The sequence below is a fragment of the Pseudomonas sp. YH-1 genome (assembly GCF_051990045.1).
Lineage (GTDB): Bacteria > Pseudomonadota > Gammaproteobacteria > Pseudomonadales > Pseudomonadaceae > Pseudomonas > Pseudomonas nicosulfuronedens.
Genome location: NZ_CP178184.1, coordinates 4,653,104 through 4,768,446 on the forward strand (window position 1 = coordinate 4,653,104; position 115,343 = coordinate 4,768,446).

86 protein-coding genes, 1 pseudogene and 1 riboswitch (2 of these 88 running past the window's edge) are annotated in these 115,343 nt (G+C 66.0%); of the genes and pseudogenes, 53 read left to right on the forward strand and 34 right to left on the reverse strand.

What is annotated here, in order from left to right; genetic code table 11:
- From ACKI1H_RS21350 to nuoN, 19 genes are all read left to right on the forward strand, one after another.
- On the forward strand, nucleotides 1–420 hold the 3' portion of the coding sequence (locus tag ACKI1H_RS21350) for a ribosomal protein uL16 3-hydroxylase (RefSeq protein WP_440466237.1). 756 nt of this gene lie to the left of the window's left edge; the window shows 420 of its 1,176 coding nt (coding positions 757–1,176); its start codon lies off the left edge, out of view; its stop codon occupies nucleotides 418–420.
- The gene (locus ACKI1H_RS21355) at nucleotides 413–841 is read left to right on the forward strand and encodes a GNAT family N-acetyltransferase (RefSeq protein ID WP_017517103.1); all 429 of its coding nucleotides are present in this window, start codon (nucleotides 413–415) and stop codon (nucleotides 839–841) included. Before ACKI1H_RS21350 ends, ACKI1H_RS21355 begins: the two co-directional genes overlap by 8 nt.
- A 22-nt stretch (nucleotides 842–863) precedes the next feature.
- On the forward strand, nucleotides 864–1,490 hold the full coding sequence (locus ACKI1H_RS21360) for a histone acetyltransferase HPA2 (RefSeq protein ID WP_440466238.1): 627 nt from the start codon (nucleotides 864–866) through the stop codon (nucleotides 1,488–1,490).
- Nucleotides 1,487–2,302: a secretin N-terminal domain-containing protein gene (locus ACKI1H_RS21365; RefSeq protein WP_440466239.1), complete on the forward strand. Its 816-nt coding sequence runs from the start codon at nucleotides 1,487–1,489 to the stop codon at nucleotides 2,300–2,302. Before ACKI1H_RS21360 ends, ACKI1H_RS21365 begins: the two co-directional genes overlap by 4 nt.
- Nucleotides 2,303–2,812: 510 nt before the next feature.
- Nucleotides 2,813–4,408 carry an isocitrate lyase gene (locus tag ACKI1H_RS21370; RefSeq protein WP_138526512.1) on the forward strand — a complete coding sequence of 532 codons (1,596 nt, stop codon included), beginning with the start codon at nucleotides 2,813–2,815 and terminating at the stop codon, nucleotides 4,406–4,408.
- Nucleotides 4,409–4,594: 186 nt separating this feature from the next.
- Nucleotides 4,595–5,086 carry a DUF4442 domain-containing protein gene (locus ACKI1H_RS21375; RefSeq protein WP_440468898.1) on the forward strand — a complete coding sequence of 164 codons (492 nt, stop codon included), beginning with the start codon at nucleotides 4,595–4,597 and terminating at the stop codon, nucleotides 5,084–5,086.
- A 441-nt stretch (nucleotides 5,087–5,527) separates the two neighbouring features.
- Complete coding sequence (locus ACKI1H_RS21380) at nucleotides 5,528–5,941, forward strand: NADH-quinone oxidoreductase subunit A (protein WP_017517108.1); 414 nt, start codon at nucleotides 5,528–5,530, stop codon at nucleotides 5,939–5,941.
- A gap of 10 nt (nucleotides 5,942–5,951) precedes the next feature.
- Nucleotides 5,952–6,629: a NuoB/complex I 20 kDa subunit family protein gene (locus tag ACKI1H_RS21385; RefSeq protein ID WP_045214755.1), complete on the forward strand. Its 678-nt coding sequence runs from the start codon at nucleotides 5,952–5,954 to the stop codon at nucleotides 6,627–6,629.
- A gap of 59 nt (nucleotides 6,630–6,688) precedes the next feature.
- Nucleotides 6,689–8,470, forward strand: coding sequence for an NADH-quinone oxidoreductase subunit C/D (nuoC, locus tag ACKI1H_RS21390; protein ID WP_045214752.1), 1,782 nt, complete (start codon nucleotides 6,689–6,691; stop codon nucleotides 8,468–8,470).
- On the forward strand, nucleotides 8,467–8,967 hold the full coding sequence (gene nuoE / locus ACKI1H_RS21395) for an NADH-quinone oxidoreductase subunit NuoE (RefSeq protein WP_169887231.1): 501 nt from the start codon (nucleotides 8,467–8,469) through the stop codon (nucleotides 8,965–8,967). Before nuoC ends, nuoE begins: the two co-directional genes overlap by 4 nt.
- The gene (gene nuoF, locus ACKI1H_RS21400; protein WP_081520490.1) at nucleotides 8,964–10,313 is read left to right on the forward strand and encodes an NADH-quinone oxidoreductase subunit NuoF; all 1,350 of its coding nucleotides are present in this window, start codon (nucleotides 8,964–8,966) and stop codon (nucleotides 10,311–10,313) included. The genes nuoE and nuoF overlap by 4 nt, the downstream gene beginning before the upstream one ends.
- Before the next feature lie 128 nt (nucleotides 10,314–10,441).
- Nucleotides 10,442–13,156, forward strand: coding sequence for an NADH-quinone oxidoreductase subunit NuoG (nuoG, locus tag ACKI1H_RS21405; RefSeq protein ID WP_440466240.1), 2,715 nt, complete (start codon nucleotides 10,442–10,444; stop codon nucleotides 13,154–13,156).
- Entirely contained in the window at nucleotides 13,153–14,142 is a 990-nt protein-coding gene (nuoH, locus tag ACKI1H_RS21410) for an NADH-quinone oxidoreductase subunit NuoH (RefSeq protein ID WP_138526509.1), read from the forward strand. The genes nuoG and nuoH overlap by 4 nt, the downstream gene beginning before the upstream one ends.
- A gap of 11 nt (nucleotides 14,143–14,153) precedes the next feature.
- Nucleotides 14,154–14,702, forward strand: coding sequence for an NADH-quinone oxidoreductase subunit NuoI (gene nuoI, locus ACKI1H_RS21415; protein ID WP_138526508.1), 549 nt, complete (start codon nucleotides 14,154–14,156; stop codon nucleotides 14,700–14,702).
- Between the two features lie 11 nt (nucleotides 14,703–14,713).
- Complete coding sequence (nuoJ, locus tag ACKI1H_RS21420) at nucleotides 14,714–15,214, forward strand: NADH-quinone oxidoreductase subunit J (RefSeq protein WP_017517115.1); 501 nt, start codon at nucleotides 14,714–14,716, stop codon at nucleotides 15,212–15,214.
- Nucleotides 15,215–15,218: 4 nt separating this feature from the next.
- A complete protein-coding gene (gene nuoK, locus ACKI1H_RS21425; RefSeq protein WP_017517116.1) occupies nucleotides 15,219–15,527 on the forward strand; it encodes an NADH-quinone oxidoreductase subunit NuoK in 309 nt (102 codons plus the stop codon).
- Nucleotides 15,524–17,371, forward strand: a complete 1,848-nt coding sequence (gene nuoL, locus ACKI1H_RS21430) for an NADH-quinone oxidoreductase subunit L (protein WP_054909447.1) — start codon at nucleotides 15,524–15,526, stop codon at nucleotides 17,369–17,371. Before nuoK ends, nuoL begins: the two co-directional genes overlap by 4 nt.
- Before the next feature lie 28 nt (nucleotides 17,372–17,399).
- The gene (gene nuoM, locus ACKI1H_RS21435; protein ID WP_138526506.1) at nucleotides 17,400–18,929 is read left to right on the forward strand and encodes an NADH-quinone oxidoreductase subunit M; all 1,530 of its coding nucleotides are present in this window, start codon (nucleotides 17,400–17,402) and stop codon (nucleotides 18,927–18,929) included.
- Between the two features lie 7 nt (nucleotides 18,930–18,936).
- Nucleotides 18,937–20,400, forward strand: coding sequence for an NADH-quinone oxidoreductase subunit NuoN (nuoN, locus tag ACKI1H_RS21440; RefSeq protein WP_138526505.1), 1,464 nt, complete (start codon nucleotides 18,937–18,939; stop codon nucleotides 20,398–20,400).
- Nucleotides 20,401–20,567: 167 nt separating this feature from the next.
- Here nuoN and ACKI1H_RS21445 read toward each other — a convergent pair whose 3' ends face one another.
- Together ACKI1H_RS21445 and ACKI1H_RS21450 are read right to left on the reverse strand one after the other, a co-directional pair.
- A complete protein-coding gene (locus ACKI1H_RS21445) occupies nucleotides 20,568–21,635 on the reverse strand; it encodes an AI-2E family transporter (protein WP_440466241.1) in 1,068 nt (355 codons plus the stop codon).
- A 90-nt stretch (nucleotides 21,636–21,725) separates the two neighbouring features.
- Nucleotides 21,726–23,045, reverse strand: coding sequence for a Na+/H+ antiporter family protein (locus tag ACKI1H_RS21450; protein ID WP_440466242.1), 1,320 nt, complete (start codon nucleotides 23,043–23,045; stop codon nucleotides 21,726–21,728).
- A gap of 292 nt (nucleotides 23,046–23,337) precedes the next feature.
- On the opposite strand from ACKI1H_RS21450, the gene ACKI1H_RS21455 reads away from it, so the two are divergent.
- Entirely contained in the window at nucleotides 23,338–25,482 is a 2,145-nt protein-coding gene (locus tag ACKI1H_RS21455) for a methyl-accepting chemotaxis protein (protein ID WP_440466243.1), read from the forward strand.
- Nucleotides 25,483–25,953: 471 nt separating this feature from the next.
- Here the strand turns inward: ACKI1H_RS21455 and ACKI1H_RS21460 are convergent, their stop codons facing one another.
- From ACKI1H_RS21460 to ACKI1H_RS21475, 4 genes are read right to left on the reverse strand one after another with little or no spacing between them, the layout of a single operon-like run.
- Nucleotides 25,954–27,279, reverse strand: a complete 1,326-nt coding sequence (locus ACKI1H_RS21460) for an ATP-binding protein (RefSeq protein ID WP_440466244.1) — start codon at nucleotides 27,277–27,279, stop codon at nucleotides 25,954–25,956.
- Nucleotides 27,276–27,950 (reverse strand): response regulator transcription factor, encoded by a 675-nt coding sequence (locus ACKI1H_RS21465; protein ID WP_138520864.1) that lies wholly within the window; start codon nucleotides 27,948–27,950, stop codon nucleotides 27,276–27,278. The genes ACKI1H_RS21460 and ACKI1H_RS21465 overlap by 4 nt, the downstream gene beginning before the upstream one ends.
- Nucleotides 27,950–28,264, reverse strand: coding sequence for a PepSY domain-containing protein (locus ACKI1H_RS21470; protein ID WP_138520865.1), 315 nt, complete (start codon nucleotides 28,262–28,264; stop codon nucleotides 27,950–27,952). Before ACKI1H_RS21470 ends, ACKI1H_RS21465 begins: the two co-directional genes overlap by 1 nt.
- Entirely contained in the window at nucleotides 28,264–28,572 is a 309-nt protein-coding gene (locus ACKI1H_RS21475) for a PepSY domain-containing protein (protein ID WP_138520866.1), read from the reverse strand. Before ACKI1H_RS21475 ends, ACKI1H_RS21470 begins: the two co-directional genes overlap by 1 nt.
- Nucleotides 28,573–28,719: 147 nt before the next feature.
- Between ACKI1H_RS21475 and ACKI1H_RS21480 the strand changes: the two genes are divergently transcribed.
- Nucleotides 28,720–29,802: a patatin-like phospholipase family protein gene (locus ACKI1H_RS21480; RefSeq protein WP_440466245.1), complete on the forward strand. Its 1,083-nt coding sequence runs from the start codon at nucleotides 28,720–28,722 to the stop codon at nucleotides 29,800–29,802.
- Nucleotides 29,803–29,835: 33 nt separating this feature from the next.
- Complete coding sequence (locus ACKI1H_RS21485; RefSeq protein ID WP_440466246.1) at nucleotides 29,836–30,207, forward strand: DUF5329 domain-containing protein; 372 nt, start codon at nucleotides 29,836–29,838, stop codon at nucleotides 30,205–30,207.
- A 91-nt stretch (nucleotides 30,208–30,298) separates the two neighbouring features.
- Here ACKI1H_RS21485 and ACKI1H_RS21490 read toward each other — a convergent pair whose 3' ends face one another.
- Genes ACKI1H_RS21490 through hmpA form a run of 3 tightly spaced genes read right to left on the reverse strand, consistent with a single transcriptional unit; the run spans nucleotide 30,299 to nucleotide 32,965 of the window.
- A complete protein-coding gene (locus ACKI1H_RS21490; protein ID WP_440466247.1) occupies nucleotides 30,299–31,489 on the reverse strand; it encodes an NnrS family protein in 1,191 nt (396 codons plus the stop codon).
- A complete protein-coding gene (locus ACKI1H_RS21495; RefSeq protein ID WP_138520869.1) occupies nucleotides 31,476–31,733 on the reverse strand; it encodes a transmembrane sensor/regulator PpyR in 258 nt (85 codons plus the stop codon). The genes ACKI1H_RS21490 and ACKI1H_RS21495 overlap by 14 nt, the downstream gene beginning before the upstream one ends.
- 50 nt (nucleotides 31,734–31,783) lie before the next feature.
- Nucleotides 31,784–32,965 carry an NO-inducible flavohemoprotein gene (hmpA, locus tag ACKI1H_RS21500; RefSeq protein ID WP_138520870.1) on the reverse strand — a complete coding sequence of 394 codons (1,182 nt, stop codon included), beginning with the start codon at nucleotides 32,963–32,965 and terminating at the stop codon, nucleotides 31,784–31,786.
- A gap of 171 nt (nucleotides 32,966–33,136) precedes the next feature.
- On the opposite strand from hmpA, the gene norR reads away from it, so the two are divergent.
- Nucleotides 33,137–34,696 carry a nitric oxide reductase transcriptional regulator NorR gene (norR, locus tag ACKI1H_RS21505; RefSeq protein WP_440466248.1) on the forward strand — a complete coding sequence of 520 codons (1,560 nt, stop codon included), beginning with the start codon at nucleotides 33,137–33,139 and terminating at the stop codon, nucleotides 34,694–34,696.
- Between the two features lie 107 nt (nucleotides 34,697–34,803).
- A complete protein-coding gene (gene queD, locus ACKI1H_RS21510) occupies nucleotides 34,804–35,160 on the forward strand; it encodes a 6-carboxytetrahydropterin synthase QueD (protein ID WP_017516521.1) in 357 nt (118 codons plus the stop codon).
- Nucleotides 35,161–35,204: 44 nt separating this feature from the next.
- On the opposite strand, the gene ACKI1H_RS21515 is transcribed toward queD, so the two are convergent.
- Nucleotides 35,205–37,565, reverse strand: a complete 2,361-nt coding sequence (locus tag ACKI1H_RS21515; protein WP_440466249.1) for a DNA polymerase II — start codon at nucleotides 37,563–37,565, stop codon at nucleotides 35,205–35,207.
- Between the two features lie 151 nt (nucleotides 37,566–37,716).
- On the opposite strand from ACKI1H_RS21515, the gene mltA reads away from it, so the two are divergent.
- Together mltA and ACKI1H_RS21525 are read left to right on the forward strand one after the other, a co-directional pair.
- Nucleotides 37,717–38,868: a murein transglycosylase A gene (gene mltA / locus ACKI1H_RS21520; protein ID WP_440466250.1), complete on the forward strand. Its 1,152-nt coding sequence runs from the start codon at nucleotides 37,717–37,719 to the stop codon at nucleotides 38,866–38,868.
- A 144-nt stretch (nucleotides 38,869–39,012) separates the two neighbouring features.
- Nucleotides 39,013–39,252 (forward strand): hypothetical protein, encoded by a 240-nt coding sequence (locus ACKI1H_RS21525; protein WP_440466251.1) that lies wholly within the window; start codon nucleotides 39,013–39,015, stop codon nucleotides 39,250–39,252.
- A gap of 5 nt (nucleotides 39,253–39,257) precedes the next feature.
- Here ACKI1H_RS21525 and qhpR read toward each other — a convergent pair whose 3' ends face one another.
- Nucleotides 39,258–40,214 carry an AraC-like transcriptional regulator QhpR gene (gene qhpR, locus ACKI1H_RS21530; protein WP_440466252.1) on the reverse strand — a complete coding sequence of 319 codons (957 nt, stop codon included), beginning with the start codon at nucleotides 40,212–40,214 and terminating at the stop codon, nucleotides 39,258–39,260.
- Nucleotides 40,215–40,404: 190 nt separating this feature from the next.
- On the opposite strand from qhpR, the gene ACKI1H_RS21535 reads away from it, so the two are divergent.
- The 14 genes from ACKI1H_RS21535 (at nucleotide 40,405) to ACKI1H_RS21600 (ending at nucleotide 54,209) form a co-directional block, all read left to right on the forward strand.
- Nucleotides 40,405–41,316, forward strand: a complete 912-nt coding sequence (locus ACKI1H_RS21535; protein ID WP_138520876.1) for a bile acid:sodium symporter family protein — start codon at nucleotides 40,405–40,407, stop codon at nucleotides 41,314–41,316.
- Entirely contained in the window at nucleotides 41,313–42,056 is a 744-nt protein-coding gene (locus tag ACKI1H_RS21540) for a sulfite exporter TauE/SafE family protein (RefSeq protein WP_138520877.1), read from the forward strand. Before ACKI1H_RS21535 ends, ACKI1H_RS21540 begins: the two co-directional genes overlap by 4 nt.
- Nucleotides 42,053–43,846: an N-acyl-D-amino-acid deacylase family protein gene (locus tag ACKI1H_RS21545; RefSeq protein WP_440466253.1), complete on the forward strand. Its 1,794-nt coding sequence runs from the start codon at nucleotides 42,053–42,055 to the stop codon at nucleotides 43,844–43,846. Before ACKI1H_RS21540 ends, ACKI1H_RS21545 begins: the two co-directional genes overlap by 4 nt.
- A gap of 492 nt (nucleotides 43,847–44,338) precedes the next feature.
- Entirely contained in the window at nucleotides 44,339–45,508 is a 1,170-nt protein-coding gene (locus ACKI1H_RS21550) for an MFS transporter (protein WP_440466254.1), read from the forward strand.
- Nucleotides 45,509–45,731: 223 nt separating this feature from the next.
- Nucleotides 45,732–45,834, forward strand: a riboswitch (guanidine-I (ykkC/yxkD leader).
- A 44-nt stretch (nucleotides 45,835–45,878) separates the two neighbouring features.
- The gene (locus ACKI1H_RS21555) at nucleotides 45,879–46,886 is read left to right on the forward strand and encodes an ABC transporter substrate-binding protein (protein WP_440466255.1); all 1,008 of its coding nucleotides are present in this window, start codon (nucleotides 45,879–45,881) and stop codon (nucleotides 46,884–46,886) included.
- Between the two features lie 53 nt (nucleotides 46,887–46,939).
- A complete protein-coding gene (locus ACKI1H_RS21560) occupies nucleotides 46,940–47,962 on the forward strand; it encodes a fatty acid desaturase family protein (RefSeq protein WP_440466256.1) in 1,023 nt (340 codons plus the stop codon).
- 2 nt (nucleotides 47,963–47,964) lie between these two features.
- Entirely contained in the window at nucleotides 47,965–48,738 is a 774-nt protein-coding gene (locus ACKI1H_RS21565) for an SDR family NAD(P)-dependent oxidoreductase (protein ID WP_440466257.1), read from the forward strand.
- Nucleotides 48,738–49,487 (forward strand): SDR family NAD(P)-dependent oxidoreductase, encoded by a 750-nt coding sequence (locus ACKI1H_RS21570; RefSeq protein ID WP_440466258.1) that lies wholly within the window; start codon nucleotides 48,738–48,740, stop codon nucleotides 49,485–49,487. Before ACKI1H_RS21565 ends, ACKI1H_RS21570 begins: the two co-directional genes overlap by 1 nt.
- A complete protein-coding gene (locus tag ACKI1H_RS21575) occupies nucleotides 49,487–50,362 on the forward strand; it encodes a DMT family transporter (protein WP_138520883.1) in 876 nt (291 codons plus the stop codon). The genes ACKI1H_RS21570 and ACKI1H_RS21575 overlap by 1 nt, the downstream gene beginning before the upstream one ends.
- Entirely contained in the window at nucleotides 50,359–51,123 is a 765-nt protein-coding gene (locus ACKI1H_RS21580) for a creatininase (RefSeq protein ID WP_440466259.1), read from the forward strand. Before ACKI1H_RS21575 ends, ACKI1H_RS21580 begins: the two co-directional genes overlap by 4 nt.
- Entirely contained in the window at nucleotides 51,120–51,758 is a 639-nt protein-coding gene (locus tag ACKI1H_RS21585) for a cysteine hydrolase family protein (protein ID WP_280055865.1), read from the forward strand. The genes ACKI1H_RS21580 and ACKI1H_RS21585 overlap by 4 nt, the downstream gene beginning before the upstream one ends.
- Entirely contained in the window at nucleotides 51,746–52,513 is a 768-nt protein-coding gene (locus tag ACKI1H_RS21590; RefSeq protein ID WP_440466260.1) for a hypothetical protein, read from the forward strand. The genes ACKI1H_RS21585 and ACKI1H_RS21590 overlap by 13 nt, the downstream gene beginning before the upstream one ends.
- Nucleotides 52,510–53,340, forward strand: coding sequence for an ABC transporter permease (locus tag ACKI1H_RS21595; RefSeq protein WP_440466261.1), 831 nt, complete (start codon nucleotides 52,510–52,512; stop codon nucleotides 53,338–53,340). Before ACKI1H_RS21590 ends, ACKI1H_RS21595 begins: the two co-directional genes overlap by 4 nt.
- Nucleotides 53,341–53,345: 5 nt before the next feature.
- Nucleotides 53,346–54,209 (forward strand): ABC transporter ATP-binding protein, encoded by an 864-nt coding sequence (locus ACKI1H_RS21600; protein WP_440466262.1) that lies wholly within the window; start codon nucleotides 53,346–53,348, stop codon nucleotides 54,207–54,209.
- A gap of 60 nt (nucleotides 54,210–54,269) precedes the next feature.
- Here ACKI1H_RS21600 and ACKI1H_RS21605 read toward each other — a convergent pair whose 3' ends face one another.
- The 6 genes and pseudogenes from ACKI1H_RS21605 to ACKI1H_RS21630 form a co-directional block, all read right to left on the reverse strand.
- Nucleotides 54,270–54,800, reverse strand: coding sequence for a hypothetical protein (locus tag ACKI1H_RS21605; RefSeq protein ID WP_138520891.1), 531 nt, complete (start codon nucleotides 54,798–54,800; stop codon nucleotides 54,270–54,272).
- Between the two features lie 96 nt (nucleotides 54,801–54,896).
- A complete protein-coding gene (locus ACKI1H_RS21610; protein ID WP_440466263.1) occupies nucleotides 54,897–55,952 on the reverse strand; it encodes a c-type cytochrome in 1,056 nt (351 codons plus the stop codon).
- Between the two features lie 9 nt (nucleotides 55,953–55,961).
- Nucleotides 55,962–56,342: a c-type cytochrome gene (locus ACKI1H_RS21615; protein ID WP_440468899.1), complete on the reverse strand. Its 381-nt coding sequence runs from the start codon at nucleotides 56,340–56,342 to the stop codon at nucleotides 55,962–55,964.
- A pseudogene (locus tag ACKI1H_RS21620) lies at nucleotides 56,343–56,552 on the reverse strand (c-type cytochrome); the annotation flags it as partial. It lies immediately after the preceding gene.
- A gap of 455 nt (nucleotides 56,553–57,007) precedes the next feature.
- Entirely contained in the window at nucleotides 57,008–60,946 is a 3,939-nt protein-coding gene (gene putA, locus ACKI1H_RS21625) for a trifunctional transcriptional regulator/proline dehydrogenase/L-glutamate gamma-semialdehyde dehydrogenase (protein ID WP_440466264.1), read from the reverse strand.
- A 406-nt stretch (nucleotides 60,947–61,352) separates the two neighbouring features.
- Nucleotides 61,353–61,676 carry a winged helix-turn-helix transcriptional regulator gene (locus ACKI1H_RS21630; RefSeq protein WP_440466265.1) on the reverse strand — a complete coding sequence of 108 codons (324 nt, stop codon included), beginning with the start codon at nucleotides 61,674–61,676 and terminating at the stop codon, nucleotides 61,353–61,355.
- A 109-nt stretch (nucleotides 61,677–61,785) separates the two neighbouring features.
- Here ACKI1H_RS21630 and gstA point away from each other — a divergent pair, with 109 nt between their 5' ends.
- Both gstA and ACKI1H_RS21640 read left to right on the forward strand, forming a co-directional pair.
- Complete coding sequence (gene gstA / locus ACKI1H_RS21635; RefSeq protein WP_440466266.1) at nucleotides 61,786–62,403, forward strand: glutathione transferase GstA; 618 nt, start codon at nucleotides 61,786–61,788, stop codon at nucleotides 62,401–62,403.
- 131 nt (nucleotides 62,404–62,534) lie between these two features.
- Nucleotides 62,535–62,945 carry a hypothetical protein gene (locus tag ACKI1H_RS21640; RefSeq protein ID WP_440466267.1) on the forward strand — a complete coding sequence of 137 codons (411 nt, stop codon included), beginning with the start codon at nucleotides 62,535–62,537 and terminating at the stop codon, nucleotides 62,943–62,945.
- Between the two features lie 38 nt (nucleotides 62,946–62,983).
- Here the strand turns inward: ACKI1H_RS21640 and ACKI1H_RS21645 are convergent, their stop codons facing one another.
- Both ACKI1H_RS21645 and ACKI1H_RS21650 read right to left on the reverse strand, forming a co-directional pair.
- The gene (locus ACKI1H_RS21645; RefSeq protein WP_341785691.1) at nucleotides 62,984–63,304 is read right to left on the reverse strand and encodes a DUF2388 domain-containing protein; all 321 of its coding nucleotides are present in this window, start codon (nucleotides 63,302–63,304) and stop codon (nucleotides 62,984–62,986) included.
- Entirely contained in the window at nucleotides 63,295–63,744 is a 450-nt protein-coding gene (locus ACKI1H_RS21650; protein ID WP_138521089.1) for an N-acetyltransferase, read from the reverse strand. Before ACKI1H_RS21650 ends, ACKI1H_RS21645 begins: the two co-directional genes overlap by 10 nt.
- 361 nt (nucleotides 63,745–64,105) lie before the next feature.
- Here ACKI1H_RS21650 and ACKI1H_RS21655 point away from each other — a divergent pair, with 361 nt between their 5' ends.
- Nucleotides 64,106–64,420: a DUF883 family protein gene (locus ACKI1H_RS21655; protein WP_138520897.1), complete on the forward strand. Its 315-nt coding sequence runs from the start codon at nucleotides 64,106–64,108 to the stop codon at nucleotides 64,418–64,420.
- Nucleotides 64,421–64,456: 36 nt separating this feature from the next.
- Here the strand turns inward: ACKI1H_RS21655 and ACKI1H_RS21660 are convergent, their stop codons facing one another.
- Entirely contained in the window at nucleotides 64,457–64,684 is a 228-nt protein-coding gene (locus ACKI1H_RS21660) for a hypothetical protein (protein ID WP_081520531.1), read from the reverse strand.
- 415 nt (nucleotides 64,685–65,099) lie between these two features.
- Between ACKI1H_RS21660 and ACKI1H_RS21665 the strand changes: the two genes are divergently transcribed.
- Together ACKI1H_RS21665 and ACKI1H_RS21670 are read left to right on the forward strand one after the other, a co-directional pair.
- Complete coding sequence (locus tag ACKI1H_RS21665) at nucleotides 65,100–65,477, forward strand: DUF3509 domain-containing protein (protein ID WP_440466268.1); 378 nt, start codon at nucleotides 65,100–65,102, stop codon at nucleotides 65,475–65,477.
- A 2-nt stretch (nucleotides 65,478–65,479) separates the two neighbouring features.
- Entirely contained in the window at nucleotides 65,480–65,632 is a 153-nt protein-coding gene (locus ACKI1H_RS21670; RefSeq protein ID WP_440466269.1) for a hypothetical protein, read from the forward strand.
- Between the two features lie 178 nt (nucleotides 65,633–65,810).
- On the opposite strand, the gene ACKI1H_RS21675 is transcribed toward ACKI1H_RS21670, so the two are convergent.
- From ACKI1H_RS21675 to ACKI1H_RS21685, 3 genes are all read right to left on the reverse strand, one after another.
- Nucleotides 65,811–67,421: an arylsulfatase gene (locus ACKI1H_RS21675; RefSeq protein ID WP_440466270.1), complete on the reverse strand. Its 1,611-nt coding sequence runs from the start codon at nucleotides 67,419–67,421 to the stop codon at nucleotides 65,811–65,813.
- A 118-nt stretch (nucleotides 67,422–67,539) separates the two neighbouring features.
- The gene (locus ACKI1H_RS21680) at nucleotides 67,540–68,367 is read right to left on the reverse strand and encodes an ABC transporter ATP-binding protein (protein WP_440466271.1); all 828 of its coding nucleotides are present in this window, start codon (nucleotides 68,365–68,367) and stop codon (nucleotides 67,540–67,542) included.
- Complete coding sequence (locus tag ACKI1H_RS21685; protein WP_440466272.1) at nucleotides 68,364–69,965, reverse strand: ABC transporter permease; 1,602 nt, start codon at nucleotides 69,963–69,965, stop codon at nucleotides 68,364–68,366. Before ACKI1H_RS21685 ends, ACKI1H_RS21680 begins: the two co-directional genes overlap by 4 nt.
- Before the next feature lie 256 nt (nucleotides 69,966–70,221).
- On the opposite strand from ACKI1H_RS21685, the gene ACKI1H_RS21690 reads away from it, so the two are divergent.
- The gene (locus tag ACKI1H_RS21690; protein WP_440466273.1) at nucleotides 70,222–71,283 is read left to right on the forward strand and encodes an ABC transporter substrate-binding protein; all 1,062 of its coding nucleotides are present in this window, start codon (nucleotides 70,222–70,224) and stop codon (nucleotides 71,281–71,283) included.
- Nucleotides 71,284–71,419: 136 nt separating this feature from the next.
- On the opposite strand, the gene ACKI1H_RS21695 is transcribed toward ACKI1H_RS21690, so the two are convergent.
- From ACKI1H_RS21695 to ACKI1H_RS21720, 6 genes are all read right to left on the reverse strand, one after another.
- Nucleotides 71,420–72,382: an alpha/beta hydrolase gene (locus ACKI1H_RS21695; protein WP_138520903.1), complete on the reverse strand. Its 963-nt coding sequence runs from the start codon at nucleotides 72,380–72,382 to the stop codon at nucleotides 71,420–71,422.
- Nucleotides 72,379–80,307 (reverse strand): amino acid adenylation domain-containing protein, encoded by a 7,929-nt coding sequence (locus tag ACKI1H_RS21700; protein ID WP_440466274.1) that lies wholly within the window; start codon nucleotides 80,305–80,307, stop codon nucleotides 72,379–72,381. The genes ACKI1H_RS21695 and ACKI1H_RS21700 overlap by 4 nt, the downstream gene beginning before the upstream one ends.
- Nucleotides 80,307–93,092 (reverse strand): non-ribosomal peptide synthase/polyketide synthase, encoded by a 12,786-nt coding sequence (locus ACKI1H_RS21705; protein ID WP_440466275.1) that lies wholly within the window; start codon nucleotides 93,090–93,092, stop codon nucleotides 80,307–80,309. The genes ACKI1H_RS21700 and ACKI1H_RS21705 overlap by 1 nt, the downstream gene beginning before the upstream one ends.
- 244 nt (nucleotides 93,093–93,336) lie before the next feature.
- Nucleotides 93,337–94,323: a TauD/TfdA family dioxygenase gene (locus tag ACKI1H_RS21710; protein ID WP_440466276.1), complete on the reverse strand. Its 987-nt coding sequence runs from the start codon at nucleotides 94,321–94,323 to the stop codon at nucleotides 93,337–93,339.
- Between the two features lie 21 nt (nucleotides 94,324–94,344).
- Nucleotides 94,345–95,067: a thioesterase II family protein gene (locus ACKI1H_RS21715; protein WP_440466277.1), complete on the reverse strand. Its 723-nt coding sequence runs from the start codon at nucleotides 95,065–95,067 to the stop codon at nucleotides 94,345–94,347.
- A 3-nt stretch (nucleotides 95,068–95,070) separates the two neighbouring features.
- A complete protein-coding gene (locus ACKI1H_RS21720) occupies nucleotides 95,071–95,280 on the reverse strand; it encodes an MbtH family protein (protein ID WP_138520908.1) in 210 nt (69 codons plus the stop codon).
- Between the two features lie 347 nt (nucleotides 95,281–95,627).
- Here ACKI1H_RS21720 and ACKI1H_RS21725 point away from each other — a divergent pair, with 347 nt between their 5' ends.
- A complete protein-coding gene (locus tag ACKI1H_RS21725) occupies nucleotides 95,628–96,164 on the forward strand; it encodes an RNA polymerase factor sigma-70 (RefSeq protein WP_138520909.1) in 537 nt (178 codons plus the stop codon).
- Between the two features lie 3 nt (nucleotides 96,165–96,167).
- Here ACKI1H_RS21725 and ACKI1H_RS21730 read toward each other — a convergent pair whose 3' ends face one another.
- Nucleotides 96,168–96,965 (reverse strand): AraC family transcriptional regulator, encoded by a 798-nt coding sequence (locus tag ACKI1H_RS21730; RefSeq protein ID WP_138520910.1) that lies wholly within the window; start codon nucleotides 96,963–96,965, stop codon nucleotides 96,168–96,170.
- 94 nt (nucleotides 96,966–97,059) lie between these two features.
- Here ACKI1H_RS21730 and ACKI1H_RS21735 point away from each other — a divergent pair, with 94 nt between their 5' ends.
- The gene (locus tag ACKI1H_RS21735; protein ID WP_440466278.1) at nucleotides 97,060–97,953 is read left to right on the forward strand and encodes a DMT family transporter; all 894 of its coding nucleotides are present in this window, start codon (nucleotides 97,060–97,062) and stop codon (nucleotides 97,951–97,953) included.
- Between the two features lie 100 nt (nucleotides 97,954–98,053).
- Here the strand turns inward: ACKI1H_RS21735 and ACKI1H_RS21740 are convergent, their stop codons facing one another.
- The gene (locus ACKI1H_RS21740) at nucleotides 98,054–99,112 is read right to left on the reverse strand and encodes an NAD(P)H-dependent flavin oxidoreductase (protein WP_440466279.1); all 1,059 of its coding nucleotides are present in this window, start codon (nucleotides 99,110–99,112) and stop codon (nucleotides 98,054–98,056) included.
- Nucleotides 99,113–99,205: 93 nt separating this feature from the next.
- On the opposite strand from ACKI1H_RS21740, the gene ACKI1H_RS21745 reads away from it, so the two are divergent.
- Nucleotides 99,206–100,078 (forward strand): LysR family transcriptional regulator, encoded by an 873-nt coding sequence (locus ACKI1H_RS21745; protein WP_440466280.1) that lies wholly within the window; start codon nucleotides 99,206–99,208, stop codon nucleotides 100,076–100,078.
- On the forward strand, nucleotides 100,075–101,241 hold the full coding sequence (locus ACKI1H_RS21750; RefSeq protein ID WP_440466281.1) for a YbfB/YjiJ family MFS transporter: 1,167 nt from the start codon (nucleotides 100,075–100,077) through the stop codon (nucleotides 101,239–101,241). The genes ACKI1H_RS21745 and ACKI1H_RS21750 overlap by 4 nt, the downstream gene beginning before the upstream one ends.
- A gap of 76 nt (nucleotides 101,242–101,317) precedes the next feature.
- On the opposite strand, the gene ACKI1H_RS21755 is transcribed toward ACKI1H_RS21750, so the two are convergent.
- Nucleotides 101,318–101,758 (reverse strand): carboxymuconolactone decarboxylase family protein, encoded by a 441-nt coding sequence (locus tag ACKI1H_RS21755; protein ID WP_440466282.1) that lies wholly within the window; start codon nucleotides 101,756–101,758, stop codon nucleotides 101,318–101,320.
- 147 nt (nucleotides 101,759–101,905) lie between these two features.
- Here ACKI1H_RS21755 and pdxR point away from each other — a divergent pair, with 147 nt between their 5' ends.
- Together pdxR and ACKI1H_RS21765 are read left to right on the forward strand one after the other, a co-directional pair.
- Nucleotides 101,906–103,339, forward strand: a complete 1,434-nt coding sequence (gene pdxR / locus ACKI1H_RS21760) for a MocR-like pyridoxine biosynthesis transcription factor PdxR (protein ID WP_138520916.1) — start codon at nucleotides 101,906–101,908, stop codon at nucleotides 103,337–103,339.
- Nucleotides 103,340–103,628: 289 nt separating this feature from the next.
- Complete coding sequence (locus ACKI1H_RS21765; protein ID WP_138520917.1) at nucleotides 103,629–103,919, forward strand: putative quinol monooxygenase; 291 nt, start codon at nucleotides 103,629–103,631, stop codon at nucleotides 103,917–103,919.
- A gap of 1 nt (nucleotide 103,920) precedes the next feature.
- Here the strand turns inward: ACKI1H_RS21765 and ACKI1H_RS21770 are convergent, their stop codons facing one another.
- Entirely contained in the window at nucleotides 103,921–104,709 is a 789-nt protein-coding gene (locus ACKI1H_RS21770; RefSeq protein WP_440466283.1) for an SDR family NAD(P)-dependent oxidoreductase, read from the reverse strand.
- Nucleotides 104,710–104,796: 87 nt separating this feature from the next.
- Nucleotides 104,797–106,425, reverse strand: a complete 1,629-nt coding sequence (locus ACKI1H_RS21775; RefSeq protein WP_440466284.1) for a mechanosensitive ion channel family protein — start codon at nucleotides 106,423–106,425, stop codon at nucleotides 104,797–104,799.
- 311 nt (nucleotides 106,426–106,736) lie between these two features.
- Between ACKI1H_RS21775 and ACKI1H_RS21780 the strand changes: the two genes are divergently transcribed.
- A protein-coding gene (locus tag ACKI1H_RS21780; RefSeq protein WP_440466285.1) for a VCBS domain-containing protein crosses the window boundary here: on the forward strand, nucleotides 106,737–115,343 show its 5' portion. 2,061 nt of this gene lie beyond the right edge of the window; 8,607 of the gene's 10,668 nt are visible here — the first part of the coding sequence; its start codon is at nucleotides 106,737–106,739; its stop codon lies beyond the right edge, outside the window.

The following is a 115,343-nucleotide window of genomic DNA, read 5'->3' on the forward strand; positions in this document are numbered from 1 at the left end:
CACCAGATCCAGCGCGACGCCCTCGATCGCCTGAAGAACCTGCTGCAGGAGCACATGAGCGACGAACGCCTGCTGCTCACCTGGTTCGGCCAGTTCATGACCGAGCCACGCTACCCGGAACTCGTGGCTGGCGAGGAGATCGAGGAAGACGATCTGACAGCCGCCATCGAAGACGGCGAAGTACTGATCCGCAATCCCAGCGCCCGCATGGCCTGGAGCGAAGTGGACGTCGGCCTGCTGCTGTTCGCCAGCGGCCAGACCGTGGTGCTGCCGGAAAAACTGCGCGACCTGCTCAAGCTGGTTTGCTCGGCAGAGTCGCTACACGAAGGGAATCTCGGCCAATGGCTGGCCGACGACGATGGGCGTAAGCTCATCGGAGAACTGATCAAACAGGGCAGTCTGGAGTTTGCCGATGAGTAGCAAGATCAGGGTTCGTGTCGCGGACTGGCAGAAGGATAATGCCGATCTGCGGCGCATTCGCGAGGCGGTTTTCATCGCCGAGCAATCGGTCCCGCCGGAACTCGAATGGGACGCCGAGGATGTCGAAGCCGTGCACTTCCTGGCCTTCGAAGGCGACTACGCCATCGGCACCGCCCGACTCCTGCCGGACGGGCACATTGGCCGGGTGTCGGTCCTCAAGGACTGGCGCGGCCTGAAGGTCGGCGACCTGCTGATGCGCGCCGCCATCGAACAGGCGGAAAGCCAGGGCCTGCAGCGCCAGTTGCTGACAGCCCAGGTCTACGCCATTCCGTTCTACGAACGACTAGGCTTCCAGGTAGCCAGCGGCGAATTCCTCGACGCCGGCCTTCCCCACGTGGACATGGTGCGCGAAAGCGCCTGAGTAGCGACGAGCAAGGAGCGACATGGATAACGCCCCGGACCAAGACGACCTTCCGGTAGAACTGCCGGATATCGAGTTTCAGTCACCGGGGCGTTTTACTGTCCATAACCCGCCCAGCGAAGCGCTGCCGCCTGAAGTTCTGGAGCCCGCACCATTCAAGCTCGGCGAAGGCGACCAACTACAGCGTTTCAACAAGCCCGAACAGGCCCGCGCCCATGCGCTCGCACTGATCCAGCAGGCGCGCCGCACGCTCTATCTCTATACCCCCGACCTTGAGCCCTGGCTGTATCATCACAGCAGCATCCAGGAGGCCTGCACCCAATTGCTGCTGGGCAATCCGCGCAACCGCCTGATGATCCTGGTGCGCGACAGCACCCGTGCGGTGAAGGAAGGCCATCGCCTGCTCAACCTCAGCCGTCGCCTGTCCAGCTACTGCCAGATTCGCCGGATCAACCCTGACTATCCGAGCGAGGAGCACGCCTTCCTCCTCGCCGACGATTGCGGCCTGCTGCTGCGCCCTGAGCCTGGCGAATACGCTGGCTACGCGCACTACAACAACGCCGGGCGCGTCCGTCAGCTGATCGCGCAATTCGAACAGACCTGGAACACCAGCGTCCTCGACCCGAACCTGCGGAGCTTTCTGATTTGAGCCGACACTCACTCGCCTTGATTTTCGCCTGCGCGTTCAGCTTGTCCGCCGTCGCGGCGCCTCGCACCGAGATCATTCCGCTCAACTACCGCACCGCCGAAGATGTACTGCCGGTGGCACAGCAGGTGCTGGGCAACGAAGGCCGGGTTACCGCCTATGGAAACCAACTGGTGGTGAACGCCGAACTGGCGAAGATCCGCGAACTGCAGCAGGTTCTCGAGCAGCTGGATACGCGCCCGCATCAACTACTGATCAGCGTCGATACGCTCGATGGCAACCAGGGTAGCCAGAGCGGCTACTCGGTGAACGGCTCGGTCAGCGCCGGCAATGTGGACATCCAGGCTGGCCGCGGGGAAGTCAACGGCCGCGACCAGGTGCGCATCATCAATCGATCCACCAACAGTCGCGGCGGCGGCACACAGCAGGTGCGCACCACCGAAGGCTCCCCCGCCTTCATCCAGGTCGGCCAGAGCCAGCCAGTGACCAACGCCGGCATCGGCCCCTACGGCCAGGTCTACAGCCAGACCGAGTACCATGATGCCAACCAGGGCATGTATGTGACCGCCAGTATCACCGGCAATCTGGTGCACATCACTCTGAGCACGCGCAACGACCGCTTCAACGGCAATTACCAGGGCTCGATGAATACCAGCTCGGCGGACACCAGCATCAGCGGGCCCATTGGCCAGTGGATCGAGATCGGTGGCGTCAGCCAGAGCAACCAGAGCACCCAGAACGGCTATACCCGCCAGTACAGTACCCAGGGACGTAGCGACAGCAGCCTGCGGGTGAAGGTCGAAGTGCTCGACTAATCCTTCCGGAGGTGACTTGCCAGTCCTCGTTAGACCTTCGTGTAGTAGTCCAAAAAAAACACTACAAAACGTTTGACGAACGCTCGTTTGAAAGTGCATGATGGCCTCGCTCCCGCTAACCAGAGGGCCTCAAAGCCCTTCGGACCGAGCCAGTGGCCCACCCGCCATGCAGGTCCGTGTTGTTAAGCCCACAAGGCGGATCGACGAGGTTGCGACTGGCAAGAGGTTGTCCTGAGGGACGGGGAAGCAAGCCTTAGCAACAGCACGAAGTGACGGATTCAGCCGTCCACCATTGCCCAACGGCTGCCACGAGCCGGCAAGCGATTCTGGATGTCACCGCTGCAGTCACCCGTCTGTACGCCGCTCTACCCCACTCCTCCAGCGTCATTCCTTCTTTCGGTCGCCCCTTCGCCATCCCGCGGCGAGCAACCCGCAGCCAATACCGTTTCGATACAGGTCTTGAGTGGGTAAGTCGGTGCTCAACCAAACACATACTTTGAAGGATTGACCATGTCCGCTTATCAAAACGACATCAAAGCCGTTGCCGCTCTGAAAGAGAAAACCGGTAACAGCTGGAGCGCTATCAACCCCGAGTCGGTTGCCCGCATGCGCGCTCAGAACCGCTTCAAGACTGGTCTCGACATCGCCAAGTACACTGCGGCCATCATGCGCAAGGACATGGCCGAGTATGACGCCGACACCTCCGTCTACACCCAATCCCTGGGTTGCTGGCATGGCTTCATCGGTCAGCAGAAGCTGATCTCGATCAAGAAGCACCTGAAGACCACCAACAAGCGCTACCTCTACCTGTCCGGCTGGATGGTTGCCGCGCTGCGTTCCGACTTCGGCCCGCTGCCCGACCAATCCATGCACGAGAAAACCGCCGTTTCCGGCCTGATCGAAGAGCTGTACACCTTCCTGCGCCAGGCTGACGCCCGCGAACTGGACCTGCTCTTCACCGCCCTGGACAGCGCTCGCGCCGCCGGCGACAAAGTCAAGCAGGACGAAATCCAGGCCCAGATCGACGGCTACGAAACCCACGTAGTACCGATCATCGCCGACATCGACGCCGGCTTCGGCAACCCGGAAGCGACCTACCTGCTGGCCAAGAAAATGATCGAAGCCGGTGCCTGCTGCATCCAGATCGAGAACCAGGTTTCCGACGAGAAGCAGTGCGGCCACCAAGATGGCAAAGTGACCGTTCCGCACGAAGACTTCCTCGCCAAGATCAACGCCGTTCGCTACGCGTTCCTCGAGCTGGGTGTTGACGATGGCGTGATCGTTGCCCGCACCGACTCCCTGGGCGCCGGCCTGACCAAGCAAATCGCCGTGACCAAAGAGCCCGGCGACCTGGGCGACCAGTACAACTCCTTCCTGGATTGCGAAGAAGTCTCCGCTGCCGAACTGCAGAACGGCGACGTGGTGATCAACCGTGGCGGCAAGCTGCTGCGTCCCAAGCGCCTGGCTTCCAACCTGTTCCAGTTCCGCAAGGGCACCGGCGAAGACCGCTGCGTCCTGGACTGCATCACCTCGCTGCAGAACGGCGCCGACCTGCTGTGGATCGAAACCGAGAAGCCGCACGTTGGCCAGATCAAGGGCATGGTTGACCGCATCCGCGAAGTCATCCCGAACGCCAAGCTGGTTTACAACAACAGCCCGTCGTTCAACTGGACCCTGAACTTCCGTCAGCAGGTGTTCGATGCATTCGTCGCCGAAGGCAAGGATGTTTCCGCCTACGACCGCGCCAAGCTGATGAGCGTCGAGTACGACGAGACCGAACTGGCCCAGGTTGCTGACGAGAAGATCCGTACCTTCCAGCGCGATGGCTCTGCCCACGCCGGCATCTTCCACCACCTGATCACCCTGCCGACCTACCACACCGCCGCTCTGTCGACCGACAACCTGGCCAAAGGCTACTTCGCCGACCAGGGCATGCTGGCCTACGTGAAAGGCGTTCAGCGTCAGGAACTGCGTCAGGGCATCGCCTGCGTCAAGCACCAGAACATGGCTGGCTCGGACATCGGCGACAACCACAAAGAGTACTTCGCTGGCGAAGCCGCTCTGAAAGCCTCGGGTAAAGACAACACCATGAACCAGTTCCACTAAGAACTGGCTCACCAGCCCCTCGGGGCTGGCAGGCTCCACGAAACCCCGGCCTCGGCCGGGGTTTTGCTTTTTTGTGCTTGGCCGAACCGCCAGACGTCTTCTCCCCGCCCGCCAAGGGCAGGCTCGCCTCGACCTGCCAGCCTCGCGCTTCCTTTATATGAATGGAAACGCCCCTCCATGAAAGGCATGCCCAAGCGCAACCGCCTCGCACTCGCCGCCCATCTCATCCAGCGCCTCCCGCGCTGTCTTCACGAGCCGCTGCTCAGCCGACTGTTCTGCTCCCAGGTGCGCTTCGCCGGCACGGCTGGCGTACGCATCCAGAAGCTCCTCGACAGCGAAGTGCGCATGAGCCTGGCCAACCACCGCCGCGCCCGTAATCACATCGGCGGTGTTCACGCTGCTGCCATGGCGCTGCTGGCCGAATCCGCCAGCGGCTGCATCGTTGGCATGAACCTGCCGGATCACAAGCTGCCGCTGATCAAGACCCTCAAGGTGGACTACCTACGCCGGGCTAGCGGCAGCCTGCGCGCCATCGCCACGCTGACACCGGAACAGCGCCGCGCAATGCAGGAAGAAGATCGAGGCGAAGCACTGGTCCAGGTCACCCTTCTCGACGACTCCGGGGCCGAACCGGTGCGCTGCGAGATGCGCTGGGCATGGGTCCGGAAAGGAAATTGAACCACCCGCAAGCCTGGACGACCAACGAATTCACAGAGGAATAATCCGAAGTCGGATACCAGGCGAAATAAAAGCCCCGGCGCTTATATGTAGTAAAGTTACGGATATACGACACTGCAAATGATAATATTTATCATTTATAGAATGCCGATTTATTGCGGGCAAATACCTCGAAAGTACTATTCGACCAAAGCCGAAGTGCCGCCACACTAGGCATCCAGAGTCGCGCAAACAGGGCGCTACGGGAAATGCAAAAGCCTTTTGCCCGAAATAGAAGCATCTGTTTGTGTTGGAAAAATTTACTTGCTGAAGGCTTTGGGCATAAAATTGGAAAGATGACCTGAACCCTTAGCTCACTATCCTTGAGTTGTCGGGTTCGCAGTAGTCAGGCGTTGCGCCTGGAACCCAAGACAATCGTTATTTGTAGGAAGGAGTATCGGCATGCCCAATCCAGCTGAACTTGCAGCTCAACACTGGGGACTCGCCGCCTTCCTTTTAGGAGTGCTGGGCCTGCTCGCCTTCATGCTAGGGGTTTCCAGCCTGCTTGGCAGTAAGGCATTTGGTCGCAGCAAGAACGAACCGTTCGAATCGGGGATCGTTCCTACCGGCAGCGCCCGCCTGCGCCTGTCGGCAAAATTCTATCTGGTCGCGATGCTCTTCGTGATCTTCGACGTCGAAGCCCTCTTCCTTTTCGCCTGGTCAGTGTCCGTCCGTGAAAGCGGCTGGGCCGGTCTGATCGAGGCAACCATTTTCATAGCAATTCTGTTGGCAGGTCTTGTCTACCTGTGGCGTATCGGCGCGCTCGATTGGGCGCCGGCGGCACGTCGCGCACGGCAGGCGAAGCTAAAACAATGAGGCTTTGGCGATGCAATACAAACTTACCCGGATCGATCCGGATGCGCCCAACGATCAGTACCCGATCGGCGAACGCGAAACGGTAGAAGACCCGCTCATCGAAGGGCAGGTCCACAAGAACATCTTCATGGGCAAGCTCGAGGATGTTCTCAACGGTGCGGTGAACTGGGGTCGCAAGAACTCCCTGTGGCCGTACAACTTCGGGCTGTCCTGCTGCTACGTGGAGATGACCACGGCGTTCACCGCGCCACACGACATCGCCCGTTTCGGCGCCGAAGTGATCCGTGCATCGCCGCGCCAGGCTGACTTCATGGTCATCGCCGGCACCTGCTTCATCAAGATGGCCCCGGTCATCCAGCGCCTGTACGAGCAGATGCTGGAACCCAAGTGGGTGATCTCGATGGGGTCGTGCGCCAACTCCGGCGGCATGTACGACATCTACTCGGTCGTTCAGGGGGTCGACAAGTTCCTCCCCGTGGACGTGTACATCCCTGGCTGCCCGCCCCGTCCGGAGGCGTTCCTGCAAGGCCTGATGCTGCTGCAGGAATCCATCGGCCAGGAGCGTCGCCCGTTGTCCTGGGTTGTAGGCGATCAAGGCGTCTATCGCGCCGACATGCCTGCCCAGAAGGATCTCAAGCGCGAACAGCGCATTGCGGTCACCAACCTGCGCAGCCCCGACGAAGTGTGATCCGGCCCTCCACGAGAGGCCCGTTTTCACTCCACCGTTGACCGAGTGACTTAAAGACTATGAATGCAGACTCCGCTCTGTACATCCCGCCTTACAAGGCAGACGACCAAGACATCGTCGTCGAACTGAATTCCCGCTTTGGCGCCGAGACCTTCACCGTCCAGGCCACCCGCACCGGCATGCCGGTGCTCTGGGTTGCCCGTGAGCGCCTGATCGACGTCCTCACCTTCCTGCGCAATGTGCCCAAGCCGTATGTCATGCTCTATGACCTGCACGGTGTCGACGAGCGCCTGCGCACCCACCGTCGCGGCCTGCCGGGTGCCGACTTCAGCGTGTTCTACCACCTGATGTCGCTCGAGCGTAATAGTGACGTGATGATCAAGGTGGCCTTGTCCGAAGGCGACCTCAACGTACCCACCGCCACCCGTATCTGGCCGAACGCCAACTGGTACGAGCGCGAGGTCTGGGACATGTACGGGATCACCTTCAATGGTCACCCGCACCTGACCCGCATGCTGATGCCGCCGACCTGGGAAGGTCATCCGCTGCGCAAGGACTACCCGGCGCGCGCCACCGAGTTCGATCCCTACGCGCTGTCCGCCGCCAAGCAGGACCTCGAGCAGGAAGCCCTGCGCTTCAAGCCCGAAGACTGGGGCATGAAGCGCCACGGCGAGAACGAGGACTTCATGTTCCTCAACCTGGGCCCGAACCACCCTTCCGCGCACGGTGCGTTCCGCATCATCCTGCAGCTGGACGGTGAAGAGATCCTCGACTGCGTTCCGGAGATCGGCTACCACCATCGTGGCGCCGAGAAGATGGCCGAGCGCCAGTCCTGGCACAGCTTCATTCCCTACACCGACCGTATCGACTACCTCGGCGGCGTTATGAACAACCTGCCGTATGTGCTCTCGGTCGAGAAGCTCGCCGGCATCAAGGTGCCGCAGCGCGTCGACGTCATCCGCATCATGATGTCGGAGTTCTTCCGCATCCTGAACCACCTTCTGTACCTGGGTACCTACATCCAGGACGTGGGTGCGATGACCCCGGTGTTCTTCACCTTCACCGACCGTCAGCGCGCCTACAAGGTCGTCGAAGCCATCACCGGCTTCCGCCTGCACCCGGCCTGGTACCGCATCGGCGGCGTCGCCCACGACCTGCCGCGTGGCTGGGACAAGCTGGTTCGCGAATTCCTCGACTGGATGCCCAAGCGTCTGGACGAGTACGAAACCGCCGCCCTGAAGAACAGCATCCTGCGTGGCCGTACCATCGGCGTTGCCCAGTACAACACCAAGGAAGCGCTGGAGTGGGGCACCACCGGCGCCGGCCTGCGCGCCACCGGCTGCGACTTCGACCTGCGCAAGGCCCGCCCCTACTCCGGCTACGAGAACTTCGAGTTCGAAGTACCGCTGGCGGCCAACGGCGACGCCTACGACCGCTGCATGGTCAAGATGGGCGAGATGCGCCAGAGCCTGCGCATCATCGAGCAGTGCCTGAAGAATATGCCCGAGGGCCCGTACAAGGCGGATCACCCGCTGACCACGCCGCCGCCCAAAGAGCGCACGCTGCAGCACATCGAGACCCTGATCACCCACTTCCTGCAGGTTTCCTGGGGCCCGGTCATGCCGGCCAACGAAGCCTTCCAGATGGTGGAAGCGACCAAGGGCATCAACAGCTACTACCTGACGAGCGATGGCAGCACCATGAGCTACCGGACCCGCATCCGGACGCCCAGCTTCCCGCACCTGCAGCAGATTCCGTCGGTGATCAACGGCAGCATGATCGCTGACCTGATCGCCTATCTGGGCAGTATCGACTTCGTTATGGCCGACGTGGACCGCTGATCATGAGTACCCTTATCCAGACTGATCGTTTCGAACTCAGCGAAACCGAGCGCTCGGCCATCGAGCACGAAATGCATCACTACGAGGACTCCCGCGCGGCGTCCATCGAAGCCCTGAAGATCGTCCAGAAGCAGCGCGGCTGGGTGCCGGACGGCGCCATTCCGGCCATCGCCGACATCCTCGGCATCCCGGACAGCGACGTCGAAGGCGTGGCTACCTTCTATAGCCAGATCTTCCGCCAGCCGGTCGGCCGCCACATCATCCGCGTCTGCGACAGCATGGTCTGCTACATCGGCGGCCACGAGTCCGTGGTTGGCGAGATCCAGAAGCAGCTGGGCATCGGCCTCGGCCAGACTACTGCCGACGGCCGCTTCACCCTGCTGCCGGTGTGCTGCCTGGGCAACTGCGACAAGGCCCCGGCGATGATGATCGACGACGACACCTTCGGCGACCTGCGTCCCGACGGCGTCGCCAAACTGCTGGAGGCCTACGCATGAGTCGCCTCACCTCCTACGGCACGCCCAACCGCACCGCGCGCGCGGCCGAAACCCATCCGCTGACCTGGCGCCTGCGTGACGACGGCGCCCCGGTCTGGCTGGAGGAATACCAGTCGAAGAATGGCTATGCCGCCGCGCGCAAGGCGCTGGCGCAGATGGCCACCGACGACATCGTCCAGACCGTCAAGGACTCCGGCCTCAAGGGCCGCGGCGGTGCGGGCTTCCCCACCGGCGTGAAGTGGGGCCTGATGCCCAAGGACGAATCCCTCAACATCCGCTACCTGCTGTGCAACGCGGACGAGATGGAGCCCAACACCTGGAAGGACCGCATGCTCATGGAGCAGTTGCCGCACCTGCTGGTGGAAGGCATGCTGATCTCCGCGCGCGCCCTCAAGGCCTACCGCGGCTACATCTTCCTGCGCGGCGAGTACGTCGACGCGGCCCGTAACCTGAACCGCGCCATCGATGAAGCCAAGGCCGCCGGCCTGCTGGGCAAGAACATCCTCGGCAGCGGCTTCGATTTCGAGCTGTTCGTCCACACCGGCGCCGGTCGCTACATCTGTGGCGAAGAGACTGCACTGATCAACTCGCTGGAAGGCCGCCGCGCCAACCCGCGCTCCAAGCCGCCCTTCCCCGCCGCCGTTGGCGTGTGGGGCAAGCCGACCTGCGTGAACAACGTCGAGACCCTGTGCAACGTGCCGGCGATCGTCGAGCACGGCGTCGACTGGTACAAGGGCCTCGCCCGTCCGGGCAGCGAAGACATGGGCACCAAGCTCATGGGCTTCTCCGGCAAGGTGAAGAACCCCGGTATCTGGGAACTGCCCTTCGGCCTTCCGGCCCGCGAGCTGTTCGAGGACTACGCCGGCGGCATGCGCGACGGCTACAAGCTCAAGGCCTGGCAGCCGGGCGGCGCCGGCACCGGCTTCCTCCTGCCGGAGCACCTGGACGCGCTGTTCTACGCCGGCGGCGTCGCCAAGGTCGGCACCCGTATGGGCACCGGTCTGGCCATGGCAGTGGACGACAGCGTCAACATGGTTTCCCTGCTGCGCAACATGGAAGAGTTCTTCGCCCGCGAATCGTGCGGCTGGTGCACGCCGTGCCGTGACGGCCTGCCGTGGAGCGTGAAGGTACTGCGCGCGCTGGAAAAAGGCGAAGGCGCCCAGGGCGACCTGGAAACCCTCGAGCAGCTTGTCAACTTCCTCGGCCCAGGCAAGACCTTCTGTGCCCACGCACCGGGTGCCGTCGAGCCGCTGGGCAGCGCACTGAAGTATTTCCGTCCCGAGTTCGAAGCGGGCATTTCCCGCCAGGCTCAGGCCGTACAAGCACCGCAGACTGTCGGCGCTTGATGCTTTGATCGCCGGGCACTGCGCCCGGCGTTGTTTCGTTGCAGTGCCGCGGCGTGCCGCCGGCCCGATGAAACCGTGATTTCTATTAGCCACGCCCGCTGACAACGGGCCAACGAAGACTTAGACCCATGGCCACGATCCACGTAGACGGCAAGACGTTAGAAGTCGACGGAGCGGACAACCTGTTGCAGGCCTGTCTCTCCCTCGGTCTCGACATCCCCTACTTCTGCTGGCACCCGGCGCTCGGAAGCGTCGGCGCATGCCGCCAGTGCGCGGTCAAGCAGTACACCGACGAGAACGACAAACGCGGTCGTCTCGTCATGTCCTGCATGACTCCCGCCACCGACAACACCTGGATTTCCATCGAGGACGAAGAGGCCAAGCAGTTCCGCGCCAGCGTCGTCGAATGGCTGATGACCAACCACCCGCACGACTGCCCGGTCTGCGAGGAAGGCGGTCACTGCCACCTGCAGGACATGACGGTGATGACCGGCCACAACCAGCGCCGGTACCGCTTCACCAAGCGCACCCACCAGAACCAGGAGCTCGGCCCGTTCATCGCCCACGAGATGAACCGCTGCATCGCCTGCTACCGTTGCGTCCGTTACTACAAGGACTATGCCGGCGGCACCGACCTGGGCGTCTACGGCGCGCACGACAACGTCTACTTCGGCCGTATCGAGGACGGTGTACTGGAGAGCGAATTCTCCGGCAACCTGACCGAGGTCTGCCCGACCGGCGTGTTCACCGACAAGACCCACTCCGAGCGCTACAACCGCAAGTGGGACATGCAGTTCGCCCCGAGCATCTGCCATGGCTGCTCCAGCGGCTGCAATATCAGCCCCGGTGAGCGTTACGGTGAAATCCGCCGCATCGAGAACCGCTACAACGGCTCGGTGAACCACTACTTCCTCTGCGACCGCGGCCGCTTCGGCTACGGCTACGTCAACCGCGAAGACCGCCCGCGCCAACCGCAGCTGATGCTGAGCAAGCAGAAGCTCTCGCTGGATGGCGCCCTCGACCAGACCGCTGCCCTGCTCAAGGGCCGCAAGGTCATCGGTATCGGTTCGCCGCGTGCCAGCCTGGAAAGCAACTACGCCCTGGCCGAACTGGTCGGCGCGCAGCACTTCTACAGCGGCATCTCCGCTGACGAGCTGCAACGCCTTCAACTGGTGCTGAAAGTGATGCAGGACGGCCCGCTGCCGGTGCCGACCATCCGCGACATCGAAGACCACGACGCAGTGTTCGTGCTCGGCGAAGACCTGACCCAGACCGCTGCCCGTATCGCCCTGGCCCTGCGCCAGTCGGTGAAAGGCAAGGGCGAGGACATGGCCGCCGCGATGAAGATCCAGCCGTGGCTCGACGCCGCAGTGAAGACCATCGCCCAGCACGAGATGAACCCGCTGTTCATCGCCAGCCTGGATGAAACCCGCCTGGACGACGTGGCCGCCGAGTGCGTGCACGCCGCCACCGAAGACCTGGCCCGCCTGGGCTTCGCTGTGGCCCACGCCATCGACCCGAGCGCTCCGGCCGTCGTCGGCCTCGACACCGAAGCCGCCGCCCTGGCCCAGCGCATCGCCGATGCCCTAGTTGCCGCCAAGCGTCCGCTGGTGGTTTCCGGCACCTCGCTGGGCAGCAACGCCCTGATCGAAGCCGCCGCCAACATCGCCAGCGCACTGAAGAACCGCGAGAAGAACGGCTCCCTGAGCCTGGTGGTTCCGGAAGCCAACAGCCTGGGCCTCGCCCTCTTCGGCGGTGACTCCATCGAAGCCGCTCTCGAGCAGCTGACCTCCGGCGCCGCCGATGCCGTGGTGATCCTGGAGAACGACCTGTACCGCCGCGCCGACGCTGCCGCTGTCGATGCTGCACTGGCCACCGCGAAGATCGTCGTCGTCGCCGACCACCAGCAGACCGCCACCAGCGCCAAGGCCACCGTCCTGCTGCCGGCCGCCAGCTTCGCCGAAGGCGATGGCACCCTGGTCAGCCAGGAAGGCCGCGCCCAGCGCTTCTTCCAGGTCTACGACCCGACCTACTACAACGCCGACAACCTGGTCCGCGAAGGCTGGCGCTGGCTGCACGCGCTGCACAGCACCCTGGAAGGCAAGCGTGTCGACTGGACCCAGCTGGACCACGTGATCGACGCCGTCGTCGCTGCCAAGCCGCAACTGGCTGGCATCCGCGAAGCCGCGCCGAACGCCGCGTTCCGCATCAAGGGCCTGAAGCTGGCGCGCGAGCCGCACCGCTACTCCGGCCGTACCTCGATGCGCGCCAACATCAACGTGAGCGAGCCGCGCCAACCGCAGGACATCGACTCCGCGTTCGCCTTCTCCATGGAAGGTTACGCCGGCAGCACCGAACCGCGTCAGCAGATTCCGTTCGCCTGGTCCCCAGGCTGGAACTCACCGCAGGCCTGGAACAAGTTCCAGGACGAAGTGGGTGGTCATCTGCGCGCCGGCGATCCGGGCGTGCGCCTGATCGAGGCCAAGGGCGAAGCCCTGTGGTTCAGCGAGATTCCCGCACCGTTCCACACCGCCGCCAGCCAGTTCAAGGTGGTGCCCTTCTATCACCTGTTCGGCAGCGAGGAGAACTCCTCGAAAGCCGCCCCTGTACAGGAGCGCATCCCGCAGACCTACGTCACCCTGGCCAAGGCCGAGGCTGACCGTCTGGGCGTCAACGAAGGCGCGATCATCCGCCTGACCGTCAAGGGCCAGGAACTGCGTCTGCCGCTGCGTGTGAGCGAAGAGCTGGGCGCTGGCCTGGTCGCCCTGCCGATCGGTCTGCAAGGCATTCCCGCCGGTGTCATCGGCGCCGTCGCTGAAGGTCTGCAGGAGGCTGCGCAATGAGCTGGCTGACACCCGCCATCGTCGACATCCTGATCGAGGTCATCAAGGCCATCGTCATCCTGCTCGCCGTGGTCGTCTGCGGCGCGCTGCTCAGCTGGGTCGAGCGTCGTCTGCTCGGCCTCTGGCAGGACCGCTACGGTCCGAACCGGGTCGGCCCCTTCGGTGCCTTCCAGCTTGGCGCCGACATGCTGAAGATGTTCTTCAAGGAAGACTGGACCCCGCCGTTCGCCGACAAGATGATCTTCACCCTCGCGCCCATGATCGCCATGGGTGCGCTGCTGGTGGCCTTCGCAGTCATCCCGATCACCCCGACCTGGGGCGTCGCGGACCTGAACATCGGCATCCTGTTCTTCTTCGCCATGGCCGGCCTGACCGTTTACGCGGTGCTGTTCGCCGGCTGGTCGAGCAATAACAAGTTCGCCCTCCTCGGCAGCCTGCGCGCCTCGGCCCAGACCATCTCCTACGAGGTGTTCCTGGCCCTGTCGCTGATGGGCATCGTCGCCCAGGTCGGCTCGTTCAGCCTGCGCGACATCGTCGATTACCAGGCCGAGCACATGTGGTTCATCATCCCCCAGTTCTTCGGCTTCATGACCTTCTTCGTCGCCGGCGTCGCCGTGACCCACCGTCACCCGTTCGACCAGCCCGAAGCCGAGCAGGAACTGGCCGACGGTTACCACATCGAGTACGCCGGCATGAAATGGGGCATGTTCTTCGTCGGCGAGTACATCGGCATCGTGCTGGTGTCCGCGCTGCTGGCGACCCTGTTCTTCGGCGGCTGGCACGGTCCCTTCGGCATCCTGCCGCAGATCCCGTTCTTCTGGTTCGCCCTGAAAACCGGCTTCTTCATCATGATGTTCATTCTGCTGCGGGCTTCTATCCCACGCCCGCGCTATGACCAGGTGATGGCCTTCAGCTGGAAGTTCTGCCTCCCGCTGACCCTGATCAACCTGCTGGTGACCGGCGCTGTCGTGCTGGCGACCCAGTAAGGAGTACGACCATGATCAAGTACATTTTCGACGTGGTGCACGGCACCTACACCCAGCTGCGCAGCCTGGTGATGATCTTCGGTCACGCCTTCCGCAAGCGTGACACCCTGCAGTATCCGGAAGAGCCCGTGTACCTGCCGCCGCGCTACCGTGGCCGCATCGTGCTCACTCGCGACCCCGACGGTGAGGAGCGCTGCGTTGCGTGCAACCTGTGCGCCGTGGCCTGCCCGGTCGGCTGCATCTCCCTGCAGAAGGCCGAGATGGACGATGGCCGTTGGTACCCCGAATTCTTCCGCATCAACTTCTCTCGCTGCATCTTCTGCGGCCTGTGCGAAGAAGCCTGCCCGACCACCGCGATCCAGCTGACACCGGATTTCGAGATGGGCGAGTTCAAGCGCCAGGACCTGGTCTACGAGAAGGAAGACCTGCTGATCTCCGGCCCCGGCAAGAACCCGGACTACAACTTCTACCGCGTTGCCGGCATGGCCATCGCCGGCAAGCCGAAAGGCGCCGCGCAGAACGAGGCCGAACCGATCAACGTCAAGAGCCTGCTGCCGTAAGGAGACGTCGCGTGGAATTCGCTTTCTACTTCGCCGCCGGCGTCGCCGTGCTGGCAACCTTCCGGGTCATCACCAACAGCAACCCGGTGCATGCCCTGCTCTACCTCATCATTTCGCTGCTGGCGGTATCGATGACCTTCTTCAGCCTCGGCGCCCCGTTCGCCGGTGCCCTGGAGATCATCGTCTACGCCGGCGCGATCATGGTGCTGTTCGTGTTCGTGGTCATGATGCTCAACCTCGGTCCGGCGATTGCCGAGCAGGAGCGCAAGTGGCTCAAGCCCGGTGTCTGGATTGGCCCCGGCGCCCTGGCTGCCGTGCTGCTCGTCGAGTTGCTGTGGATGCTCTCGCGCACCCCGAGCGGTATCGGCATCGGCCACACCACCGTGGACGCCAAGGCCGTGGGCATCAGCCTGTTCGGCCCGTACCTGCTGGTCGTCGAACTGGCCTCGATGCTGCTGCTGGCGGCACTGGTCGCCGCCTACCACCTCGGCCGCCACGAAGCGAAGGACTAACACCATGAATGCAATCCCTCTCGAACACGGACTGGCACTCGCCGGTGTGCTGTTCTGCTTCGGCCTGGTGGGCCTGATGGTACGACGCAACATCCTGTTCGTACTGATGAGCCTGGAAGTGATGATGAACGCCGCCGCCCTGGCCTTCGTGGTCGGTGGCGCCCGCTGGGGCCAGCCTGACGGCCAGGTGATGTTCATCCTGGTGCTCAGCCTGGCTGCGGCCGAGGCCAGCATTGGCCTGGCGATCCTGCTCCAGCTGTATCGCCGCTTCCATACCCTCGATATCGACGCTGCCAGCGAGATGCGCGGATGAACCTGCTGCCCCTTACTTTCCTGTTCCCCCTGGTCGGCTTCCTGCTGCTCTCGTTCTCGCGCGGCAAGTGGTCGGAAAATCTCTCGGCACTGGTCGGTGTCGGCTCCGTGGGCCTGGCGGCCCTCTCCGCCTTCTGGGCGATCTGGAGCTTCCACAGCAACCCGCCCGAAGGTGGCGCCTACAGCCTGGTGCTGTGGCAATGGATGAGCGTTGGCGACTTCAAGACCAACTTCACCCTGTACCTGGACGGCCTCTCGGTCACCATGCTCGGCGTGGTCACCGGCGTCGGCTTCCTGATCCACCTGTTCGCCTCCTGGTACATGCGCGGTGAAACTGGCTATTCGCGGTTCTTCGCGTACACCAACCTGTTCATCGCCAGCATGCTGTTCCTGGTACTGGGCGATAACCTGCTGTTCATGTACTTCGGCTGGGAAGGCGTGGGCCTCTGCTCCTACCTGCTGATCGGTTTCTATTACAACCACGTACCGAACGGCAACGCAGCGCTGAAGGCCTTCATCGTGACCCGCGTGGGTGACGTGTTCTTCGCCATCGGCATGTTCATCCTGTTCCAGCACCTGGGCACGCTGAACATCCAGGAGCTGCTGGTCCTGGCTCCGCAGCACTTTGCCAAGGGCGACCTGTGGATCAACCTGGCCACCCTGATGCTGCTCGGCGGCGCCGTCGGCAAATCCGCTCAGCTGCCGCTGCAGACCTGGCTGGCCGACGCGATGGCCGGTCCGACTCCGGTCTCCGCGCTGATCCACGCCGCCACCATGGTGACCGCGGGCGTCTACCTGATCGCCCGCTGCCACGGTCTGTTCGAGCTGGCTCCGAACGTTCTGGAGCTGGTTGGCATCATCGGCGCCGTGACCCTGGTGCTGGCGGGCTTCGCCGCCCTGGTGCAGACCGACATCAAGCGTATCCTCGCCTACTCGACCATGAGCCAGATCGGCTACATGTTCCTGGCCCTGGGCGTTGGCGCCTGGGGTGGCGCGATCTTCCACCTGATGACCCACGCCTTCTTCAAGGCCCTGCTGTTCCTTGCTTCGGGTGCGGTGATCGTCGCCTGCCACCACGAGCAGAACATCTTCAAGATGGGTGGCCTGTGGAAGAAGCTGCCGCTGGCCTACGCCAGCTTCGTGGTCGGTGGCGCGGCGCTGTCTGCCCTGCCCTTCCTGACCGCCGGCTTCTACTCCAAGGACGAGATCCTCTGGGAAGCCTTTGCCAGCGGTCACCAGAACCTGCTGATCGCCGGTCTGGTTGGCGCGTTCATGACGTCGCTGTACACCTTCCGCCTGATCTTCATCGCCTTCCACGGCGAAGCGAAGACCGAAGCGCACGCCGGCCATGGCATCAGCCACTGGCTGCCGCTGGGTGTCCTGATCGTGCTCTCCACCTTCATCGGCGCGTTGATCACTCCGCCGCTGGCCGGCGTCCTGCCGGAAAGCGCCGGTCACGCCGGGGGTGAAGCCAAGCACAGCCTGGAAATCGCCTCGGGCGCCATCGCCATCGCCGGTATCCTGCTGGCGGGCCTGCTGTTCCTCGGCAAGCGCCGCTTCGTCAGCGCCGTCGCCCAGAGCGCACCGGGCCGCTTCTTCGGCACCTGGTGGTACCACGCCTGGGGCTTCGACTGGCTGTACGACAAGCTGTTCGTGAAACCCTACCTGCTGATCTGCCGCCTGCTGGCCGCGGACCCGATCGACAAGACCCTGGTCCTGGTCCCGCTCACCGCCCGCGGTGGCAACAAACTCCTCAGCCTCACCGAGAACGGCCGCCTGCGTTGGTACGCCGCTTCCCTGGTGGGTGGCGCCGCGCTGCTCCTCGGCGCGCTGCTGCTGGCTTAATGAATTCACGAAAGAGATTGAGCCCGACATGATTCTGCCCTGGCTAATCCTGATCCCCTTCATCGGCGGCTTCCTTTGCTGGATCGCCGAGTACACCAGCAAGACCCTGCCCCGCTGGGTCGCCCTGGGATCGATGGTCCTCACCCTGGCCCTGAGCCTGTGGGTGTGGCACACCGGCGACTTCCAGCTAGCCCCGGCGCCGGGTGGCGAGCCGCAGTGGACCCTGCAGTTCCAGGTACCCTGGATCGAGCGTTTCGGCATCAGCGTGCACCTGGCAATGGACGGCCTGTCCCTGCTGATGGTCGCGCTGACCGGCCTGCTCGGCGTGCTGTCCGTCCTCTGCTCGTGGAACGAGATCCAGCGCCGCATCGGCTTCTTCCACCTGAACCTGCTGTGGATCCTGGGCGGCGTGATCGGCGTGTTCCTCGCCGTCGACCTGTTCCTGTTCTTCTTCTTCTGGGAAATGATGCTGGTGCCGATGTACTTCCTCATCGCGCTCTGGGGTCATAGCTCGGACGATGGCAAGAAGACCCGCATCTACGCCGCCACCAAGTTCTTCATCTTCACCCAGGCCAGCGGCCTGGTGATGCTGGTGGCGATCCTGGGCCTGGTGTTCGTGCACTACAACAGCACCGGCGTGTTGACCTTCAACTACGCCGACCTGCTGAAGACCCAGCTGCCGCCGCACACCGAGTGGATCCTGATGCTCGGCTTCTTCGTCGCCTTCGCGGTGAAGATGCCGGTAGTGCCGGTGCACTCCTGGCTGCCCGACGCCCACGCCCAGGCGCCGACTGCCGGCTCCGTGGACCTGGCCGGCATCCTGCTGAAGACCGCGGCCTACGGCCTGATCCGCTTTGCCCTGCCGCTGTTCCCCAACGCCTCGGCCGAGTTCGCCCCGATCGCCATGACCCTGGGTCTGATCGGCATCTTCTACGGCGCCTTCCTGTCGTTCGCACAGACCGACATCAAGCGCCTGGTGGCCTACTCCTCGGTGTCGCACATGGGCTTCGTGATGATCGGCATCTACTCCGGCAGCCCGCAGGCGCTGCAGGGTGTAGTGGTGCAAATGATCGCCCACGGCCTCTCCGCCGCCGCGCTGTTCATCCTGTGTGGCCAGCTGTACGAGCGCCTGCACACCCGTGACATGCGCAAGATGGGCGGCCTGTGGTCGCGCATCCCGTACCTGCCGGCCGTGGCCCTGTTCTTCGCCACCGCGTCGTTGGGCCTGCCGGGCACCGGCAACTTCGTCGGCGAATTCCTGATCCTGCTGGGCAGCTTCAAGGTCGTTCCGGTGATCACCGTGATCGCCACCTTCGGCCTGGTGTTCGGCTCGGTCTACTCGCTGATCATGATCCACCGCGCATACTTCGGCCCGGCCAAGTCCGACACCGCCATCGCCGGCCTGAACGCCCGCGAGCTCTCCATGGTGCTCGGCCTGGCGGTGCTGCTGATCGTGCTCGGCGTCTACCCGCAGCCGGTCCTCGACACCTCCGCGGCAACCATGCACGGCGTCCAGCAATGGCTGGGTTCCGCCCTCTCCACTCTGGCAGCACGGTAAGCGCGAAATGACCTTCACGATTCAACACTTCATCGCGCTCCTGCCACTGCTCATCACCAGCGCCACCCTGGTGGTGGTGATGCTCGCGGTAGCCTGGAAGCGTAACCACTCGATGACCGCCACCCTCTCGGTGATCGGTCTGAACCTGGCCCTGCTGTCGATCATCCCGGTGCTGAAAGTCACCCCGATCGAAGTCACCCCGCTCATGGTGGTCGACAACTTCGCCTGCTTCTACATGGCCCTGATCCTGATCGGCGCCCTGGCCTGCACCACCCTCGCCCACGCCTACATGGAAAGCTTCCCGGGCAACCGCGAGGAGTTGTACCTGCTCCTGCTGCTGTCCACCGCGGGCGGCCTGGTACTGGTCAGCGCGCAGAACCTGGCCGGCCTGTTCATTGGCCTGGAACTGCTGTCGGTGCCCGTCTACGGCATGGTGGCCTACGCCTTCTTCAACAAACGCACCCTGGAAGCGGGCATCAAGTACACCGTGCTGTCCGCCGCCGGCTCTGCTTTCCTGCTGTTCGGCATGGCCCTACTCTACGCCGAGTCCGGCAACCTGGGCTTCTCCGCCTTGGGCGCCTCGCTGGCAGAGGGCACCAGCCATGGCCCGCTGCTGGCCATTGGCGTCGGCATGATGGTCGTCGGTCTGGGCTTCAAGCTGTCCCTGGCACCGTTCCACCTGTGGACCCCGGATGTCTACGAAGGCGCCCCGGCCCCGGTTGCCACCTTCCTGGCCACTACCGCCAAGGTCGCCGTGTTCGCCGTGCTGCTGCGCCTGTTCCAGATCGCTCCGGCGGCCCTGAACAACGGCCTGCTGCATGACGCCATCGCGGTCATCGCCATCGCCTCGATCCTGATCGGCAACCTGCTGGCGCTGACCCAGAGCAACATCAAGCGCCTGCTGGGCTACTCGTCCATCGCCCACTTCGGCTACCTGCTGATCGCCCTGGTGGCGAGCAAGGGCCTGGCCGTGGAAGCAGTCGGCGTCTACCTGACCACCTACGTCGTTACCACCCTGGGCGCCTTCGGCGTGGTCACCCTGATGTCCACTCCGTACAGCGGTCGCGATGCCGACGCGCTGTTCGAGTACCGCGGCCTGTTCTGGCGCCGTCCGGTGCTGACCGCGGTAATGACCGTGATGATGCTGTCCCTGGCCGGCATCCCGCTGACCGCCGGCTTCATCGGCAAGTTCTACATCGTCGCCACCGGCGTCGAGTCGCAGCACTGGTGGCTGGTCGGCGCCCTGGTACTGGGCAGCGCCATCGGCCTGTTCTACTACCTGCGTGTCATGGTGACCATGTTCCTGGTCGAACCGAACATGAAGCGCCACGACGCTCCCCTGGACTGGGCCCAGCGCGCCGGCGGCATCATGCTGGTAGCCATCGCCCTGCTCGCCTTCTTCCTCGGCGTCTACCCGCAACCGCTGCTGGACATCCTCCAGCACAGCGGCCTGGTAGCCGTCGCCGGCTAAGGTCTACAGGCAACAAAAAACCCCGCTTCGGCGGGGTTTTTTGTTGGGCGGGAATCAGGAGATACCGGCTTTTCGTAGGATGGGTGGAGCGCAGCGATACCCATGCTGCTGGCGCACGTCATTGATGGGTATCGCTTCGCTCCACGCCATCCTACAAGGTTCGCGCCCTACTCTACCGGGTTGGGTGCTTCCTCTACTCGGCCGGTGAACAGGTCCCAGGATGCCATGAACAGCGCCGCGATCAGCGGGCCGATGACGAAGCCATTGAGGCCGAACAGCGACATGCCGCCGAGGGTGGAGATCAGCACTACATAGTCGGGCATCTTGGTGTCCTTGCCGACCAGGATCGGACGCAGGATGTTGTCCACCAGACCGATCACCACCACGCAGAACAGCGTCAGCACCACACCCTGCCAGATCGCCCCGGTGAGCAGGAAGTAAGCCGCCACCGGCACCCAGATCAGCCCCGCGCCGATGGCCGGCAGCAACGAGAGGAAGGCCATCAGCGTGCCCCAGAGCAACGAGCCCTGGATGCCGAGGAACCAGAAGATCAGGCCGCCCAACGCACCCTGAGTCGCGGCGACGGCGATGTTGCCCTTTACCGTGGCACGGATCACCGTGGTGAACTTGGCGAACAGATGCTGCTTGTGCTCCCCGCTCAGCGGCACCGCCTGCTTGATCCGCTTGCCCAGTGTCGGGCCATCACGCAGGAGGAAGAACAGCAGGTACAGCATGATGCCGAAGCTGATGACGAACTCGAAGGTGTTCTGGCCGATGCTGAAGGCCTTGGTGGCCACCAGTTGGCTGGCCTGCATCGCGCCCGCCGAAAGCTTTTCCTGCAGGCTGGACAGGTCCGCCAGGTCGAAGCGCTCCAGCAACTGGTGCGCCCAGCCTGGCAACGCGGCGACTGCCTGCTGGTAGTAGGTGATGAAGTTCAGCTCGCCCGACTTCAACCGCTGGTAGACGGTCGCGCCCTCTTGTACCAGCGCACCGGCAATGAAGGTCACCGGCAGGATCACGATCAGAAAGCAGACGGCGAGGGAAATCAGCGCAGCGAGGTTGTTGCGCCCGTTGAGTTTCACCCGCAGGCGGCGCTGCAACGGGGCAAAGATGATCGCCAGGATGGTGCCCCAGAAGACTGCCCCGTAGAACGGCAGCAGGATCCAGCCGAAGGCCAGTGTGACGACCAGCAGCAGGGCGAGGAACGTCCGGTATTCCAGTTTCGATTCGAACATGAGCGGGTCCGTGGGTGGGAAACCTGCTCATTAGTCAGCAGTTGGCCTGCCGAGTGCAACTTTCCGTGCGCGATGGCCCGTTACAGAGCCCTACAACACCATCGCTGCGACCCAGCCGAAGACCAGCAGCGGCAGGTTGTAGTGCAGGAAGGTCGGCACCACGGTGTCCCAGATGTGATTGTGCTGGCCGTCCACATTCAGGCCGGAGGTTGGGCCCAGGGTGGAATCCGAGGCCGGCGAACCCGCGTCACCCAACGCGCCTGCCGTGCCAACGATGCTGACAATGGCCAGTGGACTGAAGCCCAGGTGCACCGCCAGCGGCACGAAGATCGCCGCGATGATCGGTACCGTGGAGAAGGACGAGCCAATCCCCATGGTCACCAGCAGGCCCACCAGCAGCATCATGAAGGCGCCCAGCGCCTTGCTGCTGCCGATCCAACCGGCAGCGCTGTCCACCAGGCTGGAAACCTGTCCGGTAGCAGTCATCACTGCCGCAAAGCCCTGCGCAGCGATCATGATGAAGCCGATCATGGCCATCATCTTCATGCCTTCGGTGAACAGGTCGTCCGCTTCCTTCCAGCGCACCACGCCGGACAGCGAGAACACCAGGAAACCCACCAACGCACCGAGGATCATCGAATCCAGCAACAGTTGCACGGCAAAGGCCGCCGCAACCGCGACGCCGGCCACCAGCAGACTCATCTTGCTGTAGGGCGTGTCGACTCGCTCGGCCTGCTCGATACGCTCCAGATCGTACTCGCGCTTGCGCCGGTAGCTGAAGAGCACCGCGATCAGCAGGCCGCAAACCATGCCCAGCGCCGGGATCAGCATGGCTTGGGTGACGTTGATGCCGCTGACGTCCACGCCCGCGCGTTGCACGTTGGCCAGCAGGATCTGATTCAGGAAGATGTTGCCGAAGCCCACCGGCAGGAACATGTAGGGGGTGATCAGGCCGAAGGTGATGACGCAGGCGATCAGCCGACGGTCGATCTGCAGGCGCGTGAGCACATAGAGCAACGGTGGCACCAGCAGTGGGATGAACGCGATGTGGATCGGCAGGATGTTCTGCGAGGAGATCGCCACCACCAGCAGCAGGGCGACCATCATCCACTTGAAGCCATTGGAGCCGTTCGCCTCGTGCCGGCCAAGCATGGCCAGGGCACGGTCAGCGAGCGCGTGCGCCATTCCGGAGCGCGCGATGGCTACGGCGAAGGCACCCAGCATGGCGTAGGACAGCGCCACGGTCGCACCGGCACCCAGCCCGTCGTTGAATGCCTTGAGCGTACCGTCCATGCCCAGGCCGCCCAGCAAACCACCCGCTACTGCTCCGGCGATCAGTGCGACCACCACGTGCACGCGACACAGGCTCAGCACCAGCATCAGGCCAATGGCGATCAGCACCGCATTCATTTTCACCACTCCTCTCACGGATCGCCGCGCCAGCGCGCGGGCAAAAGGCGCGCACTCTGCCAAACCCCTGTCGGGCTGTCAAAACCCTTGTCGAATCAAGACGTTTCCAGAATAGCCCGGCGGGATTTTCACCGTAGTGCGCACGTTTTTTGCCTGAAAGTCGCCACTCGTCGTAACGGCACACCAGAATCGCCTGTTTTCCGGCGTTTCGCCCCGTCACGGGTCAAGAAGCTGCGGGAAAGGCCGATATACAGGGCATTCCCAGGCTTAGTTCAAACAAGGATTCCCCTCCATGCTCCTGCGCCGTCTCTCCATCCAGTGGAAGATCACGTTGCTTGCCGGGCTCTGCCTTCTCGGCGTCGTCTCGCTGCTCTCCGGCTTGTCCGTCTATCGCACGCAACACAGCACCTCGCTGGTCAAGCAATCGAGCACTGAAATGCTCAACGAGGCAGCGCAGGCCCGCCTGCAATCGCGCGGCGAAGTCCAGGCCATGCGCATCCAGCGCTACATCATGGATGCCTACCAATACGGCAAGGGCTTCTCGCGGCAGGTCCTGTTCCTGCGCGACCAGGCGCAGAAGCGCTTCCTCGACGCCTACGACCTGCGCGAGGACCTGACCCGCCAGGTGAAGACCGCACTGGAAGGCAACCCCGAGCTGCTGGGCCTCTATGTCGCCTTCGAGCCGGACGCGCTGGACGGCAAGGACAAGCTCTTCGCCGGCCAGGGCGAACTGGGCGGCAACGACGCCGGGCGCTTCTCCATCTACTGGTCGCAGGCTACGCCGGGCCATCTGGAGTCCGAAGCCATGGCCGAGTCGCTGCTGCAGGACACCAGCCCCGGCCCGAGCGGCAGCGCTTACAACGCCTGGTTCACCTGCCCCAAGACCACCGGCCAGCCGTGCGTGCTCGACCCGTACTTCGACGACGTCGGCAACAAGAAGATGCTGATGACCAGCATCGCCTTCCCGCTGGAGCTGGACGGCAAGGTCATCGGCGTCATGGGCCTGGACATCAGCATGGAGAAGCTGCAGGAAATCGCCGTGGAAGGCAGCCAGGAACTCTACGAAGGCCAGGGCCGAGTCAGCATCGTCAGCGCCGCCGGCCTGCTGGCCGGCCACAGCGCAGACGCCAGCAAGCTGAGCAAGAAGCTTCAGGAGGTCTACCCGAACCAGGGCACCGACCTGTTGCAGGCAATCGCCGCCAACCATGAGCAGGTCTTCCACCAGGACGATCAACTGCGCGTCGTCGAGCCACTGCAACCAATCCCCGGCTCCAAGCCCTGGGGCGTGCTGCTGGAGGTTCCGCAGAACGTCCTGCTCGGCCCGGCCATCGAACTGCAGAACGAACTGGATAACCAGAGCGTGCAGGGTACCGTCTCACAACTCGGCTTCGGCTTGGTCGCCATCCTGATCGGCCTGTTCGCCATGTGGCTCACCGCCCGTGGCGTAACCCGCCCGATCCTCAACGTTGCTGCCATGCTGCGCAACATCGCCAGCGGCGAGGGCGACCTGACCAAGCGCCTGGACTACAGCGGCAAGGACGAGCTGGGCGAGCTGGCTGGCTGGTTCAACCGCTTCCTCGACAAGCTGCAGCCGATCATCCGCGACGTGAAATCCTCGGTGCAGGACGCCCGCGCCACGGCCGACCAGTCCTCGGAGATCGCCAGCCAGACCAGCGCCGGCATGCAGCAGCAATTCCGCGAAGTCGACCAGGTCGCCACCGCCTCGCAAGAGATGAGCGCCACCGCCCACGACGTCGCCAACAGTGCTGCCATGGCCGCCGACGCCGCCCGTGGCGCCGACGGGGCAACCCGCGATGGCCTCAATGTCATCGACAACACCACCCGCCTGATCGATGAGCTCGCCAGTGACATGAGCAGCGCCATGAGCCAGGTCGAAGGGTTGGCGGCGAGCAGTGAACAGATCGGTTCGGTGCTGGAAGTGATCCGCGGCATCGCCGAGCAGACCAACCTGCTGGCCCTCAACGCCGCCATCGAAGCGGCCCGCGCCGGTGAAGCCGGCCGCGGCTTCGCGGTGGTCGCCGACGAGGTACGCAACCTTGCCAAGCGCACTCAGGATTCGGTGGAGGAAATCCGCCAGGTCATCGAGGGCCTGCAGAACGGCACCCGTGACGTGGTTGGCGCGATGAGCAACAGCCATCGCCAGGCGCAGGACAGCGTGTCCCAGGTCGAGCAGGCCGTGGCCGCGCTGAAACGCATCGGCGATGCGGTGGGTGTGATCACCGACATGAACCTGCAGATTGCCAGCGCCGCCGAGGAGCAAAGTGCGGTGGCCGAGGAGATCAACCGCAACGTGGCGGGGATTCGTGATGTGACCGAATCGCTGTCGAGCCAGGCGCAGGAGTCGGCGCAGGTCAGCCAGTCGCTGAACAAGCTGGCCAACCATCAGCAGGGGTTGATGGATCAATTCAGGGTCTAGAGGTCTTCCCAAGGCGTGTCAGAGACTCGTCTTCACTTCGGGGAAGATCCCGTTCGCGGGGAGCCAGCCCCATGAGACAGAATTCCTGCACCATTTGTCTCCTGCGGGCGCGGGTCTCGGTAGATGCCGGAGAGGGAACTTCGGTTTCTGCGCGATAATGCGACTGCAAGCAGGCATCGGCTTCGGCGCCCGATAGAGTCTGCGCGGAATGTCTGATTGCTGCGCAGATGGCAATGACTGAGATCACGAGCAGTAACAGCGCTCCTGCCCAGTTCATGGGCAGCTCCTCGCGCGGGAGTGAACAAGCACATCGAGAACCATTGCATTCCCTCGATACCGATGGCCAATCGCACAGAAGCTGGCCGTTTCAGAAGGGGGGCAATGTTCCTCTCCGGGTCTCAGTACCTCTATCGGCCGGAAGCGATCAAGTAGTCAGAGGGTTCCGATAATAGGCGCTCCGATACAGCAGTTTCATTGCGCGATCGATTTACGGGGCAACTCCACGTCAATCCTCAGCCCACCCAACTCGCTGGCCTCCAACTTCAGGCTACCGCCACAGGCCGCTGCGATATCCCGCGCGATGCCCAGGCCCAGGCCATGCCCGGCCACCTGCTCATCCAGCCGCGTACCACGCTCCAGGACACTGTCACGCTGGTCCTCGGCAATGCCGGGACCATCGTCGTCCACGCACAACCGATAGGCGTCAGCGCCCTTCTCCACCGTCAGCCGCACCTGGGCATCGGCCCATTTGCAGGCGTTGTCCAGCAGGTTGCCGAGCATCTCCAGCAGGTCCTCCCGGTCATACGGCAGGCGCGTAGCGGGCGGTGCCTGCCAGTCGATGGCCAGGTGGTCGCCGTGAATGAGCTTGAGCATGTCGCACAGGCTCGGCAGCTCGGCATCGCAATCGAAGTGGGCACCGGGCAAGGCTTCGCCCACCAGCCGCGCACGCCCCAGCTCGCGGGCCAGGCGCTGCTCGATCTGCTCCAGTTGCTCCTGCAACACGCGGCGTAACCCTGGGTGATCGCGCAATTCCTCGCGGTCGGCAAGGCTGATCAGCACGGCCAGCGGCGTTTTCAGCGCATGGCCGAGGTTGCCCAGCGCATTGCGCGAGCGACGCAGGGTGTCCTCGGTGTGCTGCAGCAGGTGGTTGGTCTGCTCCACCAGCGGCTCCAGTTCGCGTGGCACCTGGCGATCCAACTGGCTGCGCTGGCCCTCCTGCAACTGCGCAATCTGCTGGCGCACCCGCTCCAGCGGGCGCAGGGCACGGCGCACGGTGAAGCCCTGGAATATCAGGATCAACAACAAGGCCAGCGCACCAGCACCCAGACCAATATTGCGCAAGCGGTTGAAGCTCTTGAGGACGGGCGTGTAGTCCTGCGCAACCACGATGCTGAGCTTCTTGCCGTAGCGTTTGTAGTCACCGCGATAGACCAGCAGGCGCTGACCTTCCGGACCTTTCTCCAGCGCCTTGGCCAGCCCCTTGTGCGAGGGCAATTTCAGCTCGTTGTCCCACAGCGACCGCGAACGCCAGGTCTGGTCATCGAAGCGGATGACAAAGTAACGCCCGGAGAACAGCCGCTCATAGGTCGCGTCGACACGCTGACCATCCAGCTGCAGCCCTGCAGGGCCGCGGGTAATCCCTACCAGCAGGCTTTCCGCTTCGTCCTGCAGCCCGTTCACCAGATAGCGCCGCAACCCCTGGTCGAACAGCCAGAGGCCTGCCTGCGCCAGCGCCAGGCCGACCACCACCAGCACCACGCCGAGCCCGATTCCGAGCCGGCGCTGGATCGATATCAACGGGCGGCTCCATTGCCGGTGAAACGGTAGCCCTGGCCACGGCGGGTCTCGATGATTTCGCGGCCCAGCTTGCGGCGCAGGTGGTTGATATGCACCTCGATGACGTTGGAATCGCGCTCGGTCTCGCCGTCATACAGGTGCTCGGCCAGGTGCGATTTCGACAGCAGCTGGCCGGGGTGCAGCATGAAGTAACGCAGCAGACGGAACTCGGCGGACGTCAGGTCGACCTCCTTGCCGCCCTGCTGTACGCATTGGCGTGACTCGTCCAGGCTCAGGCCGGCCACTTCCAGCTGGCTCTGGTTGGCCAGCCCGCGGGCACGGCGCAGCAGCGCCTGGATGCGCAGCAAAAGTTCTTCGGGATGGAATGGCTTGGTCAGGTAGTCATCGGCGCCGGCCTTCAGGCCATCGATGCGCTCGGCCCAGGAGCCCCGCGCGGTAAGGATCAGCACCGGGACCGAAAGCCCCATGCTGCGCCACTCCTGAAGCACTTCCAGGCCAGGGCGGCCCGGCAGCCCGAGGTCGAGGATCACCAGGTCATAAGGCTCACTGGCGCCCTGCACGGCGGCGTCGCGGCCGTCGGCGAGCCAGTCCACCGCATAGCCCTGGCGGGTCAGGGTCGCCATCAGCTCATCGGCCAGGGGTACGTGGTCTTCCACCAGCAGCAGGCGCATCAGTCGTCTTCCTTATCCTTGAGGATGCGGCCATCGCGGGCATCCAGTTCCAGTTCGCGCACCACACCGTCAACGGTCAGCAACTCCACTTCGTAAATGTAGTTGCCGTGCTCCTTCTCCAGTTCAGCTTCCAGCAGGCGAGAGCCAGGGTAGCGGCTCAGCGCGGCGGGGAGGATTTCCTCGAAGGGGCGGATCACCCCTTCCTTGCTCAGGCGCAGGGCTTCGTCCTGGCTCAGGTCATGGGCCTGCGCAACGCCGGCAATGGCGGCGAGCGCCAGGCCGAGCAGCGCTGCGCGCGGCAGAACGGTCTTCATCAGTCATCCTGGTGATCGGTGAGGACTTCGCCGGTGACCGCATCCAGCTCGACATCCCATTTGACGCCCTGGGCGTCCTTGATGTCGACCTTGTACAGGTAGCGGCCATGCTCCAGCTCAAGTTCGCTATCGTACACCGAACCGCCGGCATGCTTGATCAGCGCCGTACGGTTGAGCTCCTCGAAGTGGCGGATAGTGCCGGCATCGCGCAGACGCAGCGCCTCGTCGGGGCCAATGTCGTGGGCCGTGGCGACGCCCGCTCCTAACAGCAGGGCTGTCAGAGCGGTCAGGGTCAGCAGCCATTTCATGTGCTTATCTCCGTAGGAATTTCACGACTGTCAGACTAAGACGAGGGACTTAATTCAAGCTGAATCTGAAAGACACATTCACCCCCTGAAGTATCCTTGTTCCCCCCTCCAGGCTCTATAATCGCGGCCTGCCACAGCGAGGCCCGCATGACCGCCATCCAGATCAAGTCCCCCGCCCTCACCCTCAAGGCCGGTAGCCGCGCACTCCAGCGCATCCGCGAACAGGGACTCAGCCCCGACGATGTCGGCATCCTGCCTGGCGCCGCCGGAGGTCCGAAGGCGTTAGGCATCCAGGGCCTGGACCTCGCCCTGTTCGGTGAATGGCTGCCGCGCGCACCGCGCGAGCGCTCGCTGATCGGTGCCTCCATCGGCTCCTGGCGCTTCGCCAGCGCCTGCCTGCCCGATCCCGCCGCAGGCATCCGTCGCCTGGGCGAGCTCTATACCCAGCAGCGTTTCGCCCGCAACGCGAGCATCAGTGACGTGTCGAAGAGTTGCGCGAAGATGCTCGACGACCTGCTCGATGGCCACGACACCAGTGTGCTGGACAACCCCTGGTACCGCCTCAACGTGGTGGTGGTGAAGAGCCACGGCCGCCTCGCGCAGGACGGCAAGGCCAACCTCGGCCTGGGCCTGGGCGCGGTGATCCGCGACAACCTGGTCGGCCGCCGACACCTGCACCGGCACTTCGAACGATTGATCATCCACGACGCCCGCCGCGCGCCACCGCTGGAAGCGCTATCGGACTTTCCCTCGCGCTACCTGCACCTGGACCTGGCCAACCTGCGCCACGCCCTGCTCGCCTCCGGCTCCATCCCCATGGTCATGGAAGGCGTGCGCGACATCCCCGGCGCCGGTCCCGGTACCTACCGCGACGGCGGCCTGCTGGACTACCACCTGGACCTGCCCTACCAGCCCGAAGGCGTGGTGCTCTACCCGCACTTCACCGACAAGGTCATCCCCGGCTGGTTCGACAAGGGTCTGCCCTGGCGCCGCGGCGACGCCGGCCGCCTGCAGGACGTACTGTTGCTGGCGCCGTCGAAGGAATACCTGGCACAGCTGCCGCACAACAAGCTGCCGGACCGCAAGGACTTCCACCGTTACATTGGCGATGACGCAGGCCGCGAGCGCTACTGGCGCAAGGCGATGGACGAGAGCCGGCGGATGGGCGACGAGTTCCTTGAACTGGTAGACAGCGGCCGTCTCGGCGAACGCCTGCAGCCGCTGACATAATCGACGGCTTCATGCATCCGGCAAGGAATCGCCATGTCTCACTCTCGGAAGCTCCCCTCGCTGCTGGTATCCCTCCTGTTCATCGGCACGGGAGCGCAAGCCGCCATCGACGCCAAGGCGCAGCAGGAAATCAACCAGTTGCTGGGCTTCGTCGAACACAGCGGCTGCCAGTTCATTCGCAACGGCAGCGAGTACCCGGCTGCCGAGGCGCGCAAGCACCTGCAGAAGAAGCTGGACTACCTGGAAAACAAGGATCTGGTGAGCAGCGCGGAAGACTTCATCGAGCGTGCCGCGACCAAGAGCAGCATGAGTGGCCAGCGTTACCAGGTGGATTGCCCGACGGGCAAACAGGACGCCAGCACCTGGCTGGGTGACGAGCTCAAACGGCTGCGTGAAGGGCAGTAAGGCGAGGCCTGAATCGCGGACAAGCGCTCCTGCTGGAGCTAGCCATGCCCGCGATCAGCCTCCATCTGGCGGCTTCACAGGGATACGCTGATCAGCCCGGCTGTCCATCCACCCGCGGCTTCCAGAACATCGGCCCGTAATGCCAGGCGAACATCAGGAAAGCCACCACCCAGCAGGCGGCCGCGATGCTCAGGCCTTCCAGCGGCCACCACATCACCAGCAGCACCCGTGCGACAACACCCAGGTTGAGCAGCGCGAAGGCCCAGGACATTACCTTCGGCGGTTGCAGCGGCCGACCGGTATGGCCAAGGCTCACCCGCGCGACCATCGCCAGGATCAGCCCGCCGACGCCACCGACGGTGAGCGCGTGGATCGCCAGGCTGACGTTGAAGCTCGGCCAGAAGTTCCACAGCGCCATGCCTGCCGGGGCCAGCAGCATCCACAAGTAGGCCAGGTGCAGCGACCAGAGCAGCGGCACGCCCCAGTAATCCTTGTCGTACCAGCGCCACAGGCGGATCAGGTGGCCTACGGCGAGCGCGGCAAACAGCAAACCCGCCAGCGGGTGCGGAGTCAGGCCGATGCCGGCGGCGCTCAGTACCGCCACCAGCATCGTGCCGCCCAGCAGGGCATTGTCCAGCCAGTTCCAGGCCGGCACCTGAGCAGTGCGGCCCAGCCCACGCTGGGTGAAGAAGGGAATCACGCGACCGCCGATCAGGCCCATCAGCGCCGCCACCAGCCACAACGCCCCCAGCGCACCGCCACGTTGCCAGGCATCGTTGCCGGCCCAGATGCCAGCCATCACCAGCGCATCGGCGAGTGTCAGCAGGCTCAGCACCGCGATGATCGGGTAGTTACGCTTCTGCCGCACCTGCCATAGGCTGCGGCCGATGAAGAAGGCCAGCGCCGGCATGAACGCCAGCTCCAGCACGGTGACCAGCCACAGCGGCGCCCCCACGAGCCAACCAATCCGCGCCGCCAGCCAGACCAGTGACAGCACCATCAGCGGCTTGCCGCTGACGCCAGGGCGACCGGTCCAGGTCTGCACCGCGGTCAGCAGGAATCCGGCGATGATCGCCGCCGCGAAGCCGAACAGCATTTCATGGCGGTGCCAGGCCAGCCAGCCACCCAATGGTTGCCACGCGGGCAACAGGCCAAGAAGCACAGCCGCCCAGGCTGCGATGGCGATCAGCGCGAACACCGCGCCACCCAGGAAGAACGGACGGAAGCCCAGGCGCCACAGGGGCGCAATGGTCAGCAGAGCCTTTCGATCAACCAGTAACACAGCAAGCCTCCCAGCCTTCCTTGCGCATCTGATGTTGGGCCACCAGCCGCAGCACGTAGCCCAGCTTCAATAATGTCGGGCCGAGGATGGTGAAGGCATGCGCTGCGACAACGCTTTGCAGGTTCAGATGCCCATCGACGAAATAGGCTCCCACGATTCCCAGCAGCAGTAAGACGAGCCCGCCGGTCAGCAGCGACCAGGACATCGACAGATTACGTTGCGGGCAAGCGAAAAGACTTTCCATCACACACCTCCTCGGGTTGCGCCGACCCGCCATCGGGCCGGCGTTCAGGTTCAGGCCTCCAGCGCGCTGGCCGGGCCGAAGAACTCGTAGTGGGATTGCTGCTCGGGCACGCCGATCTCGCGCAGGTGGCGTTTCACCTGAGACATGAACGGTTTGGGACCGAGGAAGTAGGCGTCCAGGTCGCGGTCCTTTGGCAGCCAGTCAGCCAGCAGCTCGCGGCTGAGGAAGCCCTCGACGTGGGAAGCATCCTGCGCGCGCGGCTCGCTGTAGCAGAAGTAGTGCTTGAGCTGCGGATGTACGTCGGATTGCGCCTCGACCCACTCGCGGAATGCGTGCACACCGCCGTGGCGGGCACAGTGGATGAAGTGGACCTCACGACCGGATTCCAGCGCCGGCTTCAGCATGGCCAGTGCCGGGGTGATGCCGACACCGGCGGTGATCAGGGCCAGGGGCTTGTCGCCACCGCGCAGGACGAAATCGCCAGCCGGCGGGAACAGGTCCAGCTCATCGCCCACCTGCAGGTGATCGTGCAGGTAGTTGGAAACCTTGCCTTCGGGCTCGCGCTTCACGCTGATGCGGTACTCACGGCCATTGGGCGCGTCGGACAGGGAGTAAGTGCGGCGCACCTCTTCCCCATCGATGTCGAGAGACAGGCCGATGTACTGGCCGGGCTGGAAGTCCAGCAGCGGCTCGCCATCCAGAGGCTGGAAGTAGAAGGAGGTGATTTCCTCGCTCTCAGCTTCCTTACGCACGATGCGGAAGCGCCGGGCGCCACGCCAACCGCCGAGTTGCTCGGCGTTCTGCTGGTAAACGGACTCCTCGGCGCCGATCAGGATATCGGCCAGTTGGCCGTAGGCGGCGGCCCAGGCATCGATCACTTCCTGGGTAGCGATTTCCTCGCCCAGTACTTCACGGATCGCACGCAGCAGGCAGCTGCCGACGATCGGGTAGTGTTCCGGCTGGATCTGCAGGGCGACGTGCTTGTTGACGATCTTCGCCACCAGCGGGCCGAGCTGTTCCAGCTCATCGATGTGGCGGGCGTACATCAGCACACCGTTGGCCAGCGCGCGAGGCTGGTCGCCGGAGGCCTGGTGCGCCTGGTTGAACAGCGGACGAACTTCCGGGTACTCGCTGAGCATCATCTTGTAGAAGTGCTGGGTCAGGGTCTCTCCGCCGGTCTCCAGCAGCGGGACGGTGGCCTTGACCAGGGTACGGTGTTCGTTGGACAGCATCTGGATCTCCTCAGGTTGGCCAGGCGGTGAATGGGGTCGCCTGTGCTCTCTGCCTCAGGTATTTCAGGAAGCGTGCCAACCCTGCAGCCCAGTAATCACGGGATCTTTAATGGGAAAAGAGTCATAATGACCGCCACTGATCAGCGTCATAATGACAACATAGAGGTCAAAATGACTCGAAACCCACTACTTGCCACCCTGCTCCCGCTGGTTGCCGACCTATCCCGCGAGCTGCCGGAAAGTGAACGCTATCGCCGCCTGCTGGAAGCCCTGCGCGGCCTGCTGCCGTGCGACGCCACCGCCTTGCTGCGCCTGGAAGGCGACCAACTGGTGCCGCTGGCAGTCGATGGCTTGAGCCAGGACACCCTCGGCCGTCGCTTCAAGATCAGCGAGCACCCACGCCTGCGTGCCCTCATCGAGCATCCCGGTCCAACGCATTTCGCCGCCGACTGCGGCCTGCCCGACCCCTATGACGGGCTGGTGGAGGGTTTGCACGGCCATCTGGAGGTTCATGACTGCCTGGGCTGCCCGCTGCTGGTCGACGAACAGCCCTGGGGCCTGCTGACCCTGGACGCGCTGGACCCGGAACGCTTCTCCACCAGCGACCTGGACAACCTCGAAGCCTTCGCCAGCCTGGCCGCCGCCACGGTGAAGGCCAACCAGCGCATGACCGACCTGGCCCAGCGCGCCGATCACGAGCAGCAGCGCGCCGACGCCTACCAGCGCGCCTCCGGCGACCAGCCCAGGGAGCTGATCGGCCAGAGCAGGTCGCACCAGGCGCTGATGAAAGAAATCCAGGTGGTGGCCGGCAGCGACCTGAGCGTGCTGATCACCGGCGAAACCGGCGTCGGCAAGGAACTGGTCGCCCAATCCATCCACGCCAATTCGCTGCGGCGCACCCAGCCGCTGATCAGCCTGAACTGTGCGGCGCTGCCGGAAACCCTGGTGGAAAGCGAGCTCTTCGGCCACGTCCGTGGCGCCTTCTCCGGCGCGGTGGGCGAACGACACGGCAAGTTCGAACTGGCCGACAGCGGCACCCTGTTCCTCGACGAAGTGGGCGAACTGCCACTGGCGATCCAGGCCAAGTTGCTGCGCGTGCTGCAGAGCGGTCAATTGCAGCGTCTGGGCTCGGACCGCGAACACCATGTGGATGTGCGCCTGATCGCCGCCACCAACCGTGACCTCGCCGAGGAAGTCCGTGCCGGTCGCTTCCGCGCCGACCTCTACCACCGTCTGAGCGTCTACCCGCTGCGCGTTCCGCCCCTGCGCGAGCGCAGCAACGATGTGTTGCTGCTGGCCGGCTACTTCCTCGAACAGAACCGCCCGCGCCTGGGTCTGCGCAGCCTGCGCCTGACCCGCGAAGCCCAGGCCGCGCTGGTCGACTACGCCTGGCCGGGCAACGTGCGCGAGCTGGAGCACCTGATCGGCCGGGCTTCCCTCAAGGCGCTGGCAAACCACTCGCAGCGCTCGCGCATCCTCAGCCTGGGCGTCGATGATCTCACCCTGAACGCCCTGCACAAGGGCGCGCCCGATGCCGAAGCGAGCCCAGCCGACAACGGCGCCGATGCTGAACTGGCCGGCGAACTGCGCCCGGCGGTGGACGCCTTCCAGCGCCGGATGATCAGCCAGAGCCTGGAGCGCCACGAAGGCAACTGGGCAGCCGTGGCCCGTGAGATGGGCCTGGACCGCGCCAACCTCAATCGCCTGGCAAGACGCCTGGCGATCAAGTGAGCCGCTGGCCGGATCGGCCGGTCCGGCGGGTGCGATGGTGATAGACTATGCGCCCATTTTCCGGCCGGCCCGTTCCAGGGCCGGCGATCGTCACAGAGCACGCTACTTTGGAATTGTTCAAGGAATTCACCTTCGAGTCGGCCCACCGCCTGCCCCATGTTCCCGCCGGGCACCAGTGCGGGCGCCTGCATGGCCACTCCTTCCGGGCCGCCATCTACATCGAGGGCGAGGTCGATCCGCATACCGGCTGGATTCGTGATTTCGCCGAGATCAAGCAGATCTTCAAGCCGATCTACGACCAGCTCGACCACAACTACCTGAACGACATTCCCGGCCTGGAAAACCCCACCAGCGAGAACCTCTGCCGCTGGATCTGGCAACAGCTCAAGCCGCTGCTGCCGGAGCTGTCCAAGGTCCGCGTGCACGAGACCTGCACCAGCGGCTGCGAATACCGTGGCGACTGATGTGCAATGAAACAAAAAAGCCGGCTGATGCCGGCTTTTTTGTTTCAGAACAACCCCATCTGCCGGTCGACCAGCGCGCTGAAGTCATCGTCCACGAAGGGCAGGATGGCGTCAGCAATCGGCTGCAGCTGTCGGCTGACGTAGTGATCGTAATCGATCGGTGAACCCAGCGTTTCCAGCGGTTCCGGGCCGTTGACCGTGATGACGTAGCTGATCCAGCCGCCGCGCTGGTATTGGCGCGGGCGGCCCTGGCGTTCGTTGTAGTCGTCGGCAATGCGCGCGGCGCGCACGTGGGGCGGCACGTTGCGTTCATAGTCGCCGAGCTGGCGGCGTAGACGTTTACGGAAGATCAGCAGGTCATCCTGCTCGCCGGCCAACGTGCGGTTTACATAGTCGCGTACGTAATCCCGGTACGGCTGGCGCTGGAAGATGCGCAGGTACAGCTCCTGCTGGAACTGCTGGGCCAGCGGCGACCAGTCGGTGCGCACGGTTTCCAGGCCCTTGAAGACCATTTCGTCACTGCCGTCGGCGCGCCGCACCAGGCCCGCGTAGCGCTTCTTGCTGCCCTCTTCTGCCCCTCGGATGGTCGGCATCAGGAAACGCCGGAAGTGCCGCTCGAACTGGATCTCCAGTGCGCTCTCCAGCCCGTATTCCTCGCGCAGGTGTTCGCCCCACCACCGGTTGACGTGGCTGACCAGCGCACGACCGATTCCCGCCGCCTCTTCCTCGTCGTGGGCACGCCCCAGCCAGACGAAGGTGGAATCGGTGTCGCCGTAGATCACCCGGTGCCCCTGCCCTTCGATCAGCTCGCGGGTGCGCCGCATGATCTCGTGGCCGCGCATGGTGATGGACGAGGCCAGGCGCGGATCGAAGAAGCGGCAGCCGCTGGAACCCAGCACGCCGTAGAAGGCGTTCATGATGATCTTCAGGGCCTGGGACAGCGGCGCGTTGCCGTCGCGCTTGGCGGCGTCGCGACCCTGCCAGACGCGCTCGACGATGGCGGGCAGGCAGTGCTGGGTCCGCGAGAAACGGCCACCACGGAAGCCGGGAATCGACGCCTCGTCGGACGGGTCGCTCAAGCCTTCCACCAAGCCCACCGGGTCGATCAGGAAGGTGCGGATGATCGACGGGTACAGGCTCTTGTAGTCCAGCACCAGCACCGACTCGTAGAGCCCCGGCCGAGAATCCATGACGAACCCGCCCGGGCTGGCCTCCGGGGCCTTGCCGCCCAGGTTCGGGGCAACGTAGCCCAACCGGTGCATCGGCGGCAGGTACAAATGCGTGAAGGCCGCCACCGAACCACCGCTGCGATCCGCCGGCAGCCCGGTGACGCTGGCGCGTTCGAGCAGGAAGTCGAGGACGCGGGTCTTCTCGAAGATCCGGGTGACCAGCTCGCAGTCCTTGAGGTTGTACTTCGCCAGCGCCGGCTTGTCCTCGGCGAAACGGCGGTCGATCTCGGCCATGCGGTCGTAGGGGTTGTCGATGGACTTGCCCTCGCCCAGCAGCTGCTGCGAGACGCTCTCCAGGCTGAACGAGGGGAAGCTCCAGAATGCCGAGCGCAGTGCCTCGATGCCGTCGATGATCAGCCGGCCCGCTGCCGCTGCGAAGTAGTGGTTGCTGGTGGCGTGCTGCCGCCACCCCATCTCGTCGCCGCCACGACCCAGCCGCAGCGGGATTTCGAGGCGCTTGGAGTGTTCCTGCAGCACCCGCAGGTCGAACTGCACCAGGTTCCAGCCGATGATGGCGTCGGGGTCGTGCTCGGCCAACCATTGGTTCAGGCGTTCCAGCAGCTGAGCCCGGCTGTCGCAGTACTCCAGCTCGAAATCGCGCTCCCCGTCGACGCCGTTGGCCGGGCCAAGCATGTAGACCTGGCGCTGGCCGCAGCCCTCCAGGGCGATGGAATAGAGGTCGCCACGGATGTTGGTTTCGATGTCCAGCGAGACCAGCCGCAGCTTCGGCCGGTAATCCGGATCGGGGCGCAGTTGCGCCGTGAGGGTGCTGCCGCCCTGGGTCTGTTCGCAGCTGAAGACCACGGGGGCGGTGATGAAGCGCTCCATCAGGTAGCGCTCCGGTGGGCGGATATCGGCTTCGAACACTTCCACGCCGGCCTCGCGCAGGCGCTTTTCCAGGTTCATCAGCTGCCGATGCTGCTGGCAGTAGAGCCCCAGCACCGGGCGCTGCTGGAAGTCGCGCAGGCCCAGCGCGCGTAGTTCGGCGCCACGCTCGCCGGCCAGCAGCTTTTCGGCGCGGACACGCTGCTCGGCCGGCACGAAGGCCACCGAGGTCTGCGGTGGCAGCAGCACATGCCGGGGCCCCTCATCGGTGGCCAGCCAGAAGCCCACCTCGGTGCCTTCGGGCGTATCCCGCCAATGTCGAGTCAGGACGAAACCCTGCCTTGCCTCCACGCTCTAACCACCCGTCTGTCAATTCATGCCGACATTCTACCGGGCCACCCGCGTATTCGTTGCAAGGCATGTAAATCCGACCGATGCGTTTGACGCACGCCCCGCGTCTGCCCAAGCTAGCGGGCTTTCGTTTGCCTGCCAGGACTCGCCCGTGACCGATTCGTCCCGCCACTGGACCCGCCCTCTCCTTACCACCCTCTGCTTCGCCACCCTGCTCTCGGGCTGCGGCCTGTTCGGCAAGAAGCCCGAAGAGGCCCAGGCGCCCACCTATTCCAAGGCCGACTGGTCGGACCTTCCGCAGACCGCCGACACCGATGTGCTGCAAGGCTTCAACGCCTGGCGCTCGGCCTGCGCGGTGCGCCTGAAGAAGGATGACATCTGGGCCGCCACCTGCGCCGATGCGGCGAGCGTGCCGGCTGCCGCCCCGGCCATCCGTCAGTTCATGCAGGCCCACCTGCAGCCCTACCAGCTGCGCTCCGCCGAGGGCAGCAGGAACGGCCTGATCACCGGCTACTACGAGCCCGTCTACCGGGGCAGCCAACAGCGTGACGCCCAGCACACAGTACCGGTCTACGGCGTGCCGAAGGACCTGGTCACCGTGGCGCTGGACAGCGTCTACCCCGAACTCAAGGACAAGCGCCTGCGCGGCAAGCTCGAGGGCAATACCCTGGTGCCCTACGCCGATGCCGCCGGCATCCGCCGCGATGGGGTCAATGCGCCCGTGCTGGCCTGGCTGCCCGACCCGATGGACCTGCAGTTCCTGCAGATCCAGGGTTCCGGCCGCGTGGAGCTCGCCTCCGGCCGCCAACTGCGCCTGGGCTACGCCGACCAGAACGGTCGCCCGTACAAGCCGGTGGGCCGTTGGCTGGTGGAACAGGGCGAGCTGAGCAAGGAAGAAGTCAGCATGGCGCGCATCCGCGATTGGGCCCGCGCCCATCCGCAACGCGTCGATGAACTGCTGGCAAGCAACCCCAGCTACGTGTTCTTCAGCCAGCGCCCTGACAGCAACGAAGGCCCGCGCGGCTCGCTGAACGTGCCATTGACGCCAGGCTACAGCGTAGCCATCGACCGCAAGGTGATCCCGCTGGGCAGCCTGATGTGGCTCTCCACCACCCGCCCGGACGGCGCGCCGGTGGTACGCCCGGTGGCCGCCCAGGACACCGGCGGCGCCATTGTCGGCGAGGTGCGCGCGGACCTGTTCTGGGGCACTGGCGATGCGGCCGGCGAGCTGGCCGGGCACATGAAGCAGGACGGCCAGCTGTGGCTGCTCTGGCCGAAGGACAAGGCGCTGCCCGGCGCCTGATCTTGGCGTAGGAAAGTAGAGGTAATTCCTACTCGCCCTACAGAGCTCCCTGAATCACCGGCCGCACCGCCCACCGGAAAATGGTCGGCGAACCCAGGCACTCCCCTGGCTTCGCCGACCCTCCATCCGAACGCGGTGACCGCCATGAAGAAGAACCAGCCCCCCCTCCGCTCGCAGCACCAGCACCGTGGCTGGCCGCTGGACTATGACGTGCTCTGCTGGATCGGCGCCATCGCCCTGATCCTGCTGTTCTTCGGCGTCGATCACTTCTTCGTATCGAAGCTGCCCGGCACCGGCGTCATCGAACTGCAGCGCAGCGTCCCCCAGCGAATCGACCTGCCCGCTGCCCAGGCGCTCGCGTCAGTCAACCACGGCCAACGCTGACGGGTTCAGTTGCCCTGACGGAACTGTCCCGGCGTCATCCCGCTCCAGCGCCGGAAAGCCTTGGCGAAGGCGCTCTCGTCGGAGAAGCCCAAGCGTTCGGCCACCTCGCCCAGCCGCGACGACTCGCGCAGCAGCTGCTCGGCCATGCCGTGCAACACCTGCTCGCGCAGCAACTTGAAGCTGGTGCCCTCATCGGCCAGCTTGCGGTTGAGATGGCGCCCGCTGAGCTCGAGCTGCTCGGCCACCTTCTCCTTGCCCCAGCGCGGGTTCTGTCGCAATAACTGCTGCACGCGCGCGGCCAGACTCTGCGCCCCAAGTCGTTCGAGCTGCGCATCGGCCAGCGCGCGCAGATGCTCACGCATCAGGGCATTGGCCTGGATCAGCGGCACATCGAGATCGGCCACGGCAAAGCTCAGGGCGTTCTCGCCGCTGTCGAAGGTCACCGGGCACTCCAACACCTCGACGTAACGCGCGGCTTCACCTCGCGCCGAGTGACTCAGGGCCAGTTGCTGCGGCCTGACCCGGTCGCCGGTGATCCAGCGGGTCAGGTGCACCAGGCTGGCCAGCGCGGCCTCCACCCGCTCCTCGCGGCGCACGGTATAGCTGGGGCGGTAGACCAGGCGCACCTGCGTCGTGTCCTGCTCGCGCTGGAACGCGCTGCCCTCGGCGATGATCGGGTAATACTCGAGCAAGGCGTCCAGCGCCTCGCCATAGCGGTCGCAGCTCATCAACAGCGCGCCGACCATGTCCAGATGGCCGACCTGAAGGGCACTGCCCAGGCGCAGGCCCAGCAAAGTGTCGCCCGACGCGGCACAGATGGCTTCCCAGAAGGCATCCTGGCGTTGCAGCGGAACGCGCGGTTCGAGGCTGGCCGCCTGCAGATCGGCAGGCACCGACAACCCCAGGCGCTGGGCGGCCTGCAGGATACCCTGGGCGTAATGGACGGTAATGGTGTGCGGCATGGTCCCGAATTAACCGGTGAAGGTCCCGATTGAGCCGTTACCGGGCGGTAACGCTGCCCTATGCTTGCCAATTACAACGATAAATACAAACAAGAGTCGCCTTGCATGCTGATTAAAACCGGAGCCGCGCCCGTGCCGCCGGCTACTGCCCGTTCGCCGCTCCCCGCCCTCCTGCTGCGGGAGAACGGCGATGCCTGAAGTCCATCTCGAATTCTCCGGCGGTTCGATGATCGCCCTGAACGCCATCATTGCCCTGATGATGTTCGGCGTATCGCTGGAACTGCGCCGCGACGACTTCGCCCGCATCCTGCGCCAGCCCAAGGCGCCGGTGATCGGCATGCTGGTGCAGTTCCTGCTGCTGCCCGCCGCCACCTGCCTGCTGACCATTGCCCTGCCCATCGACCCGGAACTGGCGCTGGGGATGATCCTGGTCGCCACCTGCCCCAGCGGCACCTTCTCCAACATCATGACCTGGATGGCCCGCGGCAACGTCGCAGTGTCGGCCAGCGTCACCGCCGTATCCGGGCTGAGTGCGGGCATCTTCACGCCGCTGAACTTCGCTCTCTACGCAGGGCTGAACCCGGCGACCCGCGACCGCCTCACGCAGATCCACATCGACCCGCTGGAGCTGGTGGGCATGGTGGTACTGGTGCTGATCCTGCCGATGCTGCTGGGCATGACCCTGGGCAAGCACAGGCCACAACTGGCGCGGCGCCTGGAGAAGCCCATGCGACAACTGTCGCTGCTGGTGATGCTCGGTTTCGTCGGCATGGCGTTCGCCAAGAACTTCCAGCAGTTCATGGCCTACTTCCACCTGTTCTTCTGGCTGGTCCTGCTGCTCAACGGCACCGCACTGCTGCTGGGCTACACCTGCGCGCGACTGTGGAAGCTGCCGGACGCCGACGTACGCGCAGTGACCCTGGAAAGCGGCATTCACAACTCGGCGCTGGGCATGGCGCTGATCCTCACCTTCTTCCCGCAGGCCGGCGGCATGCTGCTGATCGCGGCGTTCTGGGGCTGCTGGCAACTGTTCTCCGGGCTGGTCCTGGCGCAGCTCTGGGCGCGCCGCGAACCTCGCGTAGCCGTTGTGGCCGCCCCATGAACGCACCCGCCATCGCCCTGGGTGGCTTCATCCTGCTGGCCTACACCCTGGAAGCCATCACCGGCTTCGGCAGCGTGGTAATTGCCCTGTCCCTCGGCGCGCTGTTGATGCCCATCGAGACGCTGCTGCCGATCCTCGTGCCGCTGAACATCGGCATGACCGGTTACCTGTGCTGGCGGCACCACCGGCTGATCGACACGCGCTTGCTGCTACGCACCGTACTGCCAGGCATGCTGCTGGGCATGCTGGTCGGCTATCTGCTGCTGCCGCACCTGGACCCGCAGCCGCTCAAGCGCGGGCTGGGCGTGTTGATCCTGTGGTTCGCCGGCCGCGAACTGTGGCGCCTGCGCGCCAGCGCCCCGGAGCGCGGCAGAACACCGAACTGGGTGGTGCGGCTGGCCACCGGCGCCGCCGGGGTCTGCCATGGCCTGTTCGCTTCCGGCGGGCCGCTGCTGGTCTACGCACTCTCCACTCGCCCGCTGGACAAGACCCGCCTGCGCGCCACCCTGGTCTGCGTCTGGTTCACCCTCAACGGCCTGCTGACCGTCGCCTTCCTGCTTGACGGCCGCCTGCACCCGGCGCTGCCCCAGGTGCTGGCCTACGCACCCCTGCTGCTGCTCGGCGTGTGGCTGGGCGAACGCCTGCACCAGCGTTTCGAAGAACGCCATTTCCGCCTCGCCATCCACTGCCTGCTGCTGGTCAGCGGCGTCCTGCTGCTGTCGCCCTGGAGCCTCCTGTGAGCTACGACATCATCATCAAGAACGGCCTGTACTTCGACGGCAGCGATGCCCCCGGCAGCCTGCGCCACGTCGGCATCAAGGACGGTCGCATCGACACCCTGAGCGTCAGCCCGCTGGACGAAAGCGGTTGCCCGGAAGTCATCGACGCCAGCGGCCGGTGGGTCACCCCCGGCTTCCTGGAAATCCACTCGCACTACGACGCCGAAGCCATCGCCGCGCCGGCGCTGAAAGAGTCGGTGCGCCATGGCGTGACTACCGTGTCGGTCGGTTCCTGCTCCATCAGCATGGTGCTGGGCGAGGCCGAGGACTGCTCGGACCTGTTCACCCGCGTCGAAGCCGTGCCGCGCGAGCAGGTGCTGCCCATCCTGCGCGACAAACGCACCTGGAAGGATGCCAAGGGCTACCGTGCCTTCTATGACCAGCAGCCGCTGGGACCGAACCTCTGCTCCTTTCTCGGCCACTCCGAGCTGCGCGTGACGGTGATGGGGCTGGAGCGCGCCATCAGCGGCACCAAACCCACCGAAGCCGAACTGCAGCGCATGGAAGAACTGCTGGAGCAAGCGCTGGACGCCGGCTGCTTCGGCCTCTCGGTGATGACCACGCGCCTGGACAAGATGGACGGCGACCGCGCCTGGTCCAGCCCGCTGCCCTCCACCTTCGCCAGCTGGAAGGAGTTCTCCCGCCTGTTCGCCGTGCTGCGTCGACGCAACGCGCTGATGCAGGGCGCGCCCAACGCCGTCACCAAGATCAACGTGTTCGCTTTCCTCTACCAGGCCCACGGCTGGTTCCGCCGCCCGCTCAAGTGCTCGATGCTCACCGCGCTGGACCTGAAATCCCAGCCCTTCATGCACCGCATCACCCGCGCCTCCGGCTGGGTCGCCAACCGCCTGCTGCGTGGCCGCTACCGCTGGCAGACCCTGCCCGCGCCCTTCGTGGTGCGCATCGAAGGGCTGAACATGAACGGCTTCGAGGAGTTCGGCGCCGGCGAAGTGCTGCGCGACATCAAGGACCCGGAAGAGCTCTACACCAGAATCCAGGACCCGGCTTTCCGCGAGCGCTTCAAGAAGGACATCAAGGCGACCCTCAGCCTCGGCCTCTGGCACCGCAACCTGTCCGACTGCTGGGTGCGCGAATGCCCGGACGCCTCCCTGGTCGGGCGCAACTTCGAGGACATCGGCCGCGAGCGCGGGCTGGATCCGGTGGACGCCTTCTTCGAGCTGGCCGGCCAGTACCGCAATGACCTCAAGTGGACCACCTGCTACGGCAACCACCGCCCCGAAGTCATGGGCAAGCTGCTGGCCAGCCCCTGGACACAGCCGGGCTTCGCCGACTCCGGCGCGCACCTGGCTTCCCATGCGCAGTACAACTTCCCGCTGCGCATGCTCAAGTACGTGCGCGATGCCGAACTGGCCGGGCAGAGCTTCATGGACACAGGCCGCGCCATACACCGCCTGACCGGCGAGCTGGCGGACTTCGCCGGGATCGACGCCGGCTATATCCGCGTCGGCGACCGCGCCGATCTGGTAGTGGTCAACCCGGCCGGGCTGACCGACGAGCTGGACGACGTCTGCGAAGCCTCGATGGAAGTGATCGGCCTGACGCGCCTGGTGAAGCGCAACGACGATGCTGTGGACGCCACCCTGATCAATGGCCGCGTTGCCTATCGCCGCGAAAGCGGCTTCCCCGAGGCGCTGGGCAAAGAGCGCGTATTCGGCACCTTCCTGCCGGGGCGCGATGTATTGAGCCGGCCACAGGAAGTGCCGTCGGGCAGCCCGGTTTACGGTCGGTAAGATCGGTGTTACCGGCGGTTCGCAAGTCGTAGGATGGGTGAAGCGCAGCGATACCCATCGATCCCGCACGCGGTCAGCATAGGTATCGCTGCGCTCCACACCATCCTACCCAGCACGTTCTGCAGACACTGCGGACGTAGCTCGACCGCGCAGCGGGCCGAGATTGACGGTCTGACGCGCACTCACTAGAGTGCGCGTTTTCCTACGTCCTACGCTGTATCCGCACCATGACCCCGTTCTGCCGCTTCGCCGACTCATCGCTCGCCCTCCTCCGGGAGCCTCCGCGTGTGCGCAAGGTCGATGCCGTGCTGAACCTGCGTCGCAGCGTTCTCTTCGCCTTCACCTTCTCTCCTCCCACCGGCTGCTGAGCCGGACGCCGCGCGCCTTCGCGCCGGTCACTCCGCACTTCGAATCCGCCCCCCGGTGAATCCCGGCGGGCTCGTTTGCATTTGCCGGCCCGTGGCATGAGCGCCCGGGCATGAGAAGGTCTCCATGAATACCCCAGCCATCCTCAACAAACCGCTTCTCGCGGTGCTGCTGTTCGCCGTGTCCATCGTCGGCCTGAGCCTGGGCGCGACGCTGCCGCTGGTGGCGCTGCGCTTGCTGGAGAAGGGCGCCAGCGCCTTGCAGATCGGCATCCTGTCGGCGGTGCCAGCGGCCGGCATGATCCTCGCCGCCACCCTGGTGGACCGCGCCTGCCAGCTGATGAGCCGGCGCCGCCTGTACCTGCTGTGCTTCGTGCTGTGTACCGCCAGTACCCTCGCCATCGAGTTCAGCAGCCATTCCCTCTGGGCGCTGGCCGCCGCGCGCCTGGCGCTGGGTGTCGGCATGGGCATCGCGATCATCCTCGGCGAGGCTTGGGTCAACGAGCTGTGCGGCGAGAAGAATCGCGGCACCATCGTTGCCCTCTATGCGACCAGCTTCACCGCCTTCCAGCTGCTCGGCCCGACCCTGGTAGCACTGCTCGGTGCGCAGACGCCCTGGGTGGTGCTGCTGGTCAGCGCCGGGCACCTGGTCGCCCTGGCTACCGTGGCCTTCGCGATGCCCGAGGAAGGCCTCCACGAACACGTCGAGGAGCCGCGCAGCTTCTCCCTCGCCGGCTTCCTGCGGGTGGCCCCCGCGCTGTGCATGGGCGTGCTGTTCTTCTCCTTCTTCGACAGCGTGGTGCTCTCGCTCTTCCCGGTGTACGCCTCCAGCCATGGCTATGCAGTGGGCATCGCCGCCTTCATGGCCACGGTGATCCTGCTGGGCGACATGCTCTTCCAGCTGCCGCTGGGCTGGCTTTCCGACCGCCTGGACCGCTCCAGCCTGCACCTGCTGTGTGGCGTGGGCGCCATGCTGATCGGCCTCGCCCTGCCCTGGCTGATTTCCCAGCCTTCGCTGCTGTGGCCGGCACTGATGGTCCTCGGCGCAGTGGCCGGCGGCGTCTACACCCTGGCGCTGGTGCTGATCGGCCAGCGCTTCCGCGGCCGCGACCTGGTCACCGCCAACGCCGCGGCCGGCATGCTCTGGGGCGTCGGCAGCCTGCTCGGCCCCCTGCTCAGCGGCAGCCTCATGGACCTCGGCCCGCAGGGCGTACCGGTGGCGCTGGCGCTGGCCGCCGGGCTGTTCGTGGCCACCGCGGCTGCCTCGCTGCGGCGCACCGCTGTGAGCGCCGCCTGATGCCTCAATAGAAGGCAAGGCGCCTCGACTTGGTGCCGTCGCATGTCCACGCGGCAACCGCTCTGTACCGGGGATTCACGCTAAGCGCTTGAAATCCCCGGCGCTTTTTTCCGTGATCAAAAGCTGGCATTTCAATTGCTCTGTCCCCTGCAACGGGATGCATCACCCACGGCAAGGTAGCCACCGGGTGGGCGAACGCTGCAAGGCACACACTGGAGTTGCACCAGAGGCGAACTAGGGTTCCGGTCCTTTCACGAGGATGTCTGGTCCGAGAGTTTTCCGGCCCTAGGGACAGGGCTACACGGCGGGAGAAAAGCCCGGGAGACGTGATGTCATCCCGTGCCGATTTCCAACCGTTAGGAGCAATGCCATGACCATGCCGCTTTCCCTGCGTTCCCTGCGCAAGACCCTGCTCGGTGCCTGTCTGCTTGCTGCCGCCGGGGTCGTGCCACTGACGCTCCAGGCCGCCGAGAAGCTCAAGATCGGCACCGTTGTCTGGGCCGGTTACGCGCCCTTCTACGTCGCCGACAAGCTCGACCTCTACAAGCCCCACGGGCTGAAGGTGGAGCTGCAGTTCTTCAACGACCCGGCGCTGATCCCCACCGCGATGACCGGCGGCGCGCTGGATGGCGGCATGCTCACCTACGACCAGGTGGTCGGCGGCGTCGCCAAGGGCCAGCCGTACCGCGTGGTGATGCCCATCGATTTCTCCAATGGCGGGGACGCCATCGTCGCCGACAAGTCGATCAAGTCCGTCGCCGACTTCAAAGGCAAGAAGATCGGCTTCAACCCGCTCTCGCCTTCGGACTTCCTGCTTGCCTATGCGCTCAAGAGCCATGGCCTGAGCGACAAGGACGTCAGTCCGGTGAACATGACCCCCGAAGGCATCCCCGGCGCCATGGCCTCGGGCAGCCTGCCGGTGGGCGTGACCTACGAGCCCAATGTCTCGCAGATCCTCGGCATGCCCGGCGACAAGTTCCACGTCGTGTATTCATCAAAGGACGCGCCGGGCCTGATCACCGACGTGCTGGTGTTCAACCAGGAGGTCATCGGCAAGCGCCAGAAGGCGATCACCGCGATGATCCAGGGCTACGCCGACGGCCTGGCCTACATGAAGGCGCACCCGGATGAATCCGCCGAAATCATCGGCAAGGTGCTCGGCGTCAGTGCCGCCGAGGCCAAGGAGCAGATGGCCGGGGTCTACAACATCCCACTGGCGGAAATGAGCAGGAACTTCGAGAAGTCCGACGCCACCAACTCCTTCTTCGGCAGCGGCGCGGTGATCGCCCAGCTGCTCAAGGAGAACAGCCAGATCCCGGCGATCCCCGACTTCGCCCAGACCTTCGACGCCCAGTTCGTCCAGGCCCTCGCCCAGTAAGGCACCCACCCGACGCTCTCGCCGGGACGGCGGGAGCGCTCACGGAGGTCTCCATGTCCGCGTCCCTGTACCGCTACGCCGATGGCCGGCTGCCCAACAGCCTGGCCCTGGCTTATGCCTTCGGTGGCTATGCCGCCGGCTTCGCCCTGCTGTTCGCCGATCACTGGGCGCTCAACGCCATCGGCACCCTGCTGCTGGGCCACGCGATGATCGTCGCGGCCTACCTGATCCACGAATTCGCCCATGGCACCATCTTCGCCAAGCCGGCGCACAACACCTGGGCCGGCGAAGCCTGCAGCTGGCTCTGCGGCAGCTGTTATGCGGGCTTCCAGGACCTGCGCCGCAAACACATGCGCCACCACGTTGACCGCGCCGACGTGATCACCTTCGACACCAAGGCCTTCCTCGCCCGCAGCCCGCGCTGGGTGCGCGGCCTGGTGCTGACCGCCGAATGGGCCTATGTGCCGGCAGTGGAGCTGATCATGCATTACTACGTGATCCTCCTGCCGTTCATCACCGACAACCCGCGTCACCGCGCCAACCGTCGCCGCGTAGCACTGACACTGCTGGTGCGTGGCGTGCTGTTCGGTCTGGTCGCGGCAGTCTCTATCAAGGCGCTGCTGCTGTACTTCGTCGCCTGGACGCTGATGATCATCGTGCTGCGCTTCACCGACGCCTACCAGCACACCTACGACGCCTTCGCTGTGTTGGAGGACGGCGGCAAGATTCCCGACGACAAGGCCCGCGACCGCACCTACGAGCAGATGAACACCTACAGCAACGTGGTATCGGTGCGCTGGCCGGCGCTCGACCTGCTACTGCTCAATTTCGCCTACCACAACGCCCACCACGAGAAACCCGTGGCCCCCTGGTATCGCCTGCGCAAGCTGCACCACGAGCTCTACGGTGAGGGCTACAACCAGGTGCTGCCCATGCACCTGCTGTTCAAGAGTTTCCACCAGCATCGCCTGCGCCGTGTGGTAGACGACCACTACGGCGAAGTTGCCCCCGAGGGCAAGGACCGCGCCGACGGTTTCTACGGCGCGGTCGGCGTCTCCTTCCTGACGGCGGTCTGAAGATGATCGATTACCGGGGCAAACGCGTGCTCATCAGCGGCGCCGCCAGTGGCATCGGCAAGGGCCTGGCGCGGGCATTCGCCGAACAGGGCGCGACGCTGGAACTGCTCGACCGCAATGCGGCGGCCCTGGCTGCCGTCGTGGAAGAGCTGGCAGCGCTCACCGGCATCCGCAGCCAAGCGCTGGACCTGGGCGACAGCGCCGCCATCGCCGACTTCACCACTCTGCGCGACGGCGCGCCGCTGGACGTGCTGATCAACAACGCCGGTGTCGAATACGCCACGCCGCTGGAGGGTGGCAACGCCGAGTCCGACCAGCGCTGGCAGGCGCTGCTGGACAACAACGTCGCCTCGATGCTGCGCCTCACCCGTGCCCTGTTACCGCAACTGCATGCCGGCAGCAGCGTGATCAACCAGGCCTCGATCTGGGGCCTGAAGGGCGTGCCGGGCTTCTCCGCCTACGTCGCCAGCAAACACGCGGTGATCGGGCTGACGCGCTCGCTGGCCTGGGAGCTCGGGCCACGGCGCATCCGCGTCAACGCCGTGTGCCCCGGCTGGATCGCCACCGACGCGGCGATGCGCTCGCTGCAAGTGATGGCCGCCGCCAATGGCCGCAGCGAAACCGATGAGCTCGCGCAGATTCTTGCCGCCCAGGCGGTGCCCGAACTCCTGACGCCGGCCGATCTCGCCGGCACCTTTCTGTTTCTCGGCAGCCCATTGGCCAGTGCCCTCACCGGCCAATCGCTGTCGGTCAGCCATGGCGAGGTCATGCACTGATGAAACCGCTCGAAGGACAGACCGCGCTGGTAACCGGCGCCACCCAGGGCATCGGCCGGGCCATCGCACTGGCCTTGGCGGAAGCCGGCGCGCAGGTGTGGATCAACCACCTCGACCAACCGCAAGCCGCCACCGCCCTGGTAGCGCGCATCGCCTCCGCGGGCGGCCGCGCCTATGCCGTCCAGGCCGACGTCGCAGTGCCGGAACAGGTGGCCGAGATGTTCGCCCGCGTGCTCGCCGAAGGTGAGCTGGACATCCTGGTGAACAACGCCGGGATCATCCTGGAGAAGCCGTTCCTCGACACCAGCGAGGACGACTGGGCGACGCTGCTCGGCGTCGACCTGCACGCGGTCTACCGCTGTTGTCGCCATGCCCTGACGCACATGCAGGCACGGGGCAGCGGCAGCATCGTCAATATCGCCTCGGAGCTGGGGCAGCTCGGCCGCGAACGCTATGCCGCGTACTGCGCCGCCAAGGCCGGGGTGATCGGCCTGACCAAGGCGTTGGCGCGGGAATTCGCCCCGCATATCCGCATCAACGGCGTGGCGCCGGGCCCGGTGGAGACGCCAATGGTCTCGGTGGAACACATGAGCGAGGCGATGATCGCCCGCGAAACCGCGATCCCCGCCGGCCGCCTTGGCCAACCCGAGGAGATCGCCGCGGCAGTGCTGTTCCTCGTCTCGCCCGGCGCGAGCTTCTTCCACGGGCAGATGCTCGGCGCCAATGGCGGCGCCTGGATGGGCGCCTGATGCGCGCGGAAATCGTCCTGCTGCTGGGCGCCGCCCTCTGGGGACTGGGCTGGATGCCCCTGGCGCACTTTGCCGGTCAGGGTCTTGCCGGGATGCCGCTGGTGCTCTGTACCTATGGACTGCTCTGTGCGCTGGCCGTGCCGCTGGTGCTGGGCCAACACCGGCAATGGTGGTCGCAACGCGGCGCCCTGCTGGCCATCTGCGTATTCGGTGGCTGGGCCACGGCCGGGCTGGTGGCGGCGTTGTCCGAGGGCGACGTGGTGCGCGCCATGCTGCTGTTCTACCTGGCGCCAATCTGGGGCCTGCTGGGCGGCCGGCTGCTGTTCGGCGAGCGCCTGACGCCTTCACGGCTCGGCGCCCTCGCCCTGGCCATGCTCGGCATCGCCCTGACCCTCGGCATCAGCCACGACACCTTCCGTCCGTTGACCGCCAGTGACTGGCTGGCGCTCTCCGCCGGCTTCGCCTTCGCCCTCAACAACCTGGCCACCCGCGCCGCCGAGCAGGTGCCGCTGACCAGCAAGGCGGTGGTCGGCTTCATCGGCAGCGCCGCGCTGGGTGGCTTCTTCTGCCTGCTGCAAGGCACGCCACTGCCCATCATCGAGACTCATCAATGGCTGCAGCTGGCGGGCTTCGGCCTGTTCTGGCTGGCCGCCATGGGCGCCGCGCAATACGGCTTCAGCCACGTCGAGGCGAGCCGCGCCGCCGTGCTGGTGGTGATCGAACTGCTGGTCGCCGTGCTCACCGCTGCCTGGTTCGGCGAGCGCGAGCTGGGCCTGCGCGAATGGCTCGGCGGCTCCCTGGTGCTGGCAGCGGCGCTGATCGCCGCACGCCCCTCTTCCACCCTTTCCCCCACTCTCTGCGAGGCCGAATCATGACCGTCCGGATGGACCAGCTCAGCTGGGTCGAATATGAACGTCGCGTTCGCGAGCAATCCCCCGTGGTCTTCCTGCCCTGCGGCGCCACCGAGCAACACGGCCCGCACCTGCCACTGGGCACCGATGCGTTGCTGGCCAGTGCGCTGTGCGAGGACGTGGCCCGCCAGGTCGACGGCCTGGTCGCACCGGCCCTCTCGTACGGCTACAAGTCCCAGCCCAAATGCGGCGGAGGCCAGCACTTCTGCGGCACCACCAGCCTCGACGGGCAGACCCTGATCGCCCTGGTGCGCGATGCGGTGCGCGAGTTCGCGCGCCACGGCGTCACCCGCCTGGTGCTGGTGGACGGCCACTACGAGAACCAGTGGTTCGTCACCGAGGGAATCCAGCTCGCCCTGCGCGAGCTGGGGCCTTCCAGCCCGCTGGAAGTGATGCGCCTGGAGCACTGGGACTTCTGCAGCGAGTCCACGCTCAGCGACGTATTCCCCGACGGCTTCCCCGGCTTCGCCCTGGAACACGCGGCCGTGATCGAGACCTCGCTGATGCTGCACTACCTGCCCAATCTGGTGCGCCTGGACCTGATCCCCGACGACGGACCAGCCGACTTCCCGCCCTACGACATGTACCCCAGCCGTACCGCATGGGTCCCGCCGTCGGGTGTGCTGTCCTCGGCGCGCGGCTCCAGCGCCGACAAGGGCCTGCGCATGGCACGGGACATCGGCGGCGGCATTGCCGATGCCGTGCGCAAGGAGTTCCGGCTGTGAGCACCGCACTGATCGTCATCGACATGCAACGCGACTTCTGCGCTCCCGGCGGCTATGCCGACCAGGCCGGGCTGCAGATCGACCGCCTGCGCGCACCGATCCCGGCCATTTCCCGACTGCTGGACAGCGCCCGCGCCCTGGGTCTGCTGGTGGTGCATACCCGCGAGGGGCACCGCCCGGACCTCACCGATCTGCATGACAGCAAGCGCCGCCGCGCCGAACACGCCGGCGCCCCCATCGGCGCACGCGGCCCACTGGGACGGTTGCTGGTGCGCGGTGAATATGGCCACGACCTGATTGATGAACTGCGACCCTTGGCCAACGAGCCGGTGATCGACAAACCCGGCTACAGCGCCTTCGCTTACACCGACCTGGACTTGTTGCTGCGTCGTCAGGGCATTGGTCACCTGGTGCTGTGCGGGGTCACCACCGAAGTGTGCGTGTCTTCCACCCTGCGCGCGGCGGTAGAGCTGGGCTACGCCTGCACCCTGGTCAGCGATGCCTGCGGCTCGCCGAGCGCCGAGCTGCATGCCGCCGCCCTGGCCATGGTCGAGGTGGAAGGCGGACTGTTCGGCCGCGTGCTGGACAGCCGCTCCGTGCTCGCCGAATGGGAGGAAAACGCATGCCTGGCCTGAACATTCCCGTGGTACCGCCCGCCTACCTCGGTGTCTGGCAGCGCACCCTGCTGACCACCACCGCCGGCACCCACGACACCAGCACCCGCGTCTACTGGCTGCAGACCGAGCGCCTGTTCGCCGATCTGCGCATCCCGCTCCCGGCACCACAGTCGCCGGAGGAGCTCGCCACCCAAGCAGGTTTCGCCGGCATCACCGAAGTCGTCGGCCAGCGCTGCCAGTGGCACCGGGCAATCGACTTCCAGCCGCCCAATGGCGGCCTGGACATCGGCCGCATGCATTTCGAAAGCAGCGAGAAGGTGCTCGAAGACGGCCTGGACGGCAGCTACCACGAAATCTGGGAACGCCTGCCGGAGTCCATCGGGCGCAATCGCGGCACCTGGCTGTCCGCCGCCGATGGCCGCCAGGGCTGTCTCTTGCTGGCCGGTGACTGCTTCCTCTTCGCCGCTGGGCGCCGCGAGCCGCTGCCCATGGCTGACTCACTGGCGGCGTTGCTGGCAAGCGACATCCCGGAACTGCTGGATTTCGAATTGTCCTTCGGTCGCCACCAGGGCGGCGCAACGCCCTGGCAGATCGAACTGTCCACCCTGCCCGCGCGCATCGGCACCGCGCTCTTGCCGGCCGATGCCGACCCGGACCACCCCGACCTGTTGTGCAACACGCACTGGCTGAATGGCCTGGGCGCCACACCGCCAGCGGGTGGTTGGCAACCTTGCCAGCGCCCCCTGTTCCACGATGAGGAGGTGACGCCATGACCGCCCACCAACCCCTGCCCAGTCCCGTCGCGCAGCCCGCCCGCCAACGCTGGTGGGTGATTCGTGGCGAGCTGCCGCGCAGCGCCATCTGGTCCCTGGCCGCCGCCGGCCTGCTGCTGCCCCTGCTGCTCTGGTGGACCTACAGCGCCGCCGGGCTGGCCAACCCGATGTTCTTCCCCGGCCCGGACGCCGTGCTCAAGCGCATCGGCCACTGGTGGAGCGACGAAGGCCTGCTCGGCGACATCGCCATCAGTGTCTACCGGGTGATGGCCGGCTTCCTCGCTTCGGCGGTGATCGCCCTGCCACTGGGCCTGTACATCGGCACCTACCGCCCGGTGCAGGCGTTCCTCGAACCCCTCACCGACTTCATCCGATACATGCCGGCGGTGGCGTTCATTCCGCTGGTCATGCTCTGGGTCGGCATCGACGAAGGCTCCAAGGTGCTGATCATCTTCATCGGCACCTTCTTCCAGATGGTCCTGATGGTCGCCGAAGACGTGCGCCGCGTGCCCATGGCGCAGATCGAGGCGGCGCAGACCATGGGTGCCAACCGCGCGGAGATCGTCAAGCTGGTGGTCCTGCCCTCGGCCCGACCGGCACTGCTGGACACCCTGCGCATCACCTGCGGCTGGGCCTGGACCTACCTGGTGGTGGCCGAACTGGTGGCCGCCAACTCCGGCCTGGGCTACGCCATCCTGCGCGCCCAGCGCTACATGCAGACCGACAAGATCTTCGCCGGCATCCTGCTGATCGGCGTCATTGGCCTGCTCACCGACCAGGCCTTCCGCTGGCTCGGCCGGGTGGCCTTCCCCTGGATGAAGAGGTAATCGCCATGAGCCAGAGCAAGATCAGCATCCGCCACGTCGACAAGGTCTTCAGCAGCCAGGGCCGGCAGGTGCAGGCACTGCAGGACGTCAACCTGGAGATTCGCGCCAACGAATTCGTCACCTTCGTCGGCGCCTCGGGCTGCGGCAAGTCCACCCTGCTGCGCAGCATCGGTGGCCTGGAGCGCCACAGCGGCGGCGAAATCCTCGTCGACAGTCGCGCGGTGGATGGCCCCGGTATCGATCGCGCCATGGTCTTCCAGCACTACAGCCTCTACCCCTGGCTGAAGGTGACGGAGAACATCAAGTTCTGCCGCCGGCTCAAGGTGGTCTCCGACACCGTGCGTGGTGACGCCGACGTGGAGGTAGCGAGCGGCCGAGCCGACGCGCTGCTCAACCTGATGGGCCTGTCTGCCTTCGCCCAGGCCTACCCCAACCAGCTCTCCGGCGGTATGCAGCAGCGCGTGGCAATCGCCCGCGCGCTGATGCCCAAACCGCAGATCCTGCTGATGGACGAACCTTTCGGTGCGCTGGATGCGCAAACCCGCGAGGTGATGCACGACCTGATCCGCCATGTGCATCGCCTGGAGAACAGCACCATCCTGTTCGTCACCCACGACGTCGAGGAAGCCATCTACCTGGGCGGCCGCGTGGTACTGATGGCGCCCCGCCCCGGCCGCATCGACAGCGTCTACGAGGTGCCGCTACCGGCCGAGCGCAATCAGGACATGAAGGTCTCGCCCGAATTCATCGCCCTGAAGAAGGAAATCCTCGCGCGCATCCGCGAAACCTCGGGCATGAGTACTGACCTGGAACTGCTGGAACAGCTGACCCGCACCGTGCAGCACGAGGGACAAAGACCCCAGGGTTGAAAACCGTGCTGCCCTGTCACTCGCGCAGGTGCCAGCAGGTCGTCGCCTTCAATTGCGAGGTCATTCGGCCGGTCGGTCACTTCCCAGTCCCGGTGGCAGTGGTCCGAGGAACATCTTCCTGAGGCGATCACGGCCGATCACCCTCGCCAGCTCCGAGATGACGCAGTACATGAAGATCAAGGTGATGAGCAGAATCTGCACCGCCCAGAAACGAGGCCAGTTCATGGATGTCCACAGCATGGAGTTCGCGTCCATCAGACTGGGGGCCTCTTTCCAGTACTCGTAGAGTCGCTCCAGGTAGTGCACGCAAAGTGCGACCAGGGCGTACATCAGGGTCTTCCAGGTGACGTTCCAGATCAGCGGCTTTTCCGGGAAGCGGTTGATGAACGGCAGCATGTCGGCCACCAGTACCGACTTGCCGAGTACCAGCGAGGCGATCAGGACCGAAGCCGTCACGGGCAGCGGCACACCCGTGCCCTTGATCATGAGTGCGCGGATGGCAGCGACGATGTGCAGAATGACGAAGAAGAAAATGGTGGGCGGAAGTGCCTTGATGAACTCGTGCTTGATCTTGAGCAACACCGTGTTCATATGCGTCCCCTTTCTGCCGCTAATGCGCTGTGATCGAATTTGTTCATGGAGCCCACCTGGCGGAGGGTCGATGCCATCAGGTCATACCGCTGCCATTCAGGGCTGCACGCCGGCCGGGTAGGCCCGGCTGCCGAGCACCGCCCCGTCGAGCGTTTGGCCGTAGTAGCCCTGATCGGAGGCGTGGAAGTCTTTCGCCGTCCTGGCGACATCCCCCTTGAAGCGCGGGTCCTGCGGCCGTTCCCGGCTGTTCATGTAGGCCGCTACGTCCCAGGCCTGCTGGACGTTGAGTTGCACGCTCTTGCCCAGCGGCATGTTCTCGTAGATGAAAGTGGCGGCGGTATTGACCCGGTGCATGCCTGCGCCCCAGTTGTAGGACTCGCCGCCCCACAGCGCAGGGATCACCGGCACGTCGGCCATCCTGCGGCCTTCACCCTGCTCGCCATGGCAGATCGCACAGTGCTCGGTATAGACCTGCTGGCCCCGTTGTGGCGAGTAGGCCTGCGGCGGTGCCGGCAAGGCGGCAAAGGCACGCCCGGGCATGCGTTCGCGCCCCTCCATCTTCACTCTGTCCGCCAGTGGTCCCGGCAGGACGAAGGATTCGTCTCGACCGCCGCGCTGCAGTTCAGCGTCGCTGAGTTCCGGCACGGGCTTGTCCTGCATGCCGTACATATCCAGCAAGCCACCCATGAGCAACCAATAGGAATAGGCCGACATCGCCACCAGCTCGGGTGAGCCCAGCTCGGGGGCCTTGCCGTTCATGGAGTAGTTGAAACAGCCCTGGATGCGCTCGGCGAAGTTGTTCACGCGGTTGTCTTTCTTGCGGAAGGCCGGGTAAGCCAGGTAGGCCGCCCACATGGGTGCGGCGTAGGCCTTCGTGCCGGCGTCCAGGTGGCAGTTGGTGCAGTTCAGCTGGTTGCCTACATAGCGGCCCTTGAGCTGCTGGGTATTGACGAACAACTGGTAGCCACGGCGAATCTTGTCGCCGAAGGCGCCGTCGGGGATCTTCGAGAGGTCACGTGGCGTGAAGTAATGGGCATCCTTGGCCTTGGGTTGTGCGCTGATTTCTTCCATCGACGTAGTCACCGCATCGGCTGCTTGTACCGGCAGCGCAACGCTTCCCGCCAAGGCCATGCAGAGCAGGGTTCTGTTCATGAGCACTCCTCAGCGAATCGCCGCCAGATAGCTGGCCAGCGCAGTGATGTCCTTGTCGTTCAGGCGCTTGGCGATCGCCCCCATCATGCCTTCCGGGTCGCCACCGCGCTCACCCTTGCGCCAGGCCTGCAACTGCGCCTGCAGATACGCCGCCTGTTGCCCGGCGAGCCGAGGAAATGGCCCCGCGCCGACGGCCGAGGGGCCGTGGCAGCTGAAACAGGCCGGAATGTCGCGGGACAGGTCACCCTGGTAGTAGAGCTTTTCGGCTGGCGAGGCGGCAGGCTGTTGCCCGCGAACCTGCAGCGCCGGCAGCTTGCCCTGGGCGGCGTAGTAAGCGGCAGCCGGCTGCAGCAGATCGGCCGAGGCGTAGGCCTCGGCCATTGGCCCCATCAGCGCATTACTGCGCTGCCGTGAGTTGAAAAGCGCCACTTGCGCCGAAATATAGTCGGCCGAGAGCCCCGCCAACATGGGCCCTTGCGCCGTACCCTCGCCGTGCATGCCATGACAGACAGCACAGGCTTGTACCGCATCCGGTACTTCATCGGCGATGGCCGCTCCGGTGACACAGGAAAAAACCAGGAATGCAGGCCATCTGCGCATCGAGTATCCCGCCTCTATGTGCTGCGACAGCCGTGAGTGTAGGTGAGGTCGGCTTTCCTATCCTTCCACCCGGAAGACAAGTCATCGTTTTCGCTGGCCGCCGCACAGTGCAGCTGAACCGCGGTAGGAAGCATCGTATTGATGGACTGGGGCGAGGCTCATTCAGCCGCTGGCGCGGCGGCGCATCCATCGGTTGAGCCCTGTTGGCGGGTCGCCCGAGGCCGATGGACTATCCCTCGATGCAATAGGCCAACGAGGTGCATCGATGAAATCGGCGGAGCGGGTAGCTCCGCCGTTGTGCCGGGCACGAAGCCCGAAACGGATTGCGCAGGAAGCGCGAGGGGAACGGCCTGCCGGGAGCGGGTAGCTCCGCCCGGAGGCTGGCAGGCCGGGTGGTCGCGGTGCGACCGTGAAGCTGGCCGGCAGCGCCCGGTGAGGCGCTACCGGCACCGTCGTCAGCCGATGGTCATCAGGCTGGCGTTACCACCGGCAGCGGCGGTGTTGACGCTCAGGGCACGCTCGATCAGCAGGCGCTCCAGGGGGATATCGGTTTCCCCGCGGTTCAGCCCGGTGACGCCGACGATGGCGCCCTTGCGCTGGCTGGCCTGCTCGCAGACCGCACGCAGCTGATCCGAATCGCCGTGGTGCAGGATGGCGTCGAACACCTTGTCGGTGCTGCTCCAGTCGGCGACCAGCTCGATGCGCTGGACCACCTCCTTCGGTAGTTCCTTGACCACGGCGGCGTTGGACTCGGCTACCAGCGGGCGGCTGCCGACGCTGAGCACAGCAGCCAGCTGGGCCAGCAGGTCGGCGCGGTCTTCGGCCAGGCAAAGCACGTGCTCACGCGGCAGCAGGGTATAGGTGTTGCGCTCGCCGGTCGGGCCGGTGAGCACCTGCTGGGTGAAGCTCTGCGCGAGCTCGCCATAGCCGCTGAGCAGGGGCGCCAGGGCGGCGTCCTTCTGCCCTGCCCACTTGGCCAGGGCTTCCACGGCCTGCTGGGCGTCCTTCGGACGTGGCAGTGCCTGGGCGCCATCGCCCTTGAGCTGGTTGGCCACCGCATCCTGCGGACGGGTCGACAGCAGGCGATACAGGTACAGCGGGCCGCCGGCCTTCGGACCGGTGCCGGACAGGCCTTCGCCACCGAAAGGCTGCACGCCGACCACGGCGCCAACCACGTTGCGGTTGACGTAGAGGTTGCCAACATGGGCAGTGCCGACGACCTGGGCAATGGTCTCGTCGATACGGGTGTGCACGCCCAGGGTCAGGCCGTAGCCGGACTCGTTGATCTGCGCGAGCAACTGGTCCAGGTCCGCACGCTGGTAGCGCACCACGTGCAGCACCGGGCCAAAGATTTCGCGCTTGAGTTCGCTGAAGCTGTCCAGCTCGATCAGGGTCGGCACGACGAAGGTGCCGCGCTTGATTTCCTCGGCATCCACGCGGGCGCTCTGGAATACCTTGCGGCCTTTGTCGCGCATGGTCTGGATGTGCTTGTCGATGTTGCCCTTGGCTTCTTCGTCGATCACCGGACCGATGTCGGTGTGCAGGCGCTCCGGCGCACCGACGCGGTACTCGGCCATGGCGCCCTTGAGCATCTGCACCACGCGGTCGGCGGCGTCTTCCTGCACGCACAGTACGCGCAGCGCGGAGCAACGCTGGCCGGCGCTGTCGAAGGCGGAGTTAACCACGTCGACCACCACCTGCTCGGCCAGCGCCGAGGAGTCGACGATCATCGCGTTGAGGCCGCCGGTTTCGGCGATCAGCGGGATGGTGCGGCCCTGGGCGTCGAGGCGGCCGGCAATGTTGCGCTGGAGGATGCCGGCGACTTCGGTGGAGCCGGTAAACATCACGCCACGCACGCGCTCGTCACCAACGAGACGGGCACCGACGGTTTCGCCACGGCCCGGCAGCAGCTGCACAGCACCGGCCGGTACGCCGGCTTCGAGAAGGATGCGCACGGCTTGCGCGGCGACCAGCGGGGTCTGCTCGGCGGGCTTGGCCAGCACCGTGTTGCCGGCGGCCAGGGCGGCAGCTACCTGACCGCTGAAGATCGCCAGCGGGAAGTTCCACGGGCTGATGCACACCACCGGACCCAGCGGGCGGTGGCTGTCATTGGCGAAGTGGGTGCTGGCCTGGGCGCCGTAGTAGCGCAGGAAGTCCACTGCCTCGCGCACTTCGGCGATGGCGTTGGCGAAGGTCTTGCCCGACTCGCGCACCAGCACACCCATCAGCGACTGGATTTCGGCTTCCATCAGGTCGGCGGCGCGCATCAGGATGGCGCCACGCTCGGACGGCTGGGTGGATTGCCAGATCTGCGCGCTGGACAGCGCACCGAGGATGGCGTTGTTCACGTCGGCTTCGCTGGCCTCACGCACATGGCCCACCACGTCGCGCAGGTCGGCCGGGTTGCGTACCGGCTGCGGCTCGCCCGGCGCAGCGTCGGCCAGGCCCAGCATCGGCTCGGCGACATAGGCGTGGTTGGTGCTCGACAGCAGCGCCGAGGACAGCGAACCCAGGCGGTGTTCGTTGGCCAGGTCGATGCCGGCGGAATTCAGCCGGGATTCGCCATAGAGGTCACGCGGCAGCGGGATGCGCGGATGTGGCAGCCCGAGGGTGCCTTCCTGCGCGGCCATCTGCTCGACCTGCAGCACCGGGTCCAGCACCAGGTCCTGGAGGGAGATGCTGTGGTCGGCGATGCGGTTGACGAACGAGGTGTTGGCGCCGTTTTCCAGCAGGCGACGAACGAGGTACGCCAGCAGGGTTTCATGGCTGCCTACCGGCGCGTAGATGCGGCACGGACGGTTGAACTTGCCGTCGGCGACCTTGCCTACCACCTGCTCGTACAGCGGCTCGCCCATGCCATGCAGGCACTGGAACTCGTACTGGCCCGGGTAGTAGTTCTGCCCGGCCAGCTGGCAGATGGCCGACAGCGAGTGGGCGTTGTGGGTGGCGAACTGCGGGTAGATGGATTCCGGCACCGCCAGCAGCTTGCGCGCGCAGGCCAGGTACGACACGTCGGTGTACGGCTTGCGGGTATAGACCGGGTAGCCTTCCAGGCCGTTGACCTGGGCCAGCTTGATCTCGCTGTCCCAGTAGGCGCCCTTCACCAGGCGGATCATCAGGCGGTGACGGCTGCGCTTGGCCAGGTCGATCACGTAGTCGATCACGTACGGGCAGCGCTTCTGGTACGCCTGGATGACGAAGCCGATGCCGTTCCAGCCCGCCAGCGACGGTTCGAAGCACAGGCGCTCGAGCAGATCGAGGGAGATTTCCAGGCGATCGGCTTCCTCGGCGTCGATGTTGATGCCGATGTCGTAGTCGCGGGCCATCTTCACCAGGCCGAGCACGGTCGGGTACAGCTCGTCCATCACACGGTCGTACTGTGCGCGGCTGTAGCGCGGGTGCAGCGCGGAGAGCTTGATCGAGATGCCCGGGCCTTCGTAGATGCCACGGCCATGGGAAGCCTTGCCGATGGCATGGATCGCCTGCTCATAGGAAGCCAGGTAGCGCTTGGCATCCTCATCGGTCAGCGCGGCTTCGCCGAGCATGTCGTAGGAGTAGCGGAAGCCACGGGATTCCATGTTCGCCGCATTGGCCAGGGCCTCGGCGATGGTTTCGCCGGTGACGAACTGCTCGCCCATCAGGCGCATGGCCATGTCCACGCCCTTGCGGATCAGCGGCTCGCCGGACTTGCCGATGATGCGGTTGAGCGACGAGGACATGCCGGCTTCGGTGTGCGTCGCCACCAGCTTGCCGGTGATCAGCAAGCCCCAGGAGGCCGCGTTGACGAACATCGACGGGCTCTGGCCCAGGTGCTGGCTCCAGTTGCCGTTGCTGATCTTGTCGCGGATCAGCGCGTCACGGGTGGCCTTGTCCGGGATGCGCAGCAGCGCTTCGGCCAGGCACATCAGCGCCACGCCTTCCTGGGACGACAGGGAGAACTCCTGCAGCAGGCCCTGCACCAGGCCCTGGCGGCCACCGGCGTTCTTCTGGTTGCGCAACTTCTCGGCGATGCCCAGGGCCATCTTGCTGGCGGCACCTGCCTGCTCTTTCGGCAGGCGTGCCAGGTCCAGCAGCATCGGCAGCGCCTCGGTTTCCGGTCGGCGGTAGGCGGCAGTGATGGCCGCGCGCAGCACGGACTGCGGCAGGATGCTCTCAGCGAAATCGAGGAAGACCTGCAACCCTTGTTCGTTCAACGCATCCAGCGATTCCTCGCCCGCCGCCGCAGCCAGGCCAGATTGCTCGGCCGGCGTCAGACCGCCTTCGACCTGCTCCAGGTAGGAGAAGATGGCCTGCTTGATCAGCCAGTGCGGGGTACGGTCGAGTTGCTGGGCAGCCAGCTTGAGGCGCTCGCGGGTGGCGTCGTCGAGCTTCACGCCAAGGGTGGTGGTGGCCATGGGGCTTCCTGTTGTTAGAAGGTGTGCCTGAAAACGGCGCAAGGTTATACCGCCGAATCCCAAGGTGCAACCAGGTGCAACCCAATAAAAACAAGCCTTTGGTCGTACGCGCAAATCCGGTGCAACCGGTGACATTTCCCACACCAGGCGCTACCAAACGGAGCACGGCGACAGGCTCGCCTAGCTATAACCCACGAGATCTGGCCAGGCGGCAGGAAGAAAGCAGTGTTCGTGCCAGGGCTGGAAAAGGTGCAACCCTGAGCTTTGCAGGAAATCGACGGTAGGAGCGAGCCAAGCTCGCGATCACGACCATGGGCGCATCGCCACGCCCGTCACACCCTTTCCGTTAGCGATCATGAGACTTGCCAACGCCGGCCCTGCAGGCGGACCACGGGCGCGACCGCCCTTAAGCTTCCGGGCGGGCCTTGAGCCAGAGGCCGAAGGTCTTCACCACGTCCACCACCGGCCGCAGGCGGCCACCGTCATCGCTCAGGCAGTACTCCACGCGCGGCGGAACCTCGGGGTACACGGTTCGAATCACCAGCCCCGCCTCTTCCAGCGCGCGCAACTCGGCGGTCAGCACCCGCTGGGAAATCTCCGGCATGTCACGGCGCAACTCGTTGAAGCGCTTGCTGCCATCGAGCAGGTACGACACCAGCAGCAGCCGCCAGCGCCCACCGATCACCCGCATGGCCTCCTCGACCGAGCAGCCCGAAACGTTCTTCTTCATCTGTCCTTCCCGGTAACCTTTTTGTGCCCAGAGCACAAAAAAGTGCGTTCTTACGCGCTGCATCGGGAGCAGGAATACTGGCCACCCATTTCCGACCAGAGTCCGCTCGATGAAGCTCTACTTCGCTCCCAACGCCTGCTCCCTCGCCCCGCACATCATCCTGCGCGAGCTCAGCCTGCCATTCTCGCTGGTACGCGTGAACAACCAGACCAAGCGCACCGCCGATGGCGGCGACTTCTACCGGATCAACCCCAAAGGCTATGTCGCGGCGCTGGAACTGGAGGACGGCACGGTGCTGACCGAGGGCGTGGCGATTCTACAGTACCTCGCCGACCTGCAGCCCGAGGCAGGCCTTGCGCCTGCCAACGGCACCCTGCAGCGCACGCAACTGCAGGCGCAACTGAACTTCATCGGCAGCGAACTGCATGCGGGGATGAGCCCGCTGTTCGACGGAGAAATCCCCGAACCGGTGAAGGACCGGCTGCGCGCGAAGCTGGCCAGGCGCCTGGATTACCTGGAACAGGTGTTGGCCGCGAATGGCCATCGCTTCGCGGAGCGCTTCAGCATCGCCGATGCGTATCTGTTCACTGTGCTGGGCTGGTCCGAACACCTGAAGGTCGATCTCGAGGCGTTTCCGGCGATCCACCGCTTCCGCCAGGAGGTCGCTGCACGCCCCTCGGTGATCCAGGCATTGCAGGCCGAAGCCCGGACGCCGGCCGTCGTCTGAGACGCCAGGCTGGATAACCGCTCGGCGGAAAATCGGGCGACCTATCGCGCAAGCCACACCTTCCGTGGTCCATCACAGAACCCCGGCCAGCCTTGCGCCGGGCATCGTGCAGTGAGCACAGGAGATTCTGGATGAGCGCTGACCCCGAGAGTTTCGCCGATGCCTACCAGTGCGCGCTGGTAGAAGTGGCCCTGCCGGTCTTCGCCCGCGCCAGCGAGTTCGCACGCCGGCACGGCCTGGAGTGCAGTGTCGAGTTGCTCGATGGTCGCCGCGACCTGCCGGAACTGAGCCTGAGGGTACGCAACTCCTGCCGCGATGCCGAACGCATCTGCCGCATCAGCGCCGACCGGCAGACCCAGCGCCTGTGCCATGAAAACCGCTGCGGAGAAACCGACGCCGATGTGAAACAGGTGATCGGCTCCCTGGCCTCGCTCAATGCGCTGGTGCTGGACACCCGGCTACTGGAGTTCTTCCAGACCTCTTTCTCCCTTCACCTGGACTATGCATCCAGCCGGCACGCCGGAAGCTACTGGACTCGCTGAGGCCACGCGTGCCGCCTGCTGCTGGCCAGCCGGACGCCTCAGCCCTGACTGGCCAAGGCCTGGGCCAACTGCAAGTCACTGAGCGTCGATTGCGGATGCGCCCTGCGGTATTCGCGCAACGCGTGTTCCAGTTGCGCGCCATGGATCCGCCCGGCGGAAGCGATATAGGCCAAGGCGTCATCGCGCGCCTGTTGGTAGGCCCGCGGAGAATGGCTGCTGGACTCGCTGGCCGCCGCCGTGCCAAGGCTGGTGCCGACGGTGAAGTGGTCGCTCGAGTTCCCCTTGCCATCCATCGCACTGGCCGGTCCTGCGACCGCCAGGACCAGGGCCGCCGCCCTGCCTGCCCGACTCATGAGCATCCGCAGGCTACCGGGCGTGCCATCCAGCCCATGCGCTTCTCGGGATGGCCGGTGTGTTCGTCCTCGCGCTCCTCCAGCACCTCGAAACCGTGCCGCTGGTAGAACGCCACCGCGCCGGCATTGGCCGAATAGACCGCCAGCTCCAGCATCGGCAGGTGAATCTTGGCGTCGCTCAGCAGGTGCGAGCCCAGCCCCCGGCCCTGGCATTCCGGTGCGACGAAGAGCGCCGCCAGTGCGCCGTCATGCAGGCTGTAGAAACCGCTGATGCAACCGTCGCTCTCGACGACTCGCGACGCTGCGGCCGGCAGGTAGACGTCGCGCATGTCCTGCAGGCGCTGCCGCCAGAAATCGGCATCGATGAAAGCGTGGGCCTGCTGCGAGGCCCGCAGCCAGATATCCAGCACCCGCTCCATGTCGTCGTCGCGAAAGTCACGGATCAGCATCGGCAGTCGTCTCCCGGTTCGTTGAAGTGCTCATGGCGTGGCGGGCGGCATCCTCGCACAAGCGATCGCCCCTGCGCGCCCCCGCGCGCTGCCACCAATCGTCGCACCTGCACAGCCTCCAACGATGGCAGAAAAAGGGCCGGCGAGCGCCTCTTGCACTCAAGCACGCCCGGCGCAAACCGTCAGGTTCCACTCATCAGAATCAGTGAACGACCGGCGGTCTGCGGGTTCTCTCGAAGGGGGCCGGCAGAGTCGCGAACGCGCGAAGCAGCGTGTCCCGATGCCAATGGCGGAGTGACGCCGGACAGCACAACTGCCCCCCGCGAATTCCAACCAGAAACAATCAAGGAGACAGTCAATGGGCAGCTATCGATGGTTCCCCTCTACCCGCAACAGTGGCGTGCAGGAGCTGCAATCCCTCGTGAACGACCTGGAAACCCTGCTGGCCAGCAGCCGGGATCTCACGGCAGAACAACTGCCGGCGTTCAAGTCGAGGCTGCGGGACCTGGTGGACGACAGCCGCGAAACCAGTGAACACCTGATTCATCGCAGCCGTCGGGCCATCCGCGCGAGCGGCGAGTATGCCGGTGAACATCCGTGGCAGACCGCTGCAGTGCTGGCCACCGCCGCCGGACTGCTGGCAGCGGCCTGCGCCTTGAGCCGCAGTCGCTGAGGCCCGAGCAGTGCGCGGCGGCACCGTCGCCGCTCACTAGTCGATGAAACTGTCGATCAACTCCAGGCCAAGGCTGCGCACCCGCCCGGCGCTGCTCAGCTCGTCGCCGTGGATGCCGACCACGGTGGTACAGGGCATGTCCGCCAGCTGGCTGCTGAGACGGATCGAATAGCGGCCACCCTCCTCCCGGTAGCAGGAGAAATTGAACAGCGGGTAGGCTTCGTGGAGCACCGCTTCCACGTCCAGGCGTCGGAACTGCGTCATGGCCACCTCCTCTCCCTGGGTCAACCCTGCCCGCTCGGTTGCCCGAGCGAAATGCTGGCGTTTGGCCCAGGCACCGGAGTTCTCCGGCACCGGCAAGCGGATCGCCAGCGCTGGCAGGCGTCGCTGGCAGCATTGGCACTGTCGCAACCGGTGAGAGTTTCGGACAGAAGGCCTGTCAATGCGGCGGGCATGGCAACAAGAAAGGCCGCGAGGCGTCTGGCCATGCATTTTCCAGCCTCTTGCCGGTGCAACCTTGCATCCTGCAAATGACCAAAGGCCAGCATGCTTTCTCGATTTCCAGCAATAACAACCTGTTAAACAGATGAAACAGTCTCTCCCGACCTGGCATGGCTGATGCGAGGTTTCAGGCTCAAGCCAGCACTCTGGCTTTTGCCAACCACCGGGAGGGATCGACATGTCCAGTTGCCGCAAGACGGCCATCGAACACTTGAGCCACCTGTTCAGCGACTACCGCCCACAGTTCACGACCAGGCCCGACGGCACGCTGCTCATCAACCTGCGCAATGCCAGGGGCAAGCGCTTGATTTCCCGGGTCATCCAGCAGGAAGAGCAGTCCAGCGCCGTGCTGCTGAACAACATTGTGGAGCGCATCCGTCGCGACCTGATGACCGTAGAGGGGCCGCTGGAGCAGGACAACATCGACTGGTTCCTCAAGCGCATCGAGCTGCAGACCTTCGTTCCGCTGAACCCCACCCACCGACCCCGCAAGGTGGTGGTGGCCGGCGCACGTCTGCGCGCCCTGGCTGGCAAGCAGGCCCACCAAGCGAGGTAAGCATGAAAACACCCGTGGACACTCCCGACCCCGACCCCAGAGTGACCCACGAGGAGTCATTGGAAGAGCAGGTGGACATCGAACCGGAGGACAGCCGACAGGAACCCCATCTGTCCGCTGCCCATCAGGACGGTCTCAAGGATGGGCCGACATAAGCCGATAAGACCGAAGGCCAGCGTAGCCAAGCCGATGGCAAGTGCATTCCGGTGGCCGCCGTCAGTCCAAGCAGTCGGGCGGCCGCCGGTTCTCTTCCCTGCTGTCGCACCATCCGCCGCAGCCCGAGGCTGCCGTCCCCTCCCGCACGAGCGGGAAGGAAGGCTGTGACGCTTGCGTTCAGCGTGCGAGGAACGGTGGCGGCGCGTCGATCACACCGGTCTCGTTGACGTACTGCTTGTAGTGCTCGATCAGCCTGTCCAGGCGTTCCGGCTCTGATTTCGCCAGGTCCTGGGTTTCGCCGGGGTCTTTGGCGAGGTCGTACAGCTGCCAGGTCGCCGGGCCGACCGGCGCAGGCAGGTAGACCGCCTTCCAGTCGCCCTGGCGGATGGCGCGCATGCCGAACAGCTCCCAGCCGGTAACGGTCTTCTCGTCGTGAGCCTGTTCCGTCTCGCCGGACAGCCAGCCCAACCACGACTTTCCGCGCACCTCAGCCACCTCTCGGCCGTGCCATTGCCTGCCCGGATGACGTACACCAGCCAGGTCGAGAATGGTCGGGGTGATGTCCATCACCGTGGAGAACGAGTGGCTGATCTCGCCCTGGCGCTGCAGCGCCGGGTAGCGCACCAGCGCCGGCACGCGGATGCCGCCCTCGGTGGTAAAGGCCTTGTACAGGCGCGACGGCGCGGTGGCGGCCTGGGCCCAGCGCGGGCCGTACCAGATGTAGGAGTTGGCGCGACCGATGTTTTCCAGGCTGTTGTCGTAGTGCTGGTCGAGGAAGCTCAACAGGTCCGGACCGAAGCGCGGGAAGGCTTCCAGCAGCGCGCCCTCGGCGCCGTTGTCGGACATGAACAGGACGAAGGTGTTGTCCAGCTCACCCTGCTGGCGCAGGTACTCGACGACCCGGCCGACGTTCCAGTCCAGGCGTTCCACCATCGCCGCGTAGACCTCCATGGCCCGTGCCGATCTGGCCTTTTCCTCGTCGGTCAAGCGGGCCCATTCCTTGCTGATCGCCAGCACCGGATGCGCCTTCACGTCGGCGTCGATCAGGCCCAGCTGCTTGAGCCGCTCCAGTCGCTCCAGGCGCAGTGCCTCCGGGCCGGCTTCGTAGCGGCCCTTGTACTTGTCCACTACCTCCTTGGGCGCCTGCAGTGGCCAGTGCGGCGCGGAGAACGGCAGGTAGGCGAAGAACGGGCGGTTCTGATCGCGCTCCTTGAGGTACTGGATCAGCTTGTCGCCGAAAGCATCGGAGGAATAGAAGTCCGCCGGCAGCTCGTCGATGAACCGGTCATCCTCGACGTACAGCGCTGGCGTGCCCTTGAGGATGCGCGGGGTGGTTTCGTCATAGGGGGGCTCGAAACCGTAATGGTTGGCCGCGCCCGGCAGCAGCGAGAAGGAGCGCTCGAAGCCGCGCGCGTGGGGCGCCTGCTCCAGTTTCAGGCCCAGGTGCCACTTGCCCGAGAGCAGGGTCTGGTAACCCGCCTCGCGCAGCAGCTCCGGCAGCGCCACCACGCGGTCGTTCAAGTAGCCCTCGTAACCCGGCTTGCCTTCCAGCTCCGGCGTCAGCGCCTCGGCCATGGTGCCGATGCCGGCGATGTGGTGGTCGGTGCCGGTGAGCAGCATCGAGCGGGTCGGCGAGCAGGTCGGCGCAGTGTGGAAGTCGGTCAGGCGCAGGCCTTCGAGGGCCAGGGCGTCCAGGTGCGGCGTGGCGATCTCGCCACCGAAGGCGCCGAGGTCGGAGAAGCCGAGGTCGTCGGCGACAATGACGAGGAAGTTGGGGCGTTTGCTCATGGTCGGACTCGGTAAGTGGGTGTCTTGTGTAGGAGCGAGCTTGCTCGCGAACATTCCAGAGCAGCCTGCTCGAAGAGCTTCGCGAGCAAGCTCGCTCCTACAGGGTTTGGTGTTTGGATCAGCAGGCAATGAACTCGAACGGCAGGTCTTCGACCCGCTTGAGCTGCGGCGCGACGTAGTCGCCCTCGCCTGTCAGCTCGTGCAACAGCGCTTCGCGCTGGCGCAGGAAGTCATAGCCACCGCGTTCGCGAGGATGCTCCAGCGGCACCTCGACGATGCGCTTGATACGCCCCGGACGCGGCGCCATCACCACCACGCGGTCGGCGAGGAACAGCGCCTCCTCCACGTCGTGGGTCACCAGCACGGTGGTAATGCGTTCGCGTTGGCGGATGCGCAGCAGCTCTTCCTGCAACTGCTGACGGGTCAGCGCGTCCAGGGCGCCGAAGGGTTCGTCCAGCAGCAGGATGCGCGGGCTGGCGACCAATCCGCGGGCGATGGCCACTCGCTGTGCCATGCCGCCCGAGAGCTGATGCGGATAGGCGCGGGCGAAGGCGGTCAAACCCACCAACTCCAGATAATCGGCCACTTTCGAAGCTTTGCCGGACTCACTCAGTGGTTCATTGACCAGGCCCAGGGCGACGTTCTGCTCCACGTTCAGCCAGGGGAACAGGCGGTGCTCCTGGAACACGATGCCGCGTTCGCCGCCAATGCCGTCGATGAGCGCGCCGTCGATGCGGATCTCACCCCGGAACTCACGGTCGAGCCCCACCAGCAGGCGCAGCAGCGTGGACTTGCCACAACCGCTGGCGCCGACGATGGCGATGAACTCGCCATCGGCGATCTCCAGGTCGAAACGTTCGATGGCCTGGAGCTCGCGGCCGTCCACGGGGAAACTCTTGGCGACCTGGCGAAAGCTCACCAGCGCCTGCGGTGCGAAAGCGTTCATGCGTGTCTCCAGCGCGTTACCCGCGCTTCGATGCGCTGGCCGAGGGCGGCCAGCAGGGCTCCGGTGAGGCCGACCAGCAACATGCCGGCGCCGACCAGGTCCATGCGGAAAAGTTGTTGCGCGCCGATCATCAGGCTGCCGATGCCACCGTCCGAGGGCATGAAGTATTCGGCGCCGATGGTGCCGAGCCAGGCGTAGATCAGCGCCAGGCGTACCCCGGCGAACACCGACGGCGCAGCACCCGGCAGCACCAGCCGACGCAACCTTTGCCAGGGCGAGAGACGCAGCGCGATGGCCGCTTCGGTGAGCTGCGCCGGCAGGCTGGCGATGCCGCGCTGGGTCGCCAGCAGAAGTGGGAAGAAGGCGGCCAGGCCGACGAACACCACCTTGGCCAGCTCGCCGAGCCCGAACCAGGCGGTGAGCAGCGGTACCCAGGCAAAGATCGCCACTTGGCGCAGTGCGGCAAAGGACGGTCCCAGCAGCCGCTCCGCCGGGCGCCACAGGCCAAGCCCCAGGCCGAGCAGGAAGCCCAGCGAGCCGCCCAGCAGCAGTCCGGCAAGCGTGCGTTGCAGGCTGGCGAACAGCGCAGTGGTCAGGCTGTTATCCAGCAACCCGTCCCACAGCGCGACCGCCACCGACGCGGGGCTGGCGAGAATGGCCGGATCGACCCACTCCAGCACACTCGCCGCCTGCCAGATCGCCAACAGGCCCAGCGGCAGCAGCCAGGGTTGCAGACGCTCCCAGCCCTTGCCTGACGCGCTACGGCGGAACTCGCCTGCAGCTTGCTGCGGCCAGTGCACCAGGCGCCGGTCCAGCGCCTGGATTCCTCGATCCATCGCCGCGCCGACCAGACCGATGACCAGGATGCAGACGAACACGATGTCGAGCATGAACAGCTGCCGCGCCTGCACCATCAGGTAGCCGATGCCTTCGCTGGAGGCCAGCAGTTCGACTGCCAGCAGCGAGGTCCAGCCCTGCGCCAGTGCCAGGCGCACACCGGTCAGGAAAGCCGGAAGCGCCGCCGGCAGGATCAGCCGCCACAGCAACAGCCGGCGTGGCAGGCGCAGCACGGCGGCGGCCTCGCGCAGACGAGGCTGCGCGTCGCGTACGCCAACCAGCGTGTGCAGCGTCACCGGCACGATGATGGCCTTGATCAGCACCACCAGCTTGAGTAATTCGCCGATGCCGAAGAACAGCATGAACAGCGGAATCCAGGCCAGGGTCGGGACCTGCGCCAGGGCACTGAAGGTGGGCAGCACCAGACGCTCGGCGCGGCGACTGAAGCCGAGCCAGGCGCCCAGTGCCAGCCCGCTGAGGATACCGGCCAGCAAGCCCCAGAGCAGACGTTTCAGGCTGATGCCCAGTTGCTGCCAGAGCTCACCGGCCAGCAGCTCGCGGCCGGCCTGCAGCACCAGCTCGGGCGTGGGCAGAATTTGCGCGGACATCCAGTGCCGGTGGCTGGCGGTCCACCAGAGCACCGCGATGGCCAGCGGCACCAGCCACGGCAACAGAGGTTCGAGCCCGCGCCAGCCGAAGGCGGAAGGCCTCAGGCGCGGGCTGGGAAGAGCAAGGCGATACGGCTTCGTAATATTCTTCATTGGAATATAAATAGTTATATCAATGCATTTATGAGCTAACACTGGCCATTTAAGGGAAGGCCTGGGCGCTCATCCAATGCATTCGCCGAATATTTTTTATGCCCTCCGGGCATCTGCCCGCGAAGCCCTGTGGTTGTTCGCTTAGCTCGAATGATTACTAAAAAATGCGTTTTTATTATTTTGTTGATGGACCGCACCATGCCTTTAGTGCGGGCGCCGGAGCCAGTCGCGCTCCCTACTGCTGGAGGCAGGCGCCATGAAGGCCCTCACTACTCAATTGCTGTCCCTTTTCGCTGCGCCGGTACTGGCCGGCCTGCTCGGCGCCTATCCGCTGGTCACCCAGGCCGCCGACCCGCTGAAGGAAATCCGCATCGCCGTACCCGACGTCAGCGCCGGGCAGAACCACTCCGGCGGCGGCGTGGTGGACATCCTCTACACCCGCCAGATATTGGAGAAGGAGTTCGCCAAGGACGGCATCCAGGTCAAATGGAGCTTCTTCAAGGGCGCAGGCCCGGTGGTCAACGAAGCCTTCGCCAACGGCCAGGTGGACTTCGCCTACCTGGGCGACCTGGCGGCGATCATCGGCAAGTCCAGCGGCCTGGACAGCCGCGTGCTGGCCGCCACCGCGCGCGGCGTCAACCATTACCTGGGCGTGCAGCCGGGTTCGGGAATCAAGACCCTGGCCGACCTCAAGGGCAAGCGCGTGGGCATCTTCCGCGGCACCGCCAGCCAGCTCTCCTTCGACAACGCCCTGGCCAGCGCGGGCCTCGCCGAGAAAGACCTGAAGGTCATCAACCTGGACTTCAGCGCCGCCCTCGCCGCCCTGGCGGCGAAGCAGATCGATGCCACCTGGGGCCTGGCCGGCCTGTTCGCCCTGCGCGACAAGGGCCTGGCGGAAATTCCCCTGAGCACCCATGACCTGGGCGGCGCCGGGACCCTGCAGGCACTGCTGGTGGGCAATGGCGAGTTCGTCGATGCGCACCCGGAGATCACCGAGCGCCTGCTGAAGGTGCAGTTGCAGGCCGTGCAGTGGGCCAGCGCCGAGGCCAACCGTGACGCCTTCATCGACCTGGTCTCGCAGCAGGCCGGCTATCCGACGGTGATCTTCAAGAGCGAATTCCAGGGCCGGCCGCTGGCGGAAGTCCTGTCACCGAAGCTGGACGCCGACTTCCTCGGCCGACTGGATGCCTCGATCAAGGCAGCGAAGAGTTACGGCCTGATCCGCCGTGACTTCCAGGCCGCCGACTGGGCCAGCCCGGCGCTGCAGGACGCCGCCAGTCGCGAGATGGCGGCACAGCCGGTGGCGGCGGTGCAGTAGTCGCTCGGCGCTCACCCATCCTACGTTCGAGGTCAACCGCGATGCAGTTATCCGCCGCTCGGTGGGAGGCGGATAACCTGCTCCAGGTTATCCGCCCTACGGTTCAACAACGCAACAAACGTCCGTGGAGGCGGTATCACCAGCGCGCCGCCAGAAACTCCGCCACGCGCCGGAAATACCCCTCCACCTCCGGCACCAGGTTGCCCATGCGCAGGAAATCGTGGGTCATCCCGCAGCAGCGCTCGGCCTCCACTTCCACGCCCTGCTCCACCAGCGCATGGGCATAGGCCAGGCCTTCGTCCAGCAACGGATCGAACTGGGCCGCGAACAGCAGTGCCGGCGCGCTGCCTTGCAGGGCGGCACCGGCGTGAACCGGCGAACAGCGCCAGTCGCTTCGCTGTGCCACGTTGGGCACGTACTGCTGGTAGAACCAGTCCAGGCTGGCCGTCTCCAGCAGATAACCTTCGGCGAACAACTCCTGGGATTCGCTGCGTGCACCGGCATCCGCCGCCGGATAGAACAGCAGCTGGGCACAGGGTTGTTCGGCGCCCTCGCCCGCCAACTCGGCACAAAGCACCGTAGCCAGCGTGGCACCCGCGCTGTCGCCGCCCACGGCGAGGCGGCGCGGATTCAGGCTGAGGCTGGCAGCCGAGCCCAGCAGCCAGTTCCAGGCATCGCGCGCATCCCGGTTCGCCGCTGGGAACGGCGCTTCCGGCGCCAGGCGGTAACCGACCGAAATCACCGCGCAAGCGCAATGCTGGGCCAGCAGGCGACACAGCCCGTCATGGGAGTCCAGGCTGCCGACCGTGTAGCCGCCCCCATGGAAGTACAGGATCGCCCCGTCGCCGGCCCCCACGGGTCGGTACAGGCGAACCGGCAGCTGCCGGCCTTCGCGGGCCGGGATCAGTAGCGCTTCCACCGGCATTGACGGCGCGCCGGCCTTGAGCGATTCCGAGGAAGCCTCGAAGTCCTGCCGCGCCTGCTCCACCGGCAGTTCGTGCAGCGCCGGGCGACCCGTGCGGCGACCATCGTCGACCATGTCCAGGAAGGCGGAAATCTCCGGGTGCAGCATGCCAACCTCTTTCATCAATGCGTTCATACCGTGGCCTGCTCCTTGCGCGCGCCGCTTTCCACCTGCGTGCAGCAATGGCTGATCACCCCTTCCAGTTCCGTGCGCAGCTGCGCCATCAGCGCCTCGATGCGCGACGGGCGGAACACCCGGCGGCTGAACATGCAGCGCAGGGTCAACTCGCCGTCGTAGACCTGGCCGACGATCTCCAACCAGTTGTTCATCGGCGTGCTGGCGGCATAGGTGTCGCCGGGCTTCTCCTGCAGCGGCACGAACAGCGCCTGGTCATCGAAGCTCTGGTCGAACTGGCCGAGGTAGTTGAAGGTGACCCGAGGCTCCGCGCGGGCGGCGAGTTGTCGGCGCAGCGCGCTGTCGCCCAGATAGCGCAAGGCGCCGTAGCCAATGCCCTTGTCCGGCACCGCGCGCAGCTGCTGGCGGATCGCCGGGATGGCCTGGGCGTAGTCGCCCTGCCCTGGCGTCAGGCGCAGCGGGAACAGGCTGGTGAACCAGCCCAGGGTGCGGCTGTGATCGACCGCGTCGAGGATGTCCTCGCGGCCGTGGCCTTCCAGGCCGATCAGCACCGACTCGCTGTCGCACCATTGGCACAGCGTTCGGCCCAGCGCGGTCAGCAGCAGGTCGTTGATCTGCGTGCGATAAGCCTCCGGCGCCACCTTCAGCAGGCGTTGGGTCTGCTCGCGGTCCAGGCGCAGGAACAGTTGCTCCAGGTGCGCCATGCGCTCGGCGCCGCGCGGGTTGTCGCGCTGCGGCTCGCCCAGGCCCTGGGTTTCGGTCTGCTCCAGCCAGTACGGCAGGTCGCCTTGCGCCAGTTGGCTGTCGGCGTATTCGCGCAGCCCTTCGGCCCAGGCCCGGTAGGCGCTGGTGCGTTCCAGGCGCGGAGCCGGTTCGCCAATGAGCTGAGCCGCGTAGCGCTGTTGCAGCTCCTCCAGCAGGATGCGCCAGGACACGCCGTCCACCCCCAGGTGATGGATCACCAGCAACAGGCGCTGGGTGCCATCGGCCATGTCGGTGAGCACGCCGCGCAGCAGCCGGCCTTCGCTCAGCTCCAGGCTGCGCTGCGCCTGGTTGGCGATCAGCAGCGCTTCCTCGGCATTCGCCGCCTGACGCTGCCAGAGCAGCGCGCCGGTGATCTCGCTGGCCTCGCGATAGCGCTGGCGCCATACGCCGTCCGCGCCACGGGCGAAGGACAGGCGCAGGCTGCCGTGCTCGGCCAGCAGGCCTTGCAGCGCCGCTTCCAGCGCCTGCGCGTCGAGACGCTGGCGGCACTCCAGCAGCACCGCCTGGTTGAAGTGGTCGGGCTCCTCCAGCGGCTGCTCGAACATCCATTGCTGGATCGGCACCAGACCGAAGGATTCGCCGTCATCAGCGACCTCCACGACTGTTATCGGCGTTACCTCTGCCACGCTCTCGGCGCGCTCCAGCAGGCCGGCGATGGTCTGGTACTGCAGCAGGTCGCGCAGGCGGATTTCCACGCCCTCGCCCAGCGCCTGGCGAGCGCGGGAGACGATCTGCAGGCTGAGGATGGAATCGCCGCCGAGGTCGAAGAAGTTGTCGCGGATGCCCACGCGCTCCACCTGCAGCACGTCCTGCCAGATGTCGGCCAGGGCCTGTTCGCACTCGTTGCGAGGCGCTTCATACGCTTCACCCTGCCAACTCGGTTCGGGCAGCGCCTTGCGGTCGATCTTGCCGTTGGGCGACAGCGGGAAACGTTCCAGCCGCAGGATCTGCGCCGGCACCATGTAGTCCGGTACCTGCTCGCGGAGGAAGCTGCGCAGAGTGTCGCCTTCCGCTTCACCCACCACGTAGCCGACCAGTTGCTTGCCGCTGATACCGTCACGCGCAACCACCAGAGCCTCGCTGACCTGCGGGTGATCCTGCAGGCGTGCCTCGATCTCACCCAGCTCGATGCGGAAGCCGCGGATCTTCACCTGGTGGTCGATCCGCCCGACGTAGTCGATCACCCCATCGGCGCGACCGCGTACCAGGTCGCCGGAGCGGTACAGGCGCCCGCCGTTCGTATCGAACGGATCGGCGACAAAGCGCTCGGCGGTCAGGCCGGCACGCTCGTGGTAGCCACGCGCCAGGCCGTCGCCGCCGATGTAAAGCTCACCGGCCACGCCCAGCGGAACCTGGCGCAGTTGCTCGTCGAGGATGTACAGCTTGCGCGCACCGACGCCCTTGCCGATGGGCGCATAGGCGGCATCGCAGGCCGTCGCGCGGTCGGCCTTCCACAGCAGCGGCGTGACCACGGTTTCCGTGGGGCCGTAGCCATTGATCAGGTGTTCGGCGCGCAGCGCGCGTTTGGCCAGTTCGAAGCTGGCATTGGGCACCGCGTCGCCACCGAAGCAGTAGATGCGCACCGGCGGCGGGTTGCCGTCACGCAGGGCATGCTCGGCCAGCTGTTGCAGGTAGACCGGCGGGAAGGCGGCGACACTGACCTGCTGGTCGTGCAGCACGCGGTACGTCTGCTCCGGGGTCCACAATTCATCGCCACGCAGCACCAGGCTGCCACCGTGGACCAGGGTGGTCAGCCAGCGCTCGTGGGCGCCGTCGAAGGCGAAGGACATGAAATGCAGCTCGCGGGTCGCCGCGTCCATCCGGTACAGCTCGCCGATGGCCGCGCAGTGCATGGCCAGCGGGCCGTGGCTGACCGCCACGCCCTTGGGCTTGCCGGTGGAGCCGGAGGTGTAGATCAGGTAGGCGAGGTTTTCCGGCTCCAGGCCCACCACCGGCAGATCGCTGTCTTCGCCAGAAAGATCGAGGCCATCCAGCTCCAGGCACTGCACCCCCGCCGGCAACGGCAGGCGCTCACGCAGGCGGCTGTCGGTTATCAGCAACGCAATGCCGGCGTCGCTCATCTGGAATTCCAGGCGCTCGCGCGGGTACTCGGCGTCCAGCGGCACGTAGGCACCGCCGGCCTTGAGCACCGCCAGCAGCGCCAACGGAATGCGCACGCTGCGCGGCAATGCCACGCCGACCCGGACTTCCGGGCCTACGCCCAGCGCCATCAGGCGATGGGCCAGGCGGTTGGAGTCGCGCTCCAGCGCCGCGTAGTCGATTGCCTCGTCGCCGCAGATCAGCGCCACCTCATCGCCGCGCAGAGCGGCCTGACGCGCAATCGCCAGGTGCACCGGCTCGGCTGGCGGCAGCGTCTGGTGCGGGCCACGGCAGGCGGCCAGGGCCGCGCGATCGTTGGCCGACAGACATTGCAGCTCGCCGACGCGCTTGCCCGCGCCGTGCAGCAGGCTGTCCAGTACCTGCTCCATGTTGCCGCGCAGTCGCGCCACAGCAGGTGCGCTGAAGTGTGCGCGCAGGTACTGGTACTCGATCTCCAGCCGGTCGCCGACGCGCACGGCGAGATCCATCGGGATGCTGGTCTCGTCCTTCGACTTCAGTTCGCCGAAGCGCGGCCCCTGGGCGCTGCGCAGTACCTCGTCGACCGGGTAGTTCTCGAACACGATGATGCTGTCGAACAGCGCCTGCCCGGCCTGGCCGGCCCAGCGCTGGATGTCGTACAGCGGCGTGTGCTCGAACTCGCGCACGTCCAGGTTGTAGGCCTGCAGCTCGCGCAGCCAGTCGCCCAGGTCAGCCTGCTCGGCCGGCGCCTGGACGATGGGCAGCGTGTTGATGAACAGGCCCAGCAGGCTGTCGGCGCCGGCCAGTTGCGCGGGGCGGCCGGCCACGGTGGCGCCGAAGGCGACGCGCTGCTGCCCTGTGTAGCGTTGCAGCAGGAGAATCCACGCCGCCTGCACCAGGGTATTGAGCGTCACCCGTTGGCTGCGGGCGAAGGCTTTCAGGCGCTCGGTGGCCGCCGCGTCGTAGCGGCTGTACTCCAGGCCGTGACCGCTGCCTTCGGCCGGGCGCGCCAGGCTATCGGCCAGCACGGTGGGCTGGGCAAAGCCTTGCAGGCGCGCGCTCCAGAAGTCCTGTGCCTGCTGCTGGTCCTGGGCTTGCAGCCAATGGATGTAGTCGCGGTAGCGGCCCTGCTCGGCGATGGACTCGCCGTTGTAGCGACGCAGTGCCTCGGCGAACAGCTGGGCATTGCTCCAGCCGTCGAGCAGGATGTGGTGATGGGTGTAGACCAACTGGTGGCTGACTTCGTCGCTGCGCACCAGTACCAGGCGCAGCAGCGGCGGACGCTCCAGGTCGAAGCTGCGGCTGCGTTCGGCGGCGGCCAGTTCGTCCAGCGCGGCGCCCAGGTCTTCGCGACCACGCCAGTCGAGCACCTCCAGCGGCAACTCGACGTGTTTGTGCACGGCCTGCACCGGCTTGTCGAGGCCTTGCCAGTGCACGCCGGCCCGCAGGTTGTCGTGGGTATCCAGCGCGGCCTGCCAGGCCGCGCGGAAGCGCTCGACGTCCAGCCCCTGCACTTCCACGCGCAACTGGTTGACGTAGACGCCGCTTTCGCTGCCGTCCACGCCGTGGAACAGCATGCCCTGCTGCATGGGCGACAGCGGATAGAGGTCTTCGATCCCGGCCGGGTTCAGGCCGAGGGCGGCGAGCTGCACCGCATCCGGCGCGTCGATGGCCGCCGCGGTTGCAGGGGTTTCGACGGCGACGTAGTCACCGGCAACACGGGCCAGGGCTTGCAGGGTCTGGTGCTGGAACAGGTCCTTGGGGCTCAGTTGCAGGCCGGCGGCGCGGGCGCGGCTGACCACCTGGATGGAGACGATGGAGTCGCCGCCCAGCTCGAAGAAGTTGTCGTCCAGCCCGACACGCTCCAGGCCCAGCACGGCGCACCAGATGGCCGCCAGGGTCTGTTCGCGCGGGCTTTCCGGCGCGCGATAGCGCTTCTGCAACAGGCTGAAGTCCGGCTCCGGCAGCGCCTTGCGGTCAAGCTTGCCGTTGGGCGTCAGTGGCATGCGCTCGAGCAGGACGATCTGCGCGGGGACCATGTAGTCCGGCAGCTCTTCCAACAGCACAGCGCGCAGGTCGCCTTCGATCGGCCCGGTCACATAGCCCACCAGTTGCTTCACCGCTCCCGCGTCACGGGCGATCACCACTGCCTCGCGCACGCCGGGCTGGCCAAGCAGGCGCGATTCGATCTCGCCCAGTTCGATGCGGAAGCCGCGAATCTTCACCTGATGGTCGAGGCGGCCGAGGTACTCCAGCACGCCGTCGGCACGCCAGCGCGCCAGGTCGCCGGTGCGGTACATGCGCGCATTGGCATCCCTACTGTAGGGATCGGCGACGAAGCGCTCGTTGGTCAGTTCCGGGCGCCCGTGGTAGCCGCGCGCCAGGCCGTCGCCGGCAATGTACAGCTCGCCGGCCACGCCGATGGGCGCCGGTTGCAGCTCGCCGTCGAGGATGTACAGCTGGGTGTTGGCGATGGGCTTGCCGAGCAGTGCGCGGGCGCCCTTGTCGATCTTCCAGGCCGCCGACCAGATGGTGGTTTCGGTGGGGCCGTAGAGGTTCCACAAAGCATCAGTTTGTGCCGTGAGCTTGTCCGCCAGTTCAGCGGACAGCGCCTCGCCGCCGCAGAAGAAGCGGCAGCCGGTCAGGCGCGGGAAGTCCTCGTGACCACTGAGCAGGGTCCAGGTGCTCGGGGTCGCCTGGATCACCGTCACGCCCTGCTCCAGCGCCACGCCGAGCAGGCACGACGGGTCACGGGCGACGTCGCGGTCCACCAGTACCACACGCCCGCCCACCAGCAGCGGCAGGTACAGCTCCAGCGCGGAGATGTCGAAGGACAGCGACGTCAGCGCGAGCACGCGGTCCTGCGCCTCCAGGCCCGGCTCGCGGGCCATGCTGAGCATGAAGTTGACCACGCCACCATGGCGCACCGCGACGCCCTTGGGCTTGCCGGTGGAGCCGGAGGTGTAGATGACGTAGGCCAGATCATCCGGCGTCGCGAGGTTGTGCAGGTCGCTGTCGGCGTAGCCATCCAGCTGCGCCCAGTCGCGGTCCAGGCAGAACGCGCGGGCGCCGGTCTGCGGCAGCTCGCCGAGCAGGTGCTGCTGGGTCAGCAGCAGGCGTACGTCGCCGTCTTCGAGCATGTGCGCCAGGCGCTCGGGGGGGAACTCCGGGTCCAGCGGCACATAGGCGCCACCCGCCTTGAGCACGGCGAGCAAAGCCACGGGCAGTTCGACGGAGCGCTCCAGGGCGACGCCGACGCGGCTGTCCGGGCCGACGCCCTGCTCGCGCAACCAGTGCGCGAGGCGGTTGGCGCGGACGTTGAGTTCGGCGTAAGTGAAACTGCGCTGGCCGTCGGTGAGCGCCACGTCAGCGGGCGAGCGCTGTACCTGCTGTTCGATCAGCTGGTGCAGGCAGGCCTCGCGCGGGTAGTCCATCGCGGTGTCGTTCCAGCCGTAGAGCAACTGCTCACGCTCGCTGCCATCGAGCAGCGGCAGGCGCGCCACCGGGCAGTGCGGGTCGGCCACCAGGCCGCGCAGCAGGTTGAGGAAGTGCCCGGCGAGGCGCTCGATGGTCGCCGCGTCGAACTGGTCGGTGGCGTACATGAACTGCCCGCGGACCTGGCCGTCGCGGCTTTCCTCGGTGTTCAGGGTCAGGTCGAACTTGGCAATCCCGCTGTCCAGCTCCAGGCTTTCCAGCTGCAGGCCGCCGGGCAGCTCGCGCAGGGCATCGCGGCGGCTCGGCTGGTGGTTGCAGGCCACCTGGAACAGCGGGTTGTAGCTCAGGCTGCGCTCGGGCTGCAGCGCATCCACCAGTTGCTCGAACGGCAGGTCCGGGTTGGCTTGGGCGCCCAGCACGGCTTCCCGGGTGCGGGCCAGGAACGCGCTGAAGGATTCGTCGCCGTCGATGCGCGCGGGCAGTACCTGGGTATTGACGAAGAAGCCGATCAGCCGTTCGCTCTCGGCGCGGCCACGGCCGGCGATGGGCAGGCCGACGCGCAGCTCGCGCTGGCCGCTGTAGCGCGACAGCAGCAATTGATAGGCGGCGAGGATCAGCATGAACAGCGTGGCGCCCTGCCCGCGCGCCAGGTCGCGCAACGCTTCGCTCAATTCGCGCGGCAACTCGAAGTCGAAAGTGGCGCCGCGGTAGCTCTGCACCAGCGGCCGCGGCCGGTCGCCCGGCAGGGTCAGCAGCAGGGATTCGTCGCCCAGCTGCTGCTTCCAGTACGCCAGCTGCCGCTCGCCCTCTCCGGCCGCCAGCCACAGGCGCTGCCAGCGGGCCATGTCGCTGTACTGGATCGGCAGCTCGGCCAGGTCGGCTTTCGCGCCCTGCACCTCGGCGCTGTACAGCACGGCGAACTCGTCAATCAGCACACCGATGGACCAGCCATCGGCAATGATGTGGTGCAGGTTCACCAGCAACAACGCTTCACCCGGCAGGCGCGCCAGGTGCAGGCGCAGCAGCGGGCCTTCGGCCAGGTCGAAGGAGCGTTGCGCGCAATCGTTAAGCCATTGCCGTGCCTCGGCTTCGCTACCGAAATCCTTCGCCTCCAGATGCGCCGGTCCCGGCGGCAGGATGCACTGCATCACCTCACCATCTGCTGCTATACCCGGCCCACCTTGCGGCGGATGACGCTGCGCGTCATTCGCCCTACCAGAGCGGTCCTCTGCCGTGCGCAGAGCCTCGCCAGCCGGCTCCCGTAGGGCGCATAACGCGCCAGCGTTATCCGCCGAGGCAAGGTGCCCGGGTTGTGCTGAGCGGAACACCGTACGCAGGCTCTCGTGGCGCGCGATCAGCGCAGTGAAAGCACGCTCCAGCGCGCCCTCGTCCAGCTCGCCGCGCAGGCGCACGGCGGCCGGAATGTTGTAGGCGGCGCTGTGCGGCTCCATCTGCCAGAGGAACCACAGGCGCGCCTGGGCCGCCGAGAGCGGCGCGTACTCGCGACCCTCGCGGAGGATCGGCAGACGCGAGAGGCTCACGCCCTTCTCGCGAAGCTGACGCAGGAAGACGATCTGCTTGTCCTCGGGCAGCGCGCCAAGGCGCTCCGCGACCTGTTTCAGCTGGGCGTCCATCGGGTGGGTCATTACAGGTTCTCCAGCTCGCCGAGCAGTTCATCCATCAGGTCCAGTTCCTCTTCCGCGCTGGCGGAGCTTGCCCGCTGGGTTTCGATCCAGGCGGCCAGCGCCTCGATATTGCTCAGCTCGAACAGGCGATGCAGCGGCAGCTCAAGGCCCAGCCGCTGCCGCAGGGTCAGGCCAACCTGGGTGAGCAGCAGCGAATGCCCGCCCAGTTCGAAGAAGTCGTCGTGCAGGCCAACGCGATCCACCTGCAGCACGTGCTGCCAGATACCGGCCAGCTCGACTTCCAGATCACTGCGCGGCGCCACGTACTCGCGCAGGCGCTCGCCCAGTTGCGGGTCCGGCAGGGCCTTGCGATCCAGCTTGCCGTTGGGCGACAGCGGCATGGCGTCGAGGGCGATGATCCGCGACGGCACCATGTAGTCCGGCAGCTCGCCTTGCAGCGCCTGGCGCAGGGCTTCAGGCTCGGCGCTGGCGACCACGTAGGCCAGCAGCACGCCGTCCTTCGCCACCACCACCGCTTCGCTGACCTCCGGCTGCGCTTGCAGGCGGGCCTCGATCTCGCCCAGCTCGATGCGCAGGCCGCGAATCTTCACCTGGTGGTCGAGGCGCCCCAGGTACTCGATGGCGCCGTCTTCGCGCTGGCGAGCCAGGTCGCCGGTGCGATAGAGGCGTTCGCCGCTCCCAAAGGGATCAGCGACGAAGCGTTCAGCGGTCAAGCCGGGGCGCGCGTGGTAACCGCGCGCCAGACCCACGCCGCCAATGTACAGCTCGCCCGCCACACCTTGCGGCACCGGCTCCAGGCGCTCGTCCAGCAGCACCAGGCGCAGGTTGTCGATGGGCCGGCCGATGGGCACGACGTGCCGCGCGTTGTCTTCATCGCAGGCCCAGAAGCTGACGTCGATCGCCGCCTCCGTCGGGCCATAGAGGTTGTGCAGCTTTGCGCTGCTGCGCTGGCGGAACTGCTGTTGCAGCTCGTAAGGCAGCGCCTCGCCGGAGCACATCACCTGCAACAGCGACGGGCAGCGCTCCAGTTCGCCGGAAGCGACGAAGGCCTGCAGCATCGACGGCACGAAGTGCAGCGTAGTGACCTGCCCCGCCTCGATCACCTGGCGCAGTGCCGCCGGATCGCGGTGCGCGCCGGGCGCAGCCACCACCAGCGCCGCACCGGTCATCAGCGGCCAGAAGAACTCCCACACCGACACGTCGAAGCTGAACGGGGTCTTCTGCAACACGCGGTCGGAGGCGTCCAGCGCGTAGGCTTTCTGCATCCAGAGCAAGCGGTTGACCAGCGCGCGATGGCTGTTGCCGGCGCCCTTGGGTTTGCCGGTAGAGCCGGAGGTGTAGATCAGGTACGCAAGATTCTGCGGGCTGCCGGCGATGGCCGGGTTCTGCTCGGAGGCCTCGGCGATCTCGCTCCACTGGCTGTCCAGGCAGATCAATCGGACGTCGCTCGCCGGCAAGCGATCGCGCAGGTGTTGCTGGGTCAGCAGCAGACCCACGCCGCTGTCGCTGAGCATGTGTTGCAGGCGGTCCTGCGGGTAGTCCGGGTCCATCGGCACGTAGGCGCCACCGGCCTTGACGATGCCCAGCAGGGCCACCACCAGTTCCAGCGAACGCTCGGCGGCCACGCCGACCAGCACATCCGGCCCGACGCCCTGGCCTCGCAGCCAATGCGCGAGCTGGTTGGCGCGGGCATTGAGCTGGGCGTAGCTCAGGCGCTCGTCAGCGAACTGCAGGGCCAGCGCATCCGGGGTCGCGGCAACCTGGCGCTCGATCAGCTCCTGCAGCTGCACATCAGCCGGGAACGTCGCCTCGGTGTCGTTGAAGCGTTGCAGCAGCGCGTGGCGCTCGGCGTCGGCCAGTTGGCTGACCCGGCCCAGCGGGCGTTCGGCGTCTTCCACCAGGGTCAGCAGCAGGTGCTCGAAGTGGCCACGCAGTTGCTCGATCTGGCTCGCGCTCAGGCGGTCGGCGCGGTAGGTATAGCGTACGTCCAGCTGTTCGCCGGCGCTGGCCACCAGGGCCAGGGCGTAGTTGGTGCCGTCCACCGGGTGGTGGCCGAGGATGCGCAGCTCATCGTTGGCCGAAGACGCCAGGGCTGCATCCATGGGGAAGTTCTCGAACACGATGAGGCTGTCGAACAGCGCCTGCCCACCGCGGCCGGCCCAGCGCTGGATGTCATACAGCGGCGTGTGCTCGAACTCGCGCACGTCGAGGTTGAAGGCCTGCAGCTGGCGCAGCCAGTCGCCGACGCGCTGGGCGTCATCCGGGCTTTGCAGGATCGGCAGCGTGTTGATGAACAGGCCGAGGCTCTCCTCCGCCCCCGGCAAGTTGGCCGGTCGCCCGGCCACAGTGGCGCCGAAGGTGACGCTGCGCTGGCCGCAGTAACGTTGCAGCAGCAACGCCCAGGCACCCTGCACCAGGGTGTTGAGGGTGATGCGCTGGGCCTGGGCGAAGCGTTGCAGCGGTGCGCTGTCGAGGCGGCTGTGCAGTTCGCGCGGTGGCTCGTCGCGGAACCCGGCGTTGCAGGCGGTGGCCAGCAGGGTCGGCTCATCGAAATCCTTCAGGCGTTCGCGCCAGAAGGTTTCCCCCGCAGCGCCATCCTGGGCATGCAGCCAGGCGATGTAATCGCCGTACTGCGCGGCAGGCACCGGCAGTGTTTCGCCACGGTAGAGCGCGAGCACTTCGCCGATCAGTCGCGCGCTGCTCCAGCCGTCCAGCAGCAGGTGGTGGCAGGTCCAGATCAGGTGGTAGCGGCGCTCACCCAGACGTACCAGCGCCAGGCGCTGCAGCGGTGGCTTGGCCAGGTCGAAGCCGAGGTTGCGTTGGGCGTCTGCCACTTGCTCCAGCTGCTGCTCGCCAACCGGCTGATCGCGCCAGTCGAAGGACTGTACCGGCAGCTGTACCTCGCGCAGGACGAACTGCAGCGGCGCCGCATCCGCGCTGGCGAGGAAGCCGCTGCGCAGGTTGGCGTGGCGGGCGATGACCGCGCGCCAAGCGTAGAGGAAGCGGGCTTCATCGAGGCCGTCGAGGTCGACGCGCAGCTGGTTGACGTAGAGCGAGGAACCCGGCACGTCGAGGGCGTGGAACAGCATGCCCTGCTGCATCGGCGACAGCGGATAGAGATCGTCCACGCCGGCCGGCAGCGGCAGTGCATCGAGCTGTTGCTGGTCGAGTCCAATCAGCGGCACATCCTTTGCGCCAAGCTTGTAGGGATGGCTCAGGCAATAGGCGACCAGCGCCTGCAGCTCGGCGCGCAGCAGCGCTTGCAGCTCGTCGATGGCGGCGGCGTCGAACATGGCGCTGCTGTAGGTGACTTCCAGGCTCAGCTCGCCGCCCAGCACACGACCGGCGTAGACCAGTGCATTGCCCAGCGCCGCATTCAGCGGTTGGCTGCGGCCGACGCCTTCGAAGGCCGGCAGGAAGTCGGCGTCGGCAAACGCCTGGTCGAGCTGGCCGAGGTAGTTGAAGGTGACCTGCGGCGCCGGCAGGTCACGCAGGCTGGCCGCGTGCTGGCTGAGGTAGCGCAGTTGGCCGTAACCCATGCCGGCGCGCGGCAGGTTGCGCAGGTGATCGCGGGTGGCACGCAGGTCCGCGCCCGGCTCGCCGCCGGCTTGCAGGCGGATCGGGTACAGCGCGGTGAACCAGCCCACGGAGCGACTCAGGTCCAGCGCCGCTTCGCCGTCGAAGGCGTCGCGGCCGTGGCCTTCCATCTCCACCAGCGCGGAGGTTTCGCCGGTCCAGGCACACAGGGCGCGGGCCAGCGCGGTGAGCAACAGGTCGTTGATCTGCACGCGCTGCGCCTTCAGTGCCGGACCGAGCAGTTGACGGGTGGTGTCGGCATCGAGGCTGAAGCGTGCGTTGGCGGCCTCCTTCCAGGTGGCAGGGGCGTCGCTGCGGGCGCGGGACAGACGGGGTGCATCACGCAGTTCGCCTTGCCAGTAAGCCAGCTCGGCAGCGACTTCGGCGCTGTTGGCGGCCGCCTGCTGGCGGGCGCTCCAGGCCTGGTAGCTGTCGCTGCGCGGCAGCGCTGCCGGAGTTCGCCCGGCGCGCAGTTCGCGGTAGGCGGTCTGCAGGTCCTCCAGCAGGATGCGCCAGGACACGCCATCCACCGCCAGGTGGTGGATCACCAGCAGCAGGCGCTCGCCACCCTCCTCGAGGGTGACGTGCATGGCGCGCAGCAGCGGGCCATTGGCGATATCCAGACTGGCCTGGGCGTCGTCGCACAGACGTTCCAGGGTGCGGGCGTCGGCGGCACGGCGGCGCCACAGGAGGGTCATGTCCAGCGGCCCCTGTTCCGCGTAACGCTGGCGGCTGCCATCGAAGCGCAGGCGCAGCGCGTCGTGCTGGCCGACCAGCCAGTGCAGGGCGCGGGCCAGGGCATCGCCATCCAGGGCTTCGCGTGGTTGCAGCAGCAGCGCCTGGTTCCAGTGGTGACGTTGGGCGCTCGGTACGCGTTCGAAGAAGCGCGTCTGTACCGGCGACAGGGCCACCTCGCCGCTGACGGCGGCCACCGGAGCCGGTGCCGCCGCGGCAGCCGGCGCACGGTTTTCCAGCCACTGCGCGAGCTGGCGGACGCTCTGCCGCTCGAACAGCTGTTTCGGGCTGAGCTTGTAGCCCAGCTTACGGATGCGCGCGATGATCTGCAGGCTGAGGATGGAGTCGCCGCCCAGTTCGAAGAAGTTGTCCTCGGCACCGACGCGCTCGACCTTCAGCACCGCCTGCCAGATATCGGCGATGCGCTGTTCCAGCTCGGAGATCGGTGCGCTGTCCAAAGGCTTGGCAGCCGTCTCGACACGCGGCAGGGCCTTGCGGTCGACCTTGCCGTTGGCGTTCAGCGGCAGGCGTTCCAGCAGCATCAGCTGGGCCGGCAGCAGGTATTCGGGGACTTCGGCGGCCAGGCTTTCACGCAGACTTTCAATGCTCTGCCCTTCTGCAACGGCCCAGGCCAGCAGCTTCATCGGGCCGTCGCCTTCACGCTCGGCCAAGGCCACGGCATCACGCACGCCGGGCAGGCGCTTGAGCGCTTGCGCCAGTTCGCCCGGCTCGACGCGGTAGCCACGGATCTTCACCTGGTCATCCACGCGGCCGAGGAATTCCACGGCGCCGCGACGATTCAGGCGCACGCGGTCGCCGCTGCGATACAGGCGCTCGCCTTCGATCTCCACGAAGCGCTCCGCCGTCATTTCCGGCAGGCCGAGGTAGCCCAGTGCCAGGCCGGCACCACCGATGTACAGCTCGCCCGCCACGCCCGGCAGCAGATCACGGCCGTTCTCGTCGAGCACGCGGATGGCGGTGTTGGCCAACGGCGTACCGATGGGCAGGCTGGCCACCGGCAGATCATCCACCAGCGACCATTCGTGGGTCAGCACGCCAACGGTGGATTCGCTGGGGCCGTAGTGGTTGACGATGCGCAGTCGCGGAGCCAGCTCGCGGATGGGTTGCAGCAGCGCGCGGTCGCAGGCTTCACCACCCACCACCAGCAGACGGCGCGGCAGCACGGCAGCGGCATTGGGCGCGGCGGCCAGCAGGCCGGCGAGGTGGCTGGGGACGATCTTCAGCACATCCACTTCGCGCATGAACTGCGAGAAGCGTTCGGCATCGGCCACTGCCTGGGCATCGGCCAGGTGCAGACGGCCACCGCCGCACAGCGCGCCGAACAGCGTGGTATGACCGAGGTCGGCAGCCACCGAGGAAACCATCCCCATGCCCAGGCCCTGGGCACGGCCCTGGTCCAGTTGCAGGCGTTCGAGCACGGCCTGTACATAGTTGGCCAGCGCCGCGTGGCTGACGCGCACGCCCTTGGGCTGGCCGGTGGAGCCGGAGGTGAAGATGACGTAGGCAGCCTGCTGCGGGTCGATCCCGCGCGCGGGCGCGTTATCGCTGCCCTGCTCCGGGCCACCCACAGGTATCAGCGAGGCTGCTTCACCGAAAGTTTCCAGCAACGCAGGCTCGCTCACCAGCACGCGGCCGATACTGTTGTCCTGGATCAGCTGACGCAGGCGTTCAGCCGGTTGCGCCGGGTCCAGCGGCACGTAGGTGGCGCCGGCCTTGAGCACGCCCAGCAGCAGGAGCACCCACTGCGCGCTGCGCTCCTGGCAGATGGCGACGCACTCGCCCTGCTCCACACCGCTGTCGATCAGCGCGTTGGCCAGGCGATTGGTGCGCGCATCCAGATCGGCATAGCTGTAGCGCACTCCCTCGTCCTGCACCGCGATGGCATCCGGTTGCGCGGCGGCCTGCGCGGCGAACAGCGCGAGCACGTCCTGCTGCGGCCACTGCCGGGCTTCGCCACGACGACGCGAGGCCACCGGGCGTGGCAGCTCCCCGAGGGCGCGCTGCGGTTCGGCACACAGCTGGCGCAGCAGCGCCTCGAACTGGCCGGCGATGGCAGCGACGCTGTCCTCGTCGAACAGGTCGCGGGCATAGACGAAGCTGCCGCGCAGTTCATCGCCCGGCTGGCCGCTGGCGTCCAGCGCCTCGGCCATGTCCAGGGCCAGGTCGAAGCGCGCGCCGTACTGTTCCTCGCTGAACAGTTCCAGCTTCAGCGACCCGGCGTCGGGCAGGCGGCTGACGTCGAAGCCGAAGTTGAACTTCACCTGCACCAGCGGGTTGTAGGCCAGGCTGCGCCCGGGTTGCAGCGCTTCCACCAGCTGTTCGAACGGCAGATCCTGGTTCGCCTGTGCGCCCAACGCCAAGGGTTTGAGACGTGCCAGCAGCGCGGCGAAGGATTCATCGTCGGCAAGCTGGCAGGGCATCACCTGGGTGTTGACGAAGAAGCCGATCAGCCCTTCGGTTTCCAGTTGCTGACGGTTGGCGATGGGCACCGCGACGCGCAGGTCACGCTGGCCGCTGTAGCGCTGCATCAGTACGGCATAGGCGCCGAGCAGCAGCATGAACAGGGTGACGTCCTGCTCGCGGGCCAAGTGCTTAAGGCGCGCGCCGAGGCCAGCGTCCAGGCTGAAGCCGAGGCTGCCGCCGCGGTAGCTCTGCACGGCCGGGCGCGGCCGGTCGGCGGCCAGTTCCAGTACAGGCGTCTCGCTATGCAGTTGTTCGGTCCACCAGCCCAGCTGGCGCTGGCCCTCCTCGCCCGCCAGCAGCTCGCGCTGCCACTGGGCGTAGTCGGCGTACTGCACCGGCAGCGCCGGCAGTTGCAGTTCCTCGCCAGCGGCGAAGGCGCCGTAGAGACGGCTGAACTCGTCCACCAGCACGCGGATCGACCAGCCATCGGAGACGATATGGTGCATCGTCAGCAGCAGCACGTGGTCGGCGTTGGCGAGCTTGATCAGGGTCAGACGCAGCAGCGGGCCGTTGCGCAGGTCGAACGGGCGCTGGGCTTCTGCCTCGGCCAACTGGCGGGCAGCAGCTTCGGTATCACCTTCAGCGGACAGGTCCACTCTCGCCAGGTCCAGCGGCCGGGCCGGCTGGATACGCTGGAAGGCCTGACCGTCCACTTCATCGAAGGTGGTGCGCAGGGTTTCATGGCGTGCCACCAGGGCATCGAAGGCACGGCGCAGCGCAGACTCATCCAGCTCGCCGCGCAGGCGCAGGGCGCCCGGCACGTTGTAGGCGGCGCTGGCCGGCTCCATCTGCCAGAAGAACCACAGCCGGCTCTGGGCGGCGGACAGCGGCAGGTCGCCGTCACGAGCCATGGCGCGCAGCTGCGGGCGGGCACTCGGGCTCAGCGCACTGAGCCGGCCGGCGAATTCGTCCAGGCGGCTGGCCTCGAACAGATCGCGCAGCGGGACTTCGCAGCCCAGGTCACGGCGCAGGCGGGAGACGACTTGCGTGGCCAGCAGCGAATGGCCGCCCAGCTCGAAGAAGTCATCCTCGCGACCCACGGCCGGCACGCCCAGCACTTCAGCCCAGACGGCGGCGACGCGGCTTTCCAGGCCGTCTCGCGGGGCTTCGGTGGTGCTGGCTTCGTCTTGTGGCTCGGGCAATGCCTTGCGGTCGATCTTGCCGTTGGCATTGAGCGGCATCTGCTCCAGCACGAGGACGCGCGACGGCACCATGTAGTCCGGCAGCTGTGCGCGCAGCGCAGCTTTCAAGGAATCTTCGGCGAGGGCTTCGCCGGTGACGTAGCCCAGCAGGCGCTTGCCGCGTTCGCTGTCACGGGCGATCACCGCCGCTTCGCGTACGCCGGGCAGCGCACGCAGGCGGGCTTCGATCTCGCCCGGCTCGATACGGAAGCCACGGATCTTCACCTGCTGGTCAACGCGGCCGAGGTAGTCCAGCGCGCCGTCTTCACGCCAGCGCACGCGGTCGCCGCTGCGGTACAGGCGAAGGCCGTCGGCATAGGGGTCGGCGACGAAACGTTCGGCAGTCATGCCGGCGCGCTGGTGGTAGCCGCGAGCCAGGCCATGCCCGCCGATGTACAGCTCGCCGGCCACGCCGCGCGGTAGCGGTTGCAGGCGATCGTCGAGGATGTACAGGCTGCGCTCGCCGACCACCTCGCCGATGGGCGCGTAAGCGGCGCCGCATGCGGTGCGCGCATCGGCCTTCCAGAGCATCGGGGTGACCACGGTTTCAGTCGGGCCGTAGCCATTGATCAGGTGTTGCGGCTTCAGCGCCTGGTGCGCCAGTTGGTACGCCGCTTCCGGCACGGCATCACCACCGAAGCAGTAGATGCGCATGCTCGGAGCGTGGCCATGCTCTTTATCCAGAGCCGTCGCTTGCTCGGCCAGCTGCTGCAGGTAGGCCGGCGGGAAGGCGGCGACGCTCACTGCATGACGGCGCAGTTGCTCGAGCGTCTGTTCGGCGGTCCACAATGCGTCGTTGCGGATCAGCAGGCTGCCACCGTGGGACAGAGCGGTGAGCCAGCGCTCGTGGGCGCCGTCGAAGGCAAAGGACATGAAGATCAGTTCGCGATCTTCGCTGGTCATCGCGTAGCGTTGGCCGATGGCGCGGCAGTGCGCGGCGATCTCGCCGTGGGCCACGGCAACGCCCTTGGGTTGGCCAGTGGAGCCGGAGGTGTAGATCAGGTAAGCAAGGTTCTGCGCCTGGATGCGCACCAGCGGGCGCACCGCCAGGGCATTGCCGAGGTCAGCCTCTTCCAGTACCAGGCGCTCGATGCCATCGGGCAGCGGCAGGCGCTCGGCCAGCTGGGCGTTGGTCAGCAGCAGGTCGACGCCGGCGTCCTGCATCAGCCAGGCCAGGCGCTCCTCGGGATAGTCGACGTCCAGCGGCAGGTAGGCGCCGCCGGCCTTCATGACAGCCAGCAGGGCCAGCGGGATGTCCACGCCACGCGGCAGCGCCACGGCAACCCGGCGTTCCGGGCCGATACCGCGCTGGATCAGGCGTTGCGCCAGACGGTTGGAGCGATCCTCCAGCTCGGCGAAGTTCACTTCGCGCTGCTCGTCGATCAGCGCAACCTTGGCGGGATGACGGCGGGCCTGGGCGGCGATGGTCTCGCTCAGCGCCTCGAACGCTGGCGCGTCACCGGCCACGGCGATGCTCCAGTCGCGGGTGGGCAGCCAGTCGCGGGCGTCCAGCACGGCGTCGGCATTCATCTGCGGCAAGGCGCGCAACAGGTCGAGGAAGTGCCCGACGAGGCGCTGCATGCCTGCGGCGGCGTAGCGCTCCTTCGCGTAGCAGAAGCTCACGCGCAAAGAGTGATCGCCTTCGCGGACACGCAACACCAGATCGAACGGGGTTTCCAGGTCGAGCTGTTCCAGCGCTTCCACGCTGACGCCCGGCAGGCCGTTGCCGGCACGTGGCTGCCACTGGTGGTCGAAGGCCACCTGGCAAAGCGGATGGCGGCCGTGGCCACGTTCGGGCTGCAGGGCTTCCACCAGTTGTTCGAACGGCAGGCCCTGGTGCGCCTGGGCTTGCAGCAGGTCGTCGCGCAGCTGGCGGAGCACGCCACGCAGGCTGGCGCCTTCGGGCAGCTCGCTGCGCAGCACCAGCAGGTTGACGAAGAAGCCGACCAGTCGCTCGCTGTCGAGCTGTTCGCGACCGGCCTGGGTCAGGCCGATGCGCAGGTCGTGCTGGCCGCTGTAGCTTTGCAGCAGCAGGTTGTAGGCGCTGAGCAGGAGCATCGGCAGGGTCGCGCCGTGCGCCTGGGCCAGGCCGCGCAACTTCGCGGTCAGGTCGGCGTCCACTTCACGCTCGATCAGCTCGGCGCTCTGGCCTTTTCCGCCGGTGGTGAAGGGCAATTCCAGCGGCGCATGCTGGGTGCCCAGGCGTTCGCTCCACCAGTCCAGCAGGCGCGTTCCCTCACCCGCTTCCAGCTTGTTCTGCTGGGCGGCGGCGAGGTCGAGGTACTGGCGCGACAGGACCGGCAGCACCGGTTCGCGCTGTTCGACGATGGCGCGGTAGCACTCGGCGAACTCGTCCAGCAGCAGATTCAGCGACCAGCCGTCCGCGATGATGTGGTGCACGCAGAGCAGCAGCGCCTGGCGGCCGCCGCCGAGGTTCTGCAGGCGCAGGCGCAGCAGCGGGCCGGCGGCCAGGTCGAACGGCTGCGCGGCAAAGGCATCGGCGTCCTCGCGGGCGGCGATGTCACGGCGTGCATTGCCCAGGGAGCTGAAGTCGCTCTCGGTCAGCTCGACCTGGCTCATGTCGGACAGGCTCAGCGACACCTCGCCGTCCGCCTGCTCGATGAAGCGGCTGCGCAGGGTTTCATGGCGGCCCAGCAGCACCGCGAAGGCTTGCTCTACCGCTGGGCGGCGCAGCTCGCCGCGCAGGTTCATGCGTCCGGCAATGTGGTAGACGGCGCTTTCCGGCTCGAGCTTCCAGAGGAACCAGAGGCGACGCTGGGCCGGCGAGAGGGGCAGCAGGCCGTCACGCGGAACCTGCGCAATGACTTCGGTTTCGCTGGTCGGCAGTGCCGCCAGTGCAGCGACGAAGGCACCCAGTTCCGGCGCTTCGAACAGCAGGCGCAATTCCACGGCGCGGCCGAGACGTTCACGCAGGCGCGCCATCAGTTGAGTGGCCTTGATGGAGTTGCCGCCCAGGGCGAAGAAGTTGTCGTCGCGGCGGATCGCCGGTAGTTCCAGCACTTCGCTCCACAGTGCGGCGATGGCTTGCTCTTGGGCGGACAATGGTGCGACCGGCTTGGCGCTGGCGCCATCGCTGATCGGCTCGCCGGCACGCTGGATCGCGTAGGCCTGAAGACTGCCGTCCAGCAGCTGGGCACGGCACGCCGAACGCTGCAGCTTGCCGCTGGAGGTCTTGGGCAATGCGCCCGGCTCCAGCAGCGCCACCACCAGCGGCGCCTCCTGGAAGGTTTCCGCCACGGCGGCGGAGATGGCCTTGGCCAGCGCCTCGGCGGAGATCAGCTTGCGCACGCTGCGTCCGACCTCGGCGGCGATGCCGATGCCGTCGCGGCCCTGGTGTTCGATGGCGAAGGCGGAAACCCGGCCCTTGCGCACCAGGTCCACCTCTTCCTCGACGCAGCGTTCCAGATCCTGCGGGTAGAGGTTCTGCCCGCGGACGATGAGCATGTCCTTGAGGCGGCCGGTAACGAAGAGTTCGTCGTTGTGCAGGAAGCCCAGGTCGCCGGTACGCAGCCAGGTGCGACCTTCCTTCTCGACGAAGGTGCGCGCGCTGGCTTCCGGATTGCGCCAGTAGCCGAGGGCGACGCTGGGGCCGCTGCTCCAGATTTCGCCGACGCGGTCCGGGCCGAGGGTTTCTCCGCTCACCGGGTCGACCAGTTGCACGTCGTGGTCCGGCTGGGTGCGGCCGCAGTTGATCAGCGAGGTACCACGACCCGGGCGGGCGATATTCTCGCCCAGGGCGTTGAGGTCGACTTCCAGCTGCGCAATGCCTTCGCCACGCACGCCGCCGGTGACGAACAGCGTCGCTTCGGCAAGGCCGTAGCAGGCGTAGAAGGAAGAGGCGTCGAATTGTGCCGGGGCGAACCAGGCGGCGAAGCGTTCCAGGGTGTCCGGGCGGATCGGCTCGGAGCCGGAGAAGGCCACGCGCCATTTGCTCAGGTCGAGGCCTTCCAGGGCGGATTCGTTGACCCGCTCGCAGCACAGTCGATAGGCGAAGTCCGGGCCGCCGCTGACGGTGCCACCGAAGCGCGCGATGGCTTCCAGCCAGCGGCGCGGGCGCTCGAGGAAGTAGCGCGGGGACATCAGCACGCACTCGATACCGCTGTAGATCGGCTGCAGCAGGCCACCGATCAGGCCCATGTCGTGGAACAGCGGCAGCCAGCTGACGATCACGTCGTCGTCGCCGATGCCGAAGCCGTGACGGATCAGGCGCTCGTTGGCCACCAGGTTGCCGTGGCTGACCTGCACGCCCTTGGGCGTCGAGGTGGAGCCGGAGGTGTACTGCAGGAAGGCGATGTCGTCATCGGCCAGCTCGGGCATCTGCCACTCCACGGCCAGTGCCGGGTCGGCCTGATCCACCGCCAGCAGCAGCGGGTTCTCGCCGTTCTCGCGCTCGCACGCCGGGCGCAGCGCTTCGATCAGCGTGGAGTCAGTGAGCACCAGACTGGGCTCGGCGTCATCGAGGATCGAGCGCAGGCGCGCCAGGTGCTGCGGGCGCACCGATTCCGGCGGGTAGGCCGGCACGGCGATGATCCCCGAGTAGAGGCAGGCGAAGAATCCGGTGACGTATTCCGGACCACTGGGCAATAGCAGCACGGCGCGGTCGCCCTGCTGGCCGTGGCGCAGCATCCAGGCAGCCATGGCGCGGGCGCGCTCATCCAGCTCGCGGAAGCTGATGGGCTGTTCGAGGTTCTCGGCGATGAATCGCAGGGCAGTCTTGCGCGGCATTTCGCAGGCGCGTTGCAGCAGGGCCTCGACCAGGTTTCCTGCGGCTTCGTAACGGTCGTTCATGACATCACCTGTTCTGGCGGCGAGCGCGTGGGCGCTCGCCGGAGGAAATTCTTGGGACTTACCGGCGCCCGTGCCTGGCATGGGCTTTCCCGGTACTCCAAACTGTTCCCTCTCCCTTCAGGGAGAGGGAGCTATCCGTGCCGGCCTTTACGTCCGGCGCACTCCTGATACATCCATCTACTCCGAACCAGTCCCCTCTCCCTTCAGGGAGAGGGTTAGGGAGAGGGAGCTATCCGTGCGGCGTTCAGGCCCCTGCGTCAGCCCCATGCCCTTCCGCCATCGCCACCACTACCTTGCGCGGACCTGAGAACGGCGAGCGCGCATGGGCGGCGAGCATGTTGTCGAGCATCAGGACGTCGCCGCTGTACCAGGGGAAGCTCACCTTGGCCTCCTCCAGCACGCCGCGCACTTCGTCGAGTACCGAGGGTTCGATGGGGCTGCCGTCGCCGTAGTAGACGTTGCGCGGCAGGTCTTCCTCATCGACGATTTCCAGCAGGCTCTCGCGCACTTCCGGCGGCAGGTTGGAGACGTGGAACAGGTGCGCCTGGTTGAACCAGACCCAGTCGCGGGTGACCGGATGCCGGGCCACCGCCTGGCAGACCTGGCGAGTGCGCAGCTCGCCGTCTTCCTTCCATTCCCAGCCGATCTGGTGAGCCTTGCAGTAGGCCTCCACCACGGCCGGATCGTCGCTGTTGAACACCTGTTCCCAGGCCACGTCCAGGCCGTTGCCGAAGTTGCGGGTGTACATCAGGCCGCGTTCGGTGAAACGGCGGCGAATGCCCTCGTCCACCTGGCGGTAGATTTCGCGACTGTCAGCGATGGGCGTCTCGCCGCCGCTCTGCGCGGCCTGCACGCAGTAGAACCAGATTTTCAGCGGCCACTCGCGGGTATAGGCCTGCTCGTTGTGCAGCGGGATGTGCTGGTGCGGCGGGTACTCGGTGGAGGTATACACGCCGCTGGTGACGTTGCTGCGCGGGGTGGAGCCGAACTCGTAGTTGAGCAACGGATGGCCGAAGCCGGCGGCGAACTCGCGGAAGCGCTCCGGCGCACCGACCTGGAAGCCACGGAAGAGAATGCCGGCGCAGACCGGCAGGCGCTCGGCCACCAGTGGGCGCAGCTCGGCCAGGGCGTCGAGCAGGTCGATGCCGTCGCCGCGGGCCTGGACCAGCAGCGGCAGGCCGCCGCGCGCTTCGGCCAGGGGAGCAATGTCGAACAGAGAGGAGCTTGGCATCGGGGTCTCCGCTTGAATCGATCAGGCCAGCGCTGCGCTGGTCGACTGGCCGGGCTGGCGCAGGTGGCCGAGCAGCAGCTCGAGCAGGCGCGCCTCGCCGGCATTGAGGAAGAAATGGCCGCCGTCGAGCATCTCCAGGGAGAAGCCTGCGCTGGTTTCGTCCTGCCACGCGGACAGGGAATCCACCGAGAGCCGGTCGGCCTTGCCGCCGAACACATGGATCGGGCAGGCCAACGGTGCACGGGGGCGGTAGTCGTAAAGGCCGCAGAGGAGAAAATCGGCGCGCATCACCGGCAGGGTCAGGCGCAGCATTTCCTCGTCGGAAAATACCGCTTCAGGCGTGCCGCCCAGGCGCCGCATGCGCTCGATCAGTTGAGCATCGCTCTGCTCTTGCGCCAGCTCGCGATGGCTGTCGCGGCGGGCCGGCGCGGAGGCTGCCGAGGCAAACAGTGCCTGCGGCATCGGCAGGCCGCGCTCGCGCAGGGCGTGGGCCAGCTCGAAGGCCAGCAGGCCACCGAGGCTGTGGCCAAAGAGCGCGTAGGGCTGATCCAGGCGCGCGGCGATTTCATCCGCCAGTTGACCGGCCAGGGCGCGCAGATCGGTCTGCAGGTTCTCGGCGAAACGCCGGCCGCGGCCGGGCAATTCCACCGGGCAGACCTCGATCCAACCCGGCAGCTGGCGTTTCCAGCGGGCATAGACCATGGCGCTGGCGCCCGAGTACGGCAGACAGAACAGACGCAGCATCGGTTATTGCCCCTCGGCCATCTTCTGCCGAAGGCTCAGCGGGCGCATGTCGGTCCAGTTGGCTTCGACGAAGGCGAGGCAATCGGCCTTGTTCCCCTGCTGGCCGGCTTCGCGCCAACCAGCCGGGACTTCCTTGTACTGCGGCCACAGCGAGTACTGCTCTTCACCGTTGACCAGCACCTTGTAAACCGCCTCTTCGCGATCGAACGCCATCGCCTTTCTCCTTCAGCTGTATGGGATGCCGGCCACCGGCCATTACCGATGTTTTCCAGCTCTGCCATGAAGACGAGGGAGGCAATGAAATAGTTAGTGTTCTCGGATGCGATTAATTCTCATAAGATATGCGCCGGCGAAATTTCCTGGCTTGTCCTTCACCCATGTACCGAGAGATCTGACGAATGGATGCGAATGAAAAATCTTCACACTTGTGTGGGAACCCTGTCGCAGAGCGATAGTCGGAGTCTCTCGAATAAATTGATAATAATTATCATTTGATCTAGATTGACCGCCTCAACCCATGTGGACGTCCCCGCCTCCGCCGCCGCATAGGAAAACCTTGCATGTCCAAGCCAATGCCCGCCGAGTCGCGCCCCGCTCTCCACGAGCTGTTCGCCACCCACCGGCAGACCTTCATCAATGCGGCCGCACGCATCCTCGGCTGCCGCAGCCATGCCGAAGACGTGGTGCACGATGCGTACATCAAGCTCAATGCGAGCGACCTCACCCCCGGCATCCAGTCGCAGAGCGGCTATCTGATGCGCGTGGTGCGCAACCTGGCCATCGACCTCTATCGTCGCCAGGCGCTGGAGAAGCGCTACTCGGGTAGCGAGGAAGAAGGCATGCACATCGCGACGCCGTCCGCGTCACCGGAGATCGAGCACGAAGACCGGCAGACCCTGGAGGCTATTTCCAGCGCACTGCAGACCCTGCCCGAGCGCACGCGCTACGCCTTCGAGATGTACCGCCTGCACGGTCGCACGCAGAAGGAGATCGCCGAGGAACTGGGCGTTTCCCCGACCCTGGTGAACTTCATGGTGCGCGACGCACTGATCCATTGCCGCAAGACCCTCAAGGGCCTGGAAGACGGCAAGCGCTGAGCCTCAGCCTTCCGCCAGGGCGCGGAAGGTCGAGCGATACTGCTCCGGCGTGGTGCCTGACAACCGCCGGAACATCGCGATGAACGCCGAAGGGCTGCTGTAGCCCAGGTTGAAGGCAATCTGCTGCACCCCCTCCCCCGATGCCAACGCCTCGATGGCGGCGAGAAACCGCAGGCGCTGCCGCCATTCGCCGAATGACATCCCCAATTCCCGCTGGCAGGCCCGCGCCAGGGTACGTTCGGTGCTGTGCACGCGCTCGGCCCATTGCGCCAGGGTGCGGTTGTCGCCCGGCTCAGCCTGTAGCGCGGCCAGCACCTCACCCAGCGCGCCGCCATTGGCATACGGCAGGTAATCGTCGTGAGGCTGCGCGGCCTGCAACTGATCCATCACTACCTCGGCCAGCCGCTGATCCGCCGGGCTCTGCGGGATGTTCACCCCTCGCGCGGCGAAGTCGGAAAGGATCGCCTTGAGGATATCGCTGATCGCCAGCGTGCAAGGGGACTGCGGCAACTTGCGGGCCAGTTCGGCGGACACGTACAGCGAACGGTAGATGATGGCCTGGCGGTTGTAGCAGCTGTGCAGACGTCCCGGCGGAACCCACACGGCGTATTGCGGCGGCGAAAGAAAGCGCTGGCCGTCCACCTCCAGCTCCATCACCCCGTGGGACGCATAGTTGAGCTGGCCCCAGGCATGGCGGTGGCTGGGCGAGTGCGAGCCGGCGTCGAATTCGTCGTAGCGGAAGTAGAGGTCGGCAGGCAGCCGATCGATGTCAGGCAGCGGAAGGGAGAGTACGCGGGTCATGTCCGAATGCCGGGGTGGATTGTCTGATTTTCATTATACGTCTCGATTCGGACGAGCGGACAATACGCTTCGTTATCCCCGGAAGCGTTCCTCCATGAATTACCTGTTCCCCCTGCTGGCCGTGGTCATCTGGTCCGGCAATACCGTCGTCAACAAGCTCGCCGTGGGGCAGATCGCCCCGGCGGAGATCGGCTTCTTCCGCTGGCTGCTGGCGGGGGCTCTGCTGACACCCTTCCTGTTGCGCACCACCCTCGCCCACTGGCCGGTGATCCGCGCCAACCTGGGCAGGATCGTCACCCTCGGCCTGCTCGGCATGGCCGTCTACCAATGCCTGGCCTACTACGCCGCTGCCCTCACCTCGGCAACCAACATGGGCATCATCCTGTCGCTGATGCCGCTGATGTCCCTCGCCCTGGCGTCGATCCTGCTGCGCCACAAGCTGAGCATCGCAGCGCTGCTGGGCGCGCTGGTCTCGCTGGGCGGCGTGTTGCTGGTGATCACCCAGGGCAACCCGCAGCAATTGATCAGCCACGGTGTGAACCTGGGCGACGGCATGATGATCGTCGCCACCCTCGCCTATGGCGTGTACGGCGTACTGCTGAAGAAGTGGAACCTGCCATTGCCGCCGCTGCTGATGCTCTATCTACAGGTGCTGGTAGCGATCCTCGCACTGGCGCCGCTGTACCTGGCCTCGCCGCACCACGGGCTGAATGCCGCCAACCTGCCACTGGTGCTGTATGCGGGGCTGCTGGCCTCCATCGTCGGCGCGCTGGCCTGGATGCAGGGCGTGCAGCGCATGGGACCGAGCCGCATGGCGCTGTTCTTCAACCTGCTGCCGGTGATCACCGCTGCCATCGCCTCGGTTGTGCTGGGCGAGCAGTTGACCAGCTACCACCTGGTGGGCGGTGCACTGATCCTCGCCGGCGTGCTGCTGGCCGAACTCTGGCGGCCACGGGAGAAACCCGCCGCCGCCATCGGCGCGCGCTGACTCGGATGTTCTCGCAGGAGCGAGCTTGCTCGCGAACCGCTTGACGCAAGGGTCGCCGGAAAATTTGTTCGCGAGCAAGAACCAGGCGTCCCCCTCGCTCCTACAGATTCGCGCCAGTGCGGAATTCCCGCATCAGGGTTGCCACCAGCTCCGCCGCCGGCATCTCCCGCGACAGCGGCGCACCCTGCCCGGCCCATTGCACAGCGAAATCGGTATTGCCCCTGGCGGTCGCGGCGGCCGTCAGTGCCTTGGCTGCGTCGTAGGTGATCGGGTAGTCAGGCAGTGTCGGCGCGTCCGCGCCGCCCAGGTCGGTGAACAGCCGATTCACCATGCCCCGCGCCGCGCGGCCGGAAATCGCCGCCGTCACCTCGGTGCGCTCACCGCGCTCACCTCGCAGCGCCGCCTTGAACGCCGCATTGGCCGAAGACTCGTCGGAAGAGATGAACGCCGTGCCCATCTGCACCGCCTGGGCGCCCAGTTCGAACACCGCGCGCATGCCCTGTCCGTCCATGATGCCGCCCGCCGCGATCACCGGCAGGCTGGTGCCTTTTACCAGTGTGCGAACCAGAGCGAAGGTGCCGATGCGCGCGTCTTTCTCCGGCTCGAACACCCCACGGTGGCCGCCAGCCTCATAACCTTGCGCGACGATGGCGTCGATGCCCGCCGCCTCGCTGGCCCGCCCTTCCTCCAGGCAGGTAGCGGTGGCCAGCAGGCGAATGCCAGCGCCTCTCAGGCGGTCGATCCAGGCCTGCGGCGGCAGGCCGAAGTGGAAACTGACCACGGCCGGACGAGCTTCGACGAGGAACTCCAGCATGTCCGGGTCAGCCAGGAAGCTGCGGTAGATCTCGGTGATCTGCGCCGGCGGCTGCGCACCGAACTCGGCGAACAGCGGGCGCAGGTGGTCCAGCCAGGCTGCCTCACGCACCGCGTCAGCCACGGCCGGGCGGTGGCAGAACAGGTTCAGGTTGAGCGGCTTGTCGGTCAGCGCGCGGGTCTGCTCCAGCAGGGCACGGGCCTGCGCGGCGTTGCTCGCACCCAGGCCGATGGAACCCAGCCCTCCGGCATTGGACACCGCTGCCGCCAGCGCCGGGGTGGATACGCCGACCATGGGCGCCTGGATGATGGGGTGCTGGATGCCGAGCAGTTCGGTGATACGCATGACGGGGTCCTCGCCGGTTGACGGATTAACGCTTGACTAACCATCTCATGAAGAGAATATTCTTATCAACACATTCTCTATTTAAGATTAATCATGGATCTCTCCAGCCTGGAAATCTTCCGCTGCGTCGCCGAGGAACAGAGCGTCACCCGCGCTGCCGCTCGCCTGCAGCGCGTGCAATCGAACGTCACCACGCGCATCCGCCAGCTTGAAGAGGATCTTGGCGCGGCGCTGTTCCTGCGCGACGGCAAGCGCATGACGCTGACCGACCAGGGCCGCGAGTTCCTCCGCTACGCCGAGCAACTGCTAGCGCTCGCCAACGAGGCGCGCCAGTCGCTGCATCCGGACCGAGCCACCGGCAGCCTGCGCGTGGGCAGCATGGAAGCCTCTGCCGCCAGTCGCCTGCCCGAACCGCTGGCACGTTTCCATCGCGCCTGCCCGGAGGTCGATCTGCACATGACCACCGGCCATAGCCAGAAGCTGCTCGGCGAAGTGCTGAACCGCCAGCTGGACTGCGCCCTGATCGCCCACCCGGACATCCTCCGCGCCGAACCGGGCTTCGAAACCAAGCTGGAGCGCGGCCTGCGCGCCGAGCCGGTATTCCGCGAGGAACTGCTGCTCGTGCTGCCGGGCAACCATCCACCGGTGAAGCGGCCCGAGGACGTGCAGATTCGTACCCTGGTCGGTTTCACCCGTGGCTGCACCTACCGCCAACTGGCGGAGGACTGGCTCAAGGGCGCGCCGCTGGCGGTGCAGGAAGTGGGCTCCTACCACGGCATCCTCGCCTGCGTGAACGCCGGTTCCTGCATCGGCGTGCTGCCGCGCTCGGTGCTGGAACTGCAACGGGAAATGCCGGGCTTGCAGGTGGTGCCGCTGATGGAGGTGGACACCCTGCTGATCTGGCGCGACGGCTACGCCACTGGCGCCTTCCAGCGCTGGCGGGAAACCCTGGAGGCACGCCCGTGAGCCGCACTCGCCGCCTGCCCGCAGCCGTGTCGGCGGCGCTGATCCTGGCCGTCGGCATGGGCTTCGGCCGCTTCGCCTTCACCGGGCTCTACCCGCTGATGGTGCGCGACGGGATGCTCAGCATCACTGGCGGTTCCCTGGCCGCCTCGGCCAACTACGCCGGTTACCTGCTCGGCGCGCTGCTGCTGTCACGCAGTCACGAACAACATGCCGCGCGAATCTGCGTCATTGCCCTGGTCGGCACCTTGGCCACCCTCGCCGCCATGGCCCTTCCGGCGCCCGCCTGGTTTGCCATCGGCGTACGCCTGCTGGCTGGCGTGCTCAGCGCCATGGCCCTGGTCAGCGCGGCGCAATGGCTGCTGCAGAGCATGGGCGAAAGCCATGGGGCGCCGATGATGTTCGCTGGCGTGGGCATCGGCATCCTGGTCTCGGCGGAACTGATCGCCGCCGGCAATGCCTTTGGCCTCGGCAGCGCGGCGATCTGGTGCGTCCTGGCGCTGGCCGGGCTGGTGTTGTCGCTGCTGGCCATGCCCGCGCTCGGTCGGGCAGCACCGGGCGCGCCGCATCACACAGCGAACGGTCCGAGGCCCATGCCGGAACTGTCCGCGCCAATCATCCTGCTGGTCTATGGCCTGGCCGGCTTCGGCTACATCATCACCGCCACCTACCTGCCGCTGCTGATGAAGAGCAGCCTGGGAGCCATCGACCCGCTGCAGGTCTGGGCTGCGTTCGGCCTGGGGGCTGCACCCTCGTGCTTCCTCTGGCACCGTCTGCACCTGAAGCTTGGCGGTCGTCGCGCGCTGGCATTGAACCTGCTGGTGCAGGCCGTCGGCGTGATGCTACCGGCGCTGGGCGACTCGGCCTTCCTTTATCTGGGCAGTGCGGTGCTGGTGGGCGGCAGCTTCATGGGCACCGTGACCATCGCCATGCCGGCGGCCCGTATGGTTGCCGCGCAGGTTCGATTCAACATGCTCGCAGCGATGACAGCACTGTATGGTGTCGGGCAGATCATCGGGCCGCTGGCCGCCAGCGCCCTGCGCGGGCTGACCGGCAGCTTCATCCCGGCCCTGGGGGCTGCCGCCAGCGCTTTGCTGGTAGGTGCGTTTTTCTGCCTGCCACTGCGCCGTACTGCCCCCTGTAGGAGCGAGCTTGCTCGCGAATAGCCTCAACACTGTGGCTGCCTGGAACTCCTTTCGCGAGCAAGCTCGCTCCTACATAAAGCAGCCGACGTCGGCTAATTCAGACCGGCGGCTGCTGGCGAAAGGAGACGCCCAGGCGGTTCCACACGTTGATCGCACCGATGGCCACGGTCAGGTCCACCAGTTCTCGTTCGCTGAACTGTTCGCGCGCCAGCTGGAAGACCTCCAGCGGCACCTTTGATTCGGACAACAGCGTCACCGACTCGCACCAGGCCAGCGCCGCCCGTTCGCGCTCGGTGAAGAATGGCGATTCGCGCCAGACGCTGACAGCAAACAGACGCCGCTCGCTCTCCCCGTTGCGACGGGCCTCCATGGCGTGCATGTCGGCGCAGAAAGCACAGTTGTTCACCTGCGAGACCCGCAGGCGCACCAACTCCAGCAACGGCTTTTCCACGGACAGTTCGAAGATGGCAGCTTCCAGCGCCAGCACCGCCTTCAGCGCTTCCGGCGAGGCGGTGTAGTAGTCCAGACGCGGTTCCATGATGGGAACTCCAGGGGATGACCCGGCTATTGTGCGCCGCCACCTTGCCATTGCAGGTGTCCAATACCGGGGAATTCGACCACGCAACTTCACCGGGCCACGTGCCAGCGCTACGCTTGCGCAACTACCTTGCCCCGGAGTTCGCCCTTGGAGCTGCACCTGATCATCCACGGCCAGAAGGATCTCGCCGGGCAACTCTATCGCCAGTTGCGCGAAGCCATCGACTCCGGGCGCCTCGCCGCGGGCACCCGCCTGCCGCCCAGCCGTCTGCTGGCGGAGCAGCTCGGCATCTCGCGCAAGACCATCTCCGACACCTACGCCCAGCTCACCTACGAAGGCATCCTGGTGGGCAAGATCGGCAGCGGCACCTTCGTCAACACTCGCCTGCCACGCCACGACCGGCGCCAGGACGGCGTGCGCTTCGCCAGCCAGGACAACATCGATCGCTGGGCCAACCTCGACACCCGTCTGCGCCATCCCGGCACGACCGGCACGGCGAAAGCCGACTTCATCGGCGGCGCCACCACCCAATTGCAGTTCCCCCAGGAGGAATGGCGGCGCTGCGTGAACCATGCCATGCGCCAGATGGCCGGCCCGCGCGGGCACTACAGCGCGCCCGAAGGCATCGCCCCGTTGCGTGACGGCATCGCCCGGCACATCTCCTATGCCCGTGGCGTGAACTGCCAGCTGGACGATGTGATGGTCTGCAACGGCGCGCAGCAGGCGCTGGACCTGCTCGCCCGGATAATGCTCCGCCCCGGTGACAAGGTGGCCATGGAAGACCCCGGCTACACCCCGGCGCGGCTGATCTTCCAGACGCTCGGCGCCGAGGTGGCCAGCGTGCCGGTGGATGCCGAGGGCATCTGCGTCGACCTGATTCCCGACGGCACGCGGATGATCTACACCACGCCTTCGCACCAGTTCCCGCTGGGCATGCCGATGAGCTCGGCACGGCGCGCGGCGCTGCTGGCGCGGGCGCTGGAGCTGGGTGCACTGGTGATCGAGGACGACTACGACAGCGAATTCCGCTACGAAGGCCGGCCCACAGACGCGCTGCAGAGCCTCGACCGTCATGGCGTAGTGGCTTACATCGGCACCTTTTCCAAGGTGCTGCTCCCCGAGCTGCGCCTGGGCTACCTGATCCCTCCGCCCAGCCTGTTCCCGGCGCTGGTGCGCGCGAGGCAGATTTCCGATTGGCACAGCTCGACGCTGCCGCAGTGGGCACTGGCCAAGTTCATCAGCGAGGGTTACCTGCTCAAGCACATTCGCCGCTGCCACGGCATCTATGCCGGGCGCCGCGAACGCATCCTCGCCAGGCTGCAGGGCGACCTGGCGCCCTGGCTGGAGACAGTGCCTTCGGTGGCGGGCTTCCATCTCACCGCGTTGCTGCGCCAGCCGATCAACGTCGCGCTGCTCACCGAACTGGCACGCAAGGTCGAAGTGGGCCTCTATGGCCTGGCGCCCTTCCACCACCAGGCGCCGGTGCGCGAAGGGCTGCTGCTGGGCTTCGGCGCCATCGACACACTGGACATCGACCCGGCGCTGGACAAGGTGCGCGACCTGCTGCAGCAATTGGCCTGAGCCATACCCTCATGCTCCTACGCACAGCCCCCTCACATGCTGTGCCTTTGTAGGAGCGAGCTTGCTCGCGAACCGCATGGCACGGAGCTTGTTCGCGAGCAAGCTCGCTCCTACAGGTTCGTCACGCAGGGCGTATTGGCCCAATGGTTTTCCCGGGAATTGGCGGTTCAGGCGCGGGAACTGCGCCATTACCCTGTCAGCATCGGTTTGAAAGCCGGTTCCGGCCTTTATCGGATCGCAACCCCGTGCCCAATGGCCGCTCGTCCGGCCAACAGAAAGGAGCCTCGCCATGTCCCCGTCCGCCATTGCCATCGTCCGCGTCCAGGCATTCCCCGGCCAGGCCGCCGCACTGGGTCTTCACCTGAGTGAGCTGCTGGTGCAGGTGCGTCAGCAGCCCGGTTGTCAGTCCGGGGAGTTGCAGGCGCTGGCCGCCGATCGCTGGCAGGTGAGTACCTGCTGGGCCAGCCAGGCCGAGCTGGACGCGCACTTGTCTGGCCCGAAAGCGCAACAGTGGCTGGGCCGCCTCGGCAGCGGCGAACTGGCGCTGGGGTTGGAGTTCGAAAGCCGCAGCGCCGAGTGACTCAGAACGGCGAGCGCACCACCCCGCCGTCCACCCGCAAGGCCGCGCCATTGGTGGCCGATGAGGCCTCGGAGCAGACGTAGACCACCAGGTTCGCCACCTCCTCCGGGCGCGCAAAGCGCTGCAGCAGCGAACTGGGGCGAGCGCTGCGGAAGAACTCCGCCTCGAACTCAGCGAATGGCTGGCCACCGGAGAGCTTCTCCACGAACTCGTTGACGCCCTCGGAAGCGGTCGGCCCCGGCAGTACCGCGTTCACCGTCACGCCGGTACCGGCACAGGTTTCCGCGAGCCCGCGGGACAGGCTGAGCTGGGCGGTCTTGGTGACACCGTAATGGATCATCTCCACCGGAATCACCATCCCACTCTCACTGCTGATGAACACCACCCGTCCCCAGTTCTTCTTTTTCATCCCTGGCAGGTAGGCACGGGATAGCCGCACGCCGGAGAGCAGGTTCACATCGAGGAAGCGCACCCAGTCCTCGTCGGGAATCTCCTCGAAGGGCTTGGGATCGAAGATGCCCAGGTTGTTCACCAGCACGTCCACGGACGGATAGCGCTGCACCAACGCCGCAACCTGCTGCGGGTCCGACAGGTCCCCGGCGAAGCCTTCCACCTGGGCGTCGGCCTGCCCGGCGCGCAGGCGCTGCAACGCCTCGTCCACCGAGGCCTGGCTTCGGCCATTGACGATGACTCGGGCCCCTTCGCGGGCCAGGCCCTGGGCGATGGCGAAACCGATGCCCTTGGTCGAACCGCTGACCAAGGCGAGCTTGTCGGTGAGGTGCAGGTTCATGGGTGTCTCCGGCAATGGCGAAGTGATGGGCGGCGGCGTTGCGCCGCGCGTCCGTGGACCGATCAGGATAGATGAGAGTTGACGCTGTCAACGCCCCGTCGGGTTGTCGGGCTTCGCCGGCGCCGCGTGCCACTGCTCCCGCGGCACCCACTTGGGCTCCTGGGGGTCGCCCAGGTAGTGCGGCGACATGATCTGCACGCCGTACTCGTTGAACACATCCTGGATGTTGGCGTGCAGCACGCTGAGCAACAGCGCGCGCGGACGCGGCTCGCTGGGGATGGCCTGGGCCACCAGGCGGTACTCGGGGTAGAAGTCCGACAGCGCGGTCTGGAACACCTGCGGCGCCGGAGTTTCAAGGATGCCGTCGGTACGCCGCGCCGCCTCGATCAGCATGGCCTCCACCTGCCGCCAGGGCGTGTCGTAGCCGATGGTGACCACGGTATCCACCACGTAGCCCTGCCCCTGCACGATGCGCGAATAGTTGCGCGTCACGGAGCCGGTGATCATCGAGTTGGGCAGCGTCAGCACTTCGCCCAGGCCGGTGCGGATGGTGGTGTTGAAAACGCCGACTTCAGTGACCGTGCCTTCGTTGTCACCGATACGGACGAACTCGCCGACCCGCAGGGTTCGCGAGTAGGTAAGGATCAGCCCCGAGGCGGCCTGGCCGATCACGCTGGAAGCACCCAGGGAAATCATCAGGCCCACCAGCACTGACAGGCCCTTGAAGGCCTCGGTACCGGAACCGGGCAGGTACGGATAGGCCATGACAATGGCGAACAGCCAGATCGCCAGGGAGGTCAGCCGCGTGGTCGGCTGCAGGGTTTCCTCGGTCAGCCAGCGCAGGTTGCCGGGCCGCGCCATGCGCTGCAACACGTGCCGGGAAAAGCCACTGATGGCGCGGGCGATGAGCAGAATGCTCAGCGCCACCGCCAGGCCGGGCAAGGCGTCGAGCATGCCGTTGATGAGGTAACGCGCCAGGTTCACCAGGTGCACGTTGAGGCTTTCACCCCACGGGCGCGTATAGGGGAAGCGCGACAGGACAAAGCTCAGCCACTGGTAGCTGAACAGGAAAACCAGCAGCCAGTAGACCAGCCAGATCAACCGGCCGGCCAGGTAATACAGGTAACGACTGCCCAGTAACGGCGTATGGCCGACCTTGAGCTTGCCGCTGTGTCGGCTCATGACATCGGGCAGTCGATCCAGCAGTTTGTTACGCACGTAGCCGGTGCCGCGCAGCGCCACGATATAGATGAGCGTCGCCAGGGCCGCCAGCCCCAGGGCGGTCAACAGGAAGCGCAGGCTGTGCGCCTCGCCGTTTTCCGCCACCACCAGGCGCAGGTTGGCGGCAGCCTGCTCGGCCGCAGCGCGTACCGAAGCGCCAGGGGTGTCCAGGTCTGCCGGGGAGATAATGAAGGCACGGCTGTAGCCCAGCAGCACCAGATAGCTGTCCTGGATCGGGTCGATGCTGACTTTGGGCTCCTCGCTCCCTTGCAGCGCCTCTTCGATGGTTGCCTTGGCGCGGTGGGCGCGGACCTCAGGGGATTCACCGAGCAAGGTCGCCCGAAACGTCAGGATCGCCCGATTGCCGACCTTGAGCTCCGTCGCTGCATCGGCGGGGGCAGCCGTAGCGGCCGGCTTCTCTTCAGCATACCCAGCGCTCCCCCAGGCGAACGCCAGCCACAGTACGAGCAGCCACCTTCCCAGCTTCTTCCCCATTCCCCGCTCCCTGATACGCGACGCGTAGCCATGGCCTCTGATGGGCCTCTCGCCCAAGCGTAGCCAATGTCGGATGACACGCCTGCGCAGGGAGGAATATTGATGCCGCCCTCGGTTAACGCCTCAGGAGACTAGGAATACGCGGATTACGACGAAGGACCCTGTAAGAAACCTGATACACAACAGATACCTCGCTGTCGCTTATGTCGCTGTTCTGCTGGCGAAAATTCCAATCCCGACTAGTTTCAATTCCGTAAGCAGATATGCGTAGGACTGCTTTCCTCAGGGACTCACCAGCCGGATAGACGGAAATGCAGGCCAAATATCGCTCGAAGCTCTTCCAGCCCGTCGGCCACGCTCTGGCGCTGGAGCAACGCATTCTGTTCGACGGAGCTGCTGCAGCGGCCGTCGATCAACAGCATCACGACAGTAGCGCCGACGCCAAGGACACGGCCAAACCGGCCACGGCAGTCGAAGCGCGCGCCCAGGCGGCGGCTCCCGCGCAGGCGGCCCCGCGCAACCTGGTGGTCATCGATGCGCGCCTGGAAAACCGCGACCAGCTCGCCGCCAACCTGCCGGTGGGCACCACCGCACTGGTCGTGGATGCCGGCCAGGATGCCATCGCGGCGATCAGCAACGCCCTGGCGCAACTGGGCAAGGTCGATTCCATCCAGATCTTCTCCCACGGCGCCACCGGCCAATTCACCCTCGGCAACCAGACCTTCACCAGCCAGAGCGTCGACCAACTGGGCGAGCGCCTGAGCGCCTGGCGTGGCGAACTCAACGCCGGGGCGGACATCCAGCTGTACGGCTGTGATGTGGGTGCGGGCAGTGCCGGCCAGGCACTGGTGAATGAACTGGCGCGCTGGACCGGCGCCGATGTCGGCGCCTCCAGCAACGCTACCGGCTCCACCCGCGCCGGCGGCGACTGGAACCTCGAAGTGCGCAGCGGCGACGTGGACAAGGCCATCGCCCTGAGCGCCAGCACCCTGGTGGACTTCCAGGGCCTGTTGGCGGACGCCAGCCCCACCGTGACCATGGGTAGCGGCGGCGCCGCCGTGCGCCTGGGCGATACCTTCACCTTCGATGTGATCTTCAGCAACCCGTCCACCCAGGTCGGCTACGCCCCCTACATCGACCTGTTCATGCCCGCGACCGGCCGCGACGGCAACGACGGCGCCACCTTCATCTCCGCCACCTACCTGGGCCAGACGGTGACCCCCATCGTCCTGACCTTCGGCGCCGACGGCACTGTCGCCCACCCGTTCGCCAAGGACGCCAATGGCAACGCCCTGGTGATCAATGCCGCCAGCGTCGGCATGAAGCCGGGCGACCAGATGATCGTCCTGCAACTGCCCTACGGCAGCGTCACCAACGGCCAGCCGGGCATCGACATCCAGATCACCGCGCAATTGAGCAACCTGGCCGACACCACTTATTCCGACGGTGCGCCCAACCTCACCATCAATGCCCGGGGCGGCTTCGAGTACGGCAACGATTCACTGAACAACCCGACCCAGGACCCCTCGCTGGTGGAGTCCGCACTGCACAGCTTCGTGGTGACCCCGACCCTGCTGTCGGTCACCCAGACGGTCAACATGCCCGAGGGCGAGACCGTCACCGGGCCGAACTTCACCCGCACCCAGACGGTGACGGTGACCCCGGCCACCGGCCAGACCCTGACCAACGTCAGCGTCACCCAGACCGTGCCCGACCAGGTGCATGTCAGCCAGATCACCCCCGGCGCCGGCGGCACGCTGGAATCGGTCACCCTGCACGACGGCACCGTGCTGACCGACCCGACGCAGATCGCCGATGCGCTGGCCAACCCCAATGCGTTCATCTCCAGCTACACCGTCCATTACGACACCCTGAGCAGCGCCAGCACCACCCAGGTCAGCTTCTATGTGCCGGAGATCGACGCCAATGGCCGCCCGGTCATCGACCCGGCCACCGGCAACCCGGTCACCATCAACTTCGGTACCGCCACCGTCAACGGCGACTGGAACCCGCTGGACACGCGCGACCGCCCCACCGACCCGGACGGCTATCCGTTCACCGAGACCGGCAACGGACAGGGCGTAACCTTCGTCGCCAAGTCCATCACCCTGCTCAAGCAGGTGAACATCCAGAACGACATCGGCAGCGTCGGCCTGACGCCCGGCGACACCCTGCGCTACAACATGGAAGTGGCCATCTCCGACTTCTTCGCCTTCGGCAAGAACATCCTCGGCCAGGGCACCTTCACCATCACCGACCAGCTCAGCGACGGCCAGACCTTCAGCGCGCTCAACCCGCCGACCATCGTCATCCAGCAGCACGGCGGCAGCCAGGTCATTCCGCTGATCTATACCGCCACGCAGAACGCCGACGGCAGCACCACCCTGGTCTTCGATATCGCCGCGTCGATTGCCGCCGCTGTCCAGGGACCGGGGGTCTATGCCCTGTACGGTGATCTGTGGGACGACGATCCGCAGGAAGGCGCTACGACCCTGACCATCGTCTACGACGCCATAGTCGATCTCACCTACACCTCCGACCACCCGCCCCATGACCAGCTCAACGAGGGCGACAGCGTCGGCAACAATGCACTGGTGGACGCCACCGTGCTGCGCGACTCGGTGAACATCGGTGGCGAACAGACCGACGGTTCCAGCACCACCAGCACCATCCAGACGTCCACGGTCGATATCGCACTGACCACCGTCAACGGCGGCGCGCCGCCCTCCAACGGCGAGCTGCGCCCCGGCGACGTGGTGACCTTCACCATCACCTATGACCTGCTGGTGGCGGACTACGAGAACTTCACCCTCACCGCCTACCTGCCGTTGCCGCTGCTGGATGCCACCGGCATCAACTGGTCGCAGGGCACCGGCGTCGGGCAATGGCTGATCACCGCCGGCAACACCATCGCCGACGTGCCCGACAGCGTTACCACCGGCCCGGGCAACTCGATCATCTTCAACTTCGGCAACTTCGCTTCCGGCGGCCTCAACGGTGGCCGGGTGCAGGTGCAGTTCACCATGCGCGTGGGCGACCAGCCCTTCGCCGACCAGCGCGAACTGGACGTGCTGGCGCAATCCAGCCAGACCACCACCATCGACAAGACCGTGCTGACGTCCTCGGACGTGGCGGTCATCGAATCGGTCGCCGAGCCGGTGCTGGACATCAAGCACGGAGTGGTTTCCAGCACCAACGGCACGATCACCGGCATCTCCGGCAACACCAGTTGGTCGGCGCCCGGCACCACCGGCGTCCCCTTCAGCGGCGATGTCCCCACCCTTGCCTCGGTCGACGGCAACATCGGCGGCATCGACGGCGGCGATACCCTGCGCCTGGCCACCGCGATCAAGAACAGCGGTGGCGGCGGCGCCTACGACGTCACCACCAGCATCACCCTGCCGGGCGGCGTCGCCTTCGTCGGTGGCAGCCTGGGCGCGGCCAACCTGCAGATCTACCGCGGTGATGGCACAGCGCTGACTATCAATGTGGACTACACCGTCAACGGCAACACCATCACCTTCCTCGACGCCAACGGCCAGGCGACCTTCCTCGCTGGCCGCGTCAACGCCGCCGACGGCAACGACGCCGCCGGGCGCAACCTGGTGGTGATCACCTACGACGTCACGGTGAACAACGCCATCCTCGCTTCCAGCACCCTGCAGAGCAGCGCCGCGCTGACCAACTACGCCAGCGTCAACGGCGGCCAGGACTTCACCCCCACCGACCTGGTGGAGGTGGCCAACCAGCAGGTCGCCGCGCCGAGCATCACCAAGGTCTACAAGGACGGCAGCCTCAGCACCGACGACTCCAGCGCCGGCCACACCAGTGGCAGCAACCTGGTGATCGGCGAGAGCATGACCTACGACATCGTCATCACGCTGCCCGAGGGCTTCACCGGCAGCCTGCGCATCAATGACCTGATTCCGCCAGGCCTGCGCCTGGACACCAGCTTCAACAGCGGCCTGGGCTACCAGCTCATCACCACCACCTTCGCCAATGGCGGCAGCGGCGCCCTGGCACTCGATTTCGCCGGCGTCCTGGGCTCGATCACCCGTACTGCCGACGGTAGCGATGGCGGTGATCTGCGCCTGGTCTTCAGCAGCGCCAGCGCCTCGGCCGACAACCTCACCGGCAACAACAGCTTCGTCATCCGCCTGGTGCTGGTCGCCAGCAACGTCATCGGCAACCAGCAGGGCGTGGTGCTGAACAATGGCGCCGAACTGGTCTACAGCGACCCCGACGGCGACACGCCCAACGGTGCCACCGCCATCGACCGCACCCTGACCAGCGGCCAGCAGCCGAGCGTGACCATCGTCGAGCCAACGCTGACAGTGACCCAGCGGCTGACCACCGACCCGGCGTTCGGCGGCTTCGGCGAGAATGCGCCGATCTCCTGGGACATCACCATCAGCAACACCGGCGGCATCGATGCCTTCGACCTGAGCTTCCTCGATACCCTGCCGGTCCAGATCAGCAACTACACCATCACCAACATCAGCGGCGCCGCCGCGGGCAGCTTCGCCATCGTCAACGGCGTCCTGCAGACCGTCGGCAACGTGGACCTGTCGGCGGGCGGCAACATCGTCATCAGCCTGTCCGGGGTGGTCAACAGCCAGGTCGGTACCGTACCGGTCATGCGCAACATCGCCGCCGTGCAGTGGACCAGCCTGGACGGCCCCGATAGCGGCGAGCGCACCGGCGTCGACGGCATCCTCAACAGTGACGTGCTCAACGATTACAACATCGACAACACCCTGCTGATCCCGGTCTCCAACCAGATCCTCGTTTCCCGCGTCGGCGGCATGCCGGATACCCCGCCGGCCACCAATGCCAGCGGCGCGATCGATACCTCGGCCCCCGTCGAGACGGTCGCGGTTGGCGAGGTGATCCGTTACCGCGTAGCCGTGCAGATTGCCTCCAGCGGCACCGGCAACCTCAACTACCAGATCGTCATCGACCTGGCGCCCGGCCTGGAATTCCTTGCCGCCGACCTCAACGAAGTGCTCATCGCCTTCATTTCCTCCACGCAAGGCGGCCTCAACAGCAGCAACCCGTTGCTGGACGCGAACACAGTGGCCGGCCTGTGGATCCAGGGCAACCAGCTCAGTGGCGTGGCCCAGCCGATCGACCCCAATGTGCCGGTCGACCCGTCCAACCCCGGCGCCTGGCCCGGCCCGACCGTGGTACTGAACTCCTCCCTGTACTCCATCGCCCAGACCGGAGGCATCAACAATGGCCAGCGGATCACCATCAGCCTGGGCAACCTGACCAACACCGAGCAGTTGCCAGGCGATAGCGACATCGAGGGTGTGGTCATCGACTTCAACGTACGGGTGCGCAATACCGTCGGCAACCAGGCCGGCACCCAGTTGGGCATGCAGGTCAGCGAATACGTCGACAACATTAGCGAACCCCGTGGGCAGAGCGGGATTCTCTACGAAACCGTCGTCGAACCGGGCTTCACCGACCCGACCAAATCGGTGATCGACCTGACACTGAATGCCGGCAATACCACCGACGCGACCCTGGAAGTGAGCTTCCAGCAGAACGGCAACGTGCCGGCCTACGATGTCCACCTGCAGGACAAGCTGCCAGGCGGCAGCAACTACCAGTTCGTCAGCGTCACCCTCACCGATGCCGGTGGCACCAGCGTCACCTACACGCTCACCGATTTTCTCCCCGGCGGTGCGGCAACCCTGGCCGGGTTGGCCCTTACCATCGATGCGGACCCGGCCGTCGGCATCGGCCTGGACATCGCCAAGCTCGACGTCGGTGACAAGGTCAGCTTCCGCTACAGCGTCACCGTGCCGGACAACCCCATCGCCAACAACGCCGCCAGCTCCGCGGTGCTGACCTGGACCAGCCTGCCGCAGAGCTTCACCAGCTGGGGCGGCTCGGCGGTCGGCGCGGCCGGCAGCGCCACTGGCGAGCGCACCGGGCAGGACGGGCCGGGCGCGGATAATACGGTGCTGAACAACTACATGAAGAGCGTCGGCATCGCCTTCGGCGTGGTGCGCGGCACCCTGTGGGACGACACGGCCTCGGCCACCAGCAGCAGCACCCCCGACGGAACAGGTCTGGCCGGGCAGACCGTCACCCTGACCTGGGCCGGTGCGGACGGCCTGTTCGGTACCGGCGACGACGCGCAGCTGGCAACCACCACCACCGATACCAACGGCCAGTATGTCTTCAGCATCCTGCCGACCGGCCTGTACCGGGTCGACGTTGCGGCGCAGGTCAGCAACCCGGTGGCGGGTGATCCGGGCAACACCCTCAATGTACGGATCGACACCGACGGCGCCGGCAATACCTTCAACCGGGTGGAGCTGACCCTCGATGGCGGCACCGCCAGCGACGGCCCCACTGCTCAGGCGAACTTCGGCTACGTGCACCTCAACGAGGCGCCGATCAACACCGTCTCCGACCAGCATGGGCAGGAAGACACCGTGCTGCACATCGGCGGCTTGGCGATCAGCGACGTGGACGCGGGCAACGGCGAGCTCACCGTCACCCTCTCGGTGCTCCACGGCGTGCTCTGGACCAGTGCCACCACCCCGGCGCCCGACGCGACCCCGCCCGCCGGCGCCAGCAACACCCTGGTGCTGCGTGGCACCCTCGCGCAGATCAACGCGCTGCTCACCCAGCTCTATTACAAGGGCAACCAGGACTTCAACACCTTCCGCGACGCCGAGACGCTGACCATGGTCACCAATGACCAGGGCAACTTCGGCGACCACCCCACGACCGGGGACGGAACACCCGGGCAGAATCCGGCCGACGCCCTGAGCGATACCGACCAGATGAACATCATCATCGACCCGGTCAATGACGCGCCCGTGGCCCATCCGGACGTTGCCATCGCCGTCGAGGCCGGCGGCAACCTCAACGCAGACCCCGGGGTCAACCCCACCGGCAACGTGCTGGACAACGACACCGACGTCGACATCGCCACCAATGATGATGTGCTGCGCGTGACCCGCCTGGAAAACGCCGCCGGCGCTGGCGTCAACGTCCCGAACGATGGCACCGTCGTCAGCCTCGCCGGCCGCTACGGCACGCTGTACATCACCGCCAATGGCGGTTACCAGTACGTGGTCGACAACAACAACGCAGCCGTCCAGGCCCTGCGCACCGGCACCGACATGCTGCGCGACTCCTTCGGCTACTACATCGCCGACCTCGGCAATCTCGCCAGTTCGGCTGCCTTCACCGTCGATATCCACGGCGCCAACGACACCCCGATCGGCGTTCCCGACTTCGGCACCGCCATCGAGGCCGGCGGCACCAACAACGGCACGCCAGGCCAGGATGCGACCGGCAACGTGCTCACCGGGGTCCCTGTCACCGGCGCTGGCGCCGACACCGACGTCGACTCGGTAGCACTGGGCGAGACCAAGTCGGTCACCCTGGCACGCTACGACGGGCCCGGTGGCGGCCGCATCTTCCCGGTCGCCACCGGAGCACCCGCCGTCCTGCAAACGGCGTTCGGCACCCTGACCATCAACGCCGACGGCTCCTACCGCTATGTGATCGATAACAGCAACGCGGCGGTACAGGCCCTCTCGCCGAACGAAACGATCACCGAGAACTTCACCTACCAGGTCACCGACAAGGGCGGCCTGAGCGCGCTGACCACCCTGACCATCACCATCCAGGGTGCCAACGATGCCCCGGTGGCGGCAGACGACCACAACACCGTCACCGCCGGTGCCAGTGACAACAGCCCACCAGCGACCAGTGCCACCGGCAACGTCATCACGGGCACCCCTGGCACCGGCGTGGATACCGATGTCGACAACGCCGACAAGCCCAACGCCGACAAGCTCCGGGTCGACGGCGTGCGTTCGGGCCTGGAAACCGCTGGCGGCAGCCTCACCACCGTCGCCGGCATCACCGGCATTACCGGCACGGTTGCACGGCTGGCCAACGGCACGCTCATCAGCGGCGACTTCGGCCGGCTCGTCATCGGCGTGGATGGCGCCTACCTCTTCGTGGTCAACAGTTCCGACCCGGCCATCCGCGCCCTGGCCGCCAACCAGAGCCTGGACGTGATCTTCACCTACCGCATCCACGACAGCGGCGGCCTGACCGACCAGGCGCAGTTGGTGATCACCGTGACCGGGGTGAACGACCCGCCGCAGGTCAACGCGGTCAACGTCGACGCCATTGAGGCCGGTGGGCTCATCAACGGCACTCCGGGACTGGACCCCAGCGGCAGCATCCGCTCGTCCTACACCGATCCGGACGGCGATACCCTCACCATCACCGGCATCGCCACTGCCGGCGGTACCGCCGGCACCGTCGGGCAAAGCCTGACGGGCCTCTATGGCAGCCTGGTGCTGGATGCCCAGGGCAACTACCGCTACGTGGTGAACAACAACAACCCGCTGGTGGAGGCCCTGCGTACCAACCAGCAAACCCTCAGCGATGTATTCCAGTACAGCGTCAGCGACGGCAATGGCAAGACCGTGACGGCCAGCTTCACCGTGGTGATCCATGGCCGCGATGACACGCCGATCGCCAATGACGACACGCGCACCGCCATCGAGGCCGGGGGCACCAACAATGGTACCCCCGGCGCTCCGGCCAGCGGCAATGTGCTGGACAACGATACCGACGTGGACAGTGTCCCCAACGGCGAAACCAAAGTGGTCGACGCCCTCCGCGCCGGCACCAAGGCTGCCGGCGGAACCCTGATCGACCTCACTGCCAGCGGCGGCGTCATCGCCGGCAGCTACGGCACCCTGACCCTCAACGCCAACGGCACCTATACCTACGTGGTGAACGACAGTCTCGCCGCCGTGCAGGCGCTCAAGCTCGGCGACAGCCTGGTGGAATCCTTCACCTACCGCATGCACGACACCGACGGCGCCAGCTCCATCGCGCAGCTGACCATCACCATCGAAGGGCGCTAT

Coding starts and splice junctions, on each gene's coding strand:
- ACKI1H_RS21355 (WP_017517103.1), top strand. CDS start 413: ATGAGTAGCAAGATCAGGGTTCGTGTCGCGGACTGGCAGAAGGATAAT.
- ACKI1H_RS21360 (WP_440466238.1), top strand. CDS start 864: ATGGATAACGCCCCGGACCAAGACGACCTTCCGGTAGAACTGCCGGAT.
- ACKI1H_RS21370 (WP_138526512.1), top strand. CDS start 2,813: ATGTCCGCTTATCAAAACGACATCAAAGCCGTTGCCGCTCTGAAAGAG.
- ACKI1H_RS21375 (WP_440468898.1), top strand. CDS start 4,595: ATGCCCAAGCGCAACCGCCTCGCACTCGCCGCCCATCTCATCCAGCGC.
- ACKI1H_RS21380 (WP_017517108.1), top strand. CDS start 5,528: ATGCCCAATCCAGCTGAACTTGCAGCTCAACACTGGGGACTCGCCGCC.
- ACKI1H_RS21385 (WP_045214755.1), top strand. CDS start 5,952: ATGCAATACAAACTTACCCGGATCGATCCGGATGCGCCCAACGATCAG.
- nuoC (WP_045214752.1), top strand. CDS start 6,689: ATGAATGCAGACTCCGCTCTGTACATCCCGCCTTACAAGGCAGACGAC.
- nuoF (WP_081520490.1), top strand. CDS start 8,964: ATGAGTCGCCTCACCTCCTACGGCACGCCCAACCGCACCGCGCGCGCG.
- nuoG (WP_440466240.1), top strand. CDS start 10,442: ATGGCCACGATCCACGTAGACGGCAAGACGTTAGAAGTCGACGGAGCG.
- nuoH (WP_138526509.1), top strand. CDS start 13,153: ATGAGCTGGCTGACACCCGCCATCGTCGACATCCTGATCGAGGTCATC.
- nuoI (WP_138526508.1), top strand. CDS start 14,154: ATGATCAAGTACATTTTCGACGTGGTGCACGGCACCTACACCCAGCTG.
- nuoK (WP_017517116.1), top strand. CDS start 15,219: ATGAATGCAATCCCTCTCGAACACGGACTGGCACTCGCCGGTGTGCTG.
- nuoL (WP_054909447.1), top strand. CDS start 15,524: ATGAACCTGCTGCCCCTTACTTTCCTGTTCCCCCTGGTCGGCTTCCTG.
- nuoM (WP_138526506.1), top strand. CDS start 17,400: ATGATTCTGCCCTGGCTAATCCTGATCCCCTTCATCGGCGGCTTCCTT.
- nuoN (WP_138526505.1), top strand. CDS start 18,937: ATGACCTTCACGATTCAACACTTCATCGCGCTCCTGCCACTGCTCATC.
- ACKI1H_RS21445 (WP_440466241.1), bottom strand. CDS start 21,635: ATGTTCGAATCGAAACTGGAATACCGGACGTTCCTCGCCCTGCTGCTG.
- ACKI1H_RS21450 (WP_440466242.1), bottom strand. CDS start 23,045: ATGAATGCGGTGCTGATCGCCATTGGCCTGATGCTGGTGCTGAGCCTG.
- ACKI1H_RS21455 (WP_440466243.1), top strand. CDS start 23,338: ATGCTCCTGCGCCGTCTCTCCATCCAGTGGAAGATCACGTTGCTTGCC.
- ACKI1H_RS21465 (WP_138520864.1), bottom strand. CDS start 27,950: ATGCGCCTGCTGCTGGTGGAAGACCACGTACCCCTGGCCGATGAGCTG.
- ACKI1H_RS21470 (WP_138520865.1), bottom strand. CDS start 28,264: ATGAAGACCGTTCTGCCGCGCGCAGCGCTGCTCGGCCTGGCGCTCGCC.
- ACKI1H_RS21475 (WP_138520866.1), bottom strand. CDS start 28,572: ATGAAATGGCTGCTGACCCTGACCGCTCTGACAGCCCTGCTGTTAGGA.
- ACKI1H_RS21480 (WP_440466245.1), top strand. CDS start 28,720: ATGACCGCCATCCAGATCAAGTCCCCCGCCCTCACCCTCAAGGCCGGT.
- ACKI1H_RS21485 (WP_440466246.1), top strand. CDS start 29,836: ATGTCTCACTCTCGGAAGCTCCCCTCGCTGCTGGTATCCCTCCTGTTC.
- ACKI1H_RS21495 (WP_138520869.1), bottom strand. CDS start 31,733: ATGGAAAGTCTTTTCGCTTGCCCGCAACGTAATCTGTCGATGTCCTGG.
- hmpA (WP_138520870.1), bottom strand. CDS start 32,965: ATGCTGTCCAACGAACACCGTACCCTGGTCAAGGCCACCGTCCCGCTG.
- norR (WP_440466248.1), top strand. CDS start 33,137: ATGACTCGAAACCCACTACTTGCCACCCTGCTCCCGCTGGTTGCCGAC.
- ACKI1H_RS21525 (WP_440466251.1), top strand. CDS start 39,013: ATGAAGAAGAACCAGCCCCCCCTCCGCTCGCAGCACCAGCACCGTGGC.
- qhpR (WP_440466252.1), bottom strand. CDS start 40,214: ATGCCGCACACCATTACCGTCCATTACGCCCAGGGTATCCTGCAGGCC.
- ACKI1H_RS21535 (WP_138520876.1), top strand. CDS start 40,405: ATGCCTGAAGTCCATCTCGAATTCTCCGGCGGTTCGATGATCGCCCTG.
- ACKI1H_RS21540 (WP_138520877.1), top strand. CDS start 41,313: ATGAACGCACCCGCCATCGCCCTGGGTGGCTTCATCCTGCTGGCCTAC.
- ACKI1H_RS21550 (WP_440466254.1), top strand. CDS start 44,339: ATGAATACCCCAGCCATCCTCAACAAACCGCTTCTCGCGGTGCTGCTG.
- ACKI1H_RS21555 (WP_440466255.1), top strand. CDS start 45,879: ATGACCATGCCGCTTTCCCTGCGTTCCCTGCGCAAGACCCTGCTCGGT.
- ACKI1H_RS21560 (WP_440466256.1), top strand. CDS start 46,940: ATGTCCGCGTCCCTGTACCGCTACGCCGATGGCCGGCTGCCCAACAGC.
- ACKI1H_RS21565 (WP_440466257.1), top strand. CDS start 47,965: ATGATCGATTACCGGGGCAAACGCGTGCTCATCAGCGGCGCCGCCAGT.
- ACKI1H_RS21570 (WP_440466258.1), top strand. CDS start 48,738: ATGAAACCGCTCGAAGGACAGACCGCGCTGGTAACCGGCGCCACCCAG.
- ACKI1H_RS21575 (WP_138520883.1), top strand. CDS start 49,487: ATGCGCGCGGAAATCGTCCTGCTGCTGGGCGCCGCCCTCTGGGGACTG.
- ACKI1H_RS21580 (WP_440466259.1), top strand. CDS start 50,359: ATGACCGTCCGGATGGACCAGCTCAGCTGGGTCGAATATGAACGTCGC.
- ACKI1H_RS21590 (WP_440466260.1), top strand. CDS start 51,746: ATGCCTGGCCTGAACATTCCCGTGGTACCGCCCGCCTACCTCGGTGTC.
- ACKI1H_RS21595 (WP_440466261.1), top strand. CDS start 52,510: ATGACCGCCCACCAACCCCTGCCCAGTCCCGTCGCGCAGCCCGCCCGC.
- ACKI1H_RS21600 (WP_440466262.1), top strand. CDS start 53,346: ATGAGCCAGAGCAAGATCAGCATCCGCCACGTCGACAAGGTCTTCAGC.
- ACKI1H_RS21605 (WP_138520891.1), bottom strand. CDS start 54,800: ATGAACACGGTGTTGCTCAAGATCAAGCACGAGTTCATCAAGGCACTT.
- ACKI1H_RS21610 (WP_440466263.1), bottom strand. CDS start 55,952: ATGAACAGAACCCTGCTCTGCATGGCCTTGGCGGGAAGCGTTGCGCTG.
- ACKI1H_RS21615 (WP_440468899.1), bottom strand. CDS start 56,342: ATGGGGCCAATGGCCGAGGCCTACGCCTCGGCCGATCTGCTGCAGCCG.
- putA (WP_440466264.1), bottom strand. CDS start 60,946: ATGGCCACCACCACCCTTGGCGTGAAGCTCGACGACGCCACCCGCGAG.
- ACKI1H_RS21630 (WP_440466265.1), bottom strand. CDS start 61,676: ATGAAGAAGAACGTTTCGGGCTGCTCGGTCGAGGAGGCCATGCGGGTG.
- gstA (WP_440466266.1), top strand. CDS start 61,786: ATGAAGCTCTACTTCGCTCCCAACGCCTGCTCCCTCGCCCCGCACATC.
- ACKI1H_RS21640 (WP_440466267.1), top strand. CDS start 62,535: ATGAGCGCTGACCCCGAGAGTTTCGCCGATGCCTACCAGTGCGCGCTG.
- ACKI1H_RS21645 (WP_341785691.1), bottom strand. CDS start 63,304: ATGCTCATGAGTCGGGCAGGCAGGGCGGCGGCCCTGGTCCTGGCGGTC.
- ACKI1H_RS21655 (WP_138520897.1), top strand. CDS start 64,106: ATGGGCAGCTATCGATGGTTCCCCTCTACCCGCAACAGTGGCGTGCAG.
- ACKI1H_RS21660 (WP_081520531.1), bottom strand. CDS start 64,684: ATGACGCAGTTCCGACGCCTGGACGTGGAAGCGGTGCTCCACGAAGCC.
- ACKI1H_RS21665 (WP_440466268.1), top strand. CDS start 65,100: ATGTCCAGTTGCCGCAAGACGGCCATCGAACACTTGAGCCACCTGTTC.
- ACKI1H_RS21670 (WP_440466269.1), top strand. CDS start 65,480: ATGAAAACACCCGTGGACACTCCCGACCCCGACCCCAGAGTGACCCAC.
- ACKI1H_RS21675 (WP_440466270.1), bottom strand. CDS start 67,421: ATGAGCAAACGCCCCAACTTCCTCGTCATTGTCGCCGACGACCTCGGC.
- ACKI1H_RS21680 (WP_440466271.1), bottom strand. CDS start 68,367: ATGAACGCTTTCGCACCGCAGGCGCTGGTGAGCTTTCGCCAGGTCGCC.
- ACKI1H_RS21685 (WP_440466272.1), bottom strand. CDS start 69,965: ATGAAGAATATTACGAAGCCGTATCGCCTTGCTCTTCCCAGCCCGCGC.
- ACKI1H_RS21690 (WP_440466273.1), top strand. CDS start 70,222: ATGAAGGCCCTCACTACTCAATTGCTGTCCCTTTTCGCTGCGCCGGTA.
- ACKI1H_RS21695 (WP_138520903.1), bottom strand. CDS start 72,382: ATGAACGCATTGATGAAAGAGGTTGGCATGCTGCACCCGGAGATTTCC.
- ACKI1H_RS21700 (WP_440466274.1), bottom strand. CDS start 80,307: ATGACCCACCCGATGGACGCCCAGCTGAAACAGGTCGCGGAGCGCCTT.
- ACKI1H_RS21705 (WP_440466275.1), bottom strand. CDS start 93,092: ATGAACGACCGTTACGAAGCCGCAGGAAACCTGGTCGAGGCCCTGCTG.
- ACKI1H_RS21710 (WP_440466276.1), bottom strand. CDS start 94,323: ATGCCAAGCTCCTCTCTGTTCGACATTGCTCCCCTGGCCGAAGCGCGC.
- ACKI1H_RS21715 (WP_440466277.1), bottom strand. CDS start 95,067: ATGCTGCGTCTGTTCTGTCTGCCGTACTCGGGCGCCAGCGCCATGGTC.
- ACKI1H_RS21720 (WP_138520908.1), bottom strand. CDS start 95,280: ATGGCGTTCGATCGCGAAGAGGCGGTTTACAAGGTGCTGGTCAACGGT.
- ACKI1H_RS21725 (WP_138520909.1), top strand. CDS start 95,628: ATGTCCAAGCCAATGCCCGCCGAGTCGCGCCCCGCTCTCCACGAGCTG.
- ACKI1H_RS21730 (WP_138520910.1), bottom strand. CDS start 96,965: ATGACCCGCGTACTCTCCCTTCCGCTGCCTGACATCGATCGGCTGCCT.
- ACKI1H_RS21735 (WP_440466278.1), top strand. CDS start 97,060: ATGAATTACCTGTTCCCCCTGCTGGCCGTGGTCATCTGGTCCGGCAAT.
- ACKI1H_RS21740 (WP_440466279.1), bottom strand. CDS start 99,112: ATGCGTATCACCGAACTGCTCGGCATCCAGCACCCCATCATCCAGGCG.
- ACKI1H_RS21745 (WP_440466280.1), top strand. CDS start 99,206: ATGGATCTCTCCAGCCTGGAAATCTTCCGCTGCGTCGCCGAGGAACAG.
- ACKI1H_RS21755 (WP_440466282.1), bottom strand. CDS start 101,758: ATGGAACCGCGTCTGGACTACTACACCGCCTCGCCGGAAGCGCTGAAG.
- ACKI1H_RS21765 (WP_138520917.1), top strand. CDS start 103,629: ATGTCCCCGTCCGCCATTGCCATCGTCCGCGTCCAGGCATTCCCCGGC.
- ACKI1H_RS21770 (WP_440466283.1), bottom strand. CDS start 104,709: ATGAACCTGCACCTCACCGACAAGCTCGCCTTGGTCAGCGGTTCGACC.
- ACKI1H_RS21775 (WP_440466284.1), bottom strand. CDS start 106,425: ATGGGGAAGAAGCTGGGAAGGTGGCTGCTCGTACTGTGGCTGGCGTTC.